We start from the raw sequence: 114,012 nt of genomic DNA on the forward strand, positions 1-114,012 counted from the left end.
AACTTCGTAATGAATTACGTATGTTCACTCAGAGACTTGGTATTCATTTATTGTCCGAAGACATTAAGAATCCATGTCACTTTGAGTGCCCACACAGATTGTCTGATAAATTGTTAAAGAGCAGTGCCGCTTCGCTTTTCGCAGCGGCGCGGGGTGTGCATATTACGCTTTCCCGCTTCAGAGTCAAGCGTTTATTTTCGCTATTCTCTGCTGACCCGGCGGCGTGTGTGCCGTTGTTCCGTGTCAGCGGAGGCGCATTATAGGGAGTAATTCCGAAGCTGCAAGGATAAAGTGACTTTTATTTACCGACCGCTCACTTTCCAGGCAAATCTTACTCCAGAACTCCATTTTCGCCTGGTTTTTAAACAAAAACGAGCCGCAAGCGGCTCGTTTTTGCGTTTTGTGACTTACTGCACTGCCACAATACGATCGTCGTTGGCTTCCAGACGAATAACTTTACCCGGAATCAACTCTCCGGAGAGGATCTGCTGCGCCAGCGGGTTTTCGATCTGCTGCTGGATAGCACGTTTCAATGGACGCGCACCGTACACCGGATCGTAACCATTCTCGCTCAGCAGCTTCAGGGCCTCGTCGGAGATGTGAATTTCATATCCACGCTCTTCCAGACGTTTGTACAGACGCTGCAGCTGGATCTGCGCAATCGACGCAATGTGTTTCTCACCCAGAGGATGGAATACCACCACTTCATCAATACGGTTGATGAACTCCGGACGGAAGTTATGGCTCACGACACCGAGCACCAGATCCTTCATATGGCTATAGTCCAGTTCACCGAAACGTTCCTGAATCAGATCGGAACCCAGGTTCGAGGTCATGATGACAACCGTATTACGGAAGTCGACCGTTCTCCCCTGCCCGTCGGTCAGACGGCCATCATCCAGCACCTGAAGCAGGATGTTGAACACATCAGGGTGCGCTTTTTCCACCTCATCCAGCAGGATGACGGAATAGGGGCGACGGCGAACGGCTTCCGTCAGATACCCCCCTTCTTCATAACCAACGTATCCCGGAGGCGCGCCGACCAGACGTGAGACGGAGTGTTTCTCCATAAACTCGGACATGTCGATACGCACCATCGCATCGTCGCTGTCGAACATAAAGTTAGCCAGCGCTTTACACAGCTCGGTTTTACCGACCCCCGTCGGCCCCAGGAACAGGAACGAACCAATCGGACGGTTTGGATCGGACAGCCCTGCACGACTACGACGAATAGCGTTCGAAACCGCTTCAACCGCTTCGTTCTGGCCAATCACCCGATTATGGAGATCTTGCTCCATGCGCAGCAGTTTTTCACGCTCGCCTTCCAGCATGCGCGCCACCGGAATACCGGTCCAGCGAGCAAGCACTTCCGCGATTTCCGCATCCGTCACTTTATTACGTAACAGACGCATCGTTTTCCCTTCTGACTGCGTCGCTATCTCAAGCTGTTTCTCCAGCTCAGGAATTTTGCCGTACTGCAGTTCAGACATCCGCGCCAGATCGCCGACACGGCGAGCCTGCTCAATGGCAATTTTAGCCTGTTCGAGTTCAGCTTTAATGGTCTGAGTGCCGGAAAGGGATGCTTTCTCGGCTTTCCACTCTTCTTCCAGCTCAGAGTACTGGCGCTCTTTATCGTCCAGTTCTTCATTGAGCATATCCAGGCGTTTCTTACTGGCTTCATCAGACTCTTTCTTCAGCGCCTGCTGTTCCAGCTTGAGCTGAATGATGCGTCGGTCGAGCCTGTCCAGCTCTTCCGGTTTCGAGTCAATCTGCATACGAATGCTCGAAGCCGCTTCATCAATAAGGTCGATCGCTTTATCCGGCAGCTGGCGGTCAGCAATGTAACGGTGTGAAAGCGTCGCTGCCGCAACGATAGCCGGGTCAGTGATCTGCACGTGGTGGTGCAGTTCATAGCGCTCCTTCAAACCACGCAGTATCGCGATGGTATCTTCAACGCTTGGCTCAGCAACAAACACTTTCTGGAAACGACGTTCCAGCGCAGCATCTTTCTCAATGTACTGACGGTACTCGTCGAGCGTGGTGGCACCGACGCAGTGAAGTTCACCGCGCGCCAGCGCAGGTTTCAGCATGTTCCCGGCATCCATCGCGCCGTCCGCTTTACCCGCACCGACCATAGTGTGCAGTTCGTCGATAAACAGGATAACGTTCCCTTCCTGCTTCGCCAGGTCGTTAAGCACGCCTTTCAGACGCTCTTCGAACTCACCGCGGTATTTCGCACCGGCCACCAGCGCGCCCATATCCAGCGCCAGTACGCGGCGACCTTTCAGGCCTTCCGGCACTTCGCCGTTGACGATACGCTGCGCCAGCCCTTCAACAATGGCGGTTTTACCGACACCCGGTTCACCAATCAGCACCGGGTTGTTCTTGGTACGACGCTGCAGTACCTGAATCGTACGGCGGATTTCTTCGTCACGGCCGATAACCGGATCAAGTTTGCCCTGCTCAGCACGCTCGGTCAGATCGACCGTAAATTTCTTCAAAGCCTGACGTTGGTCTTCGGCTCCCTGATCGTTCACGCTTTCACCTCCGCGCATTTTCTCAATCGCCTGAGTCACATTGACGGTGGTCGCACCGGCAGATTTCAGCAGGTCGGTCAAGGTACCGCGTGATTCAAGCGCCGCCAGAACAAACAGCTCTGACGAAATAAAGTTGTCCCCACGTTTTTGCGCCAGCTTGTCGCAAAGGTTAAGCACGCGCACCAGATCCTGCGACGGCTGAACGTCGCCGCCGGTACCTTCTACCTGCGGTAAACGGCTCAGCGCCTGATCGATGGCGGTGCGTAACTGGCCAGCATTAATGCCAGCGGACGTTAATAAAGGACGTACCGATCCCCCTTCCTGATTCAGCAAGGCGCTCATTAAATGAAGAGGTTCGATAAATTGGTTGTCGTGCCCCAGTGCGAGGGACTGGGCATCGGCGAGAGCAAGCTGGAATTTATTAGTAAGACGATCCAGACGCATAACTCCTCCCATAACAGGTCAAATTTGCTACTGGAGATTAAATGAGGTCATCCCTCAATTATTCAAGGTTAATGACCTGAATTATGTGAAAAGAAAACGGCACGTACCGGATCGTCTTGATTCTTTAGGTTATATCAGCCAAATGAAACTTGCCATACGCCCCGTGGTCTTGTCGCGACGATAGGAGAAAAAATCACCCTTTTCGGTGAATGTGCAGCGATCGCCGCCGAAGATCTGCATCACGCCAACGTTATTCAGACGCTGACGGGCGAGCTGGTAAATATCGGCCAGATATTTATCCCCCGAAGGCAGGAAGGCTTCAACCGCTTGCGGATCTTTTTCCATAAAGGCTTCGCGAACCTCTGGCCCCACTTCGAAAGCGCGAGGACCAATGGCCGGGCCAAGCCAGGCCATAATATTGGCTGGCTCATCGCTAAAGCAGGCGACAGTTTCTTCGAGCACGCCTTCACACAGACCACGCCAGCCCGCGTGTGCTGCAGCCACCTCGGTACCTGCACGGTTACAGAACAGAACCGGCAGACAATCGGCGGTCATCACGGCACAAACGGTTCCCGGAGTATTACTGTAAGAGGCATCAGCGCGTTTAGAAGCATAGGGTTCTCCCGTCAACTTCAGCACTGCGTTACCATGAACCTGTTCCAGCCAGACCGGTTTCGACGGCAAGTTCCCCGCAGCAAACAGACGTCGGCGGTTCTCTTCAACATGTTCCAGGTTGTCGCCACAGTGCGCACCGAGGTTCAAAGACTCCCACGCGCCCTGGCTAACACCGCCAATACGGGTTGAACTGCAGGCGGCCACGCCTGCAGGCAATGGCCACTCCGGGACAATCAGTTTGGTCATAACCAGTCCACTTGATCCTTATGTTCTTCGAAATCAGCACGCATGGCGTCAATAAGGTCCACCATATCCTGCGGGATAGGCGCATGCCATTCCATCTGAATACCGGTGATAGGGTGGTAAAGACGCAGCATAGTCGCGTGCAGCGCCTGGCGATCGAATTTACGCAATACGCTGATGAACTCATCCGATGCGCCTTTAGGTGGACGCGGACGACCACCGTATACCTGATCCCCGACCAGCGGATGGGTAATGTGGGCCATATGCACGCGGATCTGGTGAGTACGTCCGGTTTCCAGACGCAGACGCAGGCGCGTATGAATACGGAAGTGCTCCATAATGCGATAGTGCGTCACCGCCGGTTTACCCATCGGATGCACCGACATATGGGTACGTTTGGTTGGGTGACGGCTGATTGGCTCTTCCACCGTTCCGCCAGAGGTCATATGCCCAATGGCTACCGCTTCATACTCGCGGGTGATTTCGCGCAGCTGCAGCGATTCCACCAGACGGGTTTGAGCAGGAACGGTCTTCGCTACCACCATCAAACCGGTGGTGTCTTTATCCAGACGGTGCACGATGCCCGCGCGCGGGACATCCGCGATCGGCGGATAATAATGGAGAAGTGCGTTAAGTACCGTACCGTCAGGGTTCCCCGCGCCCGGATGAACAACCAGGTCGCGCGGCTTGTTGATCACCAGAATGTCATCATCTTCATAGACGATGTCCAGTGGGATATCCTGCGGCTCGAAGCGGATTTCCTCTTCGATTTCAGCATTGATGGCGACAGCTTCCCCACCTAACACTTTCTCTTTTGGTTTGTCCCAGATCTTGCCGTTTACCAGCACGCGCTGGTCAAGGATCCATTCTTTTATGCGTGAACGCGAATAATCAGGGAACAATTCGGCCAAAGCCTGATCTAAGCGTTGACCGAGCTGATTTTCGGAGACTGTTGCGGTGAGTTCTACTCGTTGTGCCATAAACTGCTTCTTCGTTTAACGTTGGGTTTTACGGCTTTGCCGTTTAATATAGTGTGCTATTGTAGCTGGTCTTAATCGGGAGCAGGAACAGAGTTTCTCCCGGACAAACATTTGAGGAAAGTCAAAACGTCATGACGCGCATGAAATATCTGGTGGCAGCGGCCACGTTGAGCCTGGCTTTGGTGGGCTGCTCCGGTTCAAATGAACAGGTCCCTGACAATCCGCCGAATGAAATCTATGCGACTGCACAACAAAAGTTGCAGGACGGTAACTGGAAACAGGCGATAACGCAACTGGAAGCGTTGGATAATCGCTATCCATTTGGTCCATATTCGCAGCAGGTACAGTTAGATCTCATCTACGCATACTATAAAAATGCCGACCTGCCGCTGGCTCAGGCAACCATCGATCGTTTCATGCGTCTGAACCCGACTCATCCTAACATCGACTACGTGATGTACATGCGCGGCCTCACCAACATGGCGCTGGACGACAGTGCGCTGCAGGGCTTCTTCGGCGTGGATCGTTCAGACCGTGACCCGCAGCATGCGCGTGATGCCTTCAATGACTTCTCCAAGCTGGTGCGCGGCTATCCGAACAGTCAGTACGTGACCGACGCGACCAAACGTCTGGTGTTCCTGAAAGATCGTCTGGCGAAATATGAATACTCCGTAGCGGAATACTATACCCGTCGTGGCGCATGGGTTGCCGTGGTTAACCGCGTAGAAGGTATGCTGCGTGATTATCCGGATACTCAGGCAACGCGCGACGGCCTGAAGCTGATGGAAAATGCTTACCGTCAGATGCAGATGACCGCTCAGGCTGAAAAAGTGGCGAAAATCATCGCCGCGAACAGCAGCAACACCTGATATTGCCTCAATGCAAAACGGCAGCCCGAAGGCTGCCGTTTTTTTATTCATTTTAGCGCGTCGCTGAAGCGCTTAAGCCTCAACACATCCAGTCAACTATGGCCCCAATTTTTGCCTTCGACAAGGTAAATCTCACCTCTTCCTGCCCTGCCTCACAAAAAAGATTCCCTGACAAAAACCGACAAAATAACGTGATCTAAATCACACATTTTGACATTAGGTCGGGTATGCTGGAATCACCAAGACGGAAAGACAAGAGGTAAAATTTATGACAATGAACATTACCAGTAAACAAATGGAAATTACTCCGGCAATCCGCCAGCACGTCGCAGACCGTCTCGCCAAACTGGATAAATGGCAAACTCATTTGATTAATCCACATATCATCCTGTCCAAGGAGCCGCAGGGTTTCATCGCTGACGCAACTATCAATACTCCAAACGGCCATCTGGTCGCCAGCGCAAAACACGAGGATATGTACACAGCAATTAACGATTTGATCAACAAGCTGGAACGGCAGCTCAATAAAGTGCAACACAAAGGTGAAGCCCGTCGCGCCGCAACATCGGTGAAAGACGCCAGCTTCGCGGAAGAAGTTGAAGAAGAGTAATCCTTTAAATTGAGTGTACCGCCAACGCGCCTTCGGGCGCGTTTTTTGTTTTTTATTGACAGGGTGAAAACAGTACGGGTACTTTAACGGTATCAATCACAGGATGACTTTATGAAACTTACGCCGTTCTTCTTCGCATTCTTTTTTACCTTCCCCTGAACGGGAGGCGTTTCGTCGTGTGATAAAGAATGCGAAGACGAACAACAAGGCCTCCCACACCGGGGGGCCTTTTTTATTGATAACGATAAAATGAGACAGGCAACACTATGACACCGGAAAACCCGTTACTGGATCTGCGAGTAAAAATCAGCGCGCTGGATGAGAAACTGCTGGCGCTGCTGGCCGAACGCCGCGCGCTTGCCGTTGAAGTGGGCAAAGCCAAGCTGGACTCCCATCGCCCGGTACGAGATATCGACCGCGAGCGCGATCTGCTGGAACGTCTCATTCAGCTCGGCAAAGCGCATCACCTCGATGCCCACTACATTACCCGGTTGTTCCAGCTCATCATCGAAGACTCCGTTCTCACCCAGCAAGCGCTGCTCCAGCAGCATCTGAACAAAACCAATCCACACTCTGCGCGTATCGCCTTCCTCGGTCCGAAGGGATCTTATTCTCACCTGGCCGCACGTCAGTATGCCGCACGCCATTTCGAAGAATTTATTGAGAGCGGCTGCGCGAAGTTTGCCGACATTTTTAATCAGGTTGAGACCGGCCAGGCGGATTACGCCGTCGTACCTATTGAAAACACCAGCTCCGGCGCCATCAACGACGTCTACGATTTGCTGCAGCACACCAGCCTGTCGCTGGTTGGCGAGCTGACGATCCCAATCGATCACTGCGTGCTGGTCGCCGGCTCAACGGACCTGAGCAAGATCGAAACGGTTTACAGTCATCCACAGCCGTTCCAGCAGTGCAGCCAGTTCCTGAACCGCTATCCGAGCTGGAAAATTGAGTACACCGAAAGCACCTCGGCGGCGATGGAAAAAGTGGCGCAGGCTAACACCCCAACCGTCGCCGCGCTCGGCAGCGAAGCAGGCGGGGCGCTGTATGGTTTACAGGTGCTGGAACGCAACCTGGCGAACCAGACGCAAAATATCACCCGCTTCGTGGTGCTGGCACGCAAGGCAATCAATGTGTCAGACCAGGTGCCGGCCAAAACCACGCTGCTGATGGCGACCGGCCAACAGGCCGGGGCGCTGGTTGAAGCCCTGCTGGTGCTGCGTAATCACAACCTGATCATGACCAGGCTGGAATCACGCCCAATCCACGGTAACCCGTGGGAAGAGATGTTTTATCTTGATATCCAGGCCAACCTGGAGTCTGCTTCCATGCAGAAGGCCCTGCGCGAACTGGGCGAGATCACGCGCTCCATGAAAGTGCTGGGCTGCTATCCGAGCGAAAACGTGGTCCCGGTTGACCCGGCTTAACGTTCGATAAAGCGGCTTTTCTTCATCCCTGCCACGTTCACCGGCAGGGTGAAGATAGCGCCGGAGAGCGGATACTTCGCCACCTCGTCCGCATCCATATTTTCCCGCGTGGTGGTAATAAACAGCGTTTTCATGTCATCGCCGCCAAAGCAGACCATCGTCGGGCAACGCACCGGCATGCGATATTCTTCCAGCTGCTCCCCTTGCGGAGAAAAACGCGCAATACGCCAGCCGTCAAACAGCGCGCTCCAGTAGCAGCCTTCCACATCCATGGCCGCGCCGTCCGGTATCCCTTCGCCCTCTTTAAACTGACGAAACACCTCGCGCCTGCCGGGCTCGCCCTGCTCATCAAGCGGCGTACGGTAAATAACGCCGTTTGGCGTATCTGAAGTAAACATCCATTGATTATCCGGACTAAACGCTAAGCCGTTGTGGCCGTGAATATCACACTGGATCACTTTCGGCGTCAGGTCGTTGTCGATGCGCATCAGCAGGGCACCGTTGTAATCTCCCGGCCCCCAAAACGTGCCCGCGTAGAATCGCCCCAGAGAATCGGTGCCGCCGTCGTTAAAGCGTGCGAGCTGTGGGTTAGAGGGGTTATCGCACACCTTGCGGCGCAGCAGGCCGTGTTTATCGGTCAGCCAGATACCCGTTCGCATCGCAACGATAAAACCACCCTGCTCGCGCAGCGCGAAACAGCCCACCTCCTCATGGAAAGAGAGTACGGTGTGTTCTGCCGTCGGCAGATGGTAGCGGTGGATCTCCCCTTCCAGAATATCGGCCCAGTAGAGCGCATGCTCTACTGCGCTCCACGTCGGGCACTCAGGCAGATGCCCGGTGTAATTCAACAGCAGCTGCGGTTCGGCCATGACAGTTCCCCAAAATAAAAAAAGCCAGCATTGCTGGCTTTCAGTATATACATCATCGCATTACTGGCGACTGTCATTTGCCTGGCGCAACAGCGTCCGGCTCTCACTCTGGAAACGCTGCGCGTAATCGCCAAACCAGTGCTCGACCTTGCGGAAACTGTCGATAAATGCCTGCTTGTCTCCGTGCTCCAGCAGCGTAATGGCTTCGCCAAAGCGCTGATAGTAGCGCTTGATGAGCGCCAGATTGTTCTCGGAGGACATAATAATGTCCGCGTAAAGCTGCGGATCCTGAGCAAACAGACGCCCGACCATCGCCAGCTCCAGACGATAGATAGGTGAAGAGAGCGCCAGCAGCTGTTCAAGCTGCACGTTCTCTTCCGCCAGATGCAGACCGTAGGCAAACGTCGCAAAGTGGCGCAGCGCCTGAATGAACGCCATGTTCTGATCGTGCTCGACCGCGCTGATGCGGTGCAGTCGCGCGCCCCATACCTGAATCTGTTCCAGGAACCACTGATAGGCTTCCGGCTGACGACCGTCGCAGTAAACCACCACCTGCTTAGCCAGGCTGCCGCTGTCCGGGCCAAACATCGGGTGCAGACCCAGCACCGGGCCCGTATGCGCAGCCAGCATCGCCTGCAGCGGACCATTTTTGACGGAGGCCAAATCCACCAGAATACAATCTTTTGGTAAAGCAGGAAGCTTCCCGATGATCTGCTCCGTCACGTGGATCGGCACGCTGACGATAACCATCCCGGCATCTTTCATGAGTTCCGGAGCATGCGCCCAGTCCTCTTTTTCCAGAATGCGCACCTGATAGCCCGAAAGCGTCAGCATTTTTTCAAACAGACGCCCCATCTGTCCTGCCCCGCCGACAATCACCACCGGCCTCAGGGACGGACAGAGGGTTTTGAAGCCCTTGTCGTTTTCGCTGGAATAGGATTCCCGCATCACGCGACGCAGAACATCTTCAATTAAATCCGGCGAAACGCCCAGCGCCTGGGCCTCTTTGCGACGAGAAGCCAGCATTGAGGCTTCGCGCTCCGGAACGTAAATTGGCAGGCCGTATTTGCTTTTCACCTCACCGACTTCGGCAACCAGCGCCATGCGGCGCGCCAGCAGGTCCAGCAGCGCCTTATCCACTTCATCAATTTGATCGCGCAGTGCGGTCAATTCAGCAACCATAACTAACCTCTTAAGCCAGACGCGTCGCCAGCTGGCCTTTCAAATCTTTGTGGATCTCACGCAGCAGCGCATCGGTGGTTTCCCAGCTGATGCAGGCATCCGTCACGGAGACGCCGTGCTTCATTGCACTGCGCGGTTGTTCCGATGACTGATTGCCTTCATGAATATTGCTCTCAATCATCAGACCGATAATCGAACGGTTGCCATCTTTGATCTGTGCGACCACGGATTCCGCAACCGCAGGCTGGCGACGGTAATCTTTATTTGAATTACCATGACTGCAATCTACCATCAGTGCCGGGCGCAGTCCCGCCAGCTCCATCTCTTTTTCACACTGCGCCACGTCCGCCGGGCTGTAGTTAGGTGCTTTCCCGCCGCGCAGGATCACATGGCCGTCCGGGTTACCCTGCGTTTGCAGGAGGCAGACCTGGCCCGCCTGGTTGATACCAACGAAACGGTGCGGCATCGCAGCAGCGCGCATGGCGTTGATCGCCGTCGCCAGGCTGCCATCGGTACCGTTTTTAAAGCCAACCGGCATTGACAGGCCAGACGCCATCTCGCGGTGGGTTTGCGATTCCGTGGTACGCGCGCCAATCGCCGACCAGCTGAACAGATCGCCCAGGTACTGCGGGCTGTTCGGGTCCAGCGCTTCGGTTGCCAGCGGCAGCCCCATGCTGACCAGCTCCACCAGCAGGCGACGCGCAATCTTCAGGCCTGCTTCCACATCAAACGAGCCATCCATGTGCGGATCGTTAATCAACCCTTTCCAGCCAACGGTCGTACGTGGCTTCTCAAAATAGACGCGCATCACCAGATAGAGGCTATCGCTGACCTCCTCCGCTAACGCTTTAAATCGACGAGCATATTCAATGGCGGTTTCAGGATCGTGAATGGAGCAAGGACCGCATACCACCAGCAGGCGCGGATCGCGGCCGGCGATAATGTCAGAAATGGTCTGGCGAGAGTGCTCGATCTGAGCCTCCTGCGCGACGCTCAGCGGAAATTCCGCTTTCAGTTGATCCGGAGTGATTAACACCTGTTCGTCAGTGATATGTACGTTGTTCAGCGCGTCTTTTTGCATGATGGCGATCCTGTAAAGCTCGTTTGCGATAGTTGTTTTCCTCAATGAGGTGAAACCACGATACCATAAAAAGTAAACATTTCAATCCAAAATACGTACACATTACTTTACAGATGCCAATTTATTGCAAAAATCAGCCGATAAAAACGTAAACTTTAAATTACAGACAGGTTTTCTTTAGCCAGGCTATGCTGAAGAAAAAAGGAGAATGGCTATGCGTTCAATTGCTCTCGCGCTGTTGTCGCTGTTTTTAACGGGCTGTCAGATCAATCCTTACACCTTCCAGCCAGACTGGACCAGCCCATCCTGGTTTGATGCAGGTAAAGAAGACGCCATGAATGGCCTGCCGGTTAAAGATAACCAGACCCTGGCCGATAGCTTTAACGACACACACGTTGATCGTAGTGAATATCTTCGCGGCTATGCTGATGGTCAGAAGAAAGTCTGCGAAGAAGGGTTTATTCACGCCTGGGGATTAGCAGGCAAATCTTTCCCTGCCAGTTGCGATACAGCCGAAAACGCGGCAAAACTGCGTGCGTCATGGCAGCAAGGGATGGATGAAAGTATGCGCTCCAGCAGACTGAATTAATCTATTTTTATCCACCGGAAAATAAACAACTGTAGGATTTAGCTTAGGTCGGCCTCATGCTATTTCTGACATAATGACGGCCCTGATAAACAATGGTATTCTGCCCGCAACTCTTAAGGACATCTATTTCCAGAGCGATGTGGCGGATTCTGGTGAGAAATTTATTCTTGATCTCTTTTTTCCGACTCACTCTGGTGATAATGCTGTTCCTTATGGTGGGCCCTGCGGCGGCAGGCACGCTTACGGAAACGGATAAATCGGTACGCTCGATTGTCTCAGGCATCGTGAGCTATACGCGATGGCCGTCACTTTCCGGTCAGCCTAAACTCTGCGTCTACGCCACTTCGCACTATACGCACGCCCTCAGCGGCGATGAGGGGCATAGCGAGTTACCTTATACTCCCGTTATTGTACGTAACGATCAGGAAGCCCTGGCCGCGACGTGCGATGCGATCTATTTCGGGTCTGAATCACCGGCAAAACAACTTGAATTAATAAGTCAATATCAGGGCAGAGCGTTGCTATTAATCTCAGAGCAAAATCCGGAATGTGTAATTGGCAGTGCCTTTTGCCTGATAATCGATCGCGGCCAGGTACGGTTCGCCGTCAATCTGGATGCATTGACGCGCAGTGGCGTAAGAGTCAATCCGGATGTATTAATGCTTGCACGGAATAAGCAGCATGGATAAAGATTTCACTTCAACGCCACGTCCGACGTTTAAAAGAACGTTGAGGCGAAACAGCATGATAAGCGTCATCATCACGATGACGTTAATATGGCTGCTGCTCTGTTTTGCTTCCGTCGTGACGTTAAAACAATACGCGCAAAAGAATCTCGAATTAACCGGCGCAACAATGAGCCACAGCCTGGAAGCCTCGCTGGTGTTCAACGACTCGCTGGCGGCCAACGAAACGCTGGCTGCGCTGGGCAAACAGGGGCAGTTTGCCGTGGCCGAGGTTATTAACGCGCATAAAAAGCGGTTTGCCTACTGGTCCTGGAACCCGGAGGACAACAACGACACGCTGGGCGCACTGGTCAGCCGCTGGCTTTTCCCCGTACCGGTTGCGCAGCCCATCATGCATAACGGCGCAACGATCGGCGAAATTCGCCTGACCGCGCGTGACAGTCTGATCGGCCATTTCATCTGGATGTCGTTTGCCGTTCTGACCGGCTGTATTCTCTTTGCAACCGTCGTCGCGCTCACCATTACCCAGTCTTTGCACCATGGGATGGTCACAGCCCTGCAAAACATCACTGACGTCGTGCATGACGTTCGTACTAACCGCAACTTCTCCCGCCGGGTGAAAGACGGCCGTATTGAAGAGTTTCACCAGTTTGGTGAGGACTTCAACAGCCTTCTGGATGAAATGGAGGAGTGGCAACTGAAGCTTCAGGCGAAAAATGCCCAGCTGCTGCGTACCGCCATGCACGACCCGCTCACCGGTCTTGCCAACCGCGCGGCGTTTCGTAACAGCATTGCGGCCTTAATGAACGACCCTTCTGCCAAAACAAACTCGGCCCTGCTCTTCCTCGACGGTGATAATTTCAAGTTTATTAACGACACCTGGGGACACGCGGCAGGTGACTGCGTGCTGATAGAAGTCGCCAGCAGGATGATGGAGTTTGGCGACAAACGTCACCAGGCGTACCGCCTTGGCGGTGACGAATTTGCCATGGTGCTGTACGGGGTACACTCTGAGCTTGAGGTTCAACACATTTGTGCTGCGCTATCGCAGCAGTTTATCCGTCCGTTTGATCTTCATAACGGACAAAAAGCATCGATGTCACTCAGCATTGGCTTTGCTCTGGCGTGGGAAAATGCTTCCGTGGAAGCATTACTGGAGAGGGCTGACCGCAACATGTATCAGGTGAAAAACCAGCGTACGAAAACAACAAGTTAGAAAGGATACACTATGTTAAAACGTTACTTCGCGCCGATAGTTCTGGCCTCACTGGTTCTGGCAGGCTGTCAGTCGCCCCCGGAAGGCAAATTCACTCCTGAGCAAATTTCGGCGATGAAGTCTTACGGTTTTAACGAACTGAACGGTGACTGGTCGCTTGGCATGTCGGACACCATCCTGTTTGATAAAAATGACGCCAGACTGCGCCCGGAAAGTGAAACGCAGATCCAGTCCATGGCCTCTCGCCTGGCGGAAACCGGCCTGAACCACGCGCGAATGGACGGTCACACGGATAACTACGGTGAAGAAAGCTACAACGAAGCGCTGTCGTTAAAACGCGCCAATGCCGTGGCCGATGCCTGGGCGAAGGGGGCAAATATCCCGCGCAGCAATCTCACCACGCGGGGGTTAGGTCAAAAATACCCGGTTGCGAGCAACAGCACTCCGCAAGGGCGCGCTGAAAACCGCCGCGTCGCAGTGGTGATCAGCACGCCATAGAGTTATTTAGCGGATGATTCGGCGAGCGTCACCCTGGTTGCCGCTCGCCAGCGCAGCCAGTCCACCACAACAAACAGCGTCAGACTCACGCCCATGACCGGCAAGGCGAGTCCCAGCAGTATGCTGATTACCACCGTAACGCCTCTTCCCCATCCTGACAGCGCCAGCCAGCTCTGGCAAAGCGTCTGCACCGGATCCACGGCCGACCGTGCCGGACGACGCATCCACCACATCCGGTAACCCCAGATGATGAGCACGCACAGGGCGAGGCCGAACGCCACCAGCAGCAGCTGATTCACCAGCCCGAATAAGATCCCCATATGGAAATCCACGCCCCAGCGGGTCAGTTTTGCCATTAACGGGAAATCCTCGAAACGGGTTCTGTCCAGGATCTGCATCGTCGAAGGATCAACCGCAACGGCGTCCACCTGAGTCGGCCAGCTGCGATCGATTTCCGTCACGGTCCAGGCGCGATCCGCCGTTTTTGCCGGGCGGATCTCCAGCCTGTTGGCATCAATCCCTGCTTTACGCGCCGCGCTTAATACTCCGTCAAACTGCGTCAGATCCATCGCCATTTCCGGCATCATCATGCCGCCGTGATGACCCCGGTGTTCGGCGTGCTCATCCACGATCTCCTGTTGGCCGGAAAGCGTCGTGTTCACCTGCGGGGTGAGCCAGTTCATCTCTGCCCGCAGCTTATCGACGTTCCCGCCTGCCCACTGGGACCATGTCAGGCCGGTTGCAGAGAACAGCAGCATTCCGCCCAGCAGACTCCAGCCCAGGGTCACATGCAGGCGACGACGATTCTGGAAGCGATTATTGATCCGCCGTTTGGGGCGAGTATAAAACCACAGGCCAACACCGCCCAACGCGGCAACCCACATCCAGGAGGCAGCAAGCTCGCTGTAGAGTCGCCCCACGTCGCCCAGCATCAGAGAGGTATGCAGATAATCAATGGTCTGACGCAGCGGTAAAATCCCGCTGGTGCCGTAAACCGTCATATCTCCCAGCACCGCCAGGCTTACCGGATCAATAAAAATAGCCCGATTCTCCGATGGCCCAAGCGTCGGGTCAGCAAACATCACGCGGGTAGTTTCGCCTTCAGCCAGCCCCGGACGCACGGCGTGCAAATGCAAATCTGAGCCAACGGTTTTTTCCGCCACGGCGATTTGCTCCGCCAGCGGCTGCAACTCGCCTACGGAATTCGTGTGGAGCGCGTGCCGGTAGAGCGCATTCTCCAGCTGCGGGGTCGCCACATACAGCGTACCGGTCAGCGCGGCAAAGAAGATAAACGGACCAACAAAAAGCCCGACGTAGAAATGGAGGCGACGCAGCAGGTTTCCCCATGCCGCGCGCGGAGTGCAGGTAGTCATACTTTTCCTTTTTAAGGCAAAAAGTTATCGATTTAGTTTTAAAGGGAAAAAGCAGACTGCCGCGGCGGCGCGCGGGTATCAGGGTAAAGCCAGGGGAAAAAGTGCCAGTGGCTAACCGCCTGGCGCGGCGGCTTAATGCGAAGCCTCTGTAATACCGCGCTGAGCAGGACGATCAGCGCCAGCATCACGCCAGGGACATGCGCTAACAGCACGCAGTAGCCGCACGCTTCCGCATGGTCGACAGGCATCGTATGCGGCCTATCGCCCTGATGCTCGTCCATCGACATCATGCTCATATCATGATGCATGCCCGGCATCGCGCTCATGGGATCTTTCTGCAAGGAGACGGAGATAAGCGGCGCTACCACGATCAGCAGGATCGCAAACAGCGCGGTCAATGCCGCTGCGCGCTTCCGGTCAGGCTGATGCAGTACGTTATCCACGTCCCCTCCATTCAAGAGGCAAGCATTGTAAATGATTTATGACAAAAGGGTTAACGTGAGAAATGCGCAGGGATAAAAAAAGGGCCAGCCTTTCGGCCAGCCCTTTCTAACAGGATGTCGCTTAAGCGAATCTTAGTTCAGACGCTCTTTAATACGAGCAGACTTACCAGTACGCTCACGCAGGTAGTACAGTTTAGCTTTACGTACAGCACCACGACGTTTAACAGCAATGCTGTCAACTACCGGAGAGTGAGTCTGGAAGACACGCTCAACGCCTTCGCCGTTGGAAATTTTACGAACAGTGAATGCAGAGTGCAGACCGCGGTTACGAATAGCGATAACCACGCCCTCGAATGCCTGCAGACGTTTTTTGGAACCTTCAACAACCCATACTTTCACTTCCACGGTGTCACCTGGACGGAAGGAAGGTACGTCCTGCTTCATCTGCTCTTGTTCAAGTTGCTTAATAATGTTGCTCATAATTTAATCTCTTATCCTGGGTAAACTGATATTCGGGAGCGTATTACGCATTCCCATCATGTTCATGCTGCTGGTGCGCGTGTTCAGTTTTGAACTCGGCCAGCAACTTTGCTTGCTCTTCAGTCAGAGCCAGGTTTTCCAGAAGTTCAGGTCTTCTAAGCCAGGTTCGGCCCAGCGACTGCTTCAAACGCCAGCGACGTATCTCGGCATGGTTTCCAGACAGTAACACTGCCGGTACTTCCATCCCTTCTAACACTTCAGGACGAGTATAGTGTGGACAGTCCAGCAACCCATCGGCAAAGGAATCTTCCGTTGCCGAAGCTTCATGGCCCAGAACCCCCGGAATGAACCGGGCGACGGAGTCAATCAGCGTCATTGCGGGTAACTCACCACCGCTGAGAACGTAATCGCCGATAGACCATTCTTCGTCAATCTCGGTTTGAATTACGCGCTCATCTATCCCTTCGTAGCGCCCACAGACCAGAATCAGCTTTTGATTCGTCGCCAGTTCGCTCACGCCAGCTTGATCAAGCTTGCGTCCCTGAGGTGACAGATAAATCACCTTTGCGCCTTCACCTGCCGCGGCTTTTGCTGTGTGAATGGCGTCCCGTAAGGGTTGCACCATCATTAGCATCCCCGGTCCGCCACCGTAAGGACGATCGTCCACGGTACGGTGCCGGTCATGAGTAAAGTCACGAGGACTCCAGCTCTGGATGCTCAGCAGGCCATTCTTTACTGCCCGGCCAGTTACCCCGTAATCGGTAATCGCGCGGAACATTTCAGGAAACAGGCTAATTATGCCAATCCACATAGCGCCGTCTTTTACCGTTTATCCGGAGAATTTAAAAACCAGGATCCCAATCTACTTCAATGGTTTGAGTAGTGAGATCGACTTTCTTGATAACCTGTCCATCGAGGAACGGAACCAACCGCTCCTTGATGCCAAATGCATCTTTCAGGTTTGCCTTAATGACGAGAACGTCATTTGACCCGGTTTCCATCATATCGATGACTTTCCCCAGGCTGTAGCCTTCGGTAGTGACTACCTGGCAACCCATAAGGTCTTTCCAGTAGTAGTCGCCCTCTTCCAGCTGTGGCAACTGCGACGAATCCACGACAATTTCACAATTAGTCAGCGCATTCGCAGCATCACGATCGTCAACGCCTTTCAGCTTGATGATGATGTCCTGATTGTGGTGACGCCAGCTTTCCAGCTCGACCTCTTCCCACTTACCGCCTTTCTGGATAAACCAGGGCTGGTAATCAAAAATGCTATCAGCGTCTTCAGTGGAGGAAAACACTCTGAGCCAACCACGGATACCGTAGCAAGAACCCATTTTTCCCAATACGATCGGTTCAACAGGTGCTTTATTGCTCATCATGACCACCGTGACAGATTAAGCTGCTTTGTTTGCTGCTTTGATCAGCGTAGCAACGCGATCGGAAACAGTAGCGCCCTGGCCAACCCAGTGAGCGATACGATCCAGATCCAGACGAGTTTCTTCTTCTGCGCCAGCGGCCAGTGGGTTGAAGAAACCAACGCGCTCGATGAAGCGACCGTTGCGTGCATTACGGCTGTCAGTTACAACAACCTGGTAGAACGGACGCTTTTTAGCGCCGTGACGAGCTAAACGAATAGTTACCATAACATCCTCTTGTGTGAATAAAACAACCGGGCCCCATCGAGGAACGGAGCCCGGGTGTCATATTAAAAGCCCGAAAATTTTACTCATTTTCGGGCAAAAAGCAATCTCAAAAGCGATTAACGCCCTGGAAAACCGGGTGGCATCATGCCTTTCATGCCGCGCATCATCTTCGCCATGCCGCCTTTCTTCATTTTCTTCATCATGCGCTGCATGTCGTCGAACTGTTTCAGAAGACGGTTAACGTCCTGCACCTGCATGCCGCAACCGGCTGCGATACGGCGTTTACGGGAACCTTTGATGATATCCGGGTTAGCGCGCTCTTTGAGGGTCATCGAGTTGATGATCGCCTCCATACGCACCAGCACCTTGTCATCCATCTGCGCTTTCACGTTGTCAGGGATCTGGCCCATGCCCGGCAGTTTGCCCATCAGGCTGGCCATGCCGCCCATGTTTTTCATCTGACGCAGCTGCTCAAGGAAGTCGGTAAGATCGAAACCGTCGCCTTTTTTCAGCTTGCTGGCAAGCTTCTCGGCCTGCGCGCGGTCAACCTTGCTCTCGATATCTTCGATCAGCGACAGCACGTCGCCCATGCCGAGGATACGGGAGGCAATACGATCCGGGTGGAACGGCTCGAGCGCTTCAGTTTTCTCGCCCACGCCGAGGAATTTAATCGGCTTACCGGTGATGTGACGAATCGAGAGCGCCGCACCGCCGCGGGCGTCACCGTCCACTTTGGTCAGCACTACGCCGGTTAATGGCAGCGCTTCGTTAAACGCTTTCGCGGTATTCGCCGCATCCTGACCGGTCATGGCGTCGACAACGAACAGGGTCTCTACCGGGTTGATAGAGGCATGTACCTGCTTGATCTCGTCCATCATCGCTTCGTCAACGTGCAGACGACCGGCGGTATCCACCAGCAGCACGTCGTAGAATTTCAGCTTCGCTTCTTTCAGCGCCGCATTAACGATGTCGACAGGCTTCTGCGCCACGTCGGACGGGAAGAAATCTACGCCGACCTGCTCGGCCAGGGTTTCCAGCTGTTTGATCGCCGCGGGGCGATAGACGTCCGCAGAGACCACCAGCACTTTCTTCTTGTGCTTTTCACGCAGGAATTTACCCAGCTTACCGACGCTGGTCGTTTTACCCGCACCCTGCAGGCCCGCCATCAGTACCACGGCCGGCGGCTGAGCCGCCAGGTTAAGCACCTGGTTCTCTTCGCCCATCGCCGAAACCAGTTCATTACGAACGATTTTGACGAACTCCTGGCCCGGGGTCAGGCTCTTGTTAACTTCATGACCAACCGCCTTCTCTTTTACGCGGTTGATAAAATCACGAACAACCGGCAACGCGACGTCTGCTTCCAGCAGCGCCATGCGCACTTCGCGCAGCGTTTCCTTGATGTTCTCTTCAGTAAGGCGTCCGCGGCCGCTGATGTTGCGCAGCGTGCGCGACAAACGATCGGTTAAATTATCAAACATTGTCTCTCGCCTGAGTAGAAACGTTGGGCCGCCATGGGCGACACATACACAGAATTTTGCCGGAGTATAACATGAAGGCGCCTTTGTTGTTATGCAACGGTTGGAGCAGGCGTCACGTAACGTTATACTGCTTCTCTTTCTTATTAAGACAACTGTCGATGCCTATATGCCTGTTTTCGCACTGATCGCCCTTGTTGCCTACTCTGTCAGCCTCGCGCTGATCGTTCCCGGCCTGCTGCAAAAAAACAGCGGCTGGCGGCGCATGGCTATTCTTTCCGCGGTGATCGCACTGATCAGCCACGCGTTTGCGCTGGAATCACGCATCATTCCCGGCGACGGCAGCGTGCAAAACCTGAGCGTCCTCAACGTCGGCTCGCTGGTCAGCCTGATGATCTGCACGGTAATGACCATCGTCGCGTCTAAAAATCGCGGCTGGCTGCTGCTGCCGATTGTCTATACCTTCGCGCTGATCAATCTGGCCCTCGCCACCTTTATGCCTAATGAATTCATTACGCATCTGGAGGCGACGCCGGGGATGCTGGTGCATATCGGCCTGTCGCTCTTTGCCTACGCGACGCTGATCATCGCCGCGCTTTACGCCATGCAGCTCGCCTGGATTGACTACCAGCTGAAAAACAAAAAGCTGGCGTTTAACCATGAGATGCCGCCGCTGATGGTCATTGAGCGTAAGATGTTCCACATCACCCAGGTGGGCGTGGTGCTGCTGACGCTGACGCTCTGCACGGGCCTGTTTTACATGAAGAACCTTTTTAGCGTGGAGAATATCGATAAAGCGGTGCTCTCCATCATCGCGTGGTTTGTCTATATTGTCCTGTTATGGGGCCATTATCATGAAGGCTGGCGCGGTCGTCGCGTGGTCTGGTTCAACGTCGCGGGTGCGGGCATTCTCACCCTTGCCTATTTTGGCAGCCGCTTCATACAGCAATTTGCTGGCTAAGTAACAAAAGGAGTTCCCCCTGGAACACATCTCTACCACCACGCTGATCGTTATCCTGATCGTCATGGTGGTCATCTCCGCCTATTTCTCCGGCTCGGAAACCGGCATGATGACCTTAAACCGCTACCGGTTACGTCATCGTGCTAAACAGGGTAACCGTGCCGCTCGTCGCGTTGAAAAACTGCTTCGCAAGCCGGATCGCCTGATAAGCCTGGTGCTCATCGGCAACAACCTCGTCAACATTCTGGCCTCCGCCCTCGGCACCATCGTTGGGATGCGCCTGTACGGCAACGCCGGGGTGGCGATTGCCACCGGCGTGCTGACGTTTGTGGTACTGGTGTTTGCCGAAGTGCTGCCGAAAACCATCGCCGCGCTTTACCCGGAGAAAGTCGCCTACCCGAGCAGCTTCCTGCTGGCACCGCTGCAGATCCTGATGATGCCCCTGGTCTGGCTGCTGAACATGGTGACGCGCGTACTGATGCGGATGGTGGGGATCAAAGCCGATGTCACCATCAGCAGCGCGCTCAGCAAAGAGGAGCTGCGCACCATCGTGAATGAATCCCGCTCGCAGATCTCCCGGCGCAATCAGGACATGCTCCTGTCAGTGCTGGATCTGGAAAAGGTGAGCGTCAACGACATTATGGTGCCGCGTAACGAAATCGTCGGTATCGACATTAATGACGACTGGAAAGCCATCGTCCGCCAGCTGACGCACTCCCCGCACGGGCGCATTGTGCTGTATCGCGATTCGCTGGATGACGCCATCAGCATGCTTCGCGTGCGCGAAGCCTACCGTCTGATGACCGAGAAAAAAGAGTTCACCAAAGAGGTAATGCTGCGCGCCGCCGACGAGATTTACTACGTGCCGGAAGGTACGCCGCTCAGCACGCAGCTGGTGAAGTTCCAGCGCAACAAGAAAAAAGTCGGCCTGGTGGTCAATGAGTACGGCGACATTCAGGGGCTGGTGACGGTCGAAGATATTCTGGAAGAGATTGTCGGGGACTTTACTACGTCAATGTCGCCTTCCCTCGCGGAAGAGGTTACCCCGCAAAACGACGGCTCGGTGCTGATTGACGGTAGCGCGAACATTCGCGAACTCAACAAAGCTTTTAACTGGCATTTGCCGGAAGATGAGGCTCGCACGATTAACGGGATGATTCTGGAAGCGCTGGAAGAGATCCCGGCGGCGGGCACGCGGGTGCGCATTGAGCAGTACGATATTGATATCCTGGACGTGCAGGACAATATGATTAAGCAGGTGAAAGTCCTGCCCGTAAAACCCCTGCGCGAAAGTATCGCTGAGTAAGGCTGTAGGCCGGGTAAGGCGAAACCGCCACCCGGCACTACGAATGGCAAATTACGCTTTCGCTTTCGCCACGGTCACCATCGCAGCGCGAATGGTACGGCCGTTCAGGGTGTAACCTTTCTGCATCACGCCCAGCACTTTACCGGCTTCGACCTCTTCGGACTCCACCATTGCAATCGCCTGGTGAACGTTTGGATCCAGCGGTACGTTGGTATCGGCAATCACTTCCACGCCAAACTTACGCACCACGTCGAGCATGGACTTCAGCGTCAGTTCAATACCTTCGATCATCGCCGCGTTGTCCGGATTCGCTTTGTCAGCCACTTCCAGCGCGCGATCGAGGCTATCAATTACCGGCAGCAGTTCGTTGACGAATTTTTCCAGCGCAAATTTATGCGCCTTCTCAACGTCCTGCTCGGTACGACGACGCAGGTTTTCCATTTCCGCCTTGATGCGCAGAACACCATCGCGTTCGCGATTCTGTGCTTCTACCAGCTGGGCTTCCAGATTCGCAATTTTTTCATCGCGCGGGTCCACCTGCTCAGCAGATGCGTCTGGCTCTACAGCCTCAACTTCATCGTGCTGTTCCGTGATAATTTCTTCAGGGGCTTGCCCCTCAGGCGTTTTCTGTTCTTTACTACTCATGAATTTCTCCGCGTTTTTCTGCATTCATCTCGCTAACTTCGCTTATTATGGGGATCAGTTTCCGGGATTCAAGGGAACAAGACAGATTGTCATCATTCATCAGGCACAAGGACCTCCAGAAAATGAATAATCATTTCAGGTGTATTGGGATCGTCGGGCATCCGCGTCACCCTACCGCACTAACGACACATGAAATGTTGTATCGCTGGTTGTGTAGCAAAGGCTATGAAGTGATGGTCGAGCAGCAGATTGCGCAGGAGCTGCAGCTGAAGAGCGTCAAAACCGGCACGCTGGCGGAAATTGGTCAACAGGCCGATCTTGCCGTGGTGGTGGGCGGCGACGGCAACATGCTCGGCGCGGCCCGCACGCTGGCGCGTTATGACATTAAGGTCATCGGCATCAACCGTGGCAATCTCGGCTTTTTAACCGACCTCGACCCGGACAATGCGCAGCAGCAGCTGGCCGACGTGCTGGAAGGCCACTATATCAGTGAGAAACGCTTTTTACTGGAAGCGCAGGTGTGCCAGCAGGACTGTCAGAAGCGCATCAGTACCGCAATTAACGAGGTGGTTCTTCACCCCGGGAAAGTGGCGCACATGATTGAATTCGAAGTTTACATCGACGAAATCTTTGCTTTTTCCCAGCGTTCCGACGGGCTGATTATCTCCACCCCGACCGGCTCAACCGCCTACTCGCTTTCTGCCGGCGGCCCGATTCTGACGCCTTCGCTGGATGCCATCACCCTTGTGCCGATGTTTCCGCACACGCTCTCCGCCCGCCCGCTGGTCATCAACGGCGACAGCACGATACGTCTGCGCTTCTCGCACCGCCGTAACGACCTGGAGATCAGCTGCGACAGCCAGATAGCGCTGCCGATCCAGGAAGGTGAAGATGTCCTTATTCGTCGGTGTGATTACCACCTGAATCTGATTCACCCGAAAGATTACAGCTATTTCAACACATTAAGCTCGAAGCTTGGCTGGTCAAAAAAATTGTTCTGATTTTGCATCCAGTACTTTACTGTATAAAAAACCAGTTTATACTGTATGAAAACACAGTTATGGTTTTTCATACAGGAAAACAATTATGCTGGCACAACTGACCATCAGCAACTTTGCCATTGTTCGTGAGCTTGAGATCGATTTCCACAGCGGCATGACGGCGATCACCGGGGAAACCGGTGCAGGTAAATCCATTGCCATTGATGCCCTCGGCTTGTGCCTTGGCGGCCGCGCAGAGGGCGATATGGTGCGCATGGGCGCAAACCGTGCCGACCTGTGCGCCCGTTTCTCCCTGAAAGACACCCCTGCCGCCCAGCGCTGGCTGGAACAGAACCAGCTTGAAGATGGACGTGAGTGTTTACTTCGCCGCGTGATCAGCAGCGACGGTCGTTCACGTGGCTTTATCAACGGCACGGCGGTTCCGCTCTCCCAGCTTCGCGAACTCGGCCAACTGCTTATCCAGATCCACGGTCAGCACGCGCACCAGCAACTCGTCAAACCTGAACAGCAGAAAGCGCTGCTCGATGGCTATGCGGGTGAGTACGCGCTTACTCAGCTTATGGCGGAGCACTATCGCCAGTGGCATCAGAGCTGCCGCGAGCTCGCCCAGCACCAGCAGCAAAGCCAGGAGCGCGCCGCACGTGCGGAGCTGCTGGCGTACCAGCTTAAAGAGCTGAACGAATTCAACCCGCAGCCGGGTGAGTTTGAGCAAATCGACGAAGAGTACAAACGTCTGGCGAACAGCGGCCACCTGCTCTCAACCAGCCAGAATGCGCTCAACCTGCTGGCGGACGGCGAAGACCTGAACCTGCAGAGCCAGCTGTATAACGTCCGCCAGCTCATTACCGAACTGGTCGGCATGGACAGCAAGCTTTCTGGCGTCCTGGATATGCTGGAAGAAGCGGCGATTCAGATCTCCGAAGCCAGTGACGAACTGCGCCACTACTGTGAACGTCTGGATCTCGACCCGAACCGTCTGTTTGAGCTGGAGCAGCGCATTTCCCGTCAAATTTCACTGGCGCGCAAGCACCACGTCACGCCGGAAGAGCTGCCAGGATTCTATCAGTCTCTGCTGGAAGAACAGCAGCAGCTTGACGATCAGGCTGACTCGCAGGAGACCCTCTCTCTCGCGGTGAACCTGCATCATGAACAGGCGCTGGCGACAGCGCAAAAGCTGCATGAAATCCGTCAGCATTACGCTCAGGAGCTAAGCCAGCACATCACCGACAGCATGCACACGCTGGCGATGCCGCACGGCATCTTCACCATCGATGTTCGCTTTGAAGAGAACCACCTGACGGCGGAAGGTGCGGACCGCATTGAGTTCCGCGTCACCACCAACCCGGGGCAGCCGCTGCAGGCTATCTCCAAAGTGGCCTCCGGTGGTGAACTTTCGCGTATTGCGCTGGCGATTCAGGTGATTACCGCGCGTAAAATGGAAACCCCGGCGCTGATTTTCGATGAAGTGGATGTCGGCATCAGCGGCCCAACGGCAGCGGTGGTGGGCAAACTGCTGCGCCAGCTAGGCGAATCAACGCAGGTGATGTGTGTCACCCACCTGCCGCAGGTCGCGGGCTGTGGTCATCATCACTTTATCGTCAGCAAAGAAACCGACGGTGAAATGACCGAAACGCACATGAAGCCGCTGGATAAACGTGCGCGTCTGCAGGAGCTGGCTCGCCTGCTCGGCGGCAGCGAAGTCACACGCAATACGCTCGCGAACGCGAAAGAACTGCTGGCGGCATAAACTTTTTCGGGATCTCAGGGTCATACAGAACAACAAAAACGCCGCCAGACCGGTTTCAAAGTGGGGCAAGGTCTATTATCATCGGCATATTACATATGAGCCGCGTTCTGCTCGGGCCCGAAAAGGAATCAAATCACTATGCGTTGTAAAATGCTGACCGCTGCCGCAGCGGTTCTTCTGATGTTGACCGCAGGCTGTTCCACTCTGGAGAAAGTGGTTTACCGTCCTGACATCAACCAGGGGAACTACCTTACCCCTAACGATGTGTCTAAAATCCGTGTGGGGATGACACAACAGCAGGTCGCTTATGCACTGGGAACCCCGATGATGTCCGATCCGTTCGGCACTAACACCTGGTTCTATGTATTCCGTCAGAAGCCGGGCCACGAAGATGCGACCCAGCAGACCCTGACGCTGACCTTCAGCAGCGCCGGTGTGTTGACCAACATCGACAACAAGCCTGCCCTGACCAAGTAATCAGAACTCAGAAATGCAAAAAGGTGCTCATTGAGCACCTTTTTTGTTCTTCTTTTATCCCCTCGCCCCTTTGGGGAGAGGGTCAGGGTGAGGGGAAAACACGCTACTTACCCGATTTCTCCGCACGCTGACGTCGCAGCTCTTTCGGGTCAGCAATCAGCGGGCGATAAATCTCAACCCGGTCGCCCTCTTTCAGCACATCACCCAGCTTCACCGGACGGCTATAAATCCCGACCTTATTTTTCGCCAGGTCGATATCGCTGCGAAGTTCGAGGATGCCGGACGCGCGGATAGCCACCTCAACGGTTGCCCCCTCTTCCAGCGTCACGCGCTGCAGATACTGCTTCTCCGGCAGCGCATACACTACTTCTACAGCAATCTTATGCGACACTGTAAACCTCTTTGGCGCGGGTGGTGAACGCCTGAACCATATTCGAGGCCAGCTCTTTAAAGATGCGGCCAAACGCCAGCTCAATCAGCTTATTGGTAAATTCAAAGTCCAGCTGGAACTCGATGCGACAGGCGTCAGCGCTCAGCGGCGTAAACTTCCAGCCCCCCATCAGGGTTTTAAACGGACCATCCACCAGATGCATCAAAATACTCTGATTGCTGGTCAGCGTATTGCGGGTGGTGAACGTCTTGCTGATCCCCGCTTTGGAGACATCCACCGCCGCAGTCATCTGCGTCGGGCCGGACTCCAGAACGCGGCTCCCGGTGCACCCCGGAATAAATTCTGGATAAGACTGAACGTCGTTCACTAACTGATACATTTGTTCCGCGCTGTAAGGCACAAGCGCAGTACGGCTAATCTGAGGCATAGCATTTCCCATGGTCACACAACGGACAAATAATAACATTTATCACCTGTTAAAAAAACGCTAAGCCTCATCTCGTGCTAAGATAGCGCGTTAGACCTCACAGGACGCAATGAGGTGACTTTTTGAAATCAGATTACCGACGGCTTTACGACACTTATGACGAAGAAAAAAGCACATAAACCAGGCTCGGCGACCATTGCGCTCAACAAGCGTGCTCGCCACGAGTATTTCATTGAAGAAGAATTCGAAGCTGGCCTTGCGTTGCAGGGCTGGGAAGTAAAATCGCTGCGCGCCGGGAAAGCCAACATCGGCGATAGCTACGTGATCCTGAAAGATGGCGAAGCCTTCCTGTTCGGCGCGAACTTTACGCCGCTGACCGTCGCCTCCTCACACTACGTGTGTGACCCAACGCGCACCCGCAAGCTGCTGCTGAACAAGCGTGAGCTGGAATCCCTCTACGGACGCATCAACCGTGAAGGTTTCACCGTGGTAGCCCTGTCGCTGTACTGGAAAAACGCATGGTGCAAAGTGAAAGTTGGCGTCGCAAAAGGTAAAAAACAGCACGACAAACGTACTGACCTGAAAGAGCGCGAGTGGCAGCTTGATAAAGCGCGCATCATGAAAAACGCAGGACGTTGATTCTGCACACTTATTGTACTATTCAATAAGTTAGCGTTCCGGGCTGGTATCCAGGAAGTGAAATCTGGTATACTTAGTCCAACACTATTGGGGCTGATTCTGGATTCGACGGGATTTGCGAAACCCAAGGTGCATGCCGAGGGGCGGTTTGCCTCGTTAAAAGCCGCAAAAAAATAGTCGCAAACGACGAAAACTACGCTTTAGCAGCTTAATAACCTGCTCTGAGCCCTCTCTCCCTAGCTTCCGCTCTTAAGACGGGGATCAAAGAGAGGTCAAACCCAAAAGAGATCGCGTGGAAGCCCTGCCTGGGGTTGAAGCGTTAAAACTAATCAGGCTAGTTCGTTAGTGGCGTGTCTGTCCGCAGCTGGCGTGCGAATGTAAAGACAAACTAAGCATGTAGTACCGAGGATGTAGAAATTTCGGACGCGGGTTCAACTCCCGCCAGCTCCACCAAAATTCTCCATCGGTGATTACCAGAGTCATCCGATGAAGTCCTAAGAGCCCGCACGGCGCAAGCCTTGCGGGCTTTTTTGTGCCCCATTCCCACAGTTCCGTCCATCCCTTTGACAAACATCAACCCCCTTCCCGCATCTCCTGTGCAAAATTACCCACACCACCCAGCGCTACGGAATAGCCGCTCAACCCGGAAGGAACCCCACCATGTACAGACCCATAACCGTTATTATCTTCATTCTCCTGACTCTCGCCGCCCTTGCTGAAATAGGCTTTTTATCCTTTGGATAATCCTCAGGCGAAATATCCCTCATCAGGGCACATTGATCTCATTACAGTTTTTTCCTAAAGCCATCCCGTTTCGCCTGTGCCATGCTGAATCACGCTCATAACCGATAACGTTAAATGAGGATATTATGAAAAAAACAATTATCGCATTATCTGCCGTTCTGCTGGCTTCCCCAGTATTTGCTGCGACCACACATGCAACTGACGATACCGTCGCTGCGGCGAACGCAAACGCCAACGAGGCGAAGCAAAAACTGCACGAAGAGCAGAACAAAGGTGAAGAGCTGAAGCTGAAACAGAAGCATGCTGCAGAAGGTAAAAGCGAGAGCCTGGGCAGCAAGGTCAGCGAAGATTCCCAGAAAGCCTGGCATAAAACCAAACAAGGCACCGAGAAAGGGTGGGATGCCACCAAAGAAGGCGCTGAGAAAGGCTGGAACAAAACCAAAGAAGGTGCCAGCGAGCTGGAAAAGAAAGTCACTGAATAATCCCTTCGAAAGGCCGCGCAAGCGGCCTTTTTTATTCCCCGCAGCTCTGCGTTCTCAAGGCTACACTTGTCACCAGGTCCGGTTATCGCGCTCCGGTTGAAATAACGTCAACAAAGCCGAATAGATCCCGGGGGTGACGCGTTTACTCCCTGCCCCCCTAAAAGAGATCCTGAGATGCTGCGACGCCTGGTGATAGTGCTTGTTTTGATTTGTCCGTGGGCGACGGCTGCCCCGAAGAGCTACATAATTGACGCCAATAACACCGCCATTCGGCTGTCGTGGCATGCCTTCGGCGGCATCCTCTCCTGGGCGACGTTCAGCGGCGTGACGGGCGCCGTGACGCTCAACCCGGAAAACGACGTCGACGACCATATTCACGTCACTATTCCCGTAGCGACTCTCGTAGCCTCAAACAAGCTGCTCACCTGGCAGCTGAAAAGCGATATGTTTTTTGAATCCGAGCGCTACCCGACGATCGAGTTCATCAGCTCTCGCGTGGTCGCCCAGGGCGACGGGCGGTTCAGGGTGTTCGGCACGCTGACCGTACGAAACATCGCCCGCCCGGTGATCCTGGAGGCTGTCGTGAAAGACCCGCAAGCGCAGGCCCTCACGCTGGATGCCACGACGGCGATCTCGCGCGCGGCCTACGGGATGGATAAGTTTGCGCTGGTCGTGGACGATCGTATTGCCATCGCTATTGCCATTCAGACGAACGACGTGCCGTCATCCTGAGATGAGGCGCTGTAGCTGCTCCGCGTTTCCCCGCAGGTGAGACGGCGGGTTGCGGCCAATCAGGACAAACTGGTAGCCCGCCTCCTGCCACCACGCCAGGTTCATGCCGTGCCGCTGCTCCTGGCGCAGAGAGGCCATAGTCTTCTCATCTACAGGAGAGATACAGAGCGCCATCGGGCCGTAGTCGGCGTTGATCCAGGCAATCTGCGCGATCGAGGTGGTTTCATAGCGCAGCATTCGCACCATTTTCAGCTCTGCCCCCTGCAGGACAAGCTGCGACATGTGCAGCTTGATGCCGATGTCCTGCGCGGCTCGTTCCAGCCCGCGCTGCAGGACCGGCGTTGCGCTGTCCATATCCAGCAGCGTCTCAACGCTATACAGGGACATATATTGCGCTTCGAGGTCGCGAATATGAGCGTTCTCATCCGCTGGCGCGGAAGCGGGCCGCAGCAGGTAGTCCAGCCCGGATCCGACCATCAAAAAACTGACCGACGCGGCGATCAGCGCCCGCCTGCTGACGCCAGCCGGCGTGGAGGATTGTGGATCGGGAAGTGCCGCCAGACGCGCCTGCATTGCCTCAAGTGGCGCCTCATCCAGCATGTGGGCAAACGCCCCGGCGAAATCCTGGCTGCTTTTCATCAGTTCGTTAGTTCGCCCGGAGAGGCGTTCGTCACTTTTCAACTGTTCTTCAAATTGCTGCGCGTCGACGCGGCACATCTCGCCATCTATCCATGCCACGATAGCGTCGTCGTTATAGGGCGGTGCAAAACGGTGCGAGTTCAAGAGCGTTTCTCCTTTGCCGGAGGCAGTGCGTCAGCGGATCTGGCAAGCCGAGCCCGCGCCGTCGCCAGCCGGCTCATCACGGTACCGACAGGCACCGCCAGAGTGTCCGCCGCCTCCTGGTAGGTAAAGCCTTCGACATAAACCAAAAATACCGCGTTGCGCTGGGCTTCAGGCAGCGCGTTGACGCGCTGCATCACCTTCATGTAATGCAGGCGCGTCTCATCCTGTTCGCGGGTATCCGGCGCCAGAAGCTCGTCGCTGGCCACAAATCCCTGCCCCTGACGCACGTGTCGTGCCCGAAGCTCAGAGATCCAGATGGAGTGCAGTATCGCGAACAGCCACCTGTCGATGCGCGTGCCCGGCGTATACTGGCTGCTCCTTTCAAGCGCACGCACGCAGGTGGACTGAACCAGCTCTTCGGCGATATCCCTGTTTCGCGACAGCACCAGCCCATAGCGCCAGAGACGCGGCAGGTGTGCGGCTAACTGTTGACGAACCTCACTGGTAGCGATGTGTTTTCCCTCCACGAGAAAATCAGGATTCCGGATGTCCGTTGATGGCGGCCTGCAGGTCACGGTACTCCTCGCAGGACTGGCCACAAATACCGGCAATCACCTTCAGCTGTTCTTTCGCGAGGTCAGGACGTCCTTTTACCATCCACGCTTCACCGAGGTATTCCCGGGCTTTGGCATAATCCGGTGCGATAGCCAGCGCGCGCTGGTAGTAACCAATCCCTTCGTCCGTGCGGCCAAGCTTGCGCGTGGCGAACCCGCGATAGTTCCACGCTTCAGCCGTATTGCCATTTTTCAGCGAATCAAGCAGGTTCAGCGCCGCCTGGTACTCGCCTTTCTTCGCGAGATGGTACGCATAGTTGGTTTTGTCCTGGTCGCTGAGGCTGCTGCTTTTGTCCGGCACGCATTTCTGGGTGGCGCTGTCATACACCTGTCCGGAAGGACAATCGGGCGTTTTGCTCTCGGTACTATTATTGCCCATTGCCAGCGCCAGGGGGGACAGCAGGGAAAAAATCAGCACCGGGATCAAACGAAACGAGATCGTGTTCATATAAAGCTCCAGGGTAAGAAGGAAGTGACGTCAGTAAACGCCCGACTGACGATTTTTATTCATTCTCCCCGTGAATTTTTTGCTGTCGCAAAATCATGCTGACGTCGTAGCACCAATGGAAATAAATCAGGTTATTTTACCCTTTACTTAACGCTATTATTTTCGCGTGATAGCAGAGTTTTAAGCCTGCATAAGAATATATTTTATTGTGTGAGTGACATAATATATCTTATATCAAAAACGTTACCCTAACTTAAATGCATATTAAGCGCGCTTAAACAATAACGTTTTATATTATATTAAAAATGTCCCCTACCAATTATCATACTGCGTAAATCATATTCAGAATCAACGTCACAGGTTAAAACTAAAATGATATAAAACAAAAGGTTGAGCCAAGTAAATTATTAACCACCCCAATACATTAATGCCCTCTTCATTGTTTTGGCACTTATTTACGAAAGCTTAATTTGCACAACCTTCGTTTTCTGTCTATATCATTTTTATATTCTAAAAAATAATTCCTCTATTAATTACAGGGTTTTACACGATACAAAACACCCATAAAAATTGTTCACTTTTATAAGTCATTAGATTCGCTCTGATGTTGCCACTCTGAATTCTGGCGGGCATCGTGCGCGCTAAAAACAACGGTCAGTGCTGCGTAATAACAGCGACTGCGCCGGGGGCGCCCTTTACCTTCTGCAGAGATGGCTCGTCTTGCTCGCCGTTCATGACACATCTGCTGGAGTAATGCCTAAATGAGCCAAATCTCTGTTATATCGAAACTTACTGGCGTGGAAACGACCACGGAAGGCACACAGGTTACCCTGAGCCATTCCTCTATCGTTGAGCTTAATGTCGAGCGAGCGAGCGTCTCCCACTTCGCGCGAAACGGTAACGATCTGCTGGTTACGCTGCACTCCGGCGAGGTGATCACCCTTAAAAACTTCTACGTCACGGACGCGCAGGGCGTCAGCCAGCTGGTACTGCAGGACAGCAACGGCGCATTATGGTGGATTGAAGATCCGACCGGAGCCGCCACGTACGAATCTATCGCGTCCACGGACGTGCTGCTTGCGGCCTCCGGGAGCGACGCCGGCGGTGCCGCCATCTGGCCATGGGCACTGGGCGGCATTGCCGCCGCGGGCGGCATCGCGGCGGCGGCAAGCACCGGCGGCGGTGATAGTGGCGGCAGTAACAATTCGGCCAATGCGGATACGACAGCACCGAACGCGCCTTCCGGCCTTAAGTTCTCTTCAGATGGCAAAACCGTCACCGGTACCGCAGAACCCGGCAGTACCATCACGCTGAGAGACGCGAACGGCAACGTCATTGGCACAGGAAAAACGGGCAGCGACGGCAGCTTTACCGTCTCTCTCGGCGCACCGTTGACCAACGGCGAGCAGGTGACCGCCACCGCCACGGATAACGCCGGGAATACCAGCCCGGGCACAACGCTCAACGCGCCGGACACCACCGCGCCCGATGCGCCAGCAATCACCAGCGTAACGGATGATATCGCCCCGCAGACGGGAGCAGTCAGCAACGGCGGCAGCACCAACGATCAGCGCCCGCAGCTTACCGGCACCGGCGAAGCGGGCTCGACCGTGACGATTTATGACGGCGGGGTCGCCATTGGTACAGCGGTCGTCGCCAGCAACGGCACCTGGACCTTTACCCCGTCGGTTGATCTGAGCGAAAGCACTCACCAGATTACCGTGCGGGCAACCGACGCCGCCGGCAACACCGGGCCAGCGTCGCCGGTGTTTACCCTTACAGTGGATCTTACTCCGCCGGACGCGCCGAGCGCGATTGTGCTGACCGACGATACGGGCCTTATCAAGGGAACCATCACGTCTGTCGCGCCAACCGATGCTTCACTGCCCATCCTCGCGGGAACCGGCGAGCCCGGCGGAACCATCACCATCTACGATAACGGCGTGGTGGTTGGCACAACGACGGTATTGCCCAACGGCACCTGGAGCGTCACGCCGAACGGCCCGCTTCCGGACGGGACACACTCTATAACCGTCACTGAAACCGATGCCGCCGGAAACCTGAGCGCGACCTCAGAGCCCGTCATCTTCACCGTGGACACCACGCCGCCGTCTGCCCCGGGTAATCTCGTGGTGTCGAATGATGGCGGCACCATCAGCGGCATCGCGGAAGCTGGCAGCACGGTGACCATCCGTGAAGGCAATGTCACCCTTGGCACTGTTGTTGCCGACAGCGAAGGGAACTTTAGCCTGACGCTGACCCCGCCGAAGCTCAACGGCGAAATCCTGACCGCTGACGCCACCGACACGGCGGGCAACACGGGGCCCGCAACCTCCGCTGCGTCACCGGATATTACCCCACCGCAGACGCCAATTATCGTGTCGGTGATGGATGACGTGCAGGCCACCACCGGCCCCGTGGGCCAGAACGGCCTCACCAACGACCGGGCCCCGACCGTCAACGGGACGGGCGAAGCGGGCTCGACCATCACGATTTATAACGGCAGCGATGTCCTCGGTACGACGGTTGTTCCCTCCTCCGGCCTGTGGAGCTTTACGCCGCCCGCACCGCTGACCGATGGCACCTGGGTGCTGACCGCGAAGGCGACGGATCCCGCCGGTAACCCGAGCGGGTTATCAGACCCGTGGACAATTAACGTCGACGGCACGGCACCCGGCGCCCCGGTGATTTCACAAGTTGTGGACGATGTTCCCGGTCGCACCGGCTCGCTCGACATTTATGAGACCACTAACGACGCCACCCCGACACTCAGCGGTACCGCCGAAGCAAACGCGACGGTCACCGTGCGCGTGGACGGTGTTGCTATTGGTACGACCGTCGCGAATGGTCTTGGCGTATGGATCTTTACGCCTTCCTCGCCGATCGGTGAGGGTCCGCACGCCCTGACCGCCGTCGCGACCGATGCGGCAGGTAACACCAGCGGCGTCTCCAACACCTGGACTCTGACGATTGACAGCGTCGCGCCTGCCGCCCCGGTCATTACCCAGGTGCTGGATGATGTGCCGGAACGCCTCGGCGCGCTCAACCCCAACGACAGCACCAACGACACCACGCCGACGCTCAACGGCACGGCTGAGCCTGGCTCAAGCGTCACCATCCGCCTGGATGGCACCGATCTTTTCACGGTCCTGGTCGACGACAACGGCACGTGGACCTATACCCTCACCACGCCTCTTGGCAGCGGGCCTCATACCTTTACCGTTGTCGCCACCGATGCGGCGGGTAACACCAGCCAGCCGTCAGGTGGCTTCACCCTGACCGTCGATACCACGCCGCCTGGGGCGGCAACCATCGCCACCGTGACCGATGACGTCGGCGGCGTTCAGGGCACGCTCATCAGCGGCGATACCACGGATGACACCAAACCGCTGCTGCAGGGCACCGCCCCGGCTGATGCGGCGATCACCGTCTATGACGGCGCCACCCTGCTCGGTACCGCCACCCTCGACGGCAGCGGAGGCTGGAGCTTTACGCCCGTAACCCCGCTCACCGACGGCCCGCATTCCCTGACGGTTCACGCCACGGATGCCGCAGGCAATACCACCATCTCCAGCCCGTTTGTGTTGACGGTAGATACCGTCGCGCCTGCCACGCCGGACGTCCCGGCCATCACCGTCAATCCTGACGGAACAGCTACAACGCTAAACCCGGGCGAAACCACCCGCGACACCACGCCAACCCTGAGCGGTACCGGCACGGCGGGCGATACCGTGACGATCTACAACAACGGCGCCAAAATCGGCGACGCTGTCGTGGACAGTACCGGCAGCTGGTCGTGGACGCCATCACCCCCACTGTCCGGCGGTACCTATGACATCACCCTGACCGTCACCAACGTGGACGGCACGGGCAACGAAAGCGCCCCGTCGCAGCCGGTAACCATCACCATTGATACCGAAGCGCCGGCTACGCCTGCGGCACCGACCGTCACCGACAGCGTCACCCAGATCACCGGCCCCGTTCCCGATGGCGGAACCACCAACGATCCGCGCCCGGTCCTGAGCGGCACCGGTACGCCGAACGACGTCATCAACATCACTGACACCGTCAACGGCATATCGACCGTCGTGGGCACCGTCACGGTAGACAGCAGCGGCAACTGGAGCTGGCGCCCTGGCAGCGACATTGCCGAGGGCAGCCACGCCTATACCGCCACCGCCACCGATGAAGCGGGCAACGTCTCTGACCCTTCTCCAGCGATTACCATCATCGTGGATACCCTGGCGCCGGCTACGCCGGTGATTAGTGCAGTGGGCGGTGAGCCGAACGGTGGCTACATCACGGATACCACACCGACAGTGGGCGGAACCGGCGTTAACGGTGAGACGGTGATCGTCTACAACAACGGCGTCGAAGCGGGCCGTGTCGTGGTGGCTAACGGGGAATGGAACCTGACGCTTCCAACGCAAACGGACGGTCCGCTCAACATTACCGTGGCGGGCGTGGACGCAGCGGGCAACCTCAGCGCGCCGAGTTCGGTCTTTACCGTTACCCTCGATACCGTTGCGCCAGAGGTCCCCGTCATTAACGCCGTAGCTGACAGCCAGCTGTCAAATAACGTGCTCTACACGAAGGACGGCACGCCAACCCTTACCGGGACCGGTGAACCCGGTACCACGGTTATCGTTTCCGTAGACGGCACGCCATCTACGGTGCTGGTGACGGTCCAGCCGGGCGGCACCTGGAGCTGGACTGCCGACACGACGCTGCCGGATGGCCCGCATACCTTCACCGTCTCTTCCCGCGACCCCGCGGGTAATCTCTCAGGCAGTTCAGCGCCGCTGAGCGTGACGGTAGATACCGTCGCCCCGGCAGATCCGGGCAACATGCTGCTGGCTGATGAAGGAACACCGCTGACCGGTACCGGTGACGTGGGAAGCATCATTACCGTGACAAACGGTTCCACGGTCATTGGTACCGGCGTTGTCGGCAGCGACGGCAGTTTCTCCATTGCGCTGAGCCCGGCGCAGCTGGATCCGACCACGCTAACCGTGACCGCTACGGATGCCGCAGGGAATGCCAGCGCGGGCGTGCCTTTTGTCGTCGTCGATTCACCGCTCGACCTGCCGCAGGTGCCCGTCATCACGGCGATCGTCGATAACGCAGACCCGATTACTGGCGATGTGAAAGGCAAAACCACTAATGACACCACGCCAACGCTTACCGGTACGGCCGAAGCGGGCAGCCTCATAACCATCTATCAGGACGGTAGCGCGACGCCATTGACGACGGTGACCGCCGACGGCAGCGGCAACTGGAGCTATACGCCAGCCGCGCTTGGCGAGGGGCTGCACACCTTTGAGGTAACGGCGACCCTCAACGGCCAGACCAGCGGCCGCTCTCCGGCGGCCAGCGTCACCGTCGACCTCACAGCACCGGGCACGCCGGCTATCGGCGCGGTGATTGACGACGTCGGTCCGGGCACCGGCCCGCTGACCAGCGGCCAGACCACCAACGACAACCAGCCGACCCTCACCGGCACCGGCGCGGTGGGCGATACCATCTCCATCTACAACAACGGCGTGCTGCTGGGGACCGCGGAGGTCGGCAATACGGGCACCTGGAGCTACACCACGCCCGTCCTGACTGAAGGCAACCATATCCTGACCATCCGCGAGACCGATCCGGCGGGGAATCAGAGCGGTCCTTCGGCGGGCTTCACCGTCGTGGTGGACTCCGTTTCCGCCACGCCGGTCATCACCAACGTCACGGATAACGTCGGTAACGCCGCCACCACGGTGGTCAGCGGCACCGAGACGAACGACGCCACGCCAACCCTTTCGGGCACAGCGGACGCAAACAGCGTGGTGACCATTTTCGACGGCGGCACGCAGATTGCCGTGGTAACGGCTGACGGCACCGGCGCGTGGACGTTTACTCCTGACACCGCGCTCGGCGAAGGCTCGCACAGCTTCACCGTCCGGGCGACCGATCCGCTGGGCAACGTCAGCGCGGTCTCAGCTCCCTGGAGCGTGGTGGTTGACCTGACGGCACCGACGGTTCCGACGCTGGATAATGTGAGCGACAACGTCCCTGGCGGCGTCCAGGGTAACCTCACCAGCGGCCAGGTGACCAACGACAGCACCCCGACCATCAGCGGCACCGGGCAGGCGGGCAGCACGATTCACATCATGAATAACGGCACGCAGATTGGCACGACGATCGTTGACGGCAGCGGGAACTGGTCCTTTACGCCGACCGCGCCGCTGGGCGACGGCAGCTACTCCCTGCGCGCGTATGCAACGGATACCGCAGGCAACGCCTCGGCTAACTCATCGGTCTTCACCTTTACCATTGATACCGCAGCTCCCGGCGTACCGGTGGTGACCAGCGTGATTGACGACGTCGGTCCGGTCACCGGGGCGCTCACGTCGGGTAACAGCACCAACGACGCGCGCCCAACCTTCAACGGTACGGGCGAGGTGGGTTCTACCGTGCACGTGATCGTTGATGGCAACGAAATTGGCACTGCGGTGGTGAATGCCCAGGGCATCTGGACCTTCACCCCGGGTACCGATCTGGGCGAAGGTCCACACGCCATCACCTTCAATGCCACCGACGTGGCTGGCAATACCGGCAGCACGACGACACCGTTTAACCTGACGGTGGATACGGGCGTGCCGTCGGCGCCGGTCATTTCGACCGCGGGTGACAACGCGGGCAGCATTCAAACTTCGCTCTCTTCCGGGCAGAGCACCGACGACACCACGCCGACGCTAAACGGCACCGCGACCGCCAACGCCACGGTCACCGTGTATGAGAACGGGCAGCCGGTCGGCACCGTTCAGGCGGACGGTACCGGCGCATGGAGCTTTACGCCGTCAACGCCGCTGACCAACGGCAGCCATACCTGGACCGCCACGGTCACCGATGCAGCGGGCAACGTCAGCCTGAACTCGCCGGACTTTACCCTGATTGTGGATACCACCGCACCGAACGCGCCGGTTATCAGCCAGGCGATAGACGACGTGGGCACCATCACCGGCCCGCTTACGTCCGGGCAAACAACCGACGATACGGTACCGCGCCTTGTCGGAACCAGCGAACCGTTTGCCACCGTGAAGATCTATGAGGGAACTACCCTTGTCGGAACGGGCACCGCGGATGGCAACGGAAGCTGGAGTATCTTGCTCAACACCACGCTGACCGCTGGCGCGCACAGCTTCACCGCGCAGGCGACGGATGCGGCAGGCAACACCAGCGTGTCGTCCACCAGCTTTAGCCTCACCGTCGACACCACGCCGCCTGCGCTGCCGGTGCTGACCAGCATTCTGGATGACGTGGGCAATGCGGCGACGCCGGTGGCGAACGGCGGGTTCACCAACGACGCGCAGCCAACCCTCAGCGGTACGGCGGAAGCCGGGTCGACGGTGAAAATCTTCGATAACGGCGTACAAATCGGCAGCGTGACGGCGACCGGCGGGGCGTGGAGCTTTACGCCATCCCCGGCGCTGGGCAACGGTCCGCACAATTTAACCTTTACCGCCACCGATGCGGTGGGCAACGCCAGCGCGCCGACCGCCGGGTACGTGATTAACGTCGATACCCTCGCGCCGGGCGCGCCGACCATCATTTCAGTGATTGATGACGTCGGCAGCGTTACCGGCCCGGTGACCGGTACGAATCCGACCAACGACACGCGCCCAACGCTGAGCGGGACGGCCGAAGCGAATGCCACGGTGCGGATCTACGATGGCATCACGCTGGTGGGCACGGTGACCGCCGACGGCAGCGGCAACTGGACCCTGCCGCAAACCACCACGCTGGCGCAAGGCACGCATAACTTCACCGCCACGGCCACCGATGCGGCGGGCAACACCAGCGTGGCGTCAGCCGTGACGACGATTATCGTCGATACGACCGCTCCAACGGCGCCGACCGGGACCTTCAACGCCGACGGTAGCGTCCTGACCGGGACTGCGGAAGCAGGCAGCACCGTCGCGATCCGCCTTGCGGACGGCTCGACGGTGACCGCCATTGCGGGCAGCAACGGCACCTACACCTACACCTTCATTAACAAACAGACCGAAGGCCAGACGCTGCAGATCACCGCCACCGACGCCGCGGGCAACACCTCGCTGCCGGGCTCCGCCCTTGCGCCGGTGGTGCCGCTCTCCGCCAGCAATAACGTCGAAGAGCTGAACCTCAGCACCACGGCAACCGTGACCAACAGCCAGTACAGCGATTACGGCTTCCTGCTGGTTGGCGCCGTGGGCAACGTCCTGACGCTGCTGGGCAATGATACGGCCCAGGTCAACTTCACGGTGGGCAGCGGCGGCAGTGCGGATATCGTGGTGAACGCCAACGCCACGGGTGCGGTGCTCTCTCTGCTCAACACCCTTGAGCTGGTGGTTCAGCATTACGTCAACGGCGCCTGGACCACCGTGGTGGATACCGGCCAACCGCAGTTTGCCGATCTCCTGACCCTCGGCGCAACCGGCGTATCGCTGAACCTGACCGGGCTGGCCGACGGCAACTATCGCGTGCTCAGCTACAACACCAACCTGCTGGCAACCGGCTCCTACACCAGCCTCGACGTGGCGGTGAAAGAGACCGGTCCGGGTACGGTCACGGGCGATACCAGCCTCAACGGCAACGTGATCCTCGATACGGACCCGACAGCCGGCAGCGACAACGCGCCGGCCGGAACCACCGTTTCCGCAGTCACTAACGCCCAGGGCGTCACCACCAGCGTGAACGCCGACGGCACGGTGATCCAGGGCAAATACGGTACGCTGACCATCAACCGCGACGGCAGCTACACCTACAACCTGACCGACACCAGCGCCGCGGTCGTTGGCCGGACGGAGAACTTCACCTACACCATCACCCATAACGGCGTCAGCGCGTCGGCGCAGCTGGTGTTGTCTCTGGGTGCCGGTACGGTAATCAACGGCATTGTGGCGGTGGACGATACGGCCTCGCTGACCTTTGACACCACCGTGAGCGAGATTAATAACGGCGCCTCGTCTCAGAACGGTTTTACCCTGGTGGGCATTAATCTCGGCAGCACGCTGGGGCTTAACCTGCTGGACGACATGACCAACCCGATTATCTACAACGTGGAGGAAGGCACGACCCGCACCATGACCATCCAGGCCTCCGTGGGCGGCGTGGCGCTGGCGTCGGTGTTCGATCTGTACGTCTATAAGTTCAACAACGCCACCCAGACCTTCGAGCAGGTTCGCGTCGAGTCGGGCTGGCTGCGCGCTCCGCTGCTGGGAGGCTCGTCATCCCAGCTGACGCTGAATCTGCCGGCCGGGGAGTACCTGTTCTTACTCAATACCGCATCGGGGATCGCCGTCCTGACGGGCTACACGCTGAGCGTCCTGCAGGATCATGTCTACAGCGTGGCGAGCATCAGCGAAACCACCACGGGCGACGTGCTGGCGAATGACCCAGTTCCTCCAGGCACGTTGGTCACCGAAGTGAACGGCGTGGCGGTCAACAGCAGTGGAACCACCACCATTCAGGGGGAATACGGCACGCTGACCATCAATTCGTCCGGACAGTACACCTACACCCTGAGAAGCGGCGTGGGAGCGGACCATATCAGCACGCCGGATACCTTCGTCTACACCGTTACCGCGCCTGACGGCTCGAAGGATACGGCATCGCTCAACATCACCCCAACCCCCCGGGCGATGGATGCGGTGAACGATGTCAGCGCCACGATGGACCTCACCTCGGTGCACCACACGTCGGCATACTCGGATACGACCGTGGGCACCGCCAGCTGGACGACGGCCCTGCTCTCGTCAACCCAGGGCTCCGGCAGCGGAACCTTCGTGGTCGACGCGAACACCGCGCTGCACAACGTGTCGCTCCACTTTAACGTGGCCTCGCTGCTGGCGCTGGGCGGGCTGACGGTAAACTGGTCCATCAGCGACGGCTCGGGCGTGATCCGCAGCGGCTCCTTCAGCGGCGGCTCACTGCTGGGCGGCAGTATCGACATCCCGCTCACCGGGCTGGATCTGAACGCCGGGACCTATACGCTGAACTTTACCGGTAGCGTACCGGGGCTGAGCGTGGGGAACATTACCATTACGCCAAGCGTGAACGGCACCACCTACTCGCTGAGTGATTTCGACGTCACCGGCAGCCACACCGTCAACGGCAATATCTTTGACGGTACCGATTCTGGCGGCGTGCTGGATCAGCTCCACTCGGTGGATACCCGTCTGAGCGTGACCGGGTACAACGGCGTGACCACCACGCTGGATCCGTATACCGGCAGCGCAACGGTGAACATCACCGGCCATTACGGCGTCCTGGCGATCGGCGCTGACGGCCATTACACCTATACCCTCAACAGCGGGGTATCGCTCTCATCCATGACGTCGAAGGAGACCTTCAACTACACCCTGACCGACGCTACCGGGAGAACGGACAGCGCCACGCTGACCATCAATATGGCGCCGCAGTTCATCAGCTCGGAACATAACGACGCCATCACCGGTACGGCCTACGGCGATACGCTGATTTACCAGGTGCTGAACAGTACCGTGGGGAATGCTACGGCAGGTAACGTCAGCAGCACCGCGGGCGATCACTGGACCGGCTTCTCGCTGGCGCAGGGGGACAAAATCGACATCGGCGATCTGCTGGTGGGCTGGAACGGTAGCGCCGCGACGCTGGGGAATTATCTCCATGTCACTAATAGTAATGGCAATACCGTGATCTCCATCGACCGTGACGGTGCGGGAGGCACCTACACTAATACCACGCTCGTTACGCTTGATGGCGTTCAGACCACCTACGACGAGCTTGTTAACCAGCAACACATCATTACCTGATAGCACCTGCAAGAGATGACCCGGGCGCACAGCGCCCGGGCATAAATAATAAAGCCGTATTTTTTTAATAGGGACATGACATGGGAATAAAGATGCCTCACTGGTGGCTCTCGTGCTGCCTGATATCTGTGCCCGCTCTTTGCGCGAACCCGGCGGCAATCATCAATACCGGACAGCTTCGCGAAACGCAGGAACTCCCCTCGCTCAATGGCCGCGTCGCACCTGCGGCTGGCAAAGCCGCCCCCGGTTCGCTGCAGCTTGGCGATGCCGTTAACCGCGCCGTCACCTGGCACCCGGCCATCAGCGAAGCCGTGGGGAAACTCTACCAGCAGAGCGAAGAGGTGGACGTCGCTAAATCAAAATACTATCCGCAGATTAATGCCGGCGTGGACAACGGTTATTCCCATGACGGCGACCAGAACGGCTTTACCCCGTCGCTGGTGCTCTCTCTCTCACAGATGCTCTACGACTTTGGCAAAGTGGACAGCCAGGTGCGGGCCGAGAGCGCGGGCGTTGCCCAGCAGCAGGCCAACGTGCTGGTGAGTATCGACACCATCGCCCACGATACCGCCATCGCCATGGTGCAGGTGCAAACCTGGCAGCAGATGGTCGAGACCGCTAAAGAGCAGCTCGACGCCCTCTCCTCCATTGGCACGCTGACCCGCCAGCGTAACGACGAAGGGGCCACGTCGCTCTCTGACGTGGTGCAGACCGATGCCCGTATCGAAGGCGCGCGCGCCCAGCTGATGCAGTACCAGGCCAGCCTGGACAGCGCCCGCGCCACGCTGATGAGCTTTCTCGGCTGGAACAGCCTGAACGCCATCAGCAATGACTTTCCGCAAAAGCTGGGCCGGAGCTGCGACATCGCCGAGCCGGATGACCGTCTGGTTCCCGCGGTACTTGCCGCCTGGGCGCAGGCTAACGTCGCCCAGGCTAACCTCGACTACGCCGACGCGCAGATGACGCCAACCGTCTCGCTGGAGCCGGAGGTGCGTCACTACATGAACGATCGCTACGCGGGGAGCGAAACCCGCGATCGCACCCAGTATTCCGCATGGGTGAAAGTGCAGATGCCGCTCTACCAGGGCGGCGGCCTCACCGCCCGGCGTAACGCTGCCGGACACGCGGTGGAGGCGGCGCAGTCCACCGTTCAGCGTACGCGCCTTGACGTCCGCCAGAAGCTGCTGGAAGCCCGCAGCCAGGTGATGAGCCTGCAAAGCACGCTGCAAATCCAGGGTCGCCAGGAAGCCCTCAGCGCCCGCACCCGCGAACTGTACCAGCAGCAGTATCTCGATCTCGGCTCGCGCCCGCTGCTCGACGTGCTCAACGCCGAGCAGGAGGTCTACCAGGCGCGCTTCACCCAGCAGCAGACCCTCGGTCAGCTGCACCAGCTGCAGCTCAACTGCCTGTATAACACCGGGCAGCTGCGTCATGCGTTCGATCTTGATAACCGCACCATCCAGACCGTGGAGATCCAGCCATGAAGCAACGCGAAATCCCGCAGGGCGAAACGATGACGGATGAGGCGCTGGCGCAGTGGGCGCAGGCCTTCGGCTTTGTCGCCACGCGCTACCGCGTGGCCTGCTCGCCCGGCGCGCTGATCGCAGGCGCACCGTGGCTGAAAGGCAAACCGATGGTGCCCGCCCTCACCCAGCTGGCCCGCGAAGCGGGGCTGTCGTTTCAGCTTCTTACCGACGATCGGCAGGCGATCAACAGCTGGCGTCTGCCGGTGGTGGTGGCGATGCATGACGGCAGGATCGGCGTGATCGAGCATTTCGACGGGGACGATACGCTGGAGATCAGCTTCTTCGACGATGAGACCTACACCAACCGGCTGTCGATGACGGCGATGTTGCCCGCTATCCGCCACGTTATTGCCCTGCGTCCACTCGCCGCGCTGAAGGACAGCCGCGTGGATGCCTATATCTCAAAATACCGCCCGGACTGGCTCTACCGGCTGGTGATGCGCGACCTGCGCCCCTACAGCTGGGTCATGCTGGCCGCCCTCTTTATCAACGTGCTGTCGCTCTCCGGGATCGTCTTTTCCATGCAGGTCTATGACCGGGTGATCCCCGCGCAGTCCTACCCGACGCTTTACGTCCTGACCATCGGGGTGCTGATTGCCACCCTGTTTGGCTTTGTGCTGCGCGTGGCGCGCGGGCACATTATGGATCTGCTCGGCAAGCGCTCGGACATGCGCGTTTCGGATCGCGTCTTCGGCCACGCGCTGCGGCTGCGCAACAGCGCGATCCCCCGCTCCACCGGCAGCTTTATCTCTCAGCTGCGCGAGCTGGAGCAGATCCGTGAGATGGTCACCTCGTCCACCATTTCGACCATTGTCGACCTGCCGTTCTTTCTCCTGTTCGTGGTGGTGCTGGCGATCATCGCCCCGCAGCTGGCGTGGATCGCCCCGGTCGCGGCGGTGATCATGGTCCTGCCCGGCCTGCTGCTGCAGAAGAAGCTGGCGGAGCTGGCAAAGCAGTCGGCCCATGAATCGACCCTGCGCAACGCGGTGCTGGTGGAGAGCGTGCAGGGGCTGGAGGACATCAAGCTGATGCAGGCGGAAAACCGCTTTTTGCAGCAGTGGAACAGCTATATCCAGATCACCGCGGAATCCGGCCTGCGCACCCGCGAGCTGACGCAGAACCTGATTAGCTGGGGGATGACCATTCAGAGCCTGGTCTACGCCGGGGTGATTGTGGTCGGCGCCCCGATGGTGATCGACGGCACCCTCACCACCGGTTCGGTGGTCGCCGCGTCGATGCTGGCCTCCCGCATGATCGCCCCGATGGCGACGCTGTGCGGCGTGCTGGCGCGCTGGCAGCAGGTCAAAGCGGCAAAAGAAGGGCTGGACAGCATCATGCAGCTTCCCACCGAAAATCAGCGCGAGGAGACGCCGATCCGCCAGGACGTGCTGCGCGGTCATTACCTCTTCGAGCAGGCGCAGTTCCGCTATCAGCCGGACGATCCGCGCATGGCGCTGCGCATTAACCGGCTGGAGATCAGACCGGGTGAGAAAGTGGCGATCCTCGGGCGCAACGGCGCGGGCAAATCGACCCTGCTGCAGGCCATGGCGGGCGGAATGGATCTGGCGGCCGGCGAGCTGCGGCTTGATAACTTCAGCCTGCCGCATCTCGACGTCGCCGACGTCCGGCGCAACGTCGGCTTTATGACCCAGAACGCGCGGCTGTTTTACGGCACCCTGCGCGAAAACATCACCCTCGGCATGCCGCGCGCCACCGACGAAGAGATTTTCGAGGCGCTGGAGCTGACCGGCGCGGCAGGCTTCGTGCAGAAGCTGCCCAAGGGGCTGGACTATCCGATCATGGAAAACGGCGTGGGGTTATCCGGCGGGCAACGCCAGTCGATTCTGCTGGCGCGGATGCTGCTGCGCGATCCGAATATTGTGCTAATGGATGAACCCACCGCCTCGCTGGACGAGCACACCGAGCGGGAATTCATCCAGCGTCTGGGCGACTGGCTCGGGCATCGCACCCTGATTGTCGCCACGCATCGCGTACCGGTGCTGGAACTGGTGGAGCGCGTCGTGGTGTTAAAAGAGGGGATGCTGGTGATGGACGCGCCAAAAGCCCAGGCGCTGAACAACAGCCGTATGCAGCAGCAACAGCAGCAGGCAGCAACCGGACGGGAGTGGAAAAATGAAAATCAGTCAGCGTGACGTGGCGGCAATGGACGATCTGGATAACGCCCTCGACTCCGAAAGCGGCTACACCGGCGCGCGTCGGATCGTGATCTTCTCGCTGCTGATGTTTGTGGTGCTGGGCGTCTGGGCGTGGTTTGGCGTGCTGGATGAGGTATCAACCGGCTCAGGTAAAGTGATCCCCAGCTCGCGCGAGCAGGTATTACAGTCTCTCGACGGCGGGATCCTCACCGAGCTGAACGTCCACGAGGGCGATCAGGTGCAGGCCGGACAGGTGCTGGCGCGGCTCGATCCGACGCGTTCCGAATCGAACGTCGGCGAAAGCGCGGCGCGCTACCGGGCCTCACTGGCCTCCAGCGCCCGCCTGTACGCCGAGGTGAACGATCTCCCGCTGAAGTTCCCCCCTTCGCTGGCAAAGTGGCCGGATCTGATTGCTGACGAAACGCGCCTCTACAACTCCCGCCGCGCGCAGCTGGAGGACACCCAACGGGAGCTGCGCGCCGCGTTAGATCTCGCCAATAAGGAGCTGGCTATCACCCAGCGGCTGGTCAAAACCGGCGCCGCCAGCCACGTGGAGGTGCTGCGCCTGCAGCGGCAAAAAAGCGATCTGGAGCTGAAGCTCACCGACGTACGCTCGCAGTATTACGTTCAGGCGCGCGAGGCGTTATCCAAGGCCAACGCCGAGGTGGATATGGTTTCGGCGATCCTCAAAGGCCGCCAGGATTCCGTCACCCGTCTGACGGTAAAATCCCCGGTGCGCGGGATCGTGAAAAACATCAAGGTCACCACCATAGGCGGCGTGATCCCGCCCAACGGCGAGCTGATGGAGATTGTGCCGGTAGACGATCACCTGCTGATCGAAACCCGCCTGTCGCCGCGCGATATCGCCTTTATCCACCCGAACCAGGAGGCGCTGGTTAAAATCACCGCCTACGATTACGCCATTTACGGCGGCCTGCACGGGGTCGTCGAAACGATCTCTCCGGACACCATCCAGGACGAGGCCAAGCCGGAGGTGTTCTATTACCGGGTGTTTATCCGCACCAGCCAGGATTACCTGGTGAATAAGGCGGGCAGGCACTTCTCGATTGTGCCGGGGATGATTGCGACGGTAGATATTAAGACCGGCGAGAAAACGGTGCTGGATTATCTGATCAAGCCGTTTAACCGGGCGAAAGAGGCGCTGAGGGAGCGGTAGTCAATCGCCGGGTGGCGGCTCCGCCTTACCCGGCCTACATACCCGGAGGCCCTTGCAAGCGCAGCGCCACCGGGCATTTAACCGCACGTCAGAACTGGAACCTACCTCGGAGTATTCATCTTTAGCCATACATCCCACTTCCCTTCAGCCATCGCCCAGGTAATATTAACCGCAGACAAAAAACGCACTTGCGCACAGTGCGGGAGTGCATTACTATTCAATCAGCTTCAAGGACTGGAGCTCAGCACCATTATGATTAGTTATTTTCGGGATCAATGGCTTGAGGATTTTTTTCTTTACGGCAGATCGAGCAATGTTATTCCTGCAAATCTGGAAACAGCGCTTGCGAGAAAGCTCGATATCATCAGGGCAGCAACCTCGCACAGGGATTTGCGATCGCCACCGGGCAATATGTATGAAGCATTGAATCCTCCGCTGAAGGGATATTCCTCTATCCGGGTAAACAGGCAATACAGGCTCGTATTTCGCTGGACAGAGGGTAAAGCAGAAGATCTCTACCTCTCTCCACACAAGTACACGCAACACAAGTGAGGCATCACCTATGACACTTCAACAGGCACTCCGCAAACCCACCACGCCGGGCGACGTGTTGCAGTATGAGTATCTTGAACCGCTCAATCTGAAAATCAGCGATCTGGCGGAGATGCTCAATGTTCACCGCAACACCATCAGCGCGCTGGTCAATAACAATCGCAAGCTGACTGCCGATATGGCGATCAAACTGGCAAAAGCCTTTGATACCACGATTGAATTTTGGCTTAACTTACAGCTGAACGTCGATATCTGGGAAGCGCAATCCAACCCCAGGACGCAGGAGGAGCTAAGCCGTATAAAGACCGTTGCGGACGTCATGGCTAAGCGAAAATCTGGCCAGCCGGATGTAGCCTGATTCGGTAAACACTTCACCTATCAATACTTTTTCAGGAAGAAATCATGCGCCAACGAACCATTGTCTGCCCCATCATCCAGAATGACGGTGCCTACCTCCTGTGTAAAATGGCCGACGATCGCGGCGTGTTCCCCGGCCAGTGGGCTCTCTCCGGCGGTGGAATGGAACCGGGCGAAACCATGGAACAGGCGTTGCGCCGTGAGATCCGCGAAGAGCTGGGCGAAGCGCTGGAGATTGTCTCGGTTACGCCATGGGCTTTTCGCGATGACATTAGGGTGAAAACCTACGCCGATGGCACCACAGAGGAGATTTACATGATCTATCTGATCTTCGACTGCATCAGCGCCAACCGGGAAGTCACGTTTAATGAAGAGTTTCAGGAGATCGCCTGGGTTAATCCGGAATCGTTAAAAGAGCTGGATCTCAACGCAGCCACGCGTGTTACCTTCACGCAAAAAGGTCTGCTGTAAATTCAGGCCTGAACTCGGGCGTTATACACCCCAACGTAACGCGCAAATTTCCCGAGAAACACGCCGGCAAACACGCCGCCGGAGACGATCGCCAGCGCGCTCATGGCGGGCTGCTGCATCGTCTGGGGAGAGACCGCGCTCATCACGCCCAGCACATACTTGACGCCGAACGCCAGCATCATAAACGGCAGCGCGGTGTAGTCTGCCTGGCGGTAAAGGGTGCGCGGCGCATCTGCGCGGGTGATAACCGCCTGCTTAATCAGGATATACCCCAGCGCGGCCCCGGCGAGGATCCCCGCCGTCCACAATGCGACAGTTCCGGGCGTCAGCGTGCGGTAGACAACCAGATCGTAGATATCCCAGATAAGAAATATTGCCGGAATGATGGCAAGCCTCTCCAGCGTAACGGTGGCGGGCCTGCGAGCTTTAATGCCGCGAGAGATAAGGAAGATAAACAGCACCCACACCCAGGCGGGCGTGTGCGTAACGACACCGAACAGAAATTCAAACATGGAGATCTCCATGGACGATCGCGGCCCGTGCCGCCCTGAACGCGTATTGCGCATAACGGCAGGAAAGCCATTATGCGCAGGTCTTTTACAGCGATTTTTTCAGGCGTTGAACCGCTTCCTTCAGCTCTTCATCCGTTGGCGTGACAAACGACATACGCAGCGTTGAATGGTCTGGCTCATTGCAGTAGAAAAATTCGCCCGGCACAAATACTACGCCGTTACTTAACGTTTTTTCCAGCCAGCGGGTGGTATTACTACCATTTTTCATATTCGCCCACAGGAACATGCCGCCCTTCGGCTTGTGGAACGACATCACATCGCCCAGCTCGGCCTCCAGCTCGGTTGCGAACGTCTGGTATTTCTGGCGATAGGCTTCGCGGATCGTTTTAATCTGATCGGGCAGGCGACCGGTTTTCAGGTATTCATACGTCATCAGCTGCGACAGCGTGCTGGTGTGCAGGTCGGTGGTTTGCTTGAGGTTGACTACTGCGCGCTTCAGCCATTCCGGCACCAGCACCCAGCCCACGCGGGTTCCTGGAGCAAGAATTTTGGAGAAGGTTGAGGTATACACCACGTTCTCTTCGTTGCCGATATCTTTGGCATGGGCAATTAACGGGCGGAAAACTTCATCGGTATAATTAATTTCGCTGTACGGATCGTCTTCAATAATGACGAAATCATAGCGCTTCGATAATTCCACCAGCTGTTTGCGACGCGCCTCAGAAAGGGTTACCCCGCCAGGGTTGCCAAACGTCGGAACAATATAGACCGCTTTGATGGTTTTATTTGCCGCCAGCGCTTCAAGCTCGTCGACCTTCATGCCGTCGCCATCGGTGCCAACGGATTCAAAATTCGCCTGCGCCAGGCCAAATACCTGCAGCGCAGCAAGATAGGTTGGACGCTCAACCACAACGGTATCGCCCGGGTTAATTAATGCACGCGCCAGCACGTCGAGGGACTGCTGTGAACCGGAGGTCACGACCACATCATCTGCCTTGCAGCGGATCCCGCGCCCTTCACAGATGCGCTGAATTTCTTCCCGGAGCCCCGGTACGCCTTCGGTCAGACCGTACTGAAAGGCCTCACCAAAATGCTGTGATAATACGGCATCAGCGGCAATTTTCAGCCCTTCGTGATCGAACAAGGCTGGGTTAGGAATCCCCCCACCCAGCGAAATGACGCCGGCCATTTTGCTATGTTTTAACAATTCACGGATGGCAGATGATTGCAGGCCCTGCGCGCTGCTGGCGAGTTTATTCACAGACATTCTTTGCATACCTTCTTTTTTTATAGTGTGCCCAATCTTAGCAGAATATGTGCGATAAATTCCGTTAGCTTAGGGAGAGGTCGTAAATCCTGACGCCACAGCAAATGCACGGGTCTCGGCGCCGGAATATACGCCTCCAGCACCCGCACCAGCCTGCCGCTTTCCAGATCTTCCGCCACCAGCACTTCCGGCTGCAGCAGCAGTCCCGCCCCGGCTCTCGCGGCCATCCGCAGCCCGTAACCGTCGTTGCATCTTAAGACCGCATCCCGTTTCCAGCGCACCTCGCCCTCGACGCCCGGCAGCCGCCACTCGTTGCGTGCGGTCCACACGCTGTGGGATAAGCAGAGATGATCCACCAGATCGGCAGGGGTTTGCGGCGTACCGTAGCGCGCAAGATAGTCCGGCGCGGCGCAGATCACCATCCGGTAAGGGCAGAGGTATTTCGCCACCAGATCGTCGTTGTGAATGTCGCCAATGCGAATGGCAAGATCGATACCCTCCTCCACCAGATCCACCATCCGGTTGGTGAGATCCAGCTCGATGCGCACCTCCGGGTAGCGTTGTAAAAAAGAGGCCGTAATCGGCGCGATCGCGCTGCCGCCAAACGAGGTGGGCGCCGTCACGCGCAGGGTGCCGGACGGCGCGGCGCGCAGGCGCTCCACGGCGCTTTCGGCGATCGCGACCTGCTCCAGCACCCGCTTCGCCTCGTCGAAATAGACCCGCCCGGCGTCGGTCAGGCTCTGGCGCCGCGTGTTACGCTCCAGCAGGCGGGTACCGAGCTGTGATTCCAGCAGCGCAACGTATTTCCCCACCATTACCGCCGACATCTCCAGCCGTGCCGCCGCGCCGGTAAAGCTGCCGCTTTCCACCACGGCAATAAAGGTCTCCATGCTGCGAAGCTTATCCATATTCCAAACTCCTGGTTAGCAATCTTCTAACTTTAGCCCAGTTTATCTGCATTATTATTTATTAAAGAATGGGGGCTCACAACATAAGGAGTCAGCTATGAAAATCGTCATTATTGGTGCCAGCGGTACGGTCGGTCGTGCGGTAACGGAAGAGCTGAGTCGTCGCCACGAGGTCATCCGCGTCGGCCGGACGCAGGGCGACGAGCAGGTGGATATCACCTCGCAGGCGAGCGTCCAGGCGCTGTTTGAGAAAATCGGCCCGGTGGATGCGATTGTCTCCGCCAGCGGTGGTCTTTACTTTGGCCCGCTCGCAACCATGAAGGACAGCGACTTCAACCAGGGCCTGCAGGACAAGCTGCTCGGGCAGGTGCGCCTGGCGTTGACCGGCCAGCACTATCTGAACGAAGGCGGCTCAATTACGCTGATAAGCGGCATCGTGGCGCACGAGCCAATTGCCCAGGGCGTAAATGCCACCACGGTAAATGCGGCGCTGGAAGGATTTGTTCGCGCCGCAGCCTGCGAGCTGCCGCGCGGGATCCGCATCAACCTGATTAGCCCGACGGTACTCACCGAATCCGTCGAAACGTACGACGGCTTCTTCCCGGGCTTTGAGAGCGTTCCCGCCGCGACCGTGGCGCAGGCCTATCGCCGCAGCGTGGAAGGCGTGCAGAGCGGGCGGGTGTATAGGGTGGGTTACTGAGCCTTACGGGCGGCGATCAGCACCAGCATCGGGCGCTCCGCCTCTTCGGCCAGCGCGGGCCAGGCGTCAATCTGCGCCTGCTCTGGTCCCCACTCGTTGACGTCGCTTATCGTTAATCCGGCCCCGATCAGCGCGTTAAGCGTGGTGCCGAGCGTGCGGTGGTATTTAACCACCCCGTCCGCCAGCCAGTTACTGACGCGTTTGCCTTCATCCTGATAATGGTTCACGCCCCAGAACCGCTCGCCGTTATCGTCGGTCAGCCATCCCTGACGGGCGGCGCAGGTGTAGATCGGGTGCTCCATTGAGAACACCAGGCTGCCGCCTGGCTTGAGCGCGCGCTGAACCCTGGCGAACAGCGTATCCAGTTCCGGCAGGTAGTGCAGCGCCAGCGAGCTGTAGACCAGATCGAGGCTGTTCTCGTGAAGCTTAAGAGATTCCAGATCGCTACGCTGATAGTGAATCTGTGGGTCAGCGGTAAGCTCCGCCGCGCGGGCGAGCATCTTTTCTGAGATATCGACCCCCGTGACGTCAGCAGCGCCCAGCTCGCGCGCCGCGCGGCAGAACCAGCCGTAGCCGCAGCCGAGATCGACAACCGATTTGCCGGTTAAATCCGGCAGCATGGCCTTAAGCGCGGGCCACTCCGGCGCGCCGTCCAGACCCTGCACCGAGCGTGGAAGCCGGGCGTAGCCTTCAAAAAACGCCGGATTGTCGTAGATATTTTGTGCCATGCAGATCCCTCTTTAAGAATATGCATAGCAGTATACTGCATTGTCGGGTGGCGGCTTCGCCTTACCCGACCTACGGAAGTGCGGCCTGATGCCCTCACCCCAACCCTCTCCCACAGGGAGAGGGAGAAATGCACCTCACCCCAACCCTCTCCTACAGGGAGAGGGAGAAATGCACGTCAACCCACCGAGCCCCAGACAAGGTTGCCCTTATGGAACGTCGCGGTGCGCGGTGAAATGCGCGCCACGGCCTCGGCGGAGCAGGAGGCATCCACCAGCACAAAGCTGGCGTCGTCCTGCGCTTTCGGCCACACGCGCTCGCCTTTGTCATTCAGCGGCAGCACGTCGCCGGTGGCAATACCGAGCGCGCGCGAGAGCGTCTGCTCGTTCGGGCGGATGTAGAGCTGAGCGTAAAGATTCGCTTTTTCCAGCATGTCCCCCAGACCGTACGGCGACCAGTGATCGATCACGCTGTCGGTCCCCGTCATCACGAACACGCCCTTCTCGCGCAGCTGCTTCAGCGGCATATGCAGGGTGCCAATCGGCACGGTGGAGGCGATGGTCACCCGCTGCGCCGCCATGCGGGTGGCGATCTCATCCACCTGCTGCTCGTTGAGCGTCGCCAGCGCGAAGGCGTGGCTGATGGTCAGCTTGCCCTTCAGCTCCGGCGTTTTCTCCACCGTCTCCACCATATAGTTCACCGCCGCCACGCCCGCCGGGCTGGTTTCATGCAGGTGGATATCCACCCCTTTGTCGTAGTCCAGCGCAATCTGGAACATGGTGTCGAGGGATTTCTCCATCGCGCCGTCGACGTTGGTTGGATCCAGCCCGCCCACGTAGTGCGCTCCGGCCTGCATCGCCTCGCGCATCAGCTTTTCGGAGTTTGACAGCAGCAGCCCGTGCTGCGGGAAAGCGACGATTTCGCAGTCAAAGCCGGGCTTACGGCGCGATAAAACCGCCTGCAGGTTTTCCAGATTCTTCAGGCCGGAGGTCGGCTCGATATTGCAGTGGCTGCGGGCGATGGTGGAGCCTTTCGACTGGATCAGGTCGATCAGCTTTTCCGCGCGCTCCTGGGTGTAGGGCTGTAGCTCCGGCAGCAGCTTCTGCTCAAGGCGGATCATGTCCTGAATCGTCGTGCCCGCGGGGCGGTTCAGGGAGCGCCACGGACCGCCGTAAAAGGTTTTATCCAGGTGAATGTGCATGTCGCGCATCGCCGGGAGCATCAGCTTGCCGCCTGCGTCATAGTGCGGCAGCGTGGCGTCGGCGTGGCGCTTGTTATCGCGCAGGGCGACGATCTTCCCGTCGTTAATCTCCAGCGTTTTCAGCTCGGTGCGGGTGCTCGTCGCCACGCCGCCGTCGACGTTGAACCCGGCCTCCAGCAGCACGTTGTCCAGATAGTAATGTTTCTCTGTGATGCTCATCGGTTTGCCCGCCTCGCAGGTTGGCTTCGCGGAGTCAGCAGCATACGCGACGGATCCGGTGGCGCCAAACAGCGCGCAGGCGGTGACCATTTTGCCGCTCTGGCTGATAAATTCGCGGCGGCTTTTGTTTTCACTCATCTTATCTTCCTTCATTAACAATATGGGTACCGGTTTCCCCGCGCAGCGCCGCGGGCAGGCTGTCCGGCGAGGTGATAATCACGCGCCTGCCGCCGTGGTGTAAAAATTCCAGCGAGGCGACGATTTTGGGCAGCATGCTGCCCGCCGGGAAGTGGCCCTCTTCCCTGTAGCGCGTCATCTGCGCCACGCTGACGGTGTCCAGCGCCTGCTGGTTCGGCTTGCCGAAGTTGATGCACACCTTCTCCACGCCGGTGGTGATCGCCAGCACGTCGGCACCGATCTCACGTGCCAGCAGCGCGGTAGAGAGATCTTTATCAATCACCGCATCGACGCTCTGGTAGTCGCCCTGCTCGCTGCGAATCACGGGTATTCCGCCGCCGCCCGCGCCGATCACCACAAAGCCTTTTTGCGTCAGCGTTTTGATGGCGTCGGCCTCAACGATGCGCAGCGGCTGCGGTGAAGCCACCACGCGACGGTAGCCACGGCCTGAATCCTCGACAAAATGCCAGTCCGGGTGCGCCTGCTGCAGCTCGTCGCGCTGCGCCTCGGTGAAGAACGCACCGATAGGTTTCGTCGGGTGAGTAAAGCCCGGATCGTTTTTATCCACCTCCACCTGCGTGACAACCGTGACCGCTTTTTGCTCCCCGCGCGCGGCCAGGCGATTGTTGAGCGCCTGCTGGATCAGGTAGCCAATCCCGCCCTGGGTGTCCGCCACGCAGTTTGCCAGCGGGGTTAGCGGCAGCCCTTCCCGCTCGTGGGCGATTTCGGCGCGGCGCAGATCCAGCCCCACCTGGGGGCCGTTGCCGTGGGTGAGCACGATGTCATAGTCGGATGCCAGCATTTCCAGCACCGACTCTGCCACCGCTTTCACCGCCTGCGCCTGGTGTTCAATCGACTGGCTGGCGTTGTCTTTGATAATGCTGTTGCCGCCGATGGCGACGACCATAAGCTCTTTCATTTTGTGTCCTTTAGAAGGTGCGTTCTGGTGCCCTCACCCCGGCCCTCTCCCACAGGGAGAGGGGGAGTAACAGAGATATCCAGCACATGCTTCACCACAAACATGCCGCCCATCATCAGATACGCGGTAACGAACATCAGCGAACTGCCCTCGGCAAAGCCCACCACCGGGGCATGGATCACGCCAAACAGCGCCAGCAGCGCCCCGACGGCGGCCGCAACGGCTCCGCGCAGCGGCTTGTTGATGATGGCGAAAATGGCGATACAGCCCCACAGCATGCTGGCGAGCGGCGCGCCGTTGCCGAGATGCACCAGGCCTTCGTAGTAAATTCCTTTGCTGTGCAGCACGTCGGTGCCGATCTTCGCCGCGCTGGTGCCCGCCGCTCCCATCACGCTGTTCATCATGGTCAGCGCCCAGTTGGCGATCCACGGGAACAGGCAGATGAAGATCACCGGCACCTCCACTTTGGGCGTTTCCCTCACCACCTGGTTGGCGGTGACGACGCCGATAAACACCAGAATCGGCACGATGGCGGTCATCGGAATGATGGCGAGCATAAACGCCCCCAGCCCGAACAGCGGCACGATGAACATGGTCACGCCGGAGGCCAGCGTATAGCCGATGCTCGCGCCCATCGCTTTCCAGCCAGGGTGGCCAACGTAGACCGTCACCGGGAACGGGTTCCCCATCAGGCAGCCGAGCATCGACGCCAGACCGTTCGCCAGCATCACCTTACGCGTCGGGTACGCATCTCCCGCCGCGTGGGCGCTTTCGATGTTCTCCAGGTCAAAGATGTAGTTCGCCAGCCCCAGCGGCACGGCAGATGCCAGATACGGCAGCGCGTGCGGCAGGCCCTGCATGAAGCTGTTCACGTGCACTTCCGGCGGGTTAAAGCCGAAGGATGACATGGACGCTTTAATCGCTTCCGGGCTTTGCAGGCCGGAGATCCACGCCAGTGCCGTACCGGCAATCAACAGCAGCAGACCGGTCGGGATTTTGGCGAAAATCGGCTTTTTACCGAACCAGTTGATGAAGATCAGCAGCAGCACGATGAACGACACGGTCGGCGCTTCGAACGCCTGCAGCATCGGGTTCATCGCCAGCAGCAGCAGGCCCAAACCGGAGAGGCAGGACAGCAGCACGGTACGCGGGATCATCTTGCGGATGGTTTCCCCCAGGAACGAACCGCCCGCGAGGATCATCGCCTCCACGAAGCACCACACCAGGCCAATCTGGATCGCGAAGTCCGCATCGCCGGTCTGCTGATAAACCGGCATCAGGACCAGGAAGGTCACGGTAAAAATCGACGGCGCGCTCGGGCCGGACGGCAGCGCGGTCACGTCCGTTCGTCCGGTGGCGCGCGCCATCTGCATGCCGAACCAGGCGTAGCAAATACTCGCGACCAGCACCGCCAGCCCGAAGGCCGGCGCGATGCGTCCATAAACAATCTCCTTCGGGATGCCGACGACAAAAATGAGCAGCCCCATCATGGTCAGCAAATTGGTCAGGTTATTGGTCATCAACCCGAAATACGCCGCCCAGTCACCTCTTTTCCACTCCAGCTTCATGTTTTTCATGGATGCATGCCTTATAAAAAGTAGCGATCGCGGAAGGTCAACAGCGCCTTTTCAAAACAGCTAAACGGCGGGTGAACGATGCCCGCCCCAATCATGCCGATGCCCGCGTCTTTATGGGCAATGGCGGTGTTAATCACCGGCAGAATGCCGCTGCCCGCGACTTTGGTGATGTCGATAGCAGTCGGAATGCCCATAAACGAAAGCAGCGGAATGGTGACGTTCGGGTTTTCGCCGAGGGTGATTTCGCGCATCTGGCGGGAGAAGTCGATGGCTTCATCCACCGTGCCGCCCACCAGGGCGACAATCGCCGGTGCCGTCGCCATCGCAAAGCCGCCGATGCCGTAGGTTTCGGTGATGGCGCTGTCGCCGATGTCCAGCCCGGAGTCTTCCGGCTTATAGCCCGCGAACATCGGGCCGATCACCTGCTGCGCCGGGCCGGTGAACCACTGCCCCGGCAGGCCGGAAACGCGCAGGCCAAACTCGTAGCCGTTGCGCGCCATGGTGGTGACGACGGTGCTGTACTCAATGCCGTGAGCGGCGTCCAGCGCGGCCTTACACATCGCCATCCACGTCGGGCCGGAGAAGTAGTCGCTGCTGGCGACGAACTCGAACACCTCGCGCTGCTGCTCCACCGGATAGCCCGCCTGAATTAGCCCCGGCGTCAGCGCCTGGATCAGCAGCGTGGTGCCCGCGTTGTTGCGGTTGTGACACTCGTCGCCCATGTGCAGCGCCTGGGCCAGCATCAGGCGCAGGTCGATTTCGCCGACGATCTTCATCGCGTCGCGCAGCATCGGGCCGAGCACGTCGCGCATCCAGTTCAGGCGGTCGATGACGCTCTGGTCGTTGGCCCCCATGCGCAGGATCTTCGCCATCTGCTCGCTGAGGTTGGTGAACGCGCGGTTGCCGTAGGTTTTGTTTTCAACGATGTGCATAAACATCGACGCGGAGGTGACGCCCGCCATCGAGCCCACGCAGTCGTGCTCGTGGCACGGCGAGAAGGTAATTTCGCCAGAGGCGGCGAGCCTTGCCGCGTCGTCCAGATCTTTCGCCAGCCCTTCAAACACCAGCGCCCCGGTGACCGCCCCCTTCATCGCCCCGCACATGTTCTCCCAGGCGACAGGCGGACCGGCGTGCAGAATGGTGGTGCGGGTCATGCCCGGCACAACGTTAATGGCCTGGTCATAGCCCACCAGCACCGGATGAGACTGAATAATGCGCTCAAGGGCGATTTGGTTAGCGGCGGCGATTTTCTCCGCCAGCGGTTTTTCCGCCAGCTGGTCGAGCGCTTCAACGACCTGCATATTGCCCCGCCCCGGCGGCGCCCAGTCGAGCTGGGTGACGGGAACGTGCTGTTTTTTGAGATCGTCGCTGAACATCGCAATGCCGACGTTAATCACGTTCAGCGGCTGGTTGAATAAGGTCGTCATTATGCTTTCTCCCCTTTGCAGACAAATTCGCGTGCCAGTAATCCGGTGTTGGTGCTGCTGCTGGCCCAGATGACGCCTGCGTCGGTCAGCAGCTGGCACTGCTGCGCCAGCGACTGCGGATCCTGGTCGGTGCCGAGCACGTAGCCGAGGATCTCCAGCGGACGGTTATCGGCCTTCGCGATGGCCTGCGCCTCTTTAATGGCGTCGATCATTACGCCGACCGGATCCTCGTGCGCGCCGAAGCCCAGCACGAAGTCCATCACAATTACCCCGACTTCCGGGTCGCGGGCTTCCTGCAACAGGCGGCTGATGCGATTGGTCGGGTCGATCATCGGGTGCGGCTTGCCGTTGGTGAAATCGTCGTCGCCAAAGTCGAGGAAGGTATGGGCTTTACTGACGCTTATGTCGCTCAGGCGCTTAGCCGGATCCGGCTGGATGTTGCTGTAGACGTCGTCGAATTTCGCAAGCGCGGCAAACATCGCCTCGTCGCACAGGGTGCCGCCGCAGAACAGGCCGCGAATGTACTTCTGCCGCGGCGTCAGCCGGGCGCGCACTTCTTCAATCAATGGCCAGTTGAGCGGATGCAGATCGAGGGACTCTTTTTTGATGCCGGTGAGCAGGACCGCCTTCAGGGCCGCCTCTTTGGTGCCGCGCGCAAACTGCAGGCCGTCTTCATCGGCGGGCGGTTCGCTGTGCCCAAGGAAGCAGACAACCACCGGCTTACGGCAGGCGCGCGCGCGGGCCAGCACTTTCTCCGCCACGGCTGGCGCTGGCGGCTTGGAGATCAGAACGATAACCTGGGTGCCCTCGTCGGCTTCCAGCATGTCGATGGCGTCGAGCATCATCAGACCGCCGATTTTCTCGCTGAGATCGCGCCCGCCGGTGCCGATCAGCTGCGACACGCCGCCGCCGAATTCGTGAATGCGCACGCTCAGCTCCTGGCTGCCGGTGCCGGATGCGCCGACGATGCCAATCGGTCCGCGGCGCACCGCGTTGGCGAAGCACAATCCCGCGCCGTTGATAATGGCGGTGCCGCAGTCCGGCCCCATCATCAGCAGCCCTTTCTTATGCGCCAGCTGCTTCAGCGCCAGCTCGTCGTCGAGCGACACGTTATCGGAAAACAGCATCACGTTAAGATCGTTTTCCAGCGCCTGGCGCGCTTCGCGGGCGGCGAAGGTGCCGTTGACGGAAATCACCGCGAGGTTGCTCTCCGGGCGATGGGTTTTGGCGCTGGCAATCGTAGCGTAGCGCGCTTCATGGGCGCCGCCGCTCTCTTTACGCGTGAACAGCGCTTCGATGGCCGCCAGGGTTTCATCATTCGCCGCGTCGCCTTTAATCACGATCATCAGGTCGCCGTTTTTGGCTTCCGCTAATTCCGGCGTTAATAGCCCGAGGTTTTTTAATACGCCTTTGTTCATTTCCGTCGCCATCGCGACAAACGCCTGCTCGACGCCCAGTAATTTATTGGCTTTGGTGGAAACGGACATTAATGAGACGGAGTCAAAATATGTGTTCTTTTTTATGACGATTTTCGTGGGCATTTTTTTCTCCTGAACGCGGATAAAAGGGGGCCGCCATCGTGCAAAATGCACGTCGGTAAAAATGCTTTTTAAATTAACGGCCAGCCGGACGCGGCTGACCGAATGCGTTATGCGCCCGCCGCCAGCAGCAGGTCAGCTATTGCATCGAAGCCTTTTTCCCGCGCCAGTTCGAGCGGGGTTTTACCGTATTTATCGGTCATGTGCGGGTTCGCGCCGTGATCCAGCAGCAGCTTAACGATCTCCTGCTGCTTTGCGCCGCCGTCATTGAGCACGATCGCTTCCAGCAGCGGCGTCCAGCCGACAAAGTTAGTGTGGTTGACGTTAATGTCCGTTTTTTCCAGCAGCTCGCGCACGATCTCCACGTGCCCCTTTTCACTGGCAGGGGTAATGCCCACGCCGCCAAAGCGCGTCAGGCGATCGAGATCCGGATTTGCCGGAAGGACAAGGCGCAGCAGGGTGATATCGTTGGTCAGGCAGCTAATCAGGAAAGGGTTAAAGCAGGTCTGATCCTGTTTATCAATATCCGCCCCGGCGGCAATTAATAACGCCACGCAGTCATAATGTTTTTTCAGGCTGGAAATAATAACGGCGGTTCTTTTCTGTCGATTGGTGGCGTTAATATCCACGCCTTTCTCCAGACAGGCTTTTAGCGCATCGCTATTGCCCTCTTCTGCCGCCAGCAGAAATTCAGTAACGAGTTCGTTCGCAGACATATCCAGACTCCCGATGTTTTTATTTCTGTTGACCTGAGAATAGCAACAGCCTGGTGATAAAAGAATCCGCTTAAAAATGATTCATCGACAGTCAATTCATTGTTGAGGTAAATTCAATAAACTGGTTAAAACGTGCGTCTGTGCAACCTTTTTCTTATGTTTCTCCGCTTTTTAGCGCTTCTGGCTGCATTATGCTTATGCCTGACGAAGCCTTACTGCGTGCGGCTTTCGACAAAGAGTCAGAACTGTGATCGGCTTCAAATGCGTTGTAACGACGCTGTTAAAATATGTTCAAAACTGATGGCTGAAGGGAGTGAGATATGAATTCCATCTTTACCGAGGAAAACCTGCTGGCCTTTACTACCGCCGCACGCTTCGGCAGCTTCAGCAAAGCCGCCGCCGAACTGGGCGTGACGACCTCTGCCATCAGTTACACCATTAAGCGCATGGAGACCGGGCTGGACGTGGTGCTGTTTGTCCGCAGCACGCGCAGCATCGAGCTGACCGAGTCCGGTTTTTACTTTTACCGTAAGGCCACCGACCTGCTTAATGACTTTCACGCCATCAAGCGCGGGATTGACACCATTTCTCAGGGCATTGAGGCGCGGGTGCGCATCTGTATCAACCAGCTTTTGTATACCCCACGCCACACGGCGCGGCTGCTGCAGGTGCTAAAAAAGCAGTTTCCCACCTGTCAGATCACCGTGACCACCGAGGTCTACAACGGCGTCTGGGATTCGATCATCAACAACCAGGCCAACATCGCGATTGGCGCACCGGACACGCTGCTGGACGGCGGCGGGATTGATTACACCGAGATCGGCGCCATTCGCTGGGTGTTTGCCATCGCGCCGGAACACCCGCTGGCGTTCACCCCGGAGCCGATAGCGGAAAGCCAGCTGCGCCTGTATCCCAACATCATGGTGGAAGATACCGCGCACACCATTAACAAAAAGGTTGGCTGGCTGCTGCACGGGCAGGAGGCGATTCTGGTCCCGGACTTTAACACCAAATGTCAGTGTCAGATCCTGGGCGAAGGGATTGGCTTTTTGCCGGAATACATGGTCCGCGAGGCGGTAGACACGGGGCTGCTGGTCACCCGACGGATTAACAACCCGCGTCAGGACTCGCGCATGCTGCTCGCCACGCAGCATGCCGCAACCGGCCAGGTCACGCGGTGGATCAAGCAGCAGTTTGGTCCGGCGGGGGTACTGACCGATATCTATAGCGATTTACTGTGGCGCGCCTAGCTTTTGCTCTGTACCCAAAACGCGTGAATGAGGCCGGGGAAGTAGCCCAGCAGCGTCAGAAGAATGTTGATAATAAACGCCCAGCCAAACCCTTTACCCAACAGCACGCCCAGCGGCGGTATGAGGATCGTAAAAACAATACGCCAAAATCCCATATAAACACTCCGTTCAATCTAATCCATTGAAAATAATAAAGAGAACGTTGTAAGCATAGCCAGTTTATTCGTCTGTACCAGTTCCGGGCCTCGCGTTTACCCTCTTTTACGCTTTTGACGCTAGTTTAATGCACCGGATTAGTTTAGCATTCACTTAATTAAGCAAATACTAAACAATCATGACCGAACTCGAACAGCTTCAGGCCAGCGCCGGGCAGGCCGCCACACTTTTAAAAGCGATGAGCAACCCGCGTCGGCTGCTGATCCTCTGCACCCTGTGCGGAGCGCCCGGCACCAGCGCGGGGGAGCTTGCGCGAGCCACGGGGCTAAGTCCTTCCGCCACGTCGCAGCATCTGGCGCGCATGCGTGAGGAAGGGCTTATCGACAGCACCCGCGACGCGCAGCGCATTCTCTATTCCATTAAAAACGATGCGGTACATCAGCTTATCAGCACCCTGAAAACCCTTTATTGTCCGTAAGGAGCCGCCATGTCACTTCCTCTTATTTCACCGCGCCAGGCCAATGCCCGGGTCGCTGAAGGCGCAAAACTGATTGATATTCGTGATGCCGACGAGTACGCCCGCGAGCATATTCCCGCCGCGCGGTCCGTGCCGCTGGATACCTTACCCGGCGCACTTAACGCGCAGGCGGGCGATACGGTGATTTTTCACTGCCAATCCGGCGCCCGGACGTCGGGGAATGCCGAACGCCTTGCTCAGGCCGCCACGCCCGCAGAGGCATTTGTGGTCGAGGGGGGGATTCAGGGCTGGAAGCTGGCGGGGCTGCCAACCGTCGAAGACAAGTCCCAGCCGCTGCCGCTGATGCGTCAGGTGCAAATTGCCGCCGGGCTGTTGATACTCTGCGGCGTGGTGCTGGGCTATAGCGTCTCCAGCGGCTTTTTCCTGCTCAGCGGTTTTGTCGGAGGCGGGCTGCTGTTCGCCGGTGTGACGGGCTTTTGCGGCATGGCGCGACTGCTCAAGGTGATGCCATGGAACCGGCGTACCTCATAAGCAGTAATCGGTGAATTACGCTGTACCCGGCGTCATACGTGGGCTAAGGTGAAGATCGCTAAAACGATGAGGAGGTAATATGTTTTCTGTCGGTGATTATGTGCAACCGCGTAAAGGCGGCCCGAAACTGAAAGTGCTCGAAGTGAACGGTGACAGCATTGTGGCGGTTCAGGCCAGCAATGAGCAAGGCGAGAAATATACGCTGAAAGCCGCCGACGTGGCGCCTTATACCGAAGAAGGCGATTTCGGCGTCTGCTGAACAGTCAGCCGGGCGGCGTGTTCCGCCCGGCTCATCCGTTAGATCAGAAAATCATCCAGTGATTTACCGTCTGCCAGCGCGCTGGCGATAGGCTTCGGCGTGCGGCCCTGGCCGGTCCACGTTTTCTCTTCGCCGTTCTGGTCAATAAAGCGATATTTTGCTTCACGCGGCTTACGCTTTTTCGCTGGCTTACCCGCCTGCGCCAGTTCAGAACCCAGCAGGTCAGTCGGGGAAATACCATCGGCTTTCATCCGCTCCAGCAGGGCATTAATTTTTTCCTGTTGCTCAGCACGCTGCTGCTCTAATTCCGTCAGCTCGCTGCGTTTCTCTTCAGTAACGACCCTGACCTTTTCCAGCATTTCCTCAAGAACGTCCAGGGATAATTCACGCGCCATGGCGCGCAGGGTTCGGATATTATTAAGATTCTGTAACGTCAAAGACATATTATTTGAAAACCTTTTCTTTGGGGGATAAATAGATAAATCGCCGACAGAATAATTCATTTGAGTTGAAATATCTACCCAAGGGTCCGTACGGACATCAGCGTTAATATATATAAAACTCACTGTTAATAATAGCGCAAGGCGCTGACAGGACACCGGTGAATCCAATCATCACATTAATATAAATAGCCAACCTTAATCCAAACCGCAGCATACTCCACCGCTATCAGGTGGGGATTCCTGCCTCTCGCCACCCACAAAAACAAGCGCTTGATTTTAATATAAAAACTCTCAAACGAGACAGATTATAACGATCGGAACAAAAAACGAACAACTTTAGAGAATTTTGTGGACAAAAGACGCTTAAATAAAAATTAATCACTAGTTGTTAGTTCAAACTCAGAGATATACGCTATACACGTCAAACAAACCAACCTAAAGCACTAACCGCCGAAGGAAAATCGTTTCTTTTGTGTTCTTCTCAAGGAGTTCAGACATGTTCTCGCCGCAATCTCGCCTGCGCCACGCGGTGGCGGATACTTTCGCGATGGTTGTTTACTGTTCCGTCGTGAACATGCTGATCGAAATATTCCTCTCCGGAATGTCCTTCGAGCAGTCGCTTTCTTCTCGTCTGGTGGCGATCCCGGTCAATATTATCATTGCATGGCCTTATGGTTTATACCGCGATGCGGTAATGCGCTTCGCGCGTCGTATCAGTCCTGCAGGCTGGGTGAAAAACCTTGCAGACGTTCTGGCGTATGTGACGTTCCAGTCGCCGGTTTACGTGGCCATTCTCCTGACAGTCGGTGCAGACTGGCACCAGATCGCTGCGGCGGTGAGTTCGAATATTGTCATTTCGATGTTGATGGGAGCCGTTTACGGCTATTTCCTCGACTACTGTCGCCGCCTGTTTAAGGTCAGCCAGTACAGCCAGGCAAAAGCGTGATGTGAAGCGACTGGCGCACGCCAGTCGCGGATTTACTGTACGTCGCCAAACAATCCCTTCAAAAATCGCTCCAGCGCCATACGCGAACTGAAACCGTGCGGAATACCATAATGCTCATGCCGTTCACCGCCTAAATAGAGCGGAAATTGCTGATAATGATCGCAGGTTTTAATATCCGAGGCAGGCTCAGCAAATGACAGACTTCTGTCTTTCAGCGTCGGGTGAATAATGAGAGCGGTACGTCCCATTCTTGCTTCGCGATTAACATAAACATAATTCTCGCCGCGGCGATATCCATACGCTTTTGGCGTCACCTCATCCATGGTGAATCCCTCTTTTTCAAGAACGCGTGCCACCTCGTCAGGTCGTAAATACATATCTTTTCCTCGTTATCTTTTCCTGCCCGGCAACCTTACAGTATTCAGCAATAGCAGGGCTTTCAGAATAGTCCATAAACTGCCGGATAACGCGTGATGCGCTTCAGATATTAAATTTCTGAACTAAACTGAACGGGAACACAAAATTACGGAGGATCGTATGTTTAACAGACCGAACCGAAACGATATTAATGACGACGCTCAGGATATTCGTAATGATGTCAGCCAATTAGCGGACACGCTGGAAGAGGTGCTGAAGTCCTGGGGAAGTGACGCGAAGGACGAAGCGGATGCCGCAAAGCGTAAGGCTCAGTCTCTGCTCCGTGAAACTCGCGCCCGTATGAACGGACGTTCACGCGCCACGCAGGCTGCCTGCGATATGGCAAGCTGTGCTACGACCTTCGTGCGTGAAAAACCGCTATGTACTCTGGGAACCGTCGCGGCGGTCGGCATCTTCGTCGGTGCCCTGCTCAGCCTGCGTAAATAAGCCCGCGTTTTCTGCCCCGGTAGCCTCAGGCGCCGGGGCTTTTTTATGCCCGTTAGCCTGAAAAACCCGTACAGCCTGCCCTGCCCCGCTGTGCTCATCACTGGGGCGATATCAATCTAAATTTCCCATATCTTGTATGGTTGAAACTTAAGACAACTACATCTAGTATTCCTTTTAGCAAGATACATACAACCCGACGCGATGATTCGCGCCGTACTCTCATTTTAAATGGAAATACGAATCATGAGCATTATTATTTACACTCGTAACGATTGTGTTCAGTGCCACGCGACCAAACGGGCAATGGAAAGCCGCGGCGTGGCGTTTGAAATGGTGAATGTTGACCAGGTCCCCGAGGCCGCAGATACCCTGCGCAAGCAGGGTTTTCGTCAGCTTCCGGTGGTAGTCGCCGGGGAGACAAGCTGGTCTGGTTTCCGCCCGGACATGATTAACCGCCTGAGCGCTCAGGCCGCCCGGGCATGAGTGGGCTGGTTTTCTTCTCCAGCAGCTCGGAAAACACGCTCCGCTTTATTGAGCGCGTCGGGCTGCCTGCGGTGCGCATTCCGCTGAACGAGCGGGAGCGGATCCGGGTAGAGGAACCTTACATTCTGGTGGTGCCCAGCTATGGCGGCGGCGGTACGGCAGGAGCCGTGCCTCGCCAGGTGATCCGCTTTCTGAACGATCCTCATAACCGCGGGCTAATCCGCGGCGTGATCGCGGCGGGGAATCGCAATTTCGGCGATGCCTTTGGCCGCGCCGGGGATGTCATTTCTCAAAAATGCGGCGTGCCGTATCTCTATCGTTTTGAGCTGATGGGGACACAGCAGGACGTCGAAAACGTGCGTAAAGGAGTGAACGAATTTTGGCAACGACAACCGCAGAACGGGTGATTCAGGCGACACCGGATTACCACGCATTAAACGCCATGCTTAACCTCTACGATCGGGAGGGGCGCATTCAGTTCGATAAAGATCGTGAGGCGGTGGACGCCTTTTTTGCCGCCCACGTGCGGCCCAACAGCATGACGTTTGCAAGCCAGAATGAACGTCTCGACTATCTGGTTAACGAGGGCTACTACGACGCGCGCATGCTCACCCGCTACGACCGCGCCTTTGTGGTGAAGCTGTTTGAGCGCGCCCACGCCAGCGGCTTTCGTTTCCAGACCTTCCTCGGCGCGTGGAAGTATTACACCAGCTACACCCTGAAAACCTTTGACGGTAAACGCTACTTAGAAAGCTTTGAAGATCGCGTGGCGATGGTGGCGCTGACCCTGGCGCAGGGTGATGAAGCGCTGGCGGAGCAGCTCGCCGACGAGATCCTTTCCGGACGCTTCCAGCCCGCCACGCCGACCTTCCTCAACTGCGGCAAAGCCCAGCGCGGCGAGCTGGTCTCCTGCTTCCTGCTGCGTATCGAAGACAATATGGAGTCGATTGGCCGCGCGGTGAACTCGGCGCTGCAGCTTTCCAAACGCGGCGGCGGCGTGGCGTTTCTGCTCTCGAACCTGCGTGAAGCGGGCGCGCCGATCAAGCGCATCGAAAACCAGTCCTCCGGCGTGATCCCGGTGATGAAGATGCTGGAAGATGCCTTCTCCTATGCCAACCAGCTTGGCGCGCGTCAGGGCGCGGGCGCGGTTTACCTGCACGCGCACCACCCGGACATTCTGCGTTTTCTCGATACCAAGCGCGAAAACGCCGACGAAAAAATTCGCATCAAAACCCTGTCGCTCGGCGTGGTGATCCCAGATATCACCTTTAAACTGGCTAAGGATAATGCCGAGATGGCGCTCTTCTCGCCGTACGATATTGAGCGTATTTACGGCAAAGCGTTTGGCGACGTGGCCATCAGCGAACTTTATGACGAACTGGTGGCCGACGACCGCGTTCGCAAAAAAACCATCAACGCCCGCGATTTCTTCCAGCGGCTGGCGGAGATCCAGTTTGAGTCCGGCTATCCGTACATCATGTTTGAGGATACGGTGAACCGCGCGAACCCGATTGCCGGGCGTATTAACATGAGCAACCTGTGCTCGGAGATTTTGCAGGTCAACAGCGCGTCAGCCTACGACGAGAACCTGGACTACGCGGACATCGGCAAGGATATCTCCTGCAACCTCGGGTCGCTGAATATTGCCCACACCATGGATTCCCCCGACTTTGGCCGCACGGTGGATACCGCCATCCGCGGGCTGACGGCGGTATCGGACATGAGCCACATCCGCAGCGTGCCGTCTGTAGAAGCAGGCAACGCCGCGTCGCACGCCATCGGTCTGGGGCAGATGAACTTGCACGGCTATCTGGCGCGGGAAGGCATCGCCTACGGCAGTCCGGAAGGGCTGGATTTCACCAACCTCTATTTTTACACCATTACCTGGCACGCGCTGCACACCTCGATGATGCTGGCGCGCGAGCGCAACCAGCGGTTCGCGGGCTTTGAGCTGTCCCGCTACGCCAGCGGGGAATATTTCAGCCAGTATCTGGAAGGCGACTGGCAGCCGAAAACCGAAAAAGTGCGCGAACTCTTTGCCCGCGCGGGGATTACCCTGCCGACGCGCGAGATGTGGCAGCAGCTGCGAGACGAGGTGATGCGCTACGGCATTTATAACCAGAACCTGCAGGCCGTCCCGCCGACCGGATCGATTTCCTACATCAACCACGCCACGTCGAGCATTCATCCGATCGTGTCGAAAATTGAAATTCGTAAGGAAGGCAAAACCGGGCGCGTTTACTACCCTGCCCCGTTTATGACCAATGAGAACCTGGCGCTGTATCAGGACGCGTATGAGATCGGCCCGGAGAAAATCATCGATACCTACGCCGAAGCGACAAAACATGTGGACCAGGGGCTGTCGCTGACGCTGTTCTTCCCGGACACCGCCACCACGCGGGATATCAACAGAGCGCAAATCTACGCCTGGAAGAAAGGCATCAAAACGCTCTACTACATTCGCCTGCGCCAGCTTGCGCTGGAAGGCACCGAAATCGCAGGCTGCGTGTCCTGCGCGCTGTAAGGAGAAAGGATGAAACTGTCACGCGTGAGTGCCGTTAACTGGAACAAAATCCAGGACGATAAAGACCTGGAGGTATGGAACCGCCTGACCAGCAACTTCTGGCTGCCGGAAAAGGTTCCGCTCTCCAACGATATTCCGGCCTGGCAAACGCTCGGCCACGCCGAACAGCAGCTGACGATCCGCGTCTTTACCGGCCTGACGCTGCTGGACACCATTCAGAATACCGTCGGTGCACCCGCGCTGATGAGCGACGCGCTCACGCCGCACGAAGAGGCGGTGATGTCGAACATCAGCTTTATGGAGGCGGTGCATGCCCGCTCCTACAGCTCGATTTTCTCGACCCTTTGCCAGACCAAAGACGTGGACGCAGCCTACGCCTGGAGTGAAGAGAGCGAGTCACTACAGAGAAAGGCGGAGCTGGTTCTGGAATATTACCGCGCCGACGAGCCGCTGAAGAAAAAGATCGCCAGCGTGTTCCTGGAATCTTTCCTCTTCTATTCCGGCTTCTGGCTGCCCATGTACTGGTCGAGCCGGGGCAAGCTCACCAACACCGCCGATTTGATTCGGCTCATCATTCGCGATGAAGCGGTGCACGGGTATTACATTGGCTATAAGTATCAGAAAGGGCTGGAGAATGTCAGCGAGGCGAAGCGCGAGGAGCTTAAAGGCTTTGCGCTCGATTTGCTGATGGATCTGTACGACAACGAGCTGAGCTATACCGAGGAACTCTACGCCGGCACCGGCTGGGAGGACGACGTGAAGGCCTTCCTCTGCTACAACGCCAACAAGGCGCTGATGAACCTGGGCTACGACGCGCTTTTCCCGCCGGAGATGGCGGAGGTGAACCCGGCGATTCTGGCCGCGCTGTCGCCCAATGCCGACGAAAACCACGATTTCTTTTCGGGATCTGGCTCATCGTATGTGATGGGCAAAGCGGTGGAAACCGAGGATGAAGACTGGGATTTTTAATGAACGCTAACGTTCGTTAATTTAATATAAACCCAACAACTCCCGCTCTAATATTTACAAAACAACTACACTGTAATTTCCACGTCATATTCGCCTGAATCATTCCGGTTCAGGCGAAATTTCCCGATGCAGCAGCAAAAAATTGAGAAAAATTCAAACCGCCCTCAGCCCTTTATTCATGGGAAATTCAGCCGTTTCGCTTACTTCAAAATTCCGCCCTTAGCCCGACTCAGGGTTGTCTCAGATTCTCAGTATGTTAGGGTTATGCCCGTTAACAATTTACCATGGTAATCATATCGGCATAAACAAATAACAGGACACTCTCTATTGCATGGCAATTAAATTAGAAGTGAAAAATCTTTATAAAGTATTTGGCGAGCACCCGCAGCGCGCATTCAAATATATTGAGAAAGGCCTTACGAAAGAGCAAATTCTGGAAAAAACCGGGCTATCGCTTGGCGTTAAAGACGCCAGTCTGGCCATTGAAGAAGGCGAGATTTTTGTCATCATGGGATTATCCGGTTCGGGTAAATCCACTATGGTTCGCCTTCTCAATCGCCTGATTGAACCCACCCGCGGGCAGGTGCTGATTGACGGCGTGGATATCGCCAGAATATCAGACGCAGAGCTTCGCGAGGTGCGCAGAAAGAAGATCGCAATGGTGTTCCAGTCATTCGCGCTAATGCCGCACATGACGGTGCTGGATAATACCGCTTTCGGCATGGAATTAGCCGGCACGCCGGCTCAGGAACGTCAGGAAAAAGCCCTTGATGCGCTGCGTCAGGTCGGGCTGGAAAATTATGCGCATGCGTACCCGGATGAACTTTCCGGCGGTATGCGTCAGCGCGTGGGATTAGCCCGTGCATTAGCCATTAATCCAGACATATTATTAATGGATGAAGCCTTCTCCGCCCTCGATCCGTTAATTCGCACCGAGATGCAGGATGAGCTGGTAAAATTACAGGCTAAACATCAGCGAACGATTGTCTTTATTTCCCACGATCTGGATGAAGCCATGCGTATTGGCGACCGCATTGCCATTATGCAAAACGGTGAAGTGGTGCAGGTCGGCACGCCGGATGAAATTCTCAATAATCCGGCGAACGATTATGTCCGCACCTTCTTCCGCGGCGTGGATATTAGCCAGGTCTTTAGCGCCAAAGATATTGCCCGCCGAACGCCAAACGGCATTATCCGTAAAACGCCAGGCTTCGGCCCGCGCTCGGCGCTGAAGCTGCTGCAGGATGAAGACCGTGAATACGGTTATCTGGTTGAACGCGGCAATAAATTTGTTGGCATTGTCTCCATCGACTCCCTGAAAACGGCTCTCACTGAGAACCAGGGAATCGATACGGCGTTAATTGACGCTCCGCTTGCCGTGGACGCCGAAACGCCGCTCAGCGAGTTGCTCTCTCACGTGGGCCAGGCGCCGTGCGCCGTGCCGGTCGTGGGTGAGGAACAACAGTACGTCGGCATCATCTCAAAAAGGATGCTGCTGCAGGCTTTAGATCGCGAGGGGGCAAACAATGACAGATCAATCTAACCCGTGGGGCGCCACTGAGGCAGCGGACAGCGCTGCGCAATCCGCCGACGCGTGGGGTTCCACGCCAGCGCCGACCGATGGCGGCGGCGCGGCAGACTGGCTCAACAGCGCACCCGCGCCTGCGCCAGAACATTTCAACATCATGGATCCGTTCCATAAAACGCTGATCCCGCTGGACAGCTGGGTCACAGAGGGGATCGACTGGGTGGTCACGCACTTCCGTCCGGTCTTCCAGGGGATCCGCGTCCCGGTGGATTACATCCTGAACGGCTTCCAGCAGCTGATGCTGGGCATGCCGGCGCCGGTGGCGATTATCCTGTTCTCCCTGATCGCCTGGCAGTTCGGTAGCGCGGGCATGGGGGTCGCCACGCTGATCTCTCTGATCGCTATCGGCGCGATTGGCGCGTGGTCGCAGGCGATGATCACCATGGCGCTGGTGCTGACCGCCCTGCTCTTTTGCATTGTCATCGGCCTGCCGATGGGGATCTGGCTGGCGCGCAGCCCTCGAGCGGCGAAGATAATTCGTCCCCTGCTGGATGCGATGCAGACCACCCCGGCGTTCGTCTATCTGGTGCCTATCGTGATGCTGTTCGGCATCGGCAACGTGCCGGGGGTGGTAGTGACCATTATCTTCGCCCTGCCGCCGATTATTCGTCTGACCATTCTGGGGATTAACCAGGTACCTGCGGACCTGATCGAAGCGTCACGCTCGTTCGGCGCCAGTCCGCGCCAGATGCTGTTTAAGGTTCAGCTTCCGCTGGCGATGCCGACCATCATGGCGGGCGTTAACCAGACGCTGATGCTGGCCCTGTCGATGGTGGTGATCGCCTCGATGATCGCCGTTGGCGGACTGGGTCAGATGGTGCTGCGCGGCATTGGCCGTCTCGATATGGGGCTGGCCACCGTCGGCGGCGTCGGCATTGTGATCCTCGCCATTATCCTTGACCGCCTGACTCAGGCCGTCGGTCGTGATTCACGCAGTCGCGGCAACCGTCGCTGGTATACCACCGGCCCTGTCGGGTTACTCACCCGCCCTTTCACGAAATCAAAATAAGGAACAACGATGCGACATAACGTACTTTTTGCCACAGCGTTTGCCACCCTTGTCTCCACCAGCGCGTTTGCGGCTGACCTGCCTGGCAAAGGCATTACCGTACAGCCGGTGCAGAGCACCATTTCGGAAGAGAGCTTCCAGACCCTGATCGTCAGCCGCGCGCTGGAGAAGCTGGGCTACACGGTTAACACGCCGAGCGAAGTAGATTACAACGTGGGCTACACCTCGATTGCCTCCGGTGACGCCACCTTTACCGCCGTCAACTGGCAGCCGCTGCACGACGACATGTATGCCGCCGCCGGCGGTGACAAGAAGTTCTATCGCGAGGGGACCTTCGTGACGGGTGCGGCGCAGGGGTATCTGATTGACAAGAAAACTGCGGACCAGTACCACATCACCAATATTGAACAGCTGAAAGATCCGAAGATCGCCAAACTGTTCGACACCAACGGTGACGGCAAGGCAGACATGATGGGCTGCTCGCCGGGCTGGGGCTGTGAAGCAGTGATTAACCACCAGAACAAAGCCTTTGACCTGGCAAAAACCGTCGACGTGAGCCACGGCAACTATTCAGCGATGATGGCCGACACCATTGCCCGCTTCAAAGAGGGTAAACCGGTGATCTACTACACCTGGACGCCGTACTGGGTAAGCGACGTGCTGAAGCCGGGCAAAGACGTGGTGTGGCTGCAGGTGCCGTTCTCCTCCCTTCCGGGCGAGCAGAAGGATATCGACACCAAGCTGCCGAACGGCATGAACTACGGCTTCCCGGTGAACACCATGCATATCGTGGCTAACAAAGCCTGGGCGGAGAAAAACCCGGCGGCGGCGAAGCTGTTCTCGGTGATGAAGCTGCCGCTGGCGGACATTAATGCCCAGAACGCGATGATGCATGCGGGCAAATCGTCTGAAGCGGATGTGAAAGGACACGTTGACGGCTGGATCAAAGCCCACCAGCAGCAGTTTGACGGCTGGGTGAAAGAGGCGCTTGAAGCGCAGAAGTAAAAACAAAACCCTACCCCTCTCCCAGAGGGTTAGGGGATGATGATCTCCCTCTCCCCTTGGGAGAGGGCCGGGGTGAGGGGATCAAACCGCACAATCCACCTAAACCGCACAATACATCACCCAACAATCCCCCCACTTTCACAATCATTAGCTATTATGGTTTCCGGAAAAATAATCACTCAACTAACGATTCCTGAAACTAATGACAAAAACAGCTCAAGGGCTTAGCCCCGCACTCATCCTTTTAATGTCCGTGGCAACGGGTCTGGCGGTCGCCAGCAACTATTACGCACAACCCCTTCTCGACACCATCGCCCGCGCGTTCAATCTCTCCGCCAGCTCCGCAGGCTTTATCGTTACCGCAGCACAGCTGGGCTATGCCGCCGGGCTGCTGTTCCTGGTGCCGCTCGGCGATATGTTTGAACGCCGAATGCTGATCGTCTCCATGACCCTGCTGGCCGCCGGTGGGATGCTGATCACCGCCAGCAGCCAGTCGCTGACGATGATGATCGTCGGAACCGCGCTTACCGGGCTGTTCTCCGTGGTGGCGCAAATCCTGGTCCCGCTCGCCGCGACCCTCGCCTCTCCGGAAAAACGCGGCAAGGTGGTGGGCACCATCATGAGCGGCCTGCTGCTGGGGATTTTGCTGGCGCGTACCGTTGCCGGGCTGCTGGCAAGCCTCGGCGGCTGGCGCACCGTATACTGGGTGGCGAGCGTGCTGATGGTCGTTATGGCGCTGGCGCTGTGGCGCGGGCTGCCAAAGGTGAAGCAGGAAAACCACCTGAACTATCCTCAGCTGCTGGCCTCCGTTTTCAGCCTGTTTACGCAGGACAAGCTTCTGCGTACCCGCGCCCTGCTGGGCTGTTTCACCTTCGCTAACTTCAGCATTCTCTGGACGTCAATGGCGTTTCTGCTGGCCGCGCCGCCGTTCAATTATTCCGAAGGGGTGATTGGCCTGTTCGGCCTGGCCGGTGCCGCAGGCGCGCTGGGGGCACGCCCCGCTGGCGGGCTGGCCGACAAGGGCAAATCCCACCTGACCACCTCCGCAGGGCTGGTTTTACTTCTGCTCTCCTGGGCGGCGATCTGGTACGGACACATCTCGGTGCTGGCGCTGATCGTCGGTATCCTGGTGCTCGATCTCACCGTTCAGGGCGTTCACATCACCAATCAGACCGTCATCTATCGCGTGAAGCCAGAGGCGCGTAACCGCCTGACGGCCGGATACATGACCAGCTACTTCATCGGCGGCGCGGCAGGTTCGCTTATTTCAGCGTCGGCGTGGCAGCATGCGGGCTGGTCGGGGGTATGCGCGATCGGGGCCATCGTTGCTACCCTCAACCTGCTAGTATGGTGGCGTGGTTATCACCGTCAGGATGCAATTAACTAACATTTACATTGAGTTGGCCTCTTAGGGTGTTAAGAGGCCCTTCACTCTGTTAATGTAAACGTAATCATTTATCCCAGAAATTTTAATGTGGGTGACATATTTACAATCGGCATGAATAGTTCAGACCCCCGTCCTCACATCCTCTCTTCAGCGGGTTCACACCCAACGCTTTCTGTGCTCACCGGGTCACGGACTTACCCGGCGCTTTCTGATGGTGACATAAGTTTGGCGGATATAACCGCACAAATAATTCATTTACATTATTTGTCACTATCGTTACTATATCGGCTGTAATTAATGAGGTTATGCCCAAATGGATAGTTCGTTTACGCCCATTGAACAAATGCTTAAATTCCGCGCCAGTCGCCATGAGGACTTCCCATATCAGGAAATCCTGCTGACTCGCCTGTGCATGCACATGCAGGGTAAGCTACTGGAAAACCGTAATAAAATGCTGAAAGCTCAAGGGATTAACGAGACGTTGTTTATGGCGTTGATTACGCTGGAGTCTCAGGAAAATCACAGCATTCAGCCTTCCGAACTGAGCTGCGCGCTGGGCTCCTCCCGTACCAATGCGACCCGTATTGCCGATGAACTCGAAAAGCGCGGCTGGATTGAGCGCCGTGAAAGCGACAACGATCGCCGCTGCCTGCATCTGCAACTGACCGATAAAGGTCACCAGTTCCTGCGCGAGGTGCTGCCACCTCAGCACAATTGCCTGCACAAACTCTGGTCTGTCCTCAGCACCGCCGAGCGCGACCAGCTTGAGCACATCACTCGCAAGCTGCTCACCCGTCTGGACCAGATGGATGAAGACGGCGCCGTTCTTGAGGCGCTGCGCTAACGCGACGACACGCTCACCATTCCAGATTCATAAGAAAACCGACAGGCCAGCACGTCACAGTGCTGGCCTTTCTGACAACAGGTCGGCTCAGCCGATGTGAAAATAAGAAGATCGTGGAGAACAACAATGAGCGCAAATGCGGAGAGCACTACCCCGCAGCAACCGGCCAACAAGAAAGGCAAACGTAAGAGCGCCCTTCTTCTGTTGACCTTGCTCTTTATCATTATTGCCGTGGCATATGGGATCTATTGGTTTTTAGTACTGCGTCATGCTGAAGAGACTGACGACGCGTACGTGGCAGGGAACCAGGTACAAATTATGGCGCAGGTGTCGGGCAGCGTGACGAAAGTCTGGGCTGACAATACCGACTTTGTGCAAAAAGGCGATGTGTTGGTGACCCTCGATCCAACCGACGCCCAGCAGGCGTTTGAAAAAGCACAGACCGCGCTGGCCTCCAGCGTCCGTCAGACCCGCCAGCTGATGATCAACAGCAAACAGCTGCAGGCCAACATCGACGTGCAGAAAACGGCGCTGGCGCAGGCGCAGAGCGATCTGAACCGCCGCGTTCCGCTCGGCACCGCCAACCTGATTGGCCGTGAAGAGTTGCAGCACGCCCGCGACGCCGTTGCCAGCGCTCAGGCACAGCTGGATGTGGCGATTCAACAGTACAACGCCAACCAGGCGATGGTGCTGGGCACCAGTCTGGAAAACCAGCCTGCCGTACAGCAGGCGGCGACCGAAGTGCGCAACGCGTGGCTTGCCCTGCAGCGTACCAAAATCGTCAGCCCGATGACCGGCTATGTCTCCCGTCGTTCCGTCCAGCCAGGGGCGCAGATTAGCCCAACCACGCCGCTGATGGCGGTCGTGCCGGCAGACAATTTGTGGGTAGACGCCAACTTTAAAGAGACACAGCTTGCCCATATGCGTATCGGCCAGAGCGCGACGGTTGTCAGCGACATCTACGGCGATGACGTGAAGTACACCGGTAAAGTGGTCGGTCTGGACATGGGGACCGGCAGCGCCTTCTCCCTGCTGCCTGCGCAAAACGCCACCGGTAACTGGATCAAAGTGGTTCAGCGTCTGCCCGTGCGTATTGAGCTGGATGCCAAACAGCTTGCGGATCACCCGCTGCGTATCGGCCTCTCAACGCTGGTGACGGTCGACACCGCCAACCGCGACGGTCAGATCCTGGCAAGCCAGGTGCGCAGCAGCCCGGCTTATGAAAGTAACGCCCGTGAAATTAGCCTCGATCCGGTCAACAAGCTGATCGATGACATCGTGAAGGCAAACGCCGGTTAATCCGAAGGTGAGCGTTATGCAACAGCAAAAGCCGCAAAAACCGCTGGAAGGCGCGCAGCTGGTCATTATGACCATCGCGTTGTCGCTGGCGACATTCATGCAGGTGCTGGACTCCACCATCGCAAACGTGGCGATCCCGACCATCGCCGGTAACCTTGGCTCGTCGCTGAGCCAGGGGACCTGGGTCATTACCTCGTTTGGGGTGGCAAACGCCATCTCCATTCCGATTACCGGCTGGCTGGCAAAGCGCGTCGGTGAAGTGAAGCTGTTCCTCTGGTCGACGGTATTGTTCGTTCTTGCCTCCTGGGCGTGCGGCATGTCCAGCAGCCTGACGATGCTGATTTTCTTCCGCGTCATTCAGGGGATTGTCGCCGGGCCGCTGATCCCGCTGTCGCAGAGCTTACTGCTGAACAACTACCCGCCCGCCAAACGCTCGATTGCGCTGGCGCTGTGGTCGATGACCGTGATTGTCGCGCCGATTTGCGGGCCTATCTTAGGCGGCTATATCAGCGACAACTATCACTGGGGCTGGATCTTCTTCATCAACGTACCGATTGGCGCCATCGTGGTAATGCTGACGCTCCAGTCGCTGCGCGGAAGAGAAACCCGGACGGAACAGCGGCGTATCGACGCCATTGGTCTGGCACTGCTGGTTGTCGGCATCGGTAGCCTGCAGGTCATGCTCGACCAGGGCAAAGAGCTGGACTGGTTCAACTCCCGGGAGATCATCATCCTGACGATTGTCGCGGTGGTGTCGCTGAGCTTCCTGATTGTCTGGGAGCTGACGGACGATAACCCGATAGTCGACCTGTCGCTGTTTAAGTCGCGAAACTTCACCATAGGCTGTCTCTGTATCAGCCTCGCCTACATGCTCTACTTCGGCGCGATTGTACTGCTGCCGCAGCTGTTGCAGGAGGTATACGGCTACACCGCAACCTGGGCAGGTTTAGCCTCGGCGCCGGTTGGATTGATTCCGGTTCTGCTGTCGCCGATTATTGGCCGCTTCGCCCACAAGCTCGACATGCGCCGGCTGGTGACGTTCAGCTTTATCATGTACGCCGTGTGCTTCTACTGGCGCGCGTATACGTTCGAACCGGGAATGGACTTTGGCGCGTCCGCGTGGCCGCAGTTTATTCAGGGCTTTGCCGTGGCCTGTTTCTTTATGCCATTGACCACCATCACGCTTTCCGGTTTACCGCCTGAGCGCATGGCGGCCGCATCGAGCCTGTCGAACTTTACGCGAACGCTGGCGGGCTCGATTGGTACGTCGATCACCACCACCCTGTGGACGAACCGTGAATCGATGCACCATGCCCAGCTGACCGAAGCGGTGAACCCGTTCAACCCGAACTCTCAGCAGATGTACAACCAGCTGCAGGGAATGGGCATGACGGAGCAGCAGGCGTCAGGGTGGATTGCCCAACAGATCACCAACCAGGGTCTGATTATCTCCGCCAACGAGATTTTCTGGATATCGGCAGGGATCTTTATCGTCCTGCTGGGGCTGGTATGGTTTGCTAAACCGCCGTTTGGCGCCGGTAGCGGCGGCGGCGGTGCGCACTAATCCTGTGACAGTTGCCCGGTGGCGCTTCGCTTACCGGGCCTACGAACGTAGGCCGGATAAGGCGTAGCCGCCATCCGGCAAAAAACCGCACCCTGTCCAGAACGCGACAGCGATTGTCAGTGTCGATAAAGCAGCGCTCCTGAAATCCATTCACGATAGTGAAAAGACAACAGGAGCGCATCATGCTGAACACACCCGCCGACAAGTACCAACCCTATCCGACCCTTTCCCTGCCCGACCGCCGCTGGCCGGAGCAACGCATTACCCGCGCGCCGCGCTGGCTCTCCACCGACCTGCGCGACGGCAACCAGGCCCTTGCCGAGCCGATGGACAGCACCCGCAAGCTGCAGTTCTGGGATCTGCTGCTGGGCTGCGGCTTTAAAGAAATTGAGGTGGCTTTCCCATCCGCCTCGCAGACCGACTTCAACTTCGTTCGCCAGCTGATTGAAGAGAACCGCATCCCGGATGACGTCACGATTCAGGTATTAACCCAGGCGCGGGAAGATCTCATCCATCGCACTTTCGAATCCCTGCGCGGTGCGAAACAGGCCACCGTCCATCTGTATAACGCCACCGCCCCGCTGTTCCGCCGCCTGGTGTTCGGCATGGAAAAAGCGCAAATCGTTGAGCTGGCGACGCGATCCACGCGGCTAATTCGTCAGCTGTGTGAAGAGAACCCGGACACCCGCTGGCAGTATGAGTATTCCCCGGAGACCTTCTGCTTTACCGAGCCGGAGTTTGCGCTGGAGATTTGTGAAGCCGTGGCGGAGATCTGGCAGCCGTGCGACGAACGGCCCATGGTGATCAACTTACCGGCCACCGTCGAAGTGAGCACGCCGAACGTCTATGCCGACCAGATCGAGTATTTCTGTCGCCACTTCAGCCGCCGCCGGGATGTCTGCATCAGCGTACATCCGCATAACGACCGCGGTACCGGCGTCGCCAGCGCCGAGCTGGCCGTGATGGCGGGGGCAGACCGCGTGGAGGGCTGTCTGTTTGGTAACGGGGAACGCACGGGCAACGTCTGCCTGGTGACGCTGGCGATGAACCTCTACAGCCAGGGCGTCAGCCCGAATCTCGACTTTAGCGATATGAACCGGGTCGTGGAAGTAGTGGAAGCCTGCAACCAGCTGCCGGTGCATCCGCGCCACCCGTGGGCAGGCCGGCTGGCCTATACCGCCTTCTCCGGCTCGCACCAGGATGCGATCAAAAAAGGCTTTGATGCCCGCAGGCCTGGCGATCGCTGGAAGATGCCGTATCTGCCGGTCGATCCGCAGGATATCGGCTGCACCTACGAAGCGGTGATCCGCGTAAACAGCCAGTCAGGGAAAAGCGGCAGCGCGTGGCTCATCGAACAGAATCATGGCCTGAAATTACCCCGCGCCCTGCAGCAGGATTTCAGCCAGCACGTGCAGCAGGAAACCGATCGCCACGGAAAAGAGATGACGCAGAATGCGCTGTGGCAGCTGTTCCGCACCCGCTACGGCCTGGTAGCCACGCCGCAGTTTGCGCTGCAATCCTACCGCAGCGACAGCCAGCAGGACGGCCAGCTGCGTTTGACGGCAAGCATCGCTACGCAGGGGGGAACGCGTCAGCTGGAAGGTCAGGGTAATGGTCTGCTCTCCGCCGCCGCTCACGGCTTAAGCCGCTGGGTCAACGCCCCGTTCGTGATTAAGGATTATCACGAGCATACGTTAGGCGAACGCAGCGACAGCCGCTCGGTGGCCTACATCCGCTGCCTGTTCCAGGACGGCAGCAGCCGCTGGGGCGTGGGCATCGACAGCGACGTGGCGCGTGCGTCGCTTCAGGCGCTCTTAAACGCCGTCAGTCGTTCTTAAAGTAATCGCTGGGTGAGACGCCCATCACCCGGCGGAACATCGCCGTAAAGGCGCTGTGGCTGCCGTAACCCAGATCCAGCGCCACGCGCAGCACCGGCTGGCCCTGCGCCAGCCGCACTAAGGCTTCCAGCAGGCGCGCCCTTCTCAACCACTCGCCGTAGCTTAATCCCGTCTGCTGCTGAAAATGGCGGTTCAGGGTGCGCTCGCTCATGTTCATCATGCTCGCGGCCTGCGCGCTGCTCCAGCTCTCCCCCGCGTTTTGCCGGATTTGCAAACACAGGTGACGTAACGCCTCGCTTTCCGGCTCCGGCAGATGAAACGGCAGCACAGGCATGGTGCGGATTTCATCGAGAATGAGTTCATAGACGCGTTCATCCCGGCTGCCGGGCGAGTACGATTCAGGTAAAGCAAGAGAGACGAGGATCAGCTCGCGCAGCAGCGGTGCGATCTGCACGATCTGACAGGTGGCCGGGAGATCGGCCCGCGCCAGCGGATCGATGAAAAGCGTTCGCGCCGCCACGTTGCCGGTGATGCGAAGCGAGTGGCGAGTCCCCGCCGGTAGCCAGACGCCGCGACCGGGAGGAACAACCCAGCAGCCCGATGCGGTATCGACCCGTACCACGCCGCTCAGGGTGTGCAACAGCTGTGCGCAGCTGTGCTCATGCCACGGCTCGCTGTCACCATGAACGTAATCATGGGCGAACGGAACGAGGGGACGATGGGTAAAGGAGAAGGTTGCGGTTGTGGTCATGGGGTTGAACCACCCTCACCCTACCCTCTCCCGGAGGGAGAGGGTAGGGTGCACTAGATGTGCAGTTCCTGCAGTTTTTCTTTTGGCAGGGCCAGCTCTTCGTTGCTGTTCACGCGAACATCACGCTCAATGATGTGACGCGCGATTTCCTGCGCTTCTTCCAGAGAGTGCATCTGGTAAGTACCGCACTGGTAAACGTTCAGCTCAGGGATCTGGTTCTGCTCTTTCACCTTCAGCACGTCTTCCATCGCCGCTTTCCACGCATCAGCGACGCGTTTCTCTTCCGGCTGGCCAATCAGGCTCATGTAGAAACCGGTACGGCAGCCCATCGGAGAGATGTCGATGATCTCAACGCCGTTGCCGTTCAGATGGTCACGCATGAAACCGGCGAACAGGTGTTCCAGGGTATGAATGCCTTTCTCTGGCATCACTTCTTTATTTGGCACGCAGAAACGCAGATCGAAAACGGTGATCGTGTCGCCGTGCGGGGTGTGCATGGTCTTCGCCACGCGTACTGCAGGTGCTTCCATACGGGTATGGTCGACAGTAAAGCTATCTAATAACGGCATACGTCACCTCCGACAGTGATTTTTTTTAAAATAAACTGAACTCTTCTACAGAATGCACGTCTGACTATATGAAAGACGCGCATTTGTTATCATCATCCCTGAATTCAGAGATGTATATTTTGGCCACAGCGATGTGGCCTTTTTCTTTTCTGCTTAAGACTGCTTCGCCAGAAACGCCTCAAACGACTCGGTATCCGCCGCTTCAACCTCTTTCTGACGCACCACGGACGCATCGCGTTCCGCGACAAAATCCGCTTCGCTCAGCACTTCTAACGGCTCCTGCATCAGCATCTCACGGTACTCCGCTGAGAGTGAACGCCCCGTGCCACCAATGCCCTGATCGATCATAGAACGCAGAATACGCGCTGAGAACGTCAGTTCCGGATTATCAAAACATTCCACCAGCTGGTCGCAGATCTGTTGATACGCGTCGCCGCCGTCAATGCTGTCCATTGTGCGGGCAACACGCTTCAGATCGCGGAACAGATCTTTGCCGACTTTGGTCAGCGGGAACTGTGCCGTTTCGCAGCCGATACCCAGCGTCAGGCCCGGCTTACGCCCTTCCAGAATCACGCGATTCCAGTTTGTACGGGTACAGAGCAGTTCGTCTGAACTCATTTCCGGCGCATCCGCCAGCACGCACCAGACCATAAACAGATCCAGGAAGCGAATCTGCTGCTCATCAACGCCAATCGGTGAGAACGGGTTGATATCCAGCGAACGCACTTCAATGTATTCGATCCCGCCGCGCTGCAGCGCATCCGACGGGGTTTCACCGCTGCGCGTTACGCGCTTAGGACGAATAGGCGCATACAGCTCGTTTTCAATCTGCAGCACATTGCTGTTGATTTGCAGGCGCTTGCCGTCTTTTTCGAGGCCGATTTTCTCGTACTCTTCCGACGGGGTTTTGATCGCCCGCTTCAATCCTGCCACATATTCGTGCAATTCGTTAAACGTAATACCGAGATTGCTTTGCGATTTATTGGTATAACCGAGATCGCTCAGGCGCAGAGAGGTGGCGTACGGGAGATAGTACATTCCGCACTCGGTCTTCTCGAACGGCAGCGTGGTCGGTTTCCCCTGCAGGAACGAAGAACAGATCGCCGGGGAAGCACCAAACAGATACGGGATCACCCAGCCGAAACGGTAATAGTTGCGGATCAGGCGGAAGTAGCCTTCAGAGATCGCGTCTTTATCCGTTTCACCGCATTTCGCCTGCCAGAACGCCATTGGCAGCGAGAAGTTGTAATGCACGCCCGAGATCGTCTGCATCAACGCGCCGTAGCGGTTTTTCAGCCCTTCGCGATAGAGCGTTTTCAGCCGGCCGATATTTGACGTGCCGTACTGCGCCAGCTCAATCTCCTGGCCCTGCTCGATATAGCACGGCATGCTGAGAGGCCACATACGTTCGTCGCCCATGTTGCGCGCGGTGTAGCGATGGATATCGCGCATGATCGTCAGCATATGATCAATATCACCCTCTACTGGCGTGATGAACTCCAGCAGTGCCTCAGCGAAATCGGTTGTGATCCATTTATGTGTCAGCGCCGAGCCTAACGCCTTCGGGTGACCCGTCGTCGCTAAGCTACCGTCCGCGTTAACGCGCAGCGTTTCACGCTCAAGACCACGCTGAATACCCTTCAATGCCTGAGGGTGGTTTTCCAGCCAGGCCAGCGCCTGAGATACGTCCGGGATCAAATTGACCTCCCGCCTGTCAAAGTAATGTTACTCAGCATAATTGTAATGGTTGACGATTGAAGGTCGCGTATTCATTCCACCAATTAGTGCCACCACGTCATACCCTGTAGTGTTGCCCACGCCACGAGAACATAGCGCAACGCCTTGCCAAGGCACAAAAAAAAGAGCACCGGTCCCCAGGAGATGCGCATCCATCCCGCCAGCAGACACAGTAAATCGCCTATTACAGGCATCCAGCTTAATAACAGCGTGGCAGCGCCATAGCGTTTTAGCCAGCCGACTGCCTTTTCCTGCCAGCGCGATTTTTCGCGCAGCGGAAAGAAACGCCCAAGAATAACGTTAGTCAGCCCTCCAAGGCTATTACCCATTGTTGCTATTAATACAAGCAGCCAGGGCTGACTCACGCCGGACAACAGCATCGCCACCAGCACCACTTCCGAATTTCCCGGTAACAGCGTGGCGCTTAAAAAACTGCTGGCGAATAATGAAGCAAGTGACAGCGCGTCACTCACAGTAAGCGCACATCCACCGCATCCATTCCGGCATCACGCGCGGCCTGAATGCCGAAATCGGCGTCTTCAAAAACGACACATTTTGCCGCCGGGACGCCCATTAATTCTGCGCAAAGCAGGAAGGTGTCCGGTGCGGGCTTGTGATGTTTAACATGATCGGCGGCGACCACGGCAGAAAAATAGTGGCGCAGGCCAAGATGATTGAGCAAAGCTTCTGCAATCGAGCTTTCACTGCCCGTTCCTACCGACATCGGTCGGCGCCCGTGCCACTCTTTTACCACATCAATCAGCGGCAGAGGACGTACGGTATCTAGAAGCATGGCTTTTACCGCATCGGTTTTTTCGCGCGCGAGCAGATGCGGGTCGAGATCGGCCTGATTCAGTTCAATCACGGCCTGCGCAATACGCCAGGTGGGGGATCCGTTGAGGGCAATCATCGCCTGAAGATCGAAACGCATTCCGTAGCGGCCCAGGACGTCAGTCCAGGCTTGACGATGCGTGGGTTCGGTATCCAGGAGAGTGCCGTCCATATCGAAGATCAAACCGTCATACTGTGCGTACATCGTGCTCTCGCTAAACGATTAACAAAGCATTACTTTATCGTAAATGGTGATTTTTGTCGCTGACTGAGAGTGTGATTGCTGACGGAACGTCGAAGGAATAAACAAAGAAGGAGAAGATGGTGCATCCGGGAGGATTCGAACCTCCGACCGCTCGGTTCGTAGCCGAGTACTCTATCCAGCTGAGCTACGGATGCATCAGGGTACTGCTTTCAGAAATAATAATGGTGCATCCGGGAGGATTCGAACCTCCGACCGCTCGGTTCGTAGCCGAGTACTCTATCCAGCTGAGCTACGGATGCATCAGGGTACTGCTTTCAGAAATAGTAAATGGTGCATCCGGGAGGATTCGAACCTCCGACCGCTCGGTTCGTAGCCGAGTACTCTATCCAGCTGAGCTACGGATGCATCGGGATTTACTACTGTACTGCTCGATATTCATATCACTTATAAAGCAATATGAAGTAATAGATGGTGCATCCGGGAGGATTCGAACCTCCGACCGCTCGGTTCGTAGCCGAGTACTCTATCCAGCTGAGCTACGGATGCAAAATGGCGGTGAGGCGGGGATTCGAACCCCGGATGCAGCTTTTGACCGCATACTCCCTTAGCAGGGGAGCGCCTTCAGCCTCTCGGCCACCTCACCACACAACGCCTCTTTCGAGTGCTTCGAGTTACTCGTTAAGAGCTTCTCGTCGCTGCGTGGCGCATATATTACTTTCTGGGACTTATAAGTCAAACAATTTTCCAAAAGCTTTTATCGTTTGCACAAATCACACGCAATTCGCATGTAAAAGCCGCAAAGAGGGTGTTTTATAAGCGGATTTTGCAGGCATCTTCACAGAAAACCTTTGCAGAAATAGCGGCGTAAGGGCGAGTTTAGGGTAACGGAGTGGTTAAAAAGAGAGCGTTTGAAATTAAACGGTAACGTTGAGCAGGAAAAATGACAGGAGGGTTGCGTCTCGCCCGACAGCGAGACGCGACAATATCAGTAACTGGACTGCTGGGATTTTTCAGCCTGGATACGCTGGTAGATCTCTTCACGGTGGACAGATACTTCTTTAGGAGCGTTAACACCAATACGTACCTGGTTACCCTTTACCCCTAAAACTGTCACGGTGACCTCATCCCCAATCATGAGGGTCTCACCAACTCGACGAGTCAGAATCAGCATTCTTTGCTCCTTGAAAGATTAAAAGAGTCGGGTCTCTTGTATCCCGGCATTATCCATCATATAACGCCAAAAAGTAAGCGATGACAAACACGTAAAGTGTAAGCAGTCACGGCATCACATTCTGTTAAACGTAAGTTTAGCCGATATACACAAACTCAACCTGACTTTATCGTTATCGATAGCACAGTGAACAAGACGCCATAACGTTACCGCTATGGCGTCTGCTTGTGCTTTGTAGTTATTACAGTTTCGCGCTTACCCAGCTTTCAACGCTGGCCAAAGCTTGCGGAAGTGCCGCCGCATCCGTACCACCGGCTTGCGCCATGTCCGGACGACCGCCACCCTTGCCGCCCACCTGCTGAGCGACCATACCAATCAGTTCCCCTGCTTTTACGCGGTCGGTCACATCCTTAGAGACGCCCGCAATCAGAGAAACCTTACCTTCTGCCACTGTCGCCAGCACGATAACGGTAGAACCAAGCTGGTTCTTGAGATCGTCGACCATAGTACGCAGCATCTTAGGCTCAACGCCCGCCAGATCGCTGACCAGCAGTTTGACGCCCTTAATGTCTACAGCCTTGCTGGAGAGGTTTGCACTCTCCTGCGCCGCAGCCTGCTCTTTCAGCTGCTGCAGCTCTTTTTCCAGCTGACGCGTGCGATCCAGCGCAACGCGCACTTTCTCGCCCAGGTTCTGGCTATCGCCTTTCAGCAGCTGCGCGATGTCGTGCAGCTGATCGCTCTGCGCATGCAGGCTGGCAATCGCACCTTCACCGGTCACCGCTTCAATACGACGCACGCCTGCCGCCGTACCCGACTCGGAAACAATGCGGAACAGGCCGATGTCACCGGTGCGCGATGCGTGCGTACCGCCGCACAGCTCGGTAGAGAAGTCGCCCATGCTCAGCACGCGAACGCGGTCGTCATATTTCTCACCAAACAGCGCCATCGCACCTTTTTTCTTCGCGTCCTCGAGCTCCATGATGTGGGTCTCGATTGGCAGGTTACGACGGATCTGCGCGTTCACCAGATCTTCCACCGCGCGGATCTCAGACGGTTTCATCGCTTCAAAATGCGAGAAGTCGAAACGCAGCACTTTGTCGTTAACCAGAGAACCTTTCTGTGCAACGTGGGTACCGAGTACGTCGCGCAGGGCAGCGTGCATCAGGTGGGTTGCAGAGTGGTTCAGACGAATGCGCGCGCGGCGAGCTTCATCCACGTTAGCCTGTACGCCCTCGCCCACTTTCAGAGAACCGGAAACCAGTTTGCCCTGGTGACCAATCGCCTGACCGTATTTCTGGGTGTCGCTGACGCTAAAGCTAAAGCCGTTGCCTTTCAGCTCGCCCTTATCGCCAACCTGACCGCCGGATTCCGCGTAGAACGGCGTTTTGTCCAGAATGACAACCGCATCCTGGCCCGCGCTGATGCTGTCCACGGCTTTACCGTCAACAAACAGGGCGGTCACTTTGCCGGTCAGTTCCAGCGCGTCATAACCTTTGAATTCAGACGCGCTATCAACGCGGATCATCGCGTTGTAGTCTGCACCGAAACCGCTGGACTCACGCGCACGACGACGCTGCTCTTCCATCGCGGCTTCGAAGCCCGCTTCGTCAACTTTGATGTTGCGCTCGCGGCAAACGTCCGCCGTCAGGTCAACCGGGAAGCCGTAGGTGTCGTACAGGCGGAAAGCGGTTTCGCCATCCAGCGTGTCGCCCTTAAGCTTCGCCAGCTCTTCGTCCAGCAGCGCCAGACCGCGCTCAAGCGTACGCGCAAACTGCTCTTCTTCGGTTTTCAGAACCTGCTCTACCTGCGCCTGCTGGCGTTTCAGCTCATCACCGGCAGCCCCCATCACGCCAATCAGTGGCCCAACGAGTTTATAGAAGAAGGTGTCCTTCGCGCCCAGCATGTTGCCGTGACGGATGGCACGACGAATGATACGACGCAGCACGTAGCCACGGTTTTCATTCGACGGGATAACGCCGTCGGCAATCAGGAACGCACAGGAACGAATGTGGTCCGCGATAACGCGCAGCGATTTGTTGTTCAGATCGGTCGCGCCGGTAACGTTCGCAACGGCTTTGATCAGGGTGCTGAACAGATCAATTTCGTAGTTGGAGTTAACGTGCTGCAGAACCGCGGCAATACGCTCCAGACCCATACCGGTATCGACGGAAGGCTTCGGCAGCGGCTCCATCGTACCGTCGGCCTGACGGTTGAACTGCATGAACACGATGTTCCAGATCTCAATGTAGCGATCGCCGTCTTCTTCCGGGCTGCCCGGAGGCCCACCCCAGATGTGGTCGCCGTGATCGTAGAAGATCTCGGTGCACGGACCGCAAGGACCGGTATCACCCATCTGCCAGAAGTTGTCAGACGCGTATGGCGCGCCTTTGTTATCACCGATGCGAATAATACGCTCGCGCGGGATCCCGACTTCTTTTTCCCAGATTTCGTAGGCTTCGTCATCGGTTTCATAGACGGTAACCCACAGACGCTCTTTCGGCAGGTTGAACCAGTTTTCACCGGTCAGCAGTTCCCACGCATATTGAATAGCATCGTGTTTGAAGTAGTCGCCGAAGCTGAAGTTACCCAGCATTTCGAAGAACGTATGGTGACGCGCGGTGTAACCGACGTTTTCCAGGTCGTTGTGTTTACCGCCCGCACGCACGCAACGCTGTGAGGTTGTGGCGCGGGAATAATTACGCTTGTCGAGACCAAGGAACACATCCTTGAACTGGTTCATCCCAGCGTTGGTAAACAGCAGAGTCGGATCGTTGTTCGGTACCAGGGAGCTGCTGGCAACAACCTGGTGTCCCTTACTATGGAAAAAATCGAGAAACGCCTGACGGATCTCAGCGGTGCTCTTGCTCATAATTATCCTGAAATCAAGCTAACGAAATGTCGTAGCCAGCCTGTATCGGTAAACCGTTGGACAGACCAGCTACTGGAAAAAGTGGGAATAAGATAAGTTTTCTTTAGTGGGAAGTAAAATACCGCATGCGTTCAATCGGCAAAATTACGCCAGATATCCTGAATATCTTCCATCAGAAAGCCGCGGTAGAGCAAAAAGCGCTGGATTTTAACTTTTTCTGAAAACTCACGCGGCAGCGGTTCGCCGTATTTACGAATCGCCTGTTCTCTGGCCAGCTCGCACCAGTCAGTATCGCATTCGCGCATCGCTTTTTCGATGGACTCCCTGGCCACCCCTTTCTGGTTCAGCTCCTGCCGGATGCGCGCGGGCCCATATCCTTTACGGCCGCGGCTGGCGAGAAACCGTGAGGCAAAGCGCTCGTCATCGAGATAACGATGCTCATAGCACCAGGCAATCACGCGGTCATAATCTTCCGCGGTGGCATCAATCTCTTCCGGCCCGTTTTTACTCATCACCGGAGCCGACAGTTTTCGCCGCAGCTCCTGTTCACTGTGGTCACGAACGGCCAGGATGCGCACCGCGCGGTCCAGTAAGCGTGCATACGCGGGTCGACGTGTTGTCGGTTCACTCATAAAAAACCTGCTGATTCAGAAATGCAAAAAGGGCCGCATCAGCAGCCCTTCATTTTTAAACGAAAGAATTAAAAGTCTTCGTTAGTTTCTTCAGCATCCGCGGCATCGACCACGAAATCAGGTTTGGAGTCCTGGTTGTTCAGCAGAAGCTCACGTACCTTCTTCTCAATCTCTTTCGCTGCAGCCGGGTTCTCTTTCAGCCAGGAGATCGCGTTCGCTTTACCCTGACCAATCTTGTCACCGTTGTAGCTGTACCAGGCGCCCGCTTTTTCAATCAGCTTCTCTTTCACGCCCAGGTCAACCAGTTCGCCGAGAAAGTTGATCCCTTCGCCGTAGAGGATCTGGAACTCAGCCTGTTTGAACGGCGCAGCGATTTTGTTCTTCACAACCTTCACGCGGGTTTCGCTACCGACCACGTTCTCGCCCTCTTTCACCGCGCCGATACGGCGGATATCCAGACGGACAGAGGCGTAGAATTTCAGTGCGTTACCACCGGTAGTGGTTTCCGGGTTACCGAACATCACACCAATTTTCATACGGATCTGGTTGATGAAGATCAGCAGCGTGTTGGACTGCTTCAGGTTACCCGCCAGCTTACGCATCGCCTGGCTCATCATACGTGCCGCGAGGCCCATATGAGAGTCACCGATTTCACCTTCGATTTCGGCTTTTGGCGTCAGTGCGGCTACGGAGTCGACCACGATAACGTCAACGGCACCAGAACGCGCCAGCGCGTCACAAATTTCCAGCGCCTGCTCACCGGTGTCCGGCTGAGAACACAGCAGGTTGTCGATATCCACGCCCAGCTTGCGGGCATAAACAGGGTCCAGCGCGTGCTCGGCATCGATAAACGCACAGGTTTTACCTTCGCGCTGTGCCGCGGCAATCACCTGCAGCGTCAGGGTGGTTTTACCGGAGGACTCTGGCCCGTAGATTTCTACGATACGGCCCATAGGCAGACCGCCAGCGCCCAGCGCGATATCCAGAGAAAGCGAACCGGTGGAGATGGTTTCCACATCCATGGAACGGTCTTCACCCAGGCGCATGATGGAGCCTTTACCGAATTGCTTTTCGATCTGGCCCAGTGCTGCCGCCAACGCTTTCTGTTTGTTTTCGTCGATAGCCATTATTACTCCTGTCATGCCGGGAGAAGCGACTGTGCTTCACCGTGGATTTCTGTTCTGTTGGTGCAATTATACTGTATGGTCATACAGTATCAAGTGTTTTGTAGAAATTGTTGCCAGAGCGTTTTTAACGCATAAACGGTTGCCTGACGACGCACGCTTTCGCGATCGCCGCTGAAGCACTCCCGGCGGGTGATCCCTTCCCCTTTGGAGGTGGCGAACCCAAACCAGACGGTGCCGACAGGCTTCACGTCGCTGCCGCCGTCCGGGCCCGCAATGCCGCTAATGGAAATCGCGTAGTCTGCCCGCGCCTCTTTGAGCGCGCCAATGGCCATCTCGATCACCACCGGTTCGCTGACCGCGCCATGCTGTTCAAGCGTGGATTCACGCACGCCAATCATCTGAGCTTTAGCTTCGTTACTGTAGGTCACAAAACCGCGTTCAAACCAGGCGGAACTGCCGGCAATATCGGTAATCGCTTTCGCCACCCAGCCGCCGGTGCAGGATTCGGCGGTGGTGATTGTCGCGCCACGCTGCTTCAGCGCAAGGCCAACGATCTCGCTAAGCTGCATCAATTCATGGTCAGTCATTCTCGCTCCAGGCATCAGAAAAACGTGCTGCACAAGATAGCACTTTCTCGTCAGATGTGGGGATAGACTTCAGGTTTTACGAGGGGGCTTCAGAAAAAAGCCGGTACGGACGCACCGGCGGTGGAAAGGTTATTTCATGCTGTCAGCGAGGGTGTTCACATTGTGGCGAAACGCCTTAACGTAGGTGTCTGCCACCCCACCTTTTGCCGACAGCGCTTCGGGGTAAAGCTCACCCCCGGGCTGTGCGCCCGTCGCCGACGCAATCTGTTTCACCAGACGCGGATCGAGCTGATTCTCCATGAACCAGGTTTTCACGCCGTCGGCTTTAATCTGATTGATAATCTCGGCGACCTGCGCCGCGCTGGCTTCGCTCTCAGACGACAGCCCCTGCGGCGCCATAAACGTCACGCCGTAAGCGCGGCTGAAATAGCCGAACGCGTCATGGCTGGTCAGCACGTTACGCTTCGCCGGCGGGATCTGGCTAAAGCGCGTTTTGGCCCAGTTATCCAGTTGCGTCAGCTGCGCGATATACGGCTTACCGGTAGCCTCGAGCGCCGCTTTATCTTGCGGATCGGCTTTCACCAGCCCGTTCAGAATATTTTGCGCATAGAGCGCCCCGTTCGCCGCGCTGTTCCACGCGTGCGGATCGGTCACAGTCTTTCCATCTTCCTCAAGCGTGTGGGTTTTGACCCCAGTTGAGGCGACAACCAGTTGCCCTTTGAACCCGGAGGCTTTCACCAGACGATCAAGCCAGCCTTCCAGCCCCAGGCCGTTCACCACCACCACATCAGCCTTGCTCAGGGCCGCGCTGTCTTTCGGCGACGGTTCGAAGGTATGCGGATCGCCGTCCGGCCCGACCAGCGTCGTCACGTTCACATGGTCGCCTCCCACCTCCTGCGTGATATCCCCCAGTATCGAAAAGCTGGTCACCACATTCAGCGTTTTCGCCATCACGCCGTGCGACATCATCCCCAGCGCGAGCGCCACTACAAATCCCGTACGTTTCATCGTTTCCCCTTGCGTTAAAAATACGCCCGCAGGCTGCCAGCGAGCCTGCTTCGCGTACCCAGTAAAATGGAAATAAAGAACAGCACGCTGGCGGTGAGCACGATGGACGGCCCTGCCGGCAGACTCATCGCCCAGGAGAGGCTCAGCCCCAGCCATGCGCAGAAGATACCGCTGATACCCGCCATCAGGAGTAAGGCAGGTAACGTACGCACCCAGCAGCGGGCTGCCACGGCCGGAAGCATCATCAGCCCGACGGCCATCAGCGTGCCGAGCACCTGAAAACCGGCCACCAGGTTAAGCACCAGCAGCGCCAGAAACAGTCCGTGCAGCAGGCCAGGCAGCCAGCGGGCGTTCACCTGCAGCCAGGCGGTATCAAACGCTTCTGTCACCAGCCCGCGATAAAACAGCGCCAGCGTGATAAGGGTGAACATGCAAACGCCCGTGACGAACAGCGCGGCGTCGTTGTCCACGGCGAGGATGGAGCCAAACAGCAGATGCAGCAGATCGACATTCGACCCGCGAAGCGACACCAGCGTGACCCCCAGCGCCAGCGAGCCGAGATAAAACCCGGCAAAGCTGGCATCTTCTTTCAGCGGCGTGCGTCGACTGACCAGACCGGCCAGCAGCGCCACGGTAATTCCCGCGATAAAACCGCCAATACTCATCGCCAGCAGCGACATACCGCTAAGCAAATACCCCACGGCGACACCCGGCAAAATGGCGTGAGAAAGGGCGTCGCCCATCAGGCTCATCCGACGCAGCTGAAGAAACACGCCGAGCGCGGTGGTGCTGACCGAGAGCGCCAGGCAAACCACCAGCGCGCGACGCATAAAGCCGTACTCAATGAACGGCTGAAAAAAGAGATGCCAGATCATGCCACCCTCACCCGCTCGGTTTTCCACTGGGGAACGTCAGCATCCAGCCGCAGCGTCTGCGGGAAATGGCGCGACACGCGCTCGCTGTCGTGCAGTACCGCGAGCAGCGTTTGCCCCTGCATATACATCTCCAGCATCAAATCCATCAGCACGTTGCAGGTAGCTTCATCGACTCCGGTAAAGGGTTCATCCAGCATCACCAGCGGCGCCTGCTGCACCAGGACGCGGGCAAAGAGCATGCGCTGAAACTGACCGCCGGAGAGTTCATCGATGGTGGATAACGCCATGGACTCAAGCCCGACGCGCTCAAGCGCGCTGGCAATGCGCAACCGCGTTTCGCGACGAAACCCGGAAAAAAGCGACATGCACGGCCAGCAGCCCATGCTTACCACGTCCTGTACGGTCAGCGGAAACTGCGCCTCCAGCGCGTGACGCTGTGCCAGCCAGCCGATTACCGGCCGCTTACCCTGCCAGCGGAAGCCGCCGCTGACGGGAGGAATAAATCCCGCCAGCGTTTTCAGCAGCGTGGATTTCCCGCAGCCGTTAGCGCCGATAATGGCGGTCATGCTTCCGCGCTCAATCGTGCCCGAAAGGGGCCGCGTAACGGGCTGACGTTCATATCCCGCGACCAGTTCATTCATCATAATCATGGCAATGCCACCGCCCAGCGCACGGCCAGCCCGATAAAGACAACCAGCACCAGCGCCAGCAAAAGCCGAACCAGAGCAGACAGAGAAAAAAGGGACGTTGACATGTCGACACCGCATTAAATGTTATAACATAACAATAATAAAAGACAGTTAAGATGTAAATGGCGGGTTTGAAAAGGGAGTGTGGCGAAATGTTTCTGCAGGAAATAGGTGCGCGCGGGTGCCCTCACCCCAGCCCTCTCCCACAGGGAGAGGGGGAATAAGATGACTTACTGACTAAACGGAGACGCTGCCGGCACGCGGGCCTGCGATACCGCCAGCCCCAGCTGCCATACGGCCATCGCATAGTGGGTACTGTGGTTATAGCGGGTGATGGCGTAGAAGTTCGGCATGCCGTACCAGTACTGATAGCCCGTCCCGACATCCAGACGCAACAGACTTACCTGATCGACATTGCCCAACGGCTGAGTCGGTGTTAAGCCCGCCACCGTCAGCTGCGCAACGCTGTATTTGGTTTTGAAGCCGTTTTCCAGCCCAGGCGCCTGACCGTTCGCCTGCACCGCCACCTGGCCGCCCGGCACCCAGCCGTGCGCTTTGAAGTAGTTCGCCACGCTGCCGATGGCATCCACCGGATCCCACAGGTTGATATGACCATCCCCGTTAAAGTCGACGGCATATTGTTTATAGGAGGACGGCATAAACTGGCCGTAGCCCATCGCGCCGGCAAACGACCCTTTCAGATCGAGCGGATCGTCCTGCTCGCTGCGTGCCATCAGCAGGAAGGTTTCCAGCTCGGAAGAGAAATACTCCGCGCGGCGCGGATAGTTAAAGGAGAGCGTCGCCAGCGCGTCCAGGATGCGGGTTTTACCCATCACGCGGCCCCAGCGGGTTTCCACGCCGATAATCCCGACGATGATTTCCGGCGGTACGCCGTACACCTGCCACGCGCGGTTGAGCGCGTCTTCATACTGATTCCAGAACACCACGCCGTTTTGCACGTTGTCTGGGGTAATAAACTGTTTGCGGTAGCGCAGCCACGCGCCGTTCGGCCCGCTCGGCACCTGGGCGGTTGGAGCCTGCCTGTCCATCAGGCGCAGCACGTAGTCCAGTCGCTTGGCCTGAGACAAAATTTCGTGCAGCTGCTGTCTGTCAAAGCCGTGCTTGCTCACCATTTTATCGATGAACTGCTCGGCCGCCGGGTTATTCGCGAAGTCGCCGCCCATCTGCATCATATTGTGCTGCGGCTCCAGCAGGAATCCTCCGGAAGGCGCGCCCGCCGTTTGCTGAACGGCTTCGGTCTTAGGTTTGCTACTACAGGCAGACAGCAGAATAAGCGCAGGCAACAGCGCTGCATAACGACGCTTGAACATGAGACATCCATTTAACGGGTTCGATAAGAACCCAGTATGGTAAAGCATTCGCAACACCTCAAGGAAGCGGTACGCGCCTCCCCCACGCAAATCCGCCCTTTTTTCCACCGAATATCATTGACCCCATCAATAAACTTTCAAAATAATCCATTTTTCTTTCATTGTGAGATCTAACTAACACTTTAAAACCTTTCAAAGTGATTATTATTAGCCCCGCAACACAAAAACAAAAAAGCCTCACAGGAGAGAAGAATGATAGAAACCATCACCCACGGCGCCGAGTGGTTCATCGGGCTGTTTCAGAAAGGCGGAGAAGTGTTCACCGGCATGGTGACCGGGATCCTGCCCCTGCTGATCAGCCTGCTGGTGATCATGAACGCGCTGATTAACTTTATCGGCCAGCAGCGCATCGAACGCTTCGCTCAGCGCTGTGCCGGTAATCCGCTGTCCCGCTACCTGGTACTGCCGTTCATCGGCACCTTCGTGTTCTGTAACCCGATGACCTTAAGCCTCGGTCGCTTCATGCCGGAAAAGTACAAGCCGAGCTACTACGCCGCCGCCTCCTACAGCTGCCATTCCATGAACGGCCTGTTCCCGCACATTAACCCCGGCGAGCTGTTCGTCTATCTCGGGATCGCCAGCGGTCTCACCACCCTTGGCCTGCCGCTCGGCCCGCTGGCGGTGAGCTACCTGCTGGTTGGCCTGGTCACCAACTTCTTCCGCGGTTGGGTGACCGACCTCACCACCGCCATTTTTGAGAAAAAAATGGGCATCCAGCTTGAACAGAAAGTCCATCTTTCAGGAGCCACAGCATGAACCGGATCCGCATTGAGAAAGGCACGGGCGGCTGGGGCGGCCCGCTGGAGTTCGACGCCACCGAAGGCAAAAAGATCGTCTACATCACCGCAGGCACGCGCCCGGCGATCGTCGACAGGCTGCGCGAGCTAACCGGCTGGGAAGCGGTCGACGGCTTCAAGGAGGGCGAGCCGCCGGAAGCGGAAATCGGCGTGGCGGTGATCGACTGCGGCGGCACGCTGCGCTGCGGTATCTATCCGAAGCGCCGCATTCCGACGGTGAATATTCACTCCACCGGAAAATCCGGCCCGCTGGCGCAGTACATCCTTGAGGACATTTATGTCTCAGGCGTGAAGGAGGACAACATCACTCTGGTGAATGGTACTGCCGCGCCGCAAAAAGCGGCCCCGCGCGAGTACGACACCAGCAAGAAAATCACCGAGCAGAGCGACGGCCTGCTGGCGAAGGTCGGGATGGGCATGGGTTCCGCCGTGGCGGTGCTGTTCCAGTCCGGGCGCGACACCATCGACACGGTGCTGAAAACCATCCTGCCGTTTATGGCGTTCGTCTCGGCGCTGATCGGCATCATCATGGCGTCCGGCCTGGGCGACTGGATTGCTCACGGCCTCGCCCCGCTCGCCAGCCACCCGCTCGGGCTGGTGACGCTGGCGCTGATCTGCTCCTTCCCGCTGCTGTCGCCGTTCCTCGGCCCGGGCGCGGTGATCGCTCAGGTGATCGGCGTGCTGATTGGCGTGCAGATTGGTCTGGGGAACATTCCCCCGCACCTCGCCCTGCCCGCCCTGTTCGCCATTAACGCCCAGGCGGCGTGCGATTTCATCCCCGTAGGGCTGTCGCTGGCCGAAGCGCGCCAGGACACCGTGCGCGTGGGCGTGCCGTCGGTGCTGGTCAGTCGCTTCCTGACGGGCGCGCCGACGGTGCTGATTGCCTGGTTTGTCTCCGGCTTTATTTATCAATAAGAGGTTCCTGCGATGACCGTGATTTACCAGACCACCATTACCCGCATCGGCCAGAGCGCGGCGGATGCGCTGAGCGACCAGATGCTGATCACCTTCCGCGAAGGCGCCCCGGCGGATATCGAAGAGTTTTGCTTTATCCACTGTCACGGCGAGCTGAAGGGCGAGCTGAAGGCCGGGAGCCAGCTGGAGCTGGGCGAGGCGCGCTATGCCGTGACCGCCGTCGGCGACGTGGCCGAGCAAAACCTGCGCGAGCTGGGCCACATCACCCTGCGTTTCGACGGCCAGCCGCAGGCCGAATATCCCGGCACGGTTCACGTGGCGGGCCCGGTTCCGCAGGCTGTCACCCCAGGCTGCACGTTAAAATTTGTTGCGTAATTAAGGAGAAACACATGAGTCAGGTTGCCGTTGTCATTGGTGGAGGACAAACCTTAGGCGAGTTCCTCTGCCGTGGGCTTGCCGCAGAGGGCTACCGCGTGGCGGTAGTGGACATTCAGAGTGAAAAAGCCGCCCGGGTGGCGGACACCATTAACACCGAGTTTGGTGAAGGGATGGCGTACGGGTTTGGCGCCGACGCCACCAGCGAGCAGAGCGTGATGGCGCTGGCCCGCGGCGTGGACGAGATTTTTGGGCGTACCGACCTGCTGGTCTACAGCGCGGGGATTGCGAAAGCGGCCTTTATCAGCGATTTCGAGCTGGGGGACTTTGACCGCTCGCTGCAGGTGAATCTGGTGGGCTATTTCCTCTGCGCCCGCGAGTTTTCCCGTCTGATGATCCGCGACGGCATTCAGGGGCGCATCATTCAGATCAACTCCAAATCGGGGAAAGTGGGCAGCAAGCATAACTCCGGCTACAGCGCGGCGAAGTTTGGCGGCGTGGGGCTGACGCAGTCTCTGGCGCTGGATCTGGCCGAGTACGGCATTACCGTGCACTCGCTGATGCTGGGCAACCTGCTGAAATCGCCGATGTTCCAGTCCCTGCTGCCGCAGTACGCCACCAAGCTCGGCATCAAGGCTGAGGAAGTGGAGCAGTACTACATCGATAAAGTGCCGCTGAAGCGCGGGTGCGATTATCAGGACGTGCTGAACATGCTGCTGTTTTACGCCAGCCCGAAAGCCTCGTACTGCACCGGGCAGTCGATTAACGTCACCGGCGGGCAGGTGATGTTCTGATCGAGCGGTTTGTTCCCCCTCACCCTAACCCTCTCCCCGGAGGGGAGAGGGGACGGTCAGGTGCAGCCTTTTCCCCCTCGCCCCTTTGGGGAGAGGGACGGGGTGAGGGGAAAAATAAGGAGCCAACATGGTAACAACACTTATCACCCTCGCCGCCCTCGCCTGGATCTGCCAGATGGCGTTTGGCGGCTGGCAGATCCACCAGTTTAACCGCGCGTTTGACGCGCTGTGTCAGAAAGGTCGCGTCGGGGTCGGGCGTTCCGGCGGACGCTTCAAACCGCGAGTCGTCGTCGCCGTTGCGCTGGATGAAAACAATCACGTCTGCGATTCCCTCATCATGCGCGGCATGACCGTCTTTGCCCGACCGGTGAAAATCCAGGCAATCAACGGCATTTCGCTGCAGGAATTACGGCCTGATGTGATCTTTCCCCATGATCCACTCTGTCAGAATGCACTATCATTAGCGCTTAATCTGAAACATGGATAATTTCGTTGTGAAAGCTATAGACTTGCGAAATTATCATTTCGCAACCTAAGGAACGAAGCGCCTATGAAACCTCGTCAGCGGCAGGCGGCCATTCTCGAGCATCTGCAAAAGCAGGGAAAATGCTCGGTAGAGGATCTGGCCCACTACTTTGACACCACCGGCACGACAATACGCAAGGACCTGGTATTGCTCGAAAACTCTGGCGCCGTCATTCGAACCTACGGCGGCGTGGTGCTCAATAAGGACGAAGCGGACCCGCCTATCGACCACAAAACGCTGATCAATACCCACCAGAAAGCGCTGATTGCCGAAGCCGCAGTCAAATTTATCCACGATGGCGATTCCATCATTCTGGATGCAGGCAGCACCGTCCTGCAGATGATCCCGCTGCTCAGCCGCTTTAACAACATCACGGTGATGACCAACAGCCTGCACATCGTCAACGCCCTGTCGGAGTTCGACAGCGAGCAGACCATCCTGATGCCCGGCGGCACCTTCCGCAAAAAATCGGCGTCGTTTCACGGCCAGCTGGCGGAGAATGCCTTCGACCACTTCAGCTTTGATAAACTCTTTATGGGCACCGACGGCATCGACCTGAACGCAGGCGTTACGACGTTCAACGAGGTGTTCAGCGTCAGTAAAGCCATGTGCAACGCCGCGCGGGAAGTGATTTTGATGGCAGACTCGTCGAAGTTTGGCCGCAAAAGCCCCAACATTGTCTGTAGCCTTGAAAGCGTTGATAAGCTGATTACCGACGCGGGTATCGACCCGGCGTTCAAGAAAGCGCTGGAAGAGAAAGGAATCGACGTGATCGTAACCGGAGAGAGAGATGAGTGATTTTCTGTTAGAAACGGGCCGCCAGACGCTGATGCTGGAACTGCAGGAAGCCAGCCGCCTGCCGGAACGTCTGGGCGAGGATTTTGTCCGCGCCGCCAACACCATTATCCACTGCGAAGGCAAAGTGATCGTGGCGGGCATCGGTAAATCCGGCCATATCGGCAAAAAGATTGCCGCGACCCTCGCCAGCACCGGCACTCCGGCGTTCTTCGTGCATCCGGCAGAGGCGCTGCACGGCGATCTGGGGATGATTGAAAGCCGCGACGTGATGCTGTTTATCTCCTACTCCGGTTCGGCCAAAGAGCTGGACCTGATTATTCCGCGCCTGCAGGAAAAATCGGTCGCCCTGCTGGCGATGACCGGGAAATCCCGCTCGCCGCTGGCGCTGGCCGCCAAGGCGACGCTGGATATTTCCGTTGAGCGTGAAGCCTGTCCGATGCACCTCGCTCCGACCTCCAGCACCGTTAACACCCTGATGATGGGCGACGCGCTGGCAATGGCGGTGATGCAGGCGCGCGGCTTTAACGAAGAAGATTTCGCCCGTTCGCATCCGGCGGGCGCGCTCGGCGCACGCCTGCTCAACAAGGTTCACCACCTGATGCGCACCGACGATGCCATTCCGCAGGTCAAACTCGATACCAGCGTCATGGACGCGATGCTGGAGCTCAGCCGCACCGGTCTGGGGCTGGTAGCGGTCTGCGATGACGGCGGGAGCGTTAAGGGCGTGTTCACCGACGGCGACCTGCGCCGCTGGCTGGTGGGCGGCGGCAGGCTGGAAACCAACGTGTCGGACGCCATGACCAAAGGCGGGCTGACGCTCAACGCCGAGAGCCGCGCCATTGAAGCCAAAGAGGTGCTGATGAAGCGCAAAATCACCGCCGCACCGGTGGTGGATGATTCCGGCAGGCTGTGCGGCGCCATCAACCTGCAGGATTTCTATCAGGCCGGGATTATCTAACCCTTCAGTCCCAGACGCTTCGCCAGCCTGTGCAGGTTGGCGACGTCCATCTCCAGCGCCCGCGCGCACGCCGCCCAGCTGCGGTTATTCTGCTCCAGCGCGCGGGTAATCATCTGACGCTGAAACGCCTCAGTGGCTTCGCGCAGATTTTCATCCACCGTTTCTGGTAGAGCCTGGGCGATTGCCGGTGCGGTTTCATCCTGCAGCGCAAAATGCCGCGCGTGGATCACCACTTCATTACCCGAACGCGTCGCCCGCGCCAGCACCACCGCGCGGTGGATCGCATGCTCCAGCTCGCGCACGTTGCCCGGCCAGCCGTAGCTCAGCAGATGCGCCCTCGCACCCGGGCTCAGCACCACGCGGGAAAGCCCCATCCTGAGACGGCACTGCTCGCAGAAAAAGCCCGCCAGCAGCACCACGTCGTCCCCGCGCTCGCGCAGCGGCGGCACGGTAAGCGGGAACACGCTCAGGCGATGGAACAGGTCGGCGCGGAACTGCCCTGCCAGCACCGCTTCACGCAGGTCACGGTTGGTGGCCGCCAGCACGCGAACATCCACTCTGTGGCTGCGGTCATCCCCCACGCGCTGGATGTCGCCGTACTGCAGCACGCGCAGCAGCTTGGCCTGCAGCGACAGGGAGAGCTCGCCGATTTCATCCAGGAACAGCGTGCCGTTATCGGCCATTTCGAACTTGCCGCTGCGGTTGCTGATGGCCCCGGTAAACGCCCCTTTTACGTGACCAAACAGCTCGCTTTCCGCCACGCTTTCCGGCAGCGCGGCGCAGTTGAGGTACACCAGCGGGTTCACCGCGCGCGGCGACGCTTCGTGAATGGACTTCGCCACCAGCTCCTTACCGGTGCCGGTTTCCCCGAAGATCAGCACGTTCAAATCTGAGGCGGCGACAATCTCAATCTCTTTTTTGAGCTGCGCCATGCCCGGAGAAAGGCCGATCATCTCCGTGTGCGTCACCTGCTCAAACGCCGCCGGGCTGCCGGGAAGAATGTTCTGGCTCTCCAGCTGTTCAATCAGCAGGGCATTGTTCAGCGCCCCGGCGGCCAGGGCGGCAATCAGGCGCAGCTCTTCGTCGCTAAAGGTGTCGAACTGGTCCGGCGACAGGCCGTCGAGGGTCAGCGCGCCGATCAGGTTTTGTCCGGCAAACAGCGGCAGGCCGATACAGGCGTGCACCTTCAGGCTCTCCTGTCCGGGAATAAGCCCGTCGTACGGGTCGGGCAGATCGCTGTCCGCCGGGAAGCGCACCACGTCACCCGCACGGGCGATAGTTTCCAGACGCGGATGGCCCTCAAGGGTAAATCGCCGTCCGAGAACGTCCTTCGCCAGCCCGTCGATAGCCAGCGGAATAAACTGCCGCCCTTCGTAGCGCAGCAGCGCGGACGCATCGCACTCAAGCACGTGGCGCAGCGTGGAGATCAGCCGTTGAAAGCGGTCCTGATGGCCGATACCGGTCTGCAGCTCAATGGCGATCTTCGCCAGCACGTCTACGGAAAAGCTCATAGTGACCTCGCTGTCATTTTGACAATGAATATTGTCATATTGACACTAATTTTGATAGTCATAATGACTACCCATTACGGATCATAAAAATATTAATTAAGTAAAATCAATAAATTAAAAACTGGCACGCAACTTGATATAGGCAAACCATCTTATTTGAAAATGCTGTATTACGTAGAGGTTGCTATGTCTATTCTGGTTAAAAATAACATTCATTGGGTGGGTCAACGTGACTGGGAAGTGCGCGATTTCCACGGGACGGAATACAAAACGCTGCGCGGCAGTAGCTACAACAGCTATCTCATCCGCGAAGGTAAAAACGTGCTGATCGATACCGTCGATCACAAGTTCAGCCGCGAGTTCGTGCAGAACCTGCGCAGTGAAATCGACCTGGACGCCATCGACTACATCATCATCAACCACGCGGAAGAGGACCACGCTGGCGCGCTGACCGAGCTGATGTCTTACATCCCGAACACGCCGATCTACTGCACCACCAACGCCATCGACTCGATCAACGGCCACCACCACCATCCGGAGTGGGATTTCCACACCGTGAAAACCGGCGACGCGCTGGATATCGGCAACGGCAAGCAGCTGATCTTCGTGGAAACCCCGATGCTGCACTGGCCGGACAGCATGATGACCTACATGACCGGCGACGCGGTGCTGTTCAGCAATGACGCCTTCGGCCAGCACTACTGCGACGAGCGCCTGTTCAATGACGAAGTGGACCAGACCGAGCTGTTCGAGCAGTGCCAGCGCTACTACGCCAACATCCTGACCCCGTTCAGCCGCCTGGTGACGCCAAAAATCACCGAAATCCTCGGTTTTAACCTGCCGGTGGAGATGATTGCCACCTCCCACGGCGTGGTGTGGCGTGAAAATCCCACCCAGATAGTCGAGCTGTACCTGAAGTGGGCGGCGGACTATCAGGAAGACCGCATCACTATTTTCTACGACACCATGTCCAACAACACCCGCATGATGGCGGACGCCATTGCCCAGGGCATCAACGAAGTGGACCCCAACGTGGCGGTGAAAATCTTCAACGTGGCGCGCAGCGATAAGAACGAGGTATTGACCAACGTCTTCCGCTCTAAGGGCGTGCTGGTGGGCACCTCCACCATGAACAACGTGATGATGCCGAAAATTGCCGGTCTGGTGGAAGAGATGACCGGACTGCGTTTTCGCAACAAGCGCGCCAGCGCCTTTGGCTCCCACGGCTGGAGCGGCGGCGCGGTAGACCGTCTCTCCACCCGTTTACAGGATGCGGGTTTTGAGATGTCCATGAGCCTGAAGGCCAAATGGCGCCCTGATATCGACGCGCTGGAGATCTGCCGCCAGCATGGTCGCGACATTGCCCGCCAGTGGGCGCTCGCTCCGCTGCCGGAAGTAGCGGCAAAACCAACCGCACAGCAGGAAACCTGCGCCTGTGCCGCCGCAGCCGCCGATCCCGGACCGCGCATGCAGTGCAGCGTCTGCCAGTGGATTTACGACCCGGCGCTGGGCGAGCCGCTGCAGGACGTTGCGCCGGGAACGCCGTGGAGTGACGTGCCGGACAACTTCCTCTGCCCGGAATGTTCACTCGGGAAAGACGTCTTTGACGAACTGGGTACGGAGGCAAAATGAACAACGGTATCGTCATCATCGGCTCGGGCTTTGCCGCCCGCCAGCTGGTGAAAAACATCCGCAAGCAGGACGCCAGCGTACCGCTGACGGTGATCGCCGCCGACAGCATGGACGAGTACAACAAGCCCGATCTGAGCCACGTCATTAGCCAGAATCAGCGCGCCGAGGACCTCACCCGCCAGACGGCGGGGGAGTTCGCAGAACAGTTTAACCTGCGTCTGTTCCCGTACACCTGGGTCACCGACATCGACGCTGCCGCCCACGTGGTGAAAGCAAAAGAGAAAACCTGGCAGTACGACAGGCTGGTGCTGGCCACGGGTGCCTCTGCGTTTGTGCCGCCGGTTGAAGGCCGCGAGCTGACGATCACCCTCAACAGCCAGCAGGAGTATCAGGCCAGCGAAACGGCGCTTCGCGACGCGCAGCGGGTAATGATTGTTGGTGGCGGGCTGATAGGCACCGAGCTGGCGATGGATTTCTGCCGGGCGGGTAAATCCGTGACTCTGGTCGACCATGCGGCGAGCATTCTGTCGTCGCTGATGCCCGCAGAAGTAAGCAGTCGCTTACAGCATCGCCTGACCGACATGGGGGTGCATCTGCTGTTGAAATCGCAGCTGCAAAGCCTGAGCAAAACCGAAGGCGGCATTCGTGCCACGCTCGACCGCAGCCGCAGCGTTGAGGTGGATGTCGTGGTTGCCGCAACGGGCCTGCGGCCGGAAACCGCGCTGGCGCATCGCGCAGGCGCCGAAATACAGCGTGGCGTGAAGGTAAATAGCTACCTGCAAACCACGCAACCTGATATTTACGCGTTAGGTGACTGCGCTGAAATTAACGGTCAGGTACTGCCCTTTTTACAGCCAATTCAATTAAGTGCGATGTATCTGGCGAAAAATCTTCTCGGCGGCAGCGCGCCGCTGAAATTACCCGCCATGCTGATTAAAGTCAAAACGCCGGAATTACCGCTGCATCTTTCCGGTGAAACGCAGCGTCAGGATCTGAACTGGCAAATTACCCTCGAACCGCAGGGAATGGTCGCGCGCGGCGCGGATAACGAGGGTCAGATTCGCGCTTTTGTGGTTAGTGAAGACCGGATGAAGGAGGCTTTCGCTCTGCTGAAACTGTTACCTGCTTAACCCTCCTTTTGCCGGGCGGCGCTTCGTTTACCCGGCCAACAGCAAGTCTACGCTGTCTTAATCTTTGGATTTTATTATTCACCGCCCCGATATTCCGGGGCTTTTTTTTACGTATTCTATTCATCAAATAAATGCAAAGTAGATATATCATCGCTATCAATCCCTTATTTATTATTTTCGTAAATACTTTAATCTGAAACAGATTAAAAACATCATCCAGCTTTATTATTGGCAGCCGACTCAGTCTGAAAAGACATCATCAGCAGGAGGCGAATCATGGCGAATTTTTATAAATAACTCAATTATCTTTCTCGTTATTTCACACAAGCGAAGAATGCGGAATATATTTAATTCCGCAAAAGTCCTATATTTTCAGCATCTTTTTATCGGTATGCCGCTATGCGCCAGCCATTGAGGAAGTCGCGGAGGTTGCGCCGTGCAGGAGCCGGTTCAGGAACGTACCACCAGCGCGTCGTAGCCGCGCCAGCGGTAGTTGACCATGGAGATCAGCCAGCAGGCGACAAACAGCCCCACCACCACAAACCCGGCGTTGCCCAGATTGTCGTTTACCGTGCCAATCATATCCCACACGCCGCCGCTGAGGGCAAATTTGTCCATCAGCAGACCCAGCGCTTCCAGCCCGCCGATAAACAGCGCCACCACCACGGAGGTGCCGGTGATGGTCATGTTGTAGTAGAGCTTGCGCTGCGGCTTGTTGAACGCCCAGCCGTAGGCGCCGACCATCAGCAGGTTATCGAGAGTATCCACCAGCGCCATGCCGCTGGCGAAGAGCGCCGGGAAGACCATGATTGACCACACCGACATCCCGCTTGACGCGCTGGCGGCAGAGATCCCCAGCACGCCAATCTCGGTGGCCGTGTCAAAGCCGAGGCCAAACAGGAAACCGACCAGGTACATCTGCCAGCTTTTATTCACCAGGCGGAAGGTTTTGCCAAACAGCCAGTTCATGACGCCGCCCTGGGCAGGGAGCGTGATGTCGCCCTGCACGGGCCTGCCCTGTTTCAGCACCTGAAAACTGCGCCAGACGCCGCGCAGGATCACCATGTTCACCAGCGCCATCGCCAGCAGGAAGGTGGCGGAAACGGCGGTGCCAATCAGGCTGCCGGTTTCGTGAAACCATTCCATGTTTTTCTGAAACGCCGTCGCGGTCGCGGCGATAGCAATAGAGGCCAGCACCACGATGGTGGAGTGCCCCAGCGAGAACCACGCCCCCACGCCGGAAGGACGTTTGCCCTGCTGCATCATCTTACGCGTCACGGTATCAATCGCCGCGATGTGGTCAGCGTCCACCGCGTGACGCAGCCCGTAGCACCACGCCAGCAGGCTGGCGGCCATCAGCGCCGTGCTGCCGCTAAAAGCGTGCCATGCCCATCCCCAGGCCAGCAGGTTTGCCATTACCAGAGCCAGCAGCAGAAGCGCGGCGCGAGGTTCATTGCGTAAGAGTCGTAACATTTTAAGTCCTTTGTGTACATGACCGGGCAGCGGCGATCGCCGCCTGCCCGAAGGAGATCGCTCCGTCACCTGCGGGCAGGCGCGAAGGAAAAAGAAGCGTAAAGTCAGAAAGATAATGACCCAGGCGCGCGCGCAGCAGACGGTTGTGCAGCACGCCGCCGCTGAGACAGATTGTCGACAGCGACAGGCGTCGGGCATGGCGTGCGGCGAGTTGCGCCAGCCCTTTTGCCAGCGCGTCGTGAAACGCCCACGCGCGCTGGCAGGATTCCGCCTGCCAGCTCAGCCACTGCTGCCAGAACTGCGCGAGGTTATCCACGTCCAGCGTCACCGGATGGTCGACGCCCGCGCACTGCGCCGCCAGCGCTTCCAGCCGGCAGGCCGCTTCACCTTCCCAGGATTGGGTTTCAATACCCAGCGCGCAGGCGACCGCATCAAACAGGCGGCCACAGGACGAGGCCTGCGGCGCGTTGATGCCGCGCCGGATCGCCGTTGCCAGCAGCGGCCAGTTTTCACGCTGAACCGCGCGCGTTTCCGGATACTGCTGCCAGTCAGGGACAAACGCCAGGCAATGGGCGAGTAAATTACGCCACGGCTGCCGCGCCGCCAGGTCGCCCCCCGGCAGCGCAACGGCAGGCAGCCCGCCCAGACGCTCGCACGCGAGATAGTTCACCCGCAGGCACTCCCCGCCCCACAGCGCGCCGTTCTCGCCCATGCCGATCCCGTCCAGCGTCAGGGCAATCGCGTCTCCGCCGTCGAGCGGCCAGCCGTTCTCCGCCAGGCACGCCGCCGCATGGGCGTGATGGTGCAGTACGGTTTCGACCGGCAGCCCCTGCGCCTGCGCCCACCGTTGTGTGTGATAACCCGGATGGGCGTCACACACCACGCGATCCGGCTGAAAGGCGTAAATTTTCTGCATCAGCGATAGCGCGCCGCGCCACTGCGCTTCGACACCCTCGTCACCGAGATCGCCAAAATGCTGGCTCAGCACCGCCTGGCTCCCACGCACCAGGCAGAAGGTGTTTTTCATCTCCGCGCCGGTGCATAGCATGGCGGGGATATTCTCAAAACCCGCAGGCAGCGCGACGGCATCGGGCACAAAACCGCGCGCGCGGCGAAGCATCGCGCCGTCGCGATCCATCACCGAATCATCCATCCGCTGCAGGATATCGCGGTTGTGCAGCAGGAAGCCGTCCGCGACGTCGCCGAGCTCATCCAGCGCCTGCTGGTTGGTCATGGCAGGCGGTCTGCCGCTGAGGTTGCCGGAAGTCATCACCAGCGGGCGCCGGCAGTCAATCATCAGCAGGTGTTGCAGCGGATTAGCGGGAAGCATGATGCCAATACAATCGAGCCCGGGTGCAATCCCTTCGGGAAATCCGGGTAGCGAGGCTTTTGGGGTCAGCACAATCGGCGCTGCGGAGGAGCGTAACAGCGTCTGGATCGCCTCCGGCACGCCGTCCGCATTCGGGATCATCACCGCCAGCGGCTTCGCGGGACGCTGCTTGCGTGCCCGAAGCGTCGCGACCGCCTGCGGATTACGCGCGTCGCAGACGAGATGAAAACCGCCCAGCCCTTTGACCGCGACTATGCCGCCGCTTTTCAGCATCGCCACCGCCGCGCTCAGCGCAGCCTCACGGGAAACGGTGATGTCGCCCGCACGCCATTCCAGCGCTGGCCCGCAGTCCGGGCAGGCTACCGGCTGGGCGTGAAAGCGGCGGTCAGCCGGGTTACGGTATTCCGTCTCACACGGCACGCAGAGGGGAAATGCGGCCATTGACGTGGCCGGACGGTCATAGGGCATCGCGCGGATAATGGTAAACCGCGGTCCGCAGTGGGTGCAGTTGATAAACGGATAGCGATATCGGCGCTCGCCGGGGTCGCGCATTTCAGCCAGGCACGCCGGACAGGTCGCGGCGTCGGGGACAATCTGCGTGTCCATCGCCCCGCCCGCGCTGTGGCGGATGGTAAAGTCCTCCGGCACCTGCGCCCAGGTAAACGGCTGCGTTTCAACGTGGTCAATGCGTGCCAGCGGTGGGCAGTCCTGATGCAGCCTCGCGGTAAAGGCCCCCCCATTACCCGCGAGGCGCACCAGCACGCCCTCTCCATCATTGCAGACGTCGCCGGTCAACTGAAGCGCCTGCGCCAGCTGCCAAACGAAGGGACGAAACCCCACGCCCTGCACCTTGCCCCGCACGCGCAGCTGGACACCGTTACTGCACATACGGTTCAGAACAGCAGCGATGACGACGTGTCGAATGCCGCACGACGGCGCTTTTCGGCGCTCATCTGCTCAAGCTTCTCGCGATCCACGCAGACCAGCGCATGCGTCGGGCAGGCTTCCATGCAGGCCGGACCGGCGTCGCGGTGATAGCAAAGATCGCATTTGTTGGCTTCGGCTTTCTCCGCACGTACGCTCAGACCCATGCCGCTGTTGCGTACCACCGGACGAACAACCACCTCCATCGCGCCGTACGGGCAGGCGACCACGCAGGTTTTGCAGCCAATGCAGCGCTCCTGCATGACGTGCACAAAGCCTTTCTCGCGTTTAATCGCCCCGTTCGGGCAGACGTTCGCGCACGGTGCGTCTTCGCACTGGCGACAGATGGCGGCGGTGGAAATATTCACGCCTTTGATGACGTGGATACGCGGCAGGAAGGTGTCAGGGGTGAGCGACGCGCAGTCCTGCTCCGCCTGATGGGAAACCACGCACGCCACTTCACAGGTACGGCAACCAATACACTTACTGGCATCGGCCATAATAAAACGGTTCATCTGCTTCTCCAGCATTACAGTTATGCGCGGAGATATTCATAAACCGTGCCAATAATTAACTTATTGATTTTATGTGAATTTAAAAATTACGGCGGCGCTGTCATCGTCACTTATGACGATGACAGCTGTCGACATCAGCGGTGCGGGCCGTCAATAACGGAGTCGCGCAGGACAAGCTCGCCGGAGAAGGTCTGCTGATACTTAAACTCACCGCCGTCGAGCATGAAGATCAGGCGGCTGATGGTCTCTTTGATCATCTCCGTCACCGGAATACGCACGCTGGAGAGCGACGGCACGATGTAGGGCGCGATGGCCACGTCGTCGAAACCGATCACCGACACCGCGTCCGGTGCGGCCACGCCGCTGTCATGGAGCTGCTTCATGGCGCCGATCGCCATGTCGTCATTACTCGCCACCAGCGCCGTAAACCGTTCACCGCGCGCAAGCAGTTCGGCAACCGCCGCCGCGCCGCTGGCGGGGTTCCACTTTCCCTGCGCAATCAGCCCCTCGCGCAGCGGAATACCGTGCTGCGCCAGCGCGTCCTTGTAGCCGGAGAGACGCTCAACCCCGGTGGGAGAATCCAGCGAGCCGGTGATAAACGCGATCTCCCGGTGCCCTTTCGCAATCAGCTGCGACACCGCCTCCTGGCTGGAGGCTTTATGATCTGACCAGACGCAGTGGCTGCTGTTTTTCCGCAGGCGGCGGTTGAGCACCATAATCGGCTGCTCGCACTTCTCGACGATCTCATCCATCTCTTCCACGCTCAGGAAACGCGGATAGATAATCACCGCGTCGCAGCGCATATCGAGCAGGTACTGGATCGCCTCGCGCTCTTCATCCGCGCTGTGCTTGCCGTCCGCGAGGATCAGCTGCCGCCCCTTTTCTTCCGTCATGCGCGCGGCGTGAAACAGGAGTTCGCTAAAGTAGACGCCGTGATAGAGGGTGTTAGTCACCACCAGCCCCAGCGTCTGGGTACGTTTGGTCGCCAGGTTTCGCGCCAGTAAATTCGGGCGATAGCCGCTCTCTTCAATGGCCTGAAACACCCGGTCTTTGGTCTCCTGGCTGACGTAGCCATTTCCCGACAGCACCCGGGACACCGTGGCTTTCGAAACGCCTGCCCGCTTCGCCACTTCAAGCATCGTGGTCATAGTGTTATTCCGTCTGAATCTGATGGAGCGCAGTGTACTGCACTGCAAAAAAATTGTCGCAGCGGTGAAATCACGCTTTCGATACCTCATTGCGATCTGCATCACGAAACGAAAAAATGGTCAAAAAGCGATCTTGTTTCATTCACAGAAACTCATGATGATTATGTGGAACCGGTTTCCTACATGTCTCACAACAATAACAGGATCACATCCGATGGCCAAAAATTACGCTGCGCTGGCGAACGACGTTATCAGCGCGCTGGGCGGCAAAGAGAACATCGTCGCCGTCACCCACTGCATGACGCGTCTGCGTTTCGTACTGAAAGACGAAAGCCTGACCGACGCTGCGCGACTGAAAAGCATCAGCGGCGTGCTCGGCGTGGTGCGCAACGACAACCAGTGCCAGGTCATTATTGGCAACACGGTTTCACAGGCGTACCGCGAAGTGGTGAGCCTGCTGCCCACGGACCTGCAGCCCGCAGTGCCGGAAGGTCCGCAGAAGATGACCTTACGCCGCATTGGCGCCGGGATCCTCGACGCGCTGATCGGCACCATGTCCCCGCTGATCCCGGCGATCATCGGCGGCTCGATGGTCAAGCTGCTGGCGATGATCCTCGAGATGACCGGCGTGCTGCCAAAAGGCGCGCCGACGCTCACAATTCTGACCGTCATCGGCGACGGCGCCTTCTTCTTCCTGCCGCTGATGGTGGCGGCCTCGGCGGCGGTGAAATTCAAAACCAACATGTCGCTGGCCATCGCCATCGCCGGCGTGCTGGTGCACCCGAGCTTTATCGAGCTGATGGCGAAAGCCGCGCAGGGCGAGCACGTTGAGTTCGCCTTTATTCCGGTGACGGCGGTGAAATACACCTACACCGTCATCCCGGCGCTGGTGATGACCTGGTGCCTGTCGTATATCGAACGCTGGGTGGATCGCATTACCCCGGCGGTGACGAAAAACTTCCTCAAGCCGATGCTGATCGTGCTGATTGCCGCCCCGCTCGCCATCGTGCTGATTGGCCCGCTGGGGATCTGGATCGGTAGCGCCATCTCCGCGCTGGTCTACACCATTCACGGCTACCTGGGCTGGCTCTCCGTCGCCATCATGGGCGCGCTCTGGCCGCTGCTGGTGATGACCGGGATGCACCGCGTGTTTACGCCGACCATCATTCAGACCATTGCCGAAACGGGCAAGGAAGGGATGGTGATGCCGTCAGAAATCGGCGCCAACCTGTCGCTCGGCGGCTCGTCGCTGGCGGTGGCGTGGAAAACCAAAAACCCGGAACTGCGCCAGACGGCGCTGGCGGCAGCGGCCTCCGCCATTATGGCGGGGATCTCTGAACCGGCCCTGTACGGCGTGGCGGTGCGCCTGAAACGTCCGCTGATTGCGAGCCTGATCAGCGGTTTTATCTGCGGGGCGGTCGCCGGCATAGCCGGTCTTGCCAGCCACTCGATGGCGGCACCGGGGCTGTTCACCAGCGTGCAGTTCTTTGACCCGGCGAACCCGATGACCATCGTCTGGGTGTTCGGCGTGATGGGGCTGGCAGTGGTGCTGTCGTTTGTTCTGACCCTGCTTTTAGGGTTTGAGGATATCCCGGTCGAAGATGAGGCTGAAAAAGCGCGCGCCCTGCAGACCGCACCGGTACAGAACAACGCAGCAAAAGCATAAATTGAAAGCGAGGTAAGAATGTCTGTTTTTCCACAAGGATTTTTATGGGGCGGCGCGCTTGCCGCCAACCAGAGTGAAGGTGCTTACCGTGAAGGCGGCAAAGGACTGACGACGGTCGATATGATCCCCCACGGCGCGAATCGCCTGGCGGTGAAGCTCGGTAAGGAAAAGCGTTTTTCGCTGCGTGACGACGAGTTCTACCCGAGCCACGAAGCGATTGATTTTTACCATCGCTATAAAGAGGACATCGCCCTGATGGCGGAGATGGGCTTTACGGTGTTCCGCACCTCCATTGCCTGGAGCCGCCTCTACCCGAACGGCGACGAACCGCTGCCGAACAAAGAGGGCATTGCCTTCTATCGCGCGGTATTCGAGGAGTGCAAAAAGTACAACATCGAGCCGCTGGTGACGCTCTGCCACTTTGACGTGCCTATGCACCTGGTGACGGAATACGGCTCCTGGCGCAACCGTAAGATGGTCGATTTCTTCGCCCGCTACGCCCGCACCTGCTTTGAAGAGTTTAACGGGCTGGTGAAATACTGGCTGACCTTCAACGAAATCAACATCATGCTGCACAGCCCGTTCTCCGGCGCGGGGCTGGTGTTTGAGGAAGGCGAAAACGAAGACCAGGTGAAATACCAGGCCGCGCACCACGAGCTGGTGGCAAGCGCGCTGGCGACCAAAATCGCCCACGAGGTAAACCCGGAAAACCAGGTGGGATGCATGCTGGCGGGCGGCAATTTCTACCCCTACTCCTGCAAGCCGGAAGACGTGTGGATGGCGCTGGAGAAAGACCGCGAGAACCTGTTCTTCATCGACGTGCAGGCGCGCGGCAGCTATCCGGCCTACTCCGCCCGCGTGTTCCGCGAAAAAGGCGTGGTGATTGTGAAAGATCCCGGCGACGACGAGCTGTTAAAAAACACCGTCGACTTTGTCTCGTTCAGCTATTACGCCTCGCGCTGCGCGTCGGCGGATATGAACGCGGGCAACACCAGCGCGGCGAACATCGTGAAGTCCCTGCGTAACCCGCATATTCAGGTGAGCGAATGGGGCTGGGGCATCGACCCGCTCGGCCTGCGCATCACCATGAACATGATGTACGACCGCTACCAGAAGCCGCTGTTCCTGGTGGAAAACGGCCTCGGGGCGAAGGACGTCATTGATGAAAACGGCGAGATCAACGACGACTACCGCATCAGCTACCTGCGCGAGCACATCCGCGCGATGGGCGACGCGATTGAGGACGGCGTGCCGCTGATGGGCTACACCACCTGGGGCTGCATCGACCTGGTGGCCGCCTCAACGGGCGAGATGAGCAAGCGCTACGGTTTTGTGTACGTTGACCGCGACGACGCCGGGAACGGCACGCTGGACCGCAAGCGCAAGAAATCGTTCTGGTGGTATAAGAAGGTGATTGCGAGTAACGGGGGGGATCTGGAGTAGCCTGTTGCCCTCACCCCGGCCCTCTCCCACAGGGAGAGGGAGATGGGTTTGGTAGGCCGGGTAAGGCGAAGCCGCCACCCGGCACTGCTCAGAGCTGAGAAAAACCACCATCCCCAACCCACTCCGCAAGCCGTGAATAGACCCGTTCCACCGCCTCCTTCACCGGCGGCGTCATCGGGTAATAAAACCCAACGATATCCGGCTGAATCCCCAAAAACAGCACCTCGCCCACGTCGCCTTTAATCTGATCGACCAGGTAGTTCAGCGGCATATTGTGGGTGGTCATCATAAACATCTCGGCGATGTCGTCCGGGTCAATCAGGCGGATCTCGCCGGGGTTGAGCCCCATATCGGTGGCATCGACGATTAACAGCCTCTCCGGACGCAGCTCGCGGATGGCGACCACGTCGTTTTCCGGCGCGCTGCCGCCGTCAATCACCACCCAATTGCCCTGCGGATTCGCGGCGCACATCTCTGCCAGCAGCGGACCCGCGCCGTCGTCGCCCATCATGCTGTTGCCGACACACAGTAAAACGTCAGTCACGTAATCTCCTCACCATCAGGTAGATGGCGCTCTCCTGATGAATATCGTGCAGCATGCTAAGCAGCGTTTTGCTCCACGCCTGCTGCCCGGGGGTTTGCCTGGCGAGCGCCGCGTCAAAAGCGTTGGCGAGCATCGCAATGTGGTTGGCGTCGATGACGATCTCGCCGTACTTCGGCACGCCCTCCATCTTGCGCCGCGCCGTGCTGCCCTCCTCCAGCGTGGCGATCCACGCCAGGTACTCGGGCCACGGGCAGCTCAGCGCCGCCTCCAGGCAGTCAATCACCCCGAGGTGATGCCCAATCGCCAGGCTGTAATAGACCACCTGCTGCGCCGCGTCGGGCGTGGCATCGTTCTCATCAATAAACTTACGGCTCAGCTGGCTGAACACCACCGTTTCACTCATCGGATACGCGCCTCATCCACGATGCTGTTCAGGTTTGCCACGATCTCATTGAGACGCGGATCGTTTTCCGCCTCCAGCCAGCGTGCCACCTGATGGTCGCCCTGGCTCAGCAGGCGCAGATAATCATCGGCAATCTGACGTCCGTAGCGATAGCCCGCCAGCCTGCGCGCCGTGCGGTCGATCTTCACCCGCAGCGGCTGGACCATGTCCGGGTGAAGAATGGCCGCAGGCCGGTTGTCCAGCTCGCCCGGCTCGCGCGCGTGGATTTTCTGCTCCAGCAGGCCGAGCGCCATGGCAAAGCCGTACAGCGTCGCGGCGGGCGTTGGCGGACAGCCCGGAATGTAGACGTCCACCGGCACGATTTTGTCGGTCCCGCCCCAGACGCAGTAGAGGTCGTGGAAGATGCCGCCGCTGTTGCCGCAGGCTCCGTACGAGATGCAGATTTTCGGGTCCGGCGCGGACTGCCAGGCGCGCAGCGCGGGCGAGCGCATGGCGCGGGTGACGGCTCCGGTAAACAACAGGATGTCCGCATGACGTGGTGAAGGCACCACTTTGATGCCGAAGCGCTCGGCGTCAAACAGCGGCGACAGCGTAGCGAAGATCTCAATCTCGCAGCCGTTGCAGCCGCCGCAGTCCACGCGGTAGACGTAGGCCGAGCGTTTGATTTTTTTCAGCAGCGACGCCTTCATGCTGGCGATGGACTCCTCCACCGTCATCGGCACCGGAATGCCGTTAGCGTCGCGCGGGCCGAGTAAATTTTCCATCAGCTGGCCTCTCTCATATGGCGGGTGATATCAATGCGGTCGGACGGCAGGAGACACTTCTGACGCTTGCACTCCGGGCAGGTTTCAAAGCTTTCGCGGTGATGCTCCGCGCGGGCGTCGCCGTTGTGCTGCAGCAGCGCGATGGCGTAGTCGATCTCTTTTTGCACGGCGAACGGGCGCCTGCAGACGCGGCAGTTGCACAGGTCAAAGCGCGACTGCTGCAGAAAATCCTCTTTCTTCCACACCGCCAGCTCGAATTCCTGCGACAGGCGAATGGCGACCGTCGGGCAGACCTCCTCGCAGCGGCCGCAGAAGATGCAGCGCCCGAGGTTAAACTGCCAGGCCAGCTCGCCGGTTTTGAGATCCGTTTCTACCGTTAAGGCGTTCGACGGGCAGGCGTTGACGCAGGCCGCGCAGCCGATGCACTGCTGCGGGTTGTGCTCCGGCTTGCCGCGAAAATTTTTATCCACCGGCATCGGCTCCAGCGGATAGCGGCTGGTCTGCGTGCCGGTTTTGATTACTTTTTTGATAAAGGTAAACATGGCGAGTCCTTATTTCAGCGGCGAGTTTTTACGCTCGATGCTGTAGCGCTCAAGCTCTTTGTACGGCACCACCTGGCTTTTCTTCTTGCGCACGTCGACCACGGTCATGCGGTCGGTGCAGGAGTAGCACGGGTCCAGACTGCCGATGATCAGCGGCGCGTCGGAAACCGTGTTGCCGCGCAGCATATAGCGCAGGGTTGGCCAGTTGGCGTAGGTGGCCGCGCGGCAGCGCCAGCGGTAGAGCTTCTGGTTGTCGCCGGTCATGCTCCAGTGGATGTCGTCCCCGCGCGGCGCTTCGGCAAAGCCGAGGGCAAAGCGGTTCGGAATGTAGGTAAAGCCCTC

Annotated in this window: 110 protein-coding genes, 5 tRNA genes, 1 other RNA gene and 1 other annotated feature (1 of these 117 only partly in view); of the genes, 55 read left to right on the forward strand and 61 right to left on the reverse strand. The window is 57.6% G+C overall.

The features are described 5' to 3' along the window. A partial coding sequence (locus tag ACERY3_RS18200) for a hypothetical protein (protein ID WP_233469583.1) occupies positions 1-263 on the forward strand: 263 nt, incomplete at its 5' end. A 144-nt stretch (positions 264-407) separates the two neighbouring features. Here ACERY3_RS18200 and clpB read toward each other — a convergent pair. The 3 genes from clpB to rluD form a co-directional block, all read right to left on the reverse strand. After that, entirely contained in the window at positions 408-2,981 is a 2,574-nt protein-coding gene (clpB, locus tag ACERY3_RS18205; RefSeq protein WP_048977006.1) for an ATP-dependent chaperone ClpB, read from the reverse strand. Positions 2,982-3,110: 129 nt separating this feature from the next. Next, complete coding sequence (yfiH, locus tag ACERY3_RS18210; protein WP_039263469.1) at positions 3,111-3,842, reverse strand: purine nucleoside phosphorylase YfiH; 732 nt, start codon at positions 3,840-3,842, stop codon at positions 3,111-3,113. After that, positions 3,839-4,819 (reverse strand): 23S rRNA pseudouridine(1911/1915/1917) synthase RluD, encoded by a 981-nt coding sequence (gene rluD, locus ACERY3_RS18215; RefSeq protein WP_023308866.1) that lies wholly within the window; start codon positions 4,817-4,819, stop codon positions 3,839-3,841. The genes yfiH and rluD overlap by 4 nt, the downstream gene beginning before the upstream one ends. A 131-nt stretch (positions 4,820-4,950) precedes the next feature. Between rluD and bamD the strand changes: the two genes are divergently transcribed. The 4 genes from bamD (at position 4,951) to pheA (ending at position 7,725) form a co-directional block, all read left to right on the forward strand. After that, positions 4,951-5,688 (forward strand): outer membrane protein assembly factor BamD, encoded by a 738-nt coding sequence (bamD, locus tag ACERY3_RS18220; RefSeq protein WP_023308867.1) that lies wholly within the window; start codon positions 4,951-4,953, stop codon positions 5,686-5,688. Positions 5,689-5,956: 268 nt separating this feature from the next. Then, positions 5,957-6,298: a ribosome-associated translation inhibitor RaiA gene (raiA, locus tag ACERY3_RS18225; RefSeq protein WP_003863162.1), complete on the forward strand. Its 342-nt coding sequence runs from the start codon at positions 5,957-5,959 to the stop codon at positions 6,296-6,298. Between the two features lie 110 nt (positions 6,299-6,408). Further along, positions 6,409-6,534 (forward strand) — a sequence feature (Phe leader region). Continuing rightward, positions 6,410-6,457: a pheA operon leader peptide PheL gene (gene pheL / locus ACERY3_RS18230; RefSeq protein WP_100249759.1), complete on the forward strand. Its 48-nt coding sequence runs from the start codon at positions 6,410-6,412 to the stop codon at positions 6,455-6,457. It overlaps the preceding feature by 48 nt. A 30-nt stretch (positions 6,535-6,564) precedes the next feature. After that, a complete protein-coding gene (gene pheA, locus ACERY3_RS18235) occupies positions 6,565-7,725 on the forward strand; it encodes a bifunctional chorismate mutase/prephenate dehydratase (protein ID WP_069303190.1) in 1,161 nt (386 codons plus the stop codon). Here pheA and ACERY3_RS18240 read toward each other — a convergent pair. From ACERY3_RS18240 to aroF, 3 genes are read right to left on the reverse strand one after another with little or no spacing between them, the layout of a single operon-like run. Then, entirely contained in the window at positions 7,722-8,594 is an 873-nt protein-coding gene (locus ACERY3_RS18240) for an SMP-30/gluconolactonase/LRE family protein (protein WP_373226208.1), read from the reverse strand. The genes pheA and ACERY3_RS18240 overlap by 4 nt on opposite strands. A gap of 60 nt (positions 8,595-8,654) precedes the next feature. Continuing rightward, positions 8,655-9,776 carry a bifunctional chorismate mutase/prephenate dehydrogenase gene (tyrA, locus tag ACERY3_RS18245; RefSeq protein ID WP_033146250.1) on the reverse strand — a complete coding sequence of 374 codons (1,122 nt, stop codon included), beginning with the start codon at positions 9,774-9,776 and terminating at the stop codon, positions 8,655-8,657. A 10-nt stretch (positions 9,777-9,786) separates the two neighbouring features. Next, complete coding sequence (gene aroF, locus ACERY3_RS18250) at positions 9,787-10,857, reverse strand: 3-deoxy-7-phosphoheptulonate synthase AroF (protein WP_373226210.1); 1,071 nt, start codon at positions 10,855-10,857, stop codon at positions 9,787-9,789. Between the two features lie 214 nt (positions 10,858-11,071). On the opposite strand from aroF, the gene ACERY3_RS18255 reads away from it, so the two are divergent. From ACERY3_RS18255 to ACERY3_RS18270, 4 genes are all read left to right on the forward strand, one after another. After that, on the forward strand, positions 11,072-11,446 hold the full coding sequence (locus tag ACERY3_RS18255) for a DUF2799 domain-containing protein (protein WP_047059300.1): 375 nt from the start codon (positions 11,072-11,074) through the stop codon (positions 11,444-11,446). Positions 11,447-11,598: 152 nt separating this feature from the next. Next, the gene (locus ACERY3_RS18260) at positions 11,599-12,135 is read left to right on the forward strand and encodes a YfiR family protein (RefSeq protein ID WP_033146572.1); all 537 of its coding nucleotides are present in this window, start codon (positions 11,599-11,601) and stop codon (positions 12,133-12,135) included. Continuing rightward, entirely contained in the window at positions 12,128-13,348 is a 1,221-nt protein-coding gene (gene dgcN, locus ACERY3_RS18265; RefSeq protein ID WP_029741024.1) for a diguanylate cyclase DgcN, read from the forward strand. Before ACERY3_RS18260 ends, dgcN begins: the two co-directional genes overlap by 8 nt. A 12-nt stretch (positions 13,349-13,360) precedes the next feature. After that, on the forward strand, positions 13,361-13,846 hold the full coding sequence (locus ACERY3_RS18270) for an OmpA family protein (RefSeq protein ID WP_029741023.1): 486 nt from the start codon (positions 13,361-13,363) through the stop codon (positions 13,844-13,846). A 2-nt stretch (positions 13,847-13,848) separates the two neighbouring features. Here the strand turns inward: ACERY3_RS18270 and ACERY3_RS18275 are convergent, their stop codons facing one another. The 7 genes from ACERY3_RS18275 to ffh form a co-directional block, all read right to left on the reverse strand. Next, complete coding sequence (locus ACERY3_RS18275) at positions 13,849-15,219, reverse strand: PepSY-associated TM helix domain-containing protein (protein ID WP_373226212.1); 1,371 nt, start codon at positions 15,217-15,219, stop codon at positions 13,849-13,851. A gap of 38 nt (positions 15,220-15,257) precedes the next feature. After that, positions 15,258-15,662: a DUF2946 domain-containing protein gene (locus ACERY3_RS18280; protein WP_373226213.1), complete on the reverse strand. Its 405-nt coding sequence runs from the start codon at positions 15,660-15,662 to the stop codon at positions 15,258-15,260. A 132-nt stretch (positions 15,663-15,794) separates the two neighbouring features. Continuing rightward, the gene (gene rplS / locus ACERY3_RS18285; protein ID WP_002914145.1) at positions 15,795-16,142 is read right to left on the reverse strand and encodes a 50S ribosomal protein L19; all 348 of its coding nucleotides are present in this window, start codon (positions 16,140-16,142) and stop codon (positions 15,795-15,797) included. Between the two features lie 43 nt (positions 16,143-16,185). Further along, positions 16,186-16,953, reverse strand: coding sequence for a tRNA (guanosine(37)-N1)-methyltransferase TrmD (trmD, locus tag ACERY3_RS18290; protein WP_014832949.1), 768 nt, complete (start codon positions 16,951-16,953; stop codon positions 16,186-16,188). Positions 16,954-16,984: 31 nt separating this feature from the next. After that, positions 16,985-17,524, reverse strand: a complete 540-nt coding sequence (rimM, locus tag ACERY3_RS18295) for a ribosome maturation factor RimM (protein WP_029741020.1) — start codon at positions 17,522-17,524, stop codon at positions 16,985-16,987. Between the two features lie 15 nt (positions 17,525-17,539). Next, positions 17,540-17,788: a 30S ribosomal protein S16 gene (rpsP, locus tag ACERY3_RS18300; protein ID WP_003863133.1), complete on the reverse strand. Its 249-nt coding sequence runs from the start codon at positions 17,786-17,788 to the stop codon at positions 17,540-17,542. Positions 17,789-17,904: 116 nt separating this feature from the next. After that, positions 17,905-19,266: a signal recognition particle protein gene (ffh, locus tag ACERY3_RS18305; protein ID WP_014884878.1), complete on the reverse strand. Its 1,362-nt coding sequence runs from the start codon at positions 19,264-19,266 to the stop codon at positions 17,905-17,907. 166 nt (positions 19,267-19,432) lie between these two features. Between ffh and ACERY3_RS18310 the strand changes: the two genes are divergently transcribed. Both ACERY3_RS18310 and ACERY3_RS18315 read left to right on the forward strand, forming a co-directional pair. Then, a complete protein-coding gene (locus ACERY3_RS18310) occupies positions 19,433-20,224 on the forward strand; it encodes an inner membrane protein YpjD (protein WP_014884879.1) in 792 nt (263 codons plus the stop codon). Positions 20,225-20,243: 19 nt separating this feature from the next. Further along, complete coding sequence (locus tag ACERY3_RS18315; RefSeq protein ID WP_025759264.1) at positions 20,244-21,530, forward strand: HlyC/CorC family transporter; 1,287 nt, start codon at positions 20,244-20,246, stop codon at positions 21,528-21,530. A 51-nt stretch (positions 21,531-21,581) separates the two neighbouring features. On the opposite strand, the gene grpE is transcribed toward ACERY3_RS18315, so the two are convergent. Further along, positions 21,582-22,175, reverse strand: coding sequence for a nucleotide exchange factor GrpE (gene grpE / locus ACERY3_RS18320; RefSeq protein ID WP_023333122.1), 594 nt, complete (start codon positions 22,173-22,175; stop codon positions 21,582-21,584). A 122-nt stretch (positions 22,176-22,297) separates the two neighbouring features. On the opposite strand from grpE, the gene nadK reads away from it, so the two are divergent. The 3 genes from nadK to bamE all read left to right on the forward strand — a co-directional run bounded on the left by nadK (position 22,298) and on the right by bamE (position 25,400). Then, a complete protein-coding gene (gene nadK, locus ACERY3_RS18325) occupies positions 22,298-23,176 on the forward strand; it encodes an NAD(+) kinase (RefSeq protein WP_008502500.1) in 879 nt (292 codons plus the stop codon). A gap of 85 nt (positions 23,177-23,261) precedes the next feature. Next, a complete protein-coding gene (gene recN, locus ACERY3_RS18330; RefSeq protein ID WP_373226215.1) occupies positions 23,262-24,923 on the forward strand; it encodes a DNA repair protein RecN in 1,662 nt (553 codons plus the stop codon). 138 nt (positions 24,924-25,061) lie between these two features. Continuing rightward, positions 25,062-25,400, forward strand: a complete 339-nt coding sequence (bamE, locus tag ACERY3_RS18335) for an outer membrane protein assembly factor BamE (RefSeq protein WP_008502502.1) — start codon at positions 25,062-25,064, stop codon at positions 25,398-25,400. A 103-nt stretch (positions 25,401-25,503) separates the two neighbouring features. Here the strand turns inward: bamE and ACERY3_RS18340 are convergent, their stop codons facing one another. Together ACERY3_RS18340 and ACERY3_RS18345 are read right to left on the reverse strand one after the other, a co-directional pair. Then, positions 25,504-25,791 (reverse strand): RnfH family protein, encoded by a 288-nt coding sequence (locus ACERY3_RS18340; RefSeq protein ID WP_064673557.1) that lies wholly within the window; start codon positions 25,789-25,791, stop codon positions 25,504-25,506. Continuing rightward, positions 25,781-26,218, reverse strand: coding sequence for a type II toxin-antitoxin system RatA family toxin (locus ACERY3_RS18345; protein ID WP_024908332.1), 438 nt, complete (start codon positions 26,216-26,218; stop codon positions 25,781-25,783). The genes ACERY3_RS18340 and ACERY3_RS18345 overlap by 11 nt, the downstream gene beginning before the upstream one ends. A 156-nt stretch (positions 26,219-26,374) precedes the next feature. On the opposite strand from ACERY3_RS18345, the gene smpB reads away from it, so the two are divergent. The 4 genes from smpB (at position 26,375) to ACERY3_RS18365 (ending at position 28,815) form a co-directional block, all read left to right on the forward strand. Further along, positions 26,375-26,857: an SsrA-binding protein SmpB gene (gene smpB / locus ACERY3_RS18350; protein ID WP_008502505.1), complete on the forward strand. Its 483-nt coding sequence runs from the start codon at positions 26,375-26,377 to the stop codon at positions 26,855-26,857. 89 nt (positions 26,858-26,946) lie between these two features. Then, positions 26,947-27,310: a transfer-messenger RNA gene (gene ssrA, locus ACERY3_RS18355) on the forward strand. Positions 27,311-27,726: 416 nt separating this feature from the next. Then, complete coding sequence (locus tag ACERY3_RS18360; protein WP_029740047.1) at positions 27,727-28,083, forward strand: hypothetical protein; 357 nt, start codon at positions 27,727-27,729, stop codon at positions 28,081-28,083. Positions 28,084-28,257: 174 nt separating this feature from the next. Next, positions 28,258-28,815 carry a YceI family protein gene (locus tag ACERY3_RS18365; RefSeq protein WP_039263443.1) on the forward strand — a complete coding sequence of 186 codons (558 nt, stop codon included), beginning with the start codon at positions 28,258-28,260 and terminating at the stop codon, positions 28,813-28,815. Here the strand turns inward: ACERY3_RS18365 and ACERY3_RS18370 are convergent. The 3 genes from ACERY3_RS18370 to ACERY3_RS18380 are packed head-to-tail and all read right to left on the reverse strand — an operon-like array spanning position 28,807 to position 30,660. After that, the gene (locus tag ACERY3_RS18370; RefSeq protein WP_058841112.1) at positions 28,807-29,598 is read right to left on the reverse strand and encodes an anti-sigma factor; all 792 of its coding nucleotides are present in this window, start codon (positions 29,596-29,598) and stop codon (positions 28,807-28,809) included. The two genes, ACERY3_RS18365 and ACERY3_RS18370, sit on opposite strands and share 9 nt — an antisense overlap. Further along, complete coding sequence (locus ACERY3_RS18375; RefSeq protein WP_081318797.1) at positions 29,595-30,125, reverse strand: RNA polymerase sigma factor; 531 nt, start codon at positions 30,123-30,125, stop codon at positions 29,595-29,597. The genes ACERY3_RS18370 and ACERY3_RS18375 overlap by 4 nt, the downstream gene beginning before the upstream one ends. A gap of 7 nt (positions 30,126-30,132) precedes the next feature. Then, positions 30,133-30,660: a tetratricopeptide repeat protein gene (locus tag ACERY3_RS18380; protein ID WP_033146334.1), complete on the reverse strand. Its 528-nt coding sequence runs from the start codon at positions 30,658-30,660 to the stop codon at positions 30,133-30,135. 761 nt (positions 30,661-31,421) lie between these two features. On the opposite strand from ACERY3_RS18380, the gene ACERY3_RS18385 reads away from it, so the two are divergent. From ACERY3_RS18385 to nudI, 7 genes are all read left to right on the forward strand, one after another. Further along, complete coding sequence (locus tag ACERY3_RS18385; protein ID WP_373226216.1) at positions 31,422-41,477, forward strand: BapA/Bap/LapF family large adhesin; 10,056 nt, start codon at positions 31,422-31,424, stop codon at positions 41,475-41,477. A gap of 80 nt (positions 41,478-41,557) precedes the next feature. Continuing rightward, on the forward strand, positions 41,558-42,961 hold the full coding sequence (locus ACERY3_RS18390; protein ID WP_373226217.1) for a TolC family outer membrane protein: 1,404 nt from the start codon (positions 41,558-41,560) through the stop codon (positions 42,959-42,961). Continuing rightward, positions 42,958-45,156, forward strand: coding sequence for a type I secretion system permease/ATPase (locus ACERY3_RS18395; RefSeq protein WP_373226218.1), 2,199 nt, complete (start codon positions 42,958-42,960; stop codon positions 45,154-45,156). The genes ACERY3_RS18390 and ACERY3_RS18395 overlap by 4 nt, the downstream gene beginning before the upstream one ends. Before the next feature lie 10 nt (positions 45,157-45,166). Then, positions 45,167-46,336, forward strand: coding sequence for an HlyD family efflux transporter periplasmic adaptor subunit (locus ACERY3_RS18400; protein WP_086374946.1), 1,170 nt, complete (start codon positions 45,167-45,169; stop codon positions 46,334-46,336). Between the two features lie 252 nt (positions 46,337-46,588). Beyond that, complete coding sequence (locus ACERY3_RS18405; RefSeq protein ID WP_033146338.1) at positions 46,589-46,888, forward strand: type II toxin-antitoxin system RelE/ParE family toxin; 300 nt, start codon at positions 46,589-46,591, stop codon at positions 46,886-46,888. Between the two features lie 10 nt (positions 46,889-46,898). Further along, a complete protein-coding gene (locus tag ACERY3_RS18410) occupies positions 46,899-47,246 on the forward strand; it encodes a HigA family addiction module antitoxin (RefSeq protein ID WP_033146339.1) in 348 nt (115 codons plus the stop codon). A gap of 44 nt (positions 47,247-47,290) precedes the next feature. After that, positions 47,291-47,716: a nucleoside triphosphatase NudI gene (gene nudI, locus ACERY3_RS18415; protein WP_048979783.1), complete on the forward strand. Its 426-nt coding sequence runs from the start codon at positions 47,291-47,293 to the stop codon at positions 47,714-47,716. 2 nt (positions 47,717-47,718) lie between these two features. Here the strand turns inward: nudI and ACERY3_RS18420 are convergent, their stop codons facing one another. From ACERY3_RS18420 to ACERY3_RS18430, 3 genes are all read right to left on the reverse strand, one after another. Continuing rightward, positions 47,719-48,228 carry a DUF6622 family protein gene (locus tag ACERY3_RS18420; RefSeq protein WP_048979784.1) on the reverse strand — a complete coding sequence of 170 codons (510 nt, stop codon included), beginning with the start codon at positions 48,226-48,228 and terminating at the stop codon, positions 47,719-47,721. Positions 48,229-48,313: 85 nt separating this feature from the next. Further along, on the reverse strand, positions 48,314-49,495 hold the full coding sequence (locus ACERY3_RS18425; protein ID WP_048979785.1) for a PLP-dependent aminotransferase family protein: 1,182 nt from the start codon (positions 49,493-49,495) through the stop codon (positions 48,314-48,316). Positions 49,496-49,515: 20 nt separating this feature from the next. After that, the gene (locus ACERY3_RS18430) at positions 49,516-50,403 is read right to left on the reverse strand and encodes a LysR family transcriptional regulator (RefSeq protein ID WP_058841109.1); all 888 of its coding nucleotides are present in this window, start codon (positions 50,401-50,403) and stop codon (positions 49,516-49,518) included. A 97-nt stretch (positions 50,404-50,500) separates the two neighbouring features. Here ACERY3_RS18430 and ACERY3_RS18435 point away from each other — a divergent pair, with 97 nt between their 5' ends. Beyond that, positions 50,501-51,103: a short chain dehydrogenase gene (locus tag ACERY3_RS18435; protein WP_045888791.1), complete on the forward strand. Its 603-nt coding sequence runs from the start codon at positions 50,501-50,503 to the stop codon at positions 51,101-51,103. Here the strand turns inward: ACERY3_RS18435 and ACERY3_RS18440 are convergent. The 7 genes from ACERY3_RS18440 to ACERY3_RS18470 form a co-directional block, all read right to left on the reverse strand. Further along, complete coding sequence (locus ACERY3_RS18440; RefSeq protein ID WP_058841108.1) at positions 51,097-51,831, reverse strand: bifunctional 2-polyprenyl-6-hydroxyphenol methylase/3-demethylubiquinol 3-O-methyltransferase UbiG; 735 nt, start codon at positions 51,829-51,831, stop codon at positions 51,097-51,099. The genes ACERY3_RS18435 and ACERY3_RS18440 overlap by 7 nt on opposite strands. 176 nt (positions 51,832-52,007) lie before the next feature. Then, entirely contained in the window at positions 52,008-53,387 is a 1,380-nt protein-coding gene (locus ACERY3_RS18445) for an amidohydrolase family protein (RefSeq protein ID WP_058841107.1), read from the reverse strand. A gap of 1 nt (position 53,388) precedes the next feature. Further along, positions 53,389-54,345 (reverse strand): carbamate kinase family protein, encoded by a 957-nt coding sequence (locus tag ACERY3_RS18450; protein WP_047059377.1) that lies wholly within the window; start codon positions 54,343-54,345, stop codon positions 53,389-53,391. Beyond that, positions 54,342-55,922 carry a xanthine permease gene (locus ACERY3_RS18455; protein ID WP_373226219.1) on the reverse strand — a complete coding sequence of 527 codons (1,581 nt, stop codon included), beginning with the start codon at positions 55,920-55,922 and terminating at the stop codon, positions 54,342-54,344. Before ACERY3_RS18455 ends, ACERY3_RS18450 begins: the two co-directional genes overlap by 4 nt. Before the next feature lie 11 nt (positions 55,923-55,933). Beyond that, positions 55,934-57,349, reverse strand: coding sequence for a DUF1116 domain-containing protein (locus ACERY3_RS18460; protein WP_058841105.1), 1,416 nt, complete (start codon positions 57,347-57,349; stop codon positions 55,934-55,936). Then, entirely contained in the window at positions 57,349-58,890 is a 1,542-nt protein-coding gene (gene fdrA, locus ACERY3_RS18465) for an acyl-CoA synthetase FdrA (protein WP_058841104.1), read from the reverse strand. The genes ACERY3_RS18460 and fdrA overlap by 1 nt, the downstream gene beginning before the upstream one ends. A 107-nt stretch (positions 58,891-58,997) precedes the next feature. Then, the gene (locus ACERY3_RS18470) at positions 58,998-59,603 is read right to left on the reverse strand and encodes an ankyrin repeat domain-containing protein (protein ID WP_058841103.1); all 606 of its coding nucleotides are present in this window, start codon (positions 59,601-59,603) and stop codon (positions 58,998-59,000) included. Positions 59,604-59,923: 320 nt separating this feature from the next. On the opposite strand from ACERY3_RS18470, the gene ACERY3_RS18475 reads away from it, so the two are divergent. Continuing rightward, positions 59,924-60,853 (forward strand): LysR substrate-binding domain-containing protein, encoded by a 930-nt coding sequence (locus tag ACERY3_RS18475; RefSeq protein ID WP_045888794.1) that lies wholly within the window; start codon positions 59,924-59,926, stop codon positions 60,851-60,853. Here ACERY3_RS18475 and ACERY3_RS18480 read toward each other — a convergent pair. Further along, on the reverse strand, positions 60,850-61,008 hold the full coding sequence (locus tag ACERY3_RS18480) for a YqaE/Pmp3 family membrane protein (protein WP_023308917.1): 159 nt from the start codon (positions 61,006-61,008) through the stop codon (positions 60,850-60,852). The genes ACERY3_RS18475 and ACERY3_RS18480 overlap by 4 nt on opposite strands. 179 nt (positions 61,009-61,187) lie before the next feature. Here ACERY3_RS18480 and ACERY3_RS18485 point away from each other — a divergent pair, with 179 nt between their 5' ends. The 3 genes from ACERY3_RS18485 to ACERY3_RS18495 all read left to right on the forward strand — a co-directional run bounded on the left by ACERY3_RS18485 (position 61,188) and on the right by ACERY3_RS18495 (position 62,277). After that, the gene (locus tag ACERY3_RS18485; protein WP_029742056.1) at positions 61,188-61,487 is read left to right on the forward strand and encodes a helix-turn-helix transcriptional regulator; all 300 of its coding nucleotides are present in this window, start codon (positions 61,188-61,190) and stop codon (positions 61,485-61,487) included. Positions 61,488-61,496: 9 nt separating this feature from the next. Further along, positions 61,497-62,018 carry a rhodanese family protein gene (locus ACERY3_RS18490; RefSeq protein ID WP_058841102.1) on the forward strand — a complete coding sequence of 174 codons (522 nt, stop codon included), beginning with the start codon at positions 61,497-61,499 and terminating at the stop codon, positions 62,016-62,018. A 79-nt stretch (positions 62,019-62,097) separates the two neighbouring features. Further along, positions 62,098-62,277, forward strand: a complete 180-nt coding sequence (locus ACERY3_RS18495) for a hypothetical protein (protein WP_023308920.1) — start codon at positions 62,098-62,100, stop codon at positions 62,275-62,277. A 38-nt stretch (positions 62,278-62,315) separates the two neighbouring features. Here ACERY3_RS18495 and stpA read toward each other — a convergent pair whose 3' ends face one another. Continuing rightward, positions 62,316-62,720, reverse strand: a complete 405-nt coding sequence (gene stpA, locus ACERY3_RS18500) for a DNA-binding protein StpA (RefSeq protein WP_033146355.1) — start codon at positions 62,718-62,720, stop codon at positions 62,316-62,318. Positions 62,721-63,216: 496 nt separating this feature from the next. Between stpA and alaE the strand changes: the two genes are divergently transcribed. After that, positions 63,217-63,666: an L-alanine exporter AlaE gene (gene alaE, locus ACERY3_RS18505; protein ID WP_008502567.1), complete on the forward strand. Its 450-nt coding sequence runs from the start codon at positions 63,217-63,219 to the stop codon at positions 63,664-63,666. Positions 63,667-63,698: 32 nt separating this feature from the next. On the opposite strand, the gene ACERY3_RS18510 is transcribed toward alaE, so the two are convergent. After that, a complete protein-coding gene (locus ACERY3_RS18510) occupies positions 63,699-64,043 on the reverse strand; it encodes a DUF2002 family protein (protein ID WP_023308923.1) in 345 nt (114 codons plus the stop codon). Between the two features lie 160 nt (positions 64,044-64,203). Here ACERY3_RS18510 and ACERY3_RS18515 point away from each other — a divergent pair, with 160 nt between their 5' ends. The 13 genes from ACERY3_RS18515 (at position 64,204) to leuA (ending at position 79,040) form a co-directional block, all read left to right on the forward strand. After that, a complete protein-coding gene (locus ACERY3_RS18515) occupies positions 64,204-64,530 on the forward strand; it encodes a DUF883 domain-containing protein (RefSeq protein ID WP_023308924.1) in 327 nt (108 codons plus the stop codon). A 243-nt stretch (positions 64,531-64,773) separates the two neighbouring features. After that, positions 64,774-65,013, forward strand: a complete 240-nt coding sequence (gene nrdH, locus ACERY3_RS18520) for a glutaredoxin-like protein NrdH (protein ID WP_045889183.1) — start codon at positions 64,774-64,776, stop codon at positions 65,011-65,013. Further along, positions 65,010-65,420, forward strand: coding sequence for a class Ib ribonucleoside-diphosphate reductase assembly flavoprotein NrdI (gene nrdI, locus ACERY3_RS18525; RefSeq protein WP_021241965.1), 411 nt, complete (start codon positions 65,010-65,012; stop codon positions 65,418-65,420). Before nrdH ends, nrdI begins: the two co-directional genes overlap by 4 nt. Continuing rightward, positions 65,393-67,537 carry a class 1b ribonucleoside-diphosphate reductase subunit alpha gene (gene nrdE / locus ACERY3_RS18530; protein ID WP_373226221.1) on the forward strand — a complete coding sequence of 715 codons (2,145 nt, stop codon included), beginning with the start codon at positions 65,393-65,395 and terminating at the stop codon, positions 67,535-67,537. Before nrdI ends, nrdE begins: the two co-directional genes overlap by 28 nt. A 9-nt stretch (positions 67,538-67,546) precedes the next feature. Continuing rightward, positions 67,547-68,506 carry a class 1b ribonucleoside-diphosphate reductase subunit beta gene (gene nrdF, locus ACERY3_RS18535; RefSeq protein ID WP_369604464.1) on the forward strand — a complete coding sequence of 320 codons (960 nt, stop codon included), beginning with the start codon at positions 67,547-67,549 and terminating at the stop codon, positions 68,504-68,506. Between the two features lie 331 nt (positions 68,507-68,837). Then, entirely contained in the window at positions 68,838-70,049 is a 1,212-nt protein-coding gene (gene proV / locus ACERY3_RS18540; protein ID WP_039263415.1) for a glycine betaine/L-proline ABC transporter ATP-binding protein ProV, read from the forward strand. Next, entirely contained in the window at positions 70,033-71,103 is a 1,071-nt protein-coding gene (gene proW, locus ACERY3_RS18545; RefSeq protein ID WP_058841100.1) for a glycine betaine/L-proline ABC transporter permease ProW, read from the forward strand. Before proV ends, proW begins: the two co-directional genes overlap by 17 nt. 9 nt (positions 71,104-71,112) lie before the next feature. Further along, positions 71,113-72,108 (forward strand): glycine betaine/L-proline ABC transporter substrate-binding protein ProX, encoded by a 996-nt coding sequence (gene proX / locus ACERY3_RS18550; RefSeq protein ID WP_045404718.1) that lies wholly within the window; start codon positions 71,113-71,115, stop codon positions 72,106-72,108. A 202-nt stretch (positions 72,109-72,310) separates the two neighbouring features. Then, positions 72,311-73,495, forward strand: a complete 1,185-nt coding sequence (locus tag ACERY3_RS18555) for an MFS transporter (protein WP_039263411.1) — start codon at positions 72,311-72,313, stop codon at positions 73,493-73,495. Between the two features lie 313 nt (positions 73,496-73,808). Continuing rightward, on the forward strand, positions 73,809-74,339 hold the full coding sequence (gene mprA / locus ACERY3_RS18560) for a transcriptional repressor MprA (protein ID WP_023333174.1): 531 nt from the start codon (positions 73,809-73,811) through the stop codon (positions 74,337-74,339). Between the two features lie 126 nt (positions 74,340-74,465). Continuing rightward, positions 74,466-75,638 carry a multidrug efflux MFS transporter periplasmic adaptor subunit EmrA gene (gene emrA, locus ACERY3_RS18565; RefSeq protein WP_023308934.1) on the forward strand — a complete coding sequence of 391 codons (1,173 nt, stop codon included), beginning with the start codon at positions 74,466-74,468 and terminating at the stop codon, positions 75,636-75,638. 16 nt (positions 75,639-75,654) lie between these two features. Further along, positions 75,655-77,202 carry a multidrug efflux MFS transporter permease subunit EmrB gene (gene emrB / locus ACERY3_RS18570; protein WP_038417314.1) on the forward strand — a complete coding sequence of 516 codons (1,548 nt, stop codon included), beginning with the start codon at positions 75,655-75,657 and terminating at the stop codon, positions 77,200-77,202. A gap of 182 nt (positions 77,203-77,384) precedes the next feature. Continuing rightward, on the forward strand, positions 77,385-79,040 hold the full coding sequence (leuA, locus tag ACERY3_RS18575; protein WP_373226223.1) for a 2-isopropylmalate synthase: 1,656 nt from the start codon (positions 77,385-77,387) through the stop codon (positions 79,038-79,040). Here the strand turns inward: leuA and ACERY3_RS18580 are convergent. The 19 genes from ACERY3_RS18580 to mltB all read right to left on the reverse strand — a co-directional run bounded on the left by ACERY3_RS18580 (position 79,027) and on the right by mltB (position 93,422). Beyond that, positions 79,027-79,791 carry a helix-turn-helix transcriptional regulator gene (locus tag ACERY3_RS18580; RefSeq protein ID WP_373226225.1) on the reverse strand — a complete coding sequence of 255 codons (765 nt, stop codon included), beginning with the start codon at positions 79,789-79,791 and terminating at the stop codon, positions 79,027-79,029. The genes leuA and ACERY3_RS18580 overlap by 14 nt on opposite strands. Positions 79,792-79,844: 53 nt before the next feature. After that, positions 79,845-80,360, reverse strand: a complete 516-nt coding sequence (luxS, locus tag ACERY3_RS18585; RefSeq protein WP_008499539.1) for an S-ribosylhomocysteine lyase — start codon at positions 80,358-80,360, stop codon at positions 79,845-79,847. Between the two features lie 153 nt (positions 80,361-80,513). Beyond that, positions 80,514-82,058 (reverse strand): glutamate--cysteine ligase, encoded by a 1,545-nt coding sequence (gshA, locus tag ACERY3_RS18590; protein WP_033146364.1) that lies wholly within the window; start codon positions 82,056-82,058, stop codon positions 80,514-80,516. Between the two features lie 83 nt (positions 82,059-82,141). Next, complete coding sequence (locus ACERY3_RS18595; protein ID WP_008499541.1) at positions 82,142-82,570, reverse strand: YqaA family protein; 429 nt, start codon at positions 82,568-82,570, stop codon at positions 82,142-82,144. Further along, entirely contained in the window at positions 82,567-83,133 is a 567-nt protein-coding gene (yqaB, locus tag ACERY3_RS18600) for a fructose-1-phosphate/6-phosphogluconate phosphatase (protein WP_023308940.1), read from the reverse strand. The genes ACERY3_RS18595 and yqaB overlap by 4 nt, the downstream gene beginning before the upstream one ends. A gap of 117 nt (positions 83,134-83,250) precedes the next feature. After that, a tRNA-Arg gene (locus ACERY3_RS18605) sits at positions 83,251-83,327 on the reverse strand. Between the two features lie 28 nt (positions 83,328-83,355). Beyond that, positions 83,356-83,432, reverse strand: a tRNA-Arg gene (locus tag ACERY3_RS18610). A gap of 29 nt (positions 83,433-83,461) precedes the next feature. Continuing rightward, a tRNA-Arg gene (locus tag ACERY3_RS18615) sits at positions 83,462-83,538 on the reverse strand. 64 nt (positions 83,539-83,602) lie between these two features. After that, positions 83,603-83,679: transfer RNA gene (locus tag ACERY3_RS18620), tRNA-Arg, on the reverse strand. A 4-nt stretch (positions 83,680-83,683) separates the two neighbouring features. Further along, positions 83,684-83,776 (reverse strand) — tRNA-Ser (locus tag ACERY3_RS18625). 342 nt (positions 83,777-84,118) lie between these two features. Continuing rightward, entirely contained in the window at positions 84,119-84,304 is a 186-nt protein-coding gene (gene csrA / locus ACERY3_RS18630) for a carbon storage regulator CsrA (protein ID WP_000906486.1), read from the reverse strand. A gap of 241 nt (positions 84,305-84,545) precedes the next feature. Further along, the gene (gene alaS / locus ACERY3_RS18635) at positions 84,546-87,173 is read right to left on the reverse strand and encodes an alanine--tRNA ligase (RefSeq protein ID WP_045888112.1); all 2,628 of its coding nucleotides are present in this window, start codon (positions 87,171-87,173) and stop codon (positions 84,546-84,548) included. Positions 87,174-87,304: 131 nt separating this feature from the next. Beyond that, positions 87,305-87,805, reverse strand: a complete 501-nt coding sequence (gene recX, locus ACERY3_RS18640; RefSeq protein WP_033146366.1) for a recombination regulator RecX — start codon at positions 87,803-87,805, stop codon at positions 87,305-87,307. A gap of 68 nt (positions 87,806-87,873) precedes the next feature. Then, complete coding sequence (gene recA, locus ACERY3_RS18645) at positions 87,874-88,932, reverse strand: recombinase RecA (protein WP_023308943.1); 1,059 nt, start codon at positions 88,930-88,932, stop codon at positions 87,874-87,876. 89 nt (positions 88,933-89,021) lie between these two features. After that, a complete protein-coding gene (pncC, locus tag ACERY3_RS18650; RefSeq protein ID WP_023308944.1) occupies positions 89,022-89,519 on the reverse strand; it encodes a nicotinamide-nucleotide amidase in 498 nt (165 codons plus the stop codon). A 129-nt stretch (positions 89,520-89,648) separates the two neighbouring features. Further along, positions 89,649-90,527 carry a metal ABC transporter substrate-binding protein gene (locus ACERY3_RS18655; RefSeq protein WP_058841096.1) on the reverse strand — a complete coding sequence of 293 codons (879 nt, stop codon included), beginning with the start codon at positions 90,525-90,527 and terminating at the stop codon, positions 89,649-89,651. A gap of 14 nt (positions 90,528-90,541) precedes the next feature. Further along, entirely contained in the window at positions 90,542-91,402 is an 861-nt protein-coding gene (locus ACERY3_RS18660; protein ID WP_058841095.1) for a metal ABC transporter permease, read from the reverse strand. Then, entirely contained in the window at positions 91,399-92,052 is a 654-nt protein-coding gene (locus ACERY3_RS18665) for a metal ABC transporter ATP-binding protein (protein WP_373226227.1), read from the reverse strand. Before ACERY3_RS18665 ends, ACERY3_RS18660 begins: the two co-directional genes overlap by 4 nt. Before the next feature lie 269 nt (positions 92,053-92,321). Next, a complete protein-coding gene (gene mltB / locus ACERY3_RS18670) occupies positions 92,322-93,422 on the reverse strand; it encodes a lytic murein transglycosylase B (RefSeq protein ID WP_319876682.1) in 1,101 nt (366 codons plus the stop codon). Positions 93,423-93,674: 252 nt separating this feature from the next. On the opposite strand from mltB, the gene srlA reads away from it, so the two are divergent. The 7 genes from srlA to gutQ all read left to right on the forward strand — a co-directional run bounded on the left by srlA (position 93,675) and on the right by gutQ (position 98,645). Next, positions 93,675-94,238, forward strand: coding sequence for a PTS glucitol/sorbitol transporter subunit IIC (gene srlA, locus ACERY3_RS18675; protein ID WP_023333189.1), 564 nt, complete (start codon positions 93,675-93,677; stop codon positions 94,236-94,238). Then, a complete protein-coding gene (locus ACERY3_RS18680; RefSeq protein ID WP_023308950.1) occupies positions 94,235-95,194 on the forward strand; it encodes a PTS glucitol/sorbitol transporter subunit IIB in 960 nt (319 codons plus the stop codon). Before srlA ends, ACERY3_RS18680 begins: the two co-directional genes overlap by 4 nt. 12 nt (positions 95,195-95,206) lie before the next feature. Then, positions 95,207-95,569: a PTS glucitol/sorbitol transporter subunit IIA gene (srlB, locus tag ACERY3_RS18685; protein ID WP_023308951.1), complete on the forward strand. Its 363-nt coding sequence runs from the start codon at positions 95,207-95,209 to the stop codon at positions 95,567-95,569. Positions 95,570-95,583: 14 nt separating this feature from the next. Next, complete coding sequence (gene srlD / locus ACERY3_RS18690; RefSeq protein WP_023294411.1) at positions 95,584-96,363, forward strand: sorbitol-6-phosphate dehydrogenase; 780 nt, start codon at positions 95,584-95,586, stop codon at positions 96,361-96,363. A gap of 127 nt (positions 96,364-96,490) precedes the next feature. Continuing rightward, positions 96,491-96,850 carry a transcriptional regulator GutM gene (gene gutM / locus ACERY3_RS18695; protein WP_373226229.1) on the forward strand — a complete coding sequence of 120 codons (360 nt, stop codon included), beginning with the start codon at positions 96,491-96,493 and terminating at the stop codon, positions 96,848-96,850. Between the two features lie 63 nt (positions 96,851-96,913). Continuing rightward, positions 96,914-97,687: a DNA-binding transcriptional repressor gene (locus ACERY3_RS18700; protein ID WP_032640855.1), complete on the forward strand. Its 774-nt coding sequence runs from the start codon at positions 96,914-96,916 to the stop codon at positions 97,685-97,687. Beyond that, positions 97,680-98,645: an arabinose-5-phosphate isomerase GutQ gene (gutQ, locus tag ACERY3_RS18705; RefSeq protein WP_199028432.1), complete on the forward strand. Its 966-nt coding sequence runs from the start codon at positions 97,680-97,682 to the stop codon at positions 98,643-98,645. Before ACERY3_RS18700 ends, gutQ begins: the two co-directional genes overlap by 8 nt. Here gutQ and norR read toward each other — a convergent pair. Continuing rightward, positions 98,642-100,156 carry a nitric oxide reductase transcriptional regulator NorR gene (gene norR / locus ACERY3_RS18710; RefSeq protein WP_373226230.1) on the reverse strand — a complete coding sequence of 505 codons (1,515 nt, stop codon included), beginning with the start codon at positions 100,154-100,156 and terminating at the stop codon, positions 98,642-98,644. The genes gutQ and norR overlap by 4 nt on opposite strands. Before the next feature lie 186 nt (positions 100,157-100,342). On the opposite strand from norR, the gene norV reads away from it, so the two are divergent. Together norV and norW are read left to right on the forward strand one after the other, a co-directional pair. Further along, positions 100,343-101,788 carry an anaerobic nitric oxide reductase flavorubredoxin gene (norV, locus tag ACERY3_RS18715; RefSeq protein ID WP_373226231.1) on the forward strand — a complete coding sequence of 482 codons (1,446 nt, stop codon included), beginning with the start codon at positions 100,343-100,345 and terminating at the stop codon, positions 101,786-101,788. Beyond that, positions 101,785-102,918 carry an NADH:flavorubredoxin reductase NorW gene (gene norW, locus ACERY3_RS18720; RefSeq protein WP_373226232.1) on the forward strand — a complete coding sequence of 378 codons (1,134 nt, stop codon included), beginning with the start codon at positions 101,785-101,787 and terminating at the stop codon, positions 102,916-102,918. Before norV ends, norW begins: the two co-directional genes overlap by 4 nt. Positions 102,919-103,368: 450 nt before the next feature. Here the strand turns inward: norW and ACERY3_RS18725 are convergent, their stop codons facing one another. The 4 genes from ACERY3_RS18725 to ACERY3_RS18740 form a co-directional block, all read right to left on the reverse strand. Continuing rightward, complete coding sequence (locus ACERY3_RS18725) at positions 103,369-104,391, reverse strand: HoxN/HupN/NixA family nickel/cobalt transporter (protein WP_373226234.1); 1,023 nt, start codon at positions 104,389-104,391, stop codon at positions 103,369-103,371. A 1-nt stretch (position 104,392) separates the two neighbouring features. Beyond that, a complete protein-coding gene (hypF, locus tag ACERY3_RS18730) occupies positions 104,393-106,609 on the reverse strand; it encodes a carbamoyltransferase HypF (RefSeq protein WP_373226235.1) in 2,217 nt (738 codons plus the stop codon). A gap of 5 nt (positions 106,610-106,614) precedes the next feature. Beyond that, positions 106,615-107,160 (reverse strand): electron transport protein HydN, encoded by a 546-nt coding sequence (hydN, locus tag ACERY3_RS18735; protein ID WP_039263391.1) that lies wholly within the window; start codon positions 107,158-107,160, stop codon positions 106,615-106,617. Positions 107,161-107,294: 134 nt separating this feature from the next. After that, entirely contained in the window at positions 107,295-108,308 is a 1,014-nt protein-coding gene (locus tag ACERY3_RS18740) for a LacI family DNA-binding transcriptional regulator (RefSeq protein ID WP_045888102.1), read from the reverse strand. 214 nt (positions 108,309-108,522) lie between these two features. On the opposite strand from ACERY3_RS18740, the gene ascF reads away from it, so the two are divergent. Together ascF and ACERY3_RS18750 are read left to right on the forward strand one after the other, a co-directional pair. Next, positions 108,523-109,974 (forward strand): PTS cellobiose/arbutin/salicin transporter subunit IIBC, encoded by a 1,452-nt coding sequence (ascF, locus tag ACERY3_RS18745; RefSeq protein WP_373226236.1) that lies wholly within the window; start codon positions 108,523-108,525, stop codon positions 109,972-109,974. Between the two features lie 18 nt (positions 109,975-109,992). Next, positions 109,993-111,417 (forward strand): 6-phospho-beta-glucosidase, encoded by a 1,425-nt coding sequence (locus tag ACERY3_RS18750; protein ID WP_032660341.1) that lies wholly within the window; start codon positions 109,993-109,995, stop codon positions 111,415-111,417. Positions 111,418-111,505: 88 nt separating this feature from the next. Here the strand turns inward: ACERY3_RS18750 and hycI are convergent, their stop codons facing one another. The 5 genes in view from hycI to hycE are tightly spaced (at most 9 nt apart) and all read right to left on the reverse strand, a layout consistent with a single transcriptional unit that may run on beyond the window. Then, positions 111,506-111,961, reverse strand: a complete 456-nt coding sequence (hycI, locus tag ACERY3_RS18755) for a hydrogenase maturation peptidase HycI (RefSeq protein ID WP_373226237.1) — start codon at positions 111,959-111,961, stop codon at positions 111,506-111,508. Next, entirely contained in the window at positions 111,954-112,364 is a 411-nt protein-coding gene (locus ACERY3_RS18760; RefSeq protein WP_045888098.1) for a formate hydrogenlyase maturation HycH family protein, read from the reverse strand. The genes hycI and ACERY3_RS18760 overlap by 8 nt, the downstream gene beginning before the upstream one ends. Further along, positions 112,361-113,128, reverse strand: a complete 768-nt coding sequence (locus ACERY3_RS18765) for an NADH-quinone oxidoreductase subunit B family protein (RefSeq protein WP_033146382.1) — start codon at positions 113,126-113,128, stop codon at positions 112,361-112,363. The genes ACERY3_RS18760 and ACERY3_RS18765 overlap by 4 nt, the downstream gene beginning before the upstream one ends. Continuing rightward, entirely contained in the window at positions 113,128-113,670 is a 543-nt protein-coding gene (locus tag ACERY3_RS18770) for a formate hydrogenlyase complex iron-sulfur subunit (protein WP_373226238.1), read from the reverse strand. The genes ACERY3_RS18765 and ACERY3_RS18770 overlap by 1 nt, the downstream gene beginning before the upstream one ends. A gap of 9 nt (positions 113,671-113,679) precedes the next feature. After that, positions 113,680-114,012: the end of a formate hydrogenlyase subunit HycE gene (hycE, locus tag ACERY3_RS18775; RefSeq protein WP_047059952.1), read on the reverse strand. It continues 1,377 nt past the right edge of the window; only the last 333 of its 1,710 coding nucleotides appear in the window; its start codon lies beyond the right edge, outside the window; the stop codon is at positions 113,680-113,682.

Origin of the sequence: Enterobacter cloacae complex sp. ESBL7, assembly GCF_041679625.1 — a bacterium.
GTDB classification, from domain to species: Bacteria; Pseudomonadota; Gammaproteobacteria; order Enterobacterales; family Enterobacteriaceae; genus Enterobacter; species Enterobacter asburiae_B.

Bases quoted from the DNA above. Each gene is read 5' to 3' on its own strand.
- clpB (WP_048977006.1), bottom strand. From the start codon at position 2,981: ATGCGTCTGGATCGTCTTACTAATAAATTCCAGCTTGCTCTCGCCGAT.
- yfiH (WP_039263469.1), bottom strand. From the start codon at position 3,842: ATGACCAAACTGATTGTCCCGGAGTGGCCATTGCCTGCAGGCGTGGCC.
- rluD (WP_023308866.1), bottom strand. From the start codon at position 4,819: ATGGCACAACGAGTAGAACTCACCGCAACAGTCTCCGAAAATCAGCTC.
- bamD (WP_023308867.1), top strand. From the start codon at position 4,951: ATGACGCGCATGAAATATCTGGTGGCAGCGGCCACGTTGAGCCTGGCT.
- raiA (WP_003863162.1), top strand. From the start codon at position 5,957: ATGACAATGAACATTACCAGTAAACAAATGGAAATTACTCCGGCAATC.
- pheA (WP_069303190.1), top strand. From the start codon at position 6,565: ATGACACCGGAAAACCCGTTACTGGATCTGCGAGTAAAAATCAGCGCG.
- ACERY3_RS18240 (WP_373226208.1), bottom strand. From the start codon at position 8,594: ATGGCCGAACCGCAGCTGCTGTTGAATTACACCGGGCATCTGCCTGAG.
- tyrA (WP_033146250.1), bottom strand. From the start codon at position 9,776: ATGGTTGCTGAATTGACCGCACTGCGCGATCAAATTGATGAAGTGGAT.
- aroF (WP_373226210.1), bottom strand. From the start codon at position 10,857: ATGCAAAAAGACGCGCTGAACAACGTACATATCACTGACGAACAGGTG.
- ACERY3_RS18255 (WP_047059300.1), top strand. From the start codon at position 11,072: ATGCGTTCAATTGCTCTCGCGCTGTTGTCGCTGTTTTTAACGGGCTGT.
- dgcN (WP_029741024.1), top strand. From the start codon at position 12,128: ATGGATAAAGATTTCACTTCAACGCCACGTCCGACGTTTAAAAGAACG.
- ACERY3_RS18270 (WP_029741023.1), top strand. From the start codon at position 13,361: ATGTTAAAACGTTACTTCGCGCCGATAGTTCTGGCCTCACTGGTTCTG.
- ACERY3_RS18275 (WP_373226212.1), bottom strand. From the start codon at position 15,219: ATGACTACCTGCACTCCGCGCGCGGCATGGGGAAACCTGCTGCGTCGC.
- rplS (WP_002914145.1), bottom strand. From the start codon at position 16,142: ATGAGCAACATTATTAAGCAACTTGAACAAGAGCAGATGAAGCAGGAC.
- trmD (WP_014832949.1), bottom strand. From the start codon at position 16,953: ATGTGGATTGGCATAATTAGCCTGTTTCCTGAAATGTTCCGCGCGATT.
- rimM (WP_029741020.1), bottom strand. From the start codon at position 17,524: ATGATGAGCAATAAAGCACCTGTTGAACCGATCGTATTGGGAAAAATG.
- rpsP (WP_003863133.1), bottom strand. From the start codon at position 17,788: ATGGTAACTATTCGTTTAGCTCGTCACGGCGCTAAAAAGCGTCCGTTC.
- ffh (WP_014884878.1), bottom strand. From the start codon at position 19,266: ATGTTTGATAATTTAACCGATCGTTTGTCGCGCACGCTGCGCAACATC.
- ACERY3_RS18310 (WP_014884879.1), top strand. From the start codon at position 19,433: ATGCCTGTTTTCGCACTGATCGCCCTTGTTGCCTACTCTGTCAGCCTC.
- grpE (WP_023333122.1), bottom strand. From the start codon at position 22,175: ATGAGTAGTAAAGAACAGAAAACGCCTGAGGGGCAAGCCCCTGAAGAA.
- nadK (WP_008502500.1), top strand. From the start codon at position 22,298: ATGAATAATCATTTCAGGTGTATTGGGATCGTCGGGCATCCGCGTCAC.
- recN (WP_373226215.1), top strand. From the start codon at position 23,262: ATGCTGGCACAACTGACCATCAGCAACTTTGCCATTGTTCGTGAGCTT.
- bamE (WP_008502502.1), top strand. From the start codon at position 25,062: ATGCGTTGTAAAATGCTGACCGCTGCCGCAGCGGTTCTTCTGATGTTG.
- ACERY3_RS18345 (WP_024908332.1), bottom strand. From the start codon at position 26,218: ATGCCTCAGATTAGCCGTACTGCGCTTGTGCCTTACAGCGCGGAACAA.
- smpB (WP_008502505.1), top strand. From the start codon at position 26,375: ATGACGAAGAAAAAAGCACATAAACCAGGCTCGGCGACCATTGCGCTC.
- ACERY3_RS18360 (WP_029740047.1), top strand. From the start codon at position 27,727: ATGAAAAAAACAATTATCGCATTATCTGCCGTTCTGCTGGCTTCCCCA.
- ACERY3_RS18365 (WP_039263443.1), top strand. From the start codon at position 28,258: ATGCTGCGACGCCTGGTGATAGTGCTTGTTTTGATTTGTCCGTGGGCG.
- ACERY3_RS18380 (WP_033146334.1), bottom strand. From the start codon at position 30,660: ATGAACACGATCTCGTTTCGTTTGATCCCGGTGCTGATTTTTTCCCTG.
- ACERY3_RS18385 (WP_373226216.1), top strand. From the start codon at position 31,422: ATGAGCCAAATCTCTGTTATATCGAAACTTACTGGCGTGGAAACGACC.
- ACERY3_RS18390 (WP_373226217.1), top strand. From the start codon at position 41,558: ATGGGAATAAAGATGCCTCACTGGTGGCTCTCGTGCTGCCTGATATCT.
- ACERY3_RS18395 (WP_373226218.1), top strand. From the start codon at position 42,958: ATGAAGCAACGCGAAATCCCGCAGGGCGAAACGATGACGGATGAGGCG.
- ACERY3_RS18400 (WP_086374946.1), top strand. From the start codon at position 45,167: ATGGACGATCTGGATAACGCCCTCGACTCCGAAAGCGGCTACACCGGC.
- ACERY3_RS18405 (WP_033146338.1), top strand. From the start codon at position 46,589: ATGATTAGTTATTTTCGGGATCAATGGCTTGAGGATTTTTTTCTTTAC.
- ACERY3_RS18410 (WP_033146339.1), top strand. From the start codon at position 46,899: ATGACACTTCAACAGGCACTCCGCAAACCCACCACGCCGGGCGACGTG.
- nudI (WP_048979783.1), top strand. From the start codon at position 47,291: ATGCGCCAACGAACCATTGTCTGCCCCATCATCCAGAATGACGGTGCC.
- ACERY3_RS18420 (WP_048979784.1), bottom strand. From the start codon at position 48,228: ATGTTTGAATTTCTGTTCGGTGTCGTTACGCACACGCCCGCCTGGGTG.
- ACERY3_RS18425 (WP_048979785.1), bottom strand. From the start codon at position 49,495: ATGTCTGTGAATAAACTCGCCAGCAGCGCGCAGGGCCTGCAATCATCT.
- ACERY3_RS18430 (WP_058841109.1), bottom strand. From the start codon at position 50,403: ATGGATAAGCTTCGCAGCATGGAGACCTTTATTGCCGTGGTGGAAAGC.
- ACERY3_RS18435 (WP_045888791.1), top strand. From the start codon at position 50,501: ATGAAAATCGTCATTATTGGTGCCAGCGGTACGGTCGGTCGTGCGGTA.
- ACERY3_RS18440 (WP_058841108.1), bottom strand. From the start codon at position 51,831: ATGGCACAAAATATCTACGACAATCCGGCGTTTTTTGAAGGCTACGCC.
- ACERY3_RS18445 (WP_058841107.1), bottom strand. From the start codon at position 53,387: ATGAGTGAAAACAAAAGCCGCCGCGAATTTATCAGCCAGAGCGGCAAA.
- ACERY3_RS18450 (WP_047059377.1), bottom strand. From the start codon at position 54,345: ATGAAAGAGCTTATGGTCGTCGCCATCGGCGGCAACAGCATTATCAAA.
- ACERY3_RS18455 (WP_373226219.1), bottom strand. From the start codon at position 55,922: ATGAAAAACATGAAGCTGGAGTGGAAAAGAGGTGACTGGGCGGCGTAT.
- ACERY3_RS18460 (WP_058841105.1), bottom strand. From the start codon at position 57,349: ATGACGACCTTATTCAACCAGCCGCTGAACGTGATTAACGTCGGCATT.
- fdrA (WP_058841104.1), bottom strand. From the start codon at position 58,890: ATGCCCACGAAAATCGTCATAAAAAAGAACACATATTTTGACTCCGTC.
- ACERY3_RS18470 (WP_058841103.1), bottom strand. From the start codon at position 59,603: ATGTCTGCGAACGAACTCGTTACTGAATTTCTGCTGGCGGCAGAAGAG.
- ACERY3_RS18475 (WP_045888794.1), top strand. From the start codon at position 59,924: ATGAATTCCATCTTTACCGAGGAAAACCTGCTGGCCTTTACTACCGCC.
- ACERY3_RS18480 (WP_023308917.1), bottom strand. From the start codon at position 61,008: ATGGGATTTTGGCGTATTGTTTTTACGATCCTCATACCGCCGCTGGGC.
- ACERY3_RS18485 (WP_029742056.1), top strand. From the start codon at position 61,188: ATGACCGAACTCGAACAGCTTCAGGCCAGCGCCGGGCAGGCCGCCACA.
- ACERY3_RS18490 (WP_058841102.1), top strand. From the start codon at position 61,497: ATGTCACTTCCTCTTATTTCACCGCGCCAGGCCAATGCCCGGGTCGCT.
- ACERY3_RS18495 (WP_023308920.1), top strand. From the start codon at position 62,098: ATGTTTTCTGTCGGTGATTATGTGCAACCGCGTAAAGGCGGCCCGAAA.
- stpA (WP_033146355.1), bottom strand. From the start codon at position 62,720: ATGTCTTTGACGTTACAGAATCTTAATAATATCCGAACCCTGCGCGCC.
- alaE (WP_008502567.1), top strand. From the start codon at position 63,217: ATGTTCTCGCCGCAATCTCGCCTGCGCCACGCGGTGGCGGATACTTTC.
- ACERY3_RS18510 (WP_023308923.1), bottom strand. From the start codon at position 64,043: ATGTATTTACGACCTGACGAGGTGGCACGCGTTCTTGAAAAAGAGGGA.
- ACERY3_RS18515 (WP_023308924.1), top strand. From the start codon at position 64,204: ATGTTTAACAGACCGAACCGAAACGATATTAATGACGACGCTCAGGAT.
- nrdH (WP_045889183.1), top strand. From the start codon at position 64,774: ATGAGCATTATTATTTACACTCGTAACGATTGTGTTCAGTGCCACGCG.
- nrdI (WP_021241965.1), top strand. From the start codon at position 65,010: ATGAGTGGGCTGGTTTTCTTCTCCAGCAGCTCGGAAAACACGCTCCGC.
- nrdF (WP_369604464.1), top strand. From the start codon at position 67,547: ATGAAACTGTCACGCGTGAGTGCCGTTAACTGGAACAAAATCCAGGAC.
- proV (WP_039263415.1), top strand. From the start codon at position 68,838: ATGGCAATTAAATTAGAAGTGAAAAATCTTTATAAAGTATTTGGCGAG.
- proW (WP_058841100.1), top strand. From the start codon at position 70,033: ATGACAGATCAATCTAACCCGTGGGGCGCCACTGAGGCAGCGGACAGC.
- proX (WP_045404718.1), top strand. From the start codon at position 71,113: ATGCGACATAACGTACTTTTTGCCACAGCGTTTGCCACCCTTGTCTCC.
- ACERY3_RS18555 (WP_039263411.1), top strand. From the start codon at position 72,311: ATGACAAAAACAGCTCAAGGGCTTAGCCCCGCACTCATCCTTTTAATG.
- mprA (WP_023333174.1), top strand. From the start codon at position 73,809: ATGGATAGTTCGTTTACGCCCATTGAACAAATGCTTAAATTCCGCGCC.
- emrA (WP_023308934.1), top strand. From the start codon at position 74,466: ATGAGCGCAAATGCGGAGAGCACTACCCCGCAGCAACCGGCCAACAAG.
- emrB (WP_038417314.1), top strand. From the start codon at position 75,655: ATGCAACAGCAAAAGCCGCAAAAACCGCTGGAAGGCGCGCAGCTGGTC.
- leuA (WP_373226223.1), top strand. From the start codon at position 77,385: ATGCTGAACACACCCGCCGACAAGTACCAACCCTATCCGACCCTTTCC.
- ACERY3_RS18580 (WP_373226225.1), bottom strand. From the start codon at position 79,791: ATGACCACAACCGCAACCTTCTCCTTTACCCATCGTCCCCTCGTTCCG.
- luxS (WP_008499539.1), bottom strand. From the start codon at position 80,360: ATGCCGTTATTAGATAGCTTTACTGTCGACCATACCCGTATGGAAGCA.
- yqaB (WP_023308940.1), bottom strand. From the start codon at position 83,133: ATGTACGCACAGTATGACGGTTTGATCTTCGATATGGACGGCACTCTC.
- csrA (WP_000906486.1), bottom strand. From the start codon at position 84,304: ATGCTGATTCTGACTCGTCGAGTTGGTGAGACCCTCATGATTGGGGAT.
- alaS (WP_045888112.1), bottom strand. From the start codon at position 87,173: ATGAGCAAGAGCACCGCTGAGATCCGTCAGGCGTTTCTCGATTTTTTC.
- recX (WP_033146366.1), bottom strand. From the start codon at position 87,805: ATGAGTGAACCGACAACACGTCGACCCGCGTATGCACGCTTACTGGAC.
- recA (WP_023308943.1), bottom strand. From the start codon at position 88,932: ATGGCTATCGACGAAAACAAACAGAAAGCGTTGGCGGCAGCACTGGGC.
- pncC (WP_023308944.1), bottom strand. From the start codon at position 89,519: ATGACTGACCATGAATTGATGCAGCTTAGCGAGATCGTTGGCCTTGCG.
- ACERY3_RS18655 (WP_058841096.1), bottom strand. From the start codon at position 90,527: ATGAAACGTACGGGATTTGTAGTGGCGCTCGCGCTGGGGATGATGTCG.
- ACERY3_RS18660 (WP_058841095.1), bottom strand. From the start codon at position 91,402: ATGATCTGGCATCTCTTTTTTCAGCCGTTCATTGAGTACGGCTTTATG.
- ACERY3_RS18665 (WP_373226227.1), bottom strand. From the start codon at position 92,052: ATGATTATGATGAATGAACTGGTCGCGGGATATGAACGTCAGCCCGTT.
- mltB (WP_319876682.1), bottom strand. From the start codon at position 93,422: ATGTTCAAGCGTCGTTATGCAGCGCTGTTGCCTGCGCTTATTCTGCTG.
- srlA (WP_023333189.1), top strand. From the start codon at position 93,675: ATGATAGAAACCATCACCCACGGCGCCGAGTGGTTCATCGGGCTGTTT.
- ACERY3_RS18680 (WP_023308950.1), top strand. From the start codon at position 94,235: ATGAACCGGATCCGCATTGAGAAAGGCACGGGCGGCTGGGGCGGCCCG.
- srlB (WP_023308951.1), top strand. From the start codon at position 95,207: ATGACCGTGATTTACCAGACCACCATTACCCGCATCGGCCAGAGCGCG.
- srlD (WP_023294411.1), top strand. From the start codon at position 95,584: ATGAGTCAGGTTGCCGTTGTCATTGGTGGAGGACAAACCTTAGGCGAG.
- gutM (WP_373226229.1), top strand. From the start codon at position 96,491: ATGGTAACAACACTTATCACCCTCGCCGCCCTCGCCTGGATCTGCCAG.
- ACERY3_RS18700 (WP_032640855.1), top strand. From the start codon at position 96,914: ATGAAACCTCGTCAGCGGCAGGCGGCCATTCTCGAGCATCTGCAAAAG.
- gutQ (WP_199028432.1), top strand. From the start codon at position 97,680: ATGAGTGATTTTCTGTTAGAAACGGGCCGCCAGACGCTGATGCTGGAA.
- norR (WP_373226230.1), bottom strand. From the start codon at position 100,156: ATGAGCTTTTCCGTAGACGTGCTGGCGAAGATCGCCATTGAGCTGCAG.
- norV (WP_373226231.1), top strand. From the start codon at position 100,343: ATGTCTATTCTGGTTAAAAATAACATTCATTGGGTGGGTCAACGTGAC.
- norW (WP_373226232.1), top strand. From the start codon at position 101,785: ATGAACAACGGTATCGTCATCATCGGCTCGGGCTTTGCCGCCCGCCAG.
- ACERY3_RS18725 (WP_373226234.1), bottom strand. From the start codon at position 104,391: ATGTTACGACTCTTACGCAATGAACCTCGCGCCGCGCTTCTGCTGCTG.
- hypF (WP_373226235.1), bottom strand. From the start codon at position 106,609: ATGTGCAGTAACGGTGTCCAGCTGCGCGTGCGGGGCAAGGTGCAGGGC.
- hydN (WP_039263391.1), bottom strand. From the start codon at position 107,160: ATGAACCGTTTTATTATGGCCGATGCCAGTAAGTGTATTGGTTGCCGT.
- ACERY3_RS18740 (WP_045888102.1), bottom strand. From the start codon at position 108,308: ATGACCACGATGCTTGAAGTGGCGAAGCGGGCAGGCGTTTCGAAAGCC.
- ascF (WP_373226236.1), top strand. From the start codon at position 108,523: ATGGCCAAAAATTACGCTGCGCTGGCGAACGACGTTATCAGCGCGCTG.
- ACERY3_RS18750 (WP_032660341.1), top strand. From the start codon at position 109,993: ATGTCTGTTTTTCCACAAGGATTTTTATGGGGCGGCGCGCTTGCCGCC.
- ACERY3_RS18760 (WP_045888098.1), bottom strand. From the start codon at position 112,364: ATGAGTGAAACGGTGGTGTTCAGCCAGCTGAGCCGTAAGTTTATTGAT.
- ACERY3_RS18765 (WP_033146382.1), bottom strand. From the start codon at position 113,128: ATGGAAAATTTACTCGGCCCGCGCGACGCTAACGGCATTCCGGTGCCG.
- ACERY3_RS18770 (WP_373226238.1), bottom strand. From the start codon at position 113,670: ATGTTTACCTTTATCAAAAAAGTAATCAAAACCGGCACGCAGACCAGC.